Below are 115,343 nucleotides of genomic sequence, written 5' to 3' on the forward strand. Positions count from 1 at the left end.
GGACAGGTAGGTGAGTGCGGAGTATCCCGTGCCGAAATCGTCGAGCGCGACGCTGATGCCGTGGTCGAGCAGGCCCGTCAGCACCGTCCGGGTGTCTTCCATGTTGTCGACGAACAGGTCTTCGGCGATCTCGACCGCGAGCGCCGAGGGCGGCAAACCGCGGTCATCCAGCGCCTGGCACAGGTGGTCCGGCAGGTTCAAGTCGCTCAGTAGCGGCGCGAAAAGGTTAACGGCCACAGGCACTTCCGCCCCGGCGGCGTACCACCGCAGCGCATCGTCGAGCGCCATGTTGACGACCAGACCCGTCGCCTGTTCCATCAGGCCGTGCTCACGCACCAACGGCAGGAAATCGGCGGGCCGCAGTAGACCGCGGTCGAGATGGCGCCATCGCAACAACGCCTCCACCCCGACGACACCGGTCGTGTGCGCGTCGAATTTGGGCTGATAGACCAGGGATAGTTCGTCTCGGTCGATCGCCTGGCGAAGGTCCATGAGAAGTTCAGAGATGGCTTGCTCACCCCCGCCCCGCATCGAAGCACGCGACCGGCTCAGGACCGTCGCTTGAAACAATCCTGACCCAACGTCTCAAGATGGTCAATCACGACACTGGGCCGAGCGGTCTGCGACACCCGACCCCATCGGCGCTGACAAGTGCTTTGCTCCGGTTGATCGCAGCAAGTCCTGGATCATTCAGCCCGGCGGAGCAGCAGCGCGCGCTCGGCGTCATTGGTGCTGAGTTCGGCGGCGCGCGTGAACGCCGCCGACGCCTCGGCCGCCCGATCCAAACGCTCCAGCAGGTCGCCGCGCACCGCATGCGGCAGCGGCGACCGCGGCAGCGGATCCGGCCCGAGCGCGTCGAGCACCGCCAGTCCCGCTTCCGCCCCGTAGGCGCGGCCGTGCGCCACCGCGCGGTTCACCTCGATGACGGGTCCCGGCGCGGCGAGTGCCAGCACGTCGTACAGGTCCGCGATCCGCTGCCAATCGGTGTCTTCGGCCCGGATGGCGCGCGCATGACACGCCGCGATGGCGGCCTGCAAGAAGTAGGTGCCGACGGGCGCGCCCGCCTCCGCGAGCTTCTCGGCGCGGGTCAGCATCTGGAGCCCACGGCGGCGCAGCAGGTGGTCCCACCGGGCCCGGTCCTGATCATCGAGCAGTACCGGCGCGCCGTCACGGTCCACACGGGCGGGAATCCGCGACGCTTGGAGTTCGACAAGTGCTTGCAGCCCAAGCGAATCCGGGATGTCCGGCACCATCGCGGCCACCATGCGGGCCAGCCGGATCGCTTCGAAACAGAGGTCCGGGCGCGTCCAATCAGCGCCGGTGGTCGCCACATATCCCTCGTTGAAGGTGAGGTAGATGGCGGCCAGCACATCGTCGAGGCGTGCCACGCGCTCGGCCCCCACCGGCAGCTCCATGTCGGCGCCGACGAGGGTCTTCTTCGCCCGGCTGATCCGTTGTGCCATCGTCGATTCCGGCACCAGGAAGGCACGGGCGATCTCGGCGGTACTCAGCCCTGACACCAACCTCAGCGTCAACGCCGCCCGCGACGCCGGGGCCAGCTGCGGGTGGCACGTCAGGAACATCAGTCGGAGCACGTCGTCCTCGATGAAGTCGACCTGCCCGGCGAAATCGGGCATGTCGACCTCCTCCAGGCGGTGTCCGATCTCCTCGGTCTTGCGGCGCAGCGTCTCGGCGCGACGGATGTGGTCGATCGCGCGGCGCTTCGCCGCCGTCATCAGCCACGCGGCGGGATTGGCCGGAATTCCGCGCTCGGGCCACTCCTCCAGCGCCGCAACGAGCGCGTCCTGCGCGACGTCCTCCGCGAGTTCGATATCGCGGGTCATGCGGGCCAGCGCCGCCACGAGGCGCGCCGATTCGGCACGCCAGGCGGCGGTCACTGCCTCGGTTGTGGTTACCGGGGACAAGCACCCGGTTCCTGGTCGGGTGCGCCCTCGATCAGATGCATCTCGACCCGGCCTTCCCACTCGGGCCAGTGCTCCCGGTGCAGTTCGGTGAAGGACCGGGCACCCTCGACAGCCTCGGCGTGGTTGCGGTACTCGAGCATCGCGAACCCACCGATGATCTCCTTGCCCTCGGTGAAAGGCCCGTCGGTCGTGCTCATCTGGCCGGAGCGGACCTGGTAACCGATGCGGTTCTCACCGTGGCCCAGACCGCCGCCGTCGAGGTAGATGCCGTCCGCGGCGTTCTTGCCGACGTAGACCTCCATCGCGTCCATCAGTGCCTGCGGCGGCGGACCCTGGTCGGGATCCATGATGACCAAACCCATGTAGCGCATTGCCTGACCTTTCGTCGTTGTGCCAATCCTTCACACATACGTCGAACGGGTGGGGCGGATTTCGACATGGCTCGAGAAAAAGATCTCGGCGACGGGGCCTCGGTCAGGCCACGGGGACGACGGCCTGGCGCGCCGGCTCGCTGCGGTAGCGCGACGCCGGGCCGTCGATCCGGAAGATCCGCCACAACACCTTGGCAACGGGGTTCATCAGGCCGGTGTCCTCGGCGAGCATGCGCACATCACCGTAGAACTCGCGCAGCATCGTCCTGGATTCGGGCGCCCGCCAGAAGATCTCTTTCTTCACCGACTTGGGGATGTCGAACTGACGCCAGAAGACGCGCGGCGGCTTGGCGATGAGCGAGGCTGCCACACGGAAGCCCAGCGGGTAGAACAGCGACAGCACGAAGCGGTTGAACGGCCGCATCTCCGGGATGCGCCGGCGCAGGAACTCGTGGGCGAACGAGATGTGTCGCGCTTCCTCGGCGACATGGATCGCCATCACGCGCTCCATGATCGGATGGATCGAACTGCCTTCGCGCAGAATGGATTTCTGCATGTGGTCGATGGGCTCCTCGCCGCACAGCACCATCATGAAGAAGAATGCCGGCGTCGGGCTGGCGAACAGCGGGAAGGCCCAGTTGAGCCATTTGATCCAGCGCGGCAGACCCGGGACGTCCACACCGACGTGGTTCACCATCTCCTGGAACATCAGGGTGTGGTTGCCCTCTTCGATCGCCTCGTGCAGGCAATACCGGTACTCGGGGCTGCCGTTGGGCACCCAGAACGTGTAGCTGAGGAGCCCGCGGATCAGCATGCTCTCGAACTGCTGGCCGGCCTTGGCCACGTTCGCCTGGCGCCACATGCCGATCGCGATCTGCTTCTCCAGCGGCTGCGCCTGGTACCACGCACTCATACCGATCGGGTCACTCTTGGCCAGCACCCAGCGCGGGTCGTTCTCCGTCACCCGGAATTCGGGCGAATCCCACGAAACATCCAGGTAGGGGTTGAAGTTCCGGCGCACAGAGCCCGCCGAGAGCGTCTCCAGATTCGCGCAGTAGTCGACGTCGTCGCGTACGTCCATACCGGCGCGCCACCGGCGGATCGTCTTCGTAGCTGCCATGACATCAACCTCCCACGCGGGCACCGTTGCCCACCCAGTTATATGGGACCTCCGGTCCCACATGATTGTCAAGGGTCGAGGATGCCGAGATGCTGTCGGACCGTGCCGGTCTGGACGACGTGCCAGCCCAGGCGCGTCAAACCGACGTCGAAGCTGGAGTGGCTCGACGGGACCAGGACCCGCAGCAGCAGGCCCGAGCGTTCGAGCAACTGCATGGCCTCCGCGACGGCGCGCAGGTCGGGGTTCTGGAACACATCACCGCGGGTGGAGACGCCCGCGGAGAACATGCCACGGGGAGCGCGGGCGCCGGTCCGGAGCCATGACACGACGTCCGCCATCGCCGCCCGCTCGCTGTCGAACGACGACTGCCCGAACATCGGCAGTATCGCCGCGGCCAGGTCCGCAACGGGCGCGGCGATCCACCACGGCTGATCGCTGCTCGTCATGGCGGCAGTGAATCACGAATTGCGCTAGCCGACCGGCGAACGCCCTTTCGCGGCGCGTAGGGCCGCCGCCAGCAGGGCGTCCCGGAACTGCGGGTGCGCGATTGCCGCCAGCGCCTCACCGCGCTCGCGGACGGTCCTGCCCTCCAGTTCCGCGGCCCCGTATTCGGTGACGATGACGTCGACCTGCTGCCGCGGCGTGGTGATCACCGCGCCGGGCCCGAACCACGGCACGATCCGCGACCGCAACTCGCCGTCCTTGACGAAAGTCGACGGCAGACAGATGAGCGAACGGTCCGACAACTCCAGCCCGGCGCCGGCCACGAAGTCCTCGGCGCCGCCGATCCCGCTGAACTGTCCCCCGTCGATGGTGTCGGCGATGACCTGTCCTTGAATGTCCACTGCGAGTGCACCATTGATGGAGACCATGTCCGTGTTCGCGGCGATCACCTCCGGCGAGTTGACGATGTCGACGGGCAGGAACGCGACATCACGGTTGCCGTCGAGCCACGTATAGAGCTCCTGCGACCCGAACGCGAACGTCGTGACGCTGACGCCGTCGTACTGCCCCTTACCGGTGTTCGTGATCTTGCCCGCGCGATGCAGATGCATGCAGCCGTCGGTGAACATCTCGGTGTGCAGGCCGTACCCGCTGCCGTCGCCCTCGGCCAGCAAGGTGGCAATCTGGTTGGGAATTGCGCCGATTCCGGTCTGCAGCGTCGCGCCCGAACCGATGAAGCCGACGGCGTGCCGAGCGATCGACCGCTCGACCTCGGTCGGTGGCACGTCACCGCCGGGCAGGGCCAGCGGCGCATCGGTCGAGCGCACGAGGATGTCGATCTCGTCGACGTGCAGTGCGTGACGGCGCGAGCCGTATCCGAAAGTCCTTGGGTAGGAGTCGGATACCTCGACCATGAGGAGTCGCTGCGGGTCTGCCCCGGCCCGGCGCAATTCGGTGACCGTCCCGCCGGCATGCAGCGACAGCGAACACCACCCGTCGGCATCAGGCGGGGTGGCGACGGTCGTCATCACCCGCGGCGCCTGACGCTCCAACAGTGGCGCGAACCGGCGGAAGTCCGCGGCGGCGAACTCGATGTCGGCGCCCATGTCCCGCAACGCCCGTTCGACCGGCCCGAAGAAACCGGAGACGTAGTGCACGCCCGGGCGCGAAAACAGTTCGGTACCAACAGCCAACAGCGCCCCGAACACCCGCAGATTCGACCAGTCCTGGCGCGCGCCGAGCGCCCTCAGTATCGCCGGCGGCTGGCCGGGGCCGAGGGTGATGCCCAGCGTGTCGACAGCCCCCAACCGGGCAGCGGCCTGCTCGGCGCTGAGTTCGGTCGGCATCGCCGCCCTAGACGTCCATCTCGATCAGCACGCGGCGCAGCAGCTTGCCGGTGGTGTTGCGCGGCAGCTCTTCGATGAACACGACGTCGCGCGGCACCTTGTGCCGGGCCAGGTTGTTCTTGACGAACGCCCTGATCTCATCGGCATCCTGGGTCGCGCCCGGCTGCGAAACAATGAAGGCGCGCAGGCGCTTTCCCCATTCCACGTCATCGACGCCGACGACAGCCGCGTCATAGACGTCGTCCCGCTCGGCAAGCAGTTCTTCGATCTCCTGCGGGAACACGTTCTCGCCACCGGAGACGATCATGTCGTCGTCACGGCCGTCGACGAACAACAGTCCGTGATCGTCGAAATGCCCCATGTCGCCACTGGACATGTAGCCGTCGATGATCTGCTTGTTCCGGCCGTCGGTGTAGCCGCTGAACGGTGCGCCGTTGCGGACGAAGATGCGACCGCGCCGGTTCTTCCCGGTGATGCGCTGGTCGTTCTCGTCGTACAGCACCACCTCGCACGTCACCGGCGCCCGTCCGGCGGTGCCCGGGGCCAGTCGCAGTTCGGCCGGCGTGGCGACGCTGGCGATGGCGCATTCAGTTGAGCCGTAAAGGTTGTGGAGCACGTCGCCGAACGTGTCCTGGACCCGGTTGGACAGTTCCGGGCTCAACGCCGACCCGGCGATCAGGATGGTCTTCAGCGACGAGGTGTCGTACTTGCCGATGACCTCGGGCCCCAGTTCGACGATCCGGTGCAGCATCGTCGGCACCGCGACGAGCATGTCGGCCTTATGTTCGGCGATGAGCTGCAGGGTCCGCTCGGCGTTGAACCGCCGGGCGGTCACCACCTTGTTGCCCAACGCCGCGCCGACGGTGTAGGTGGCCCACCCGGTGCTGTGGAAGATCGGCGAGACGATGACCATTGTGCCCTTGCGCGGGAACGGGATTCGATCAATGATCTGCGCCGACGCCAACGGCGACACCGAGCTGCGCGGCGCGCCCTTCGGCAGCCCTGTCGTCCCGCTGGTGAGGATCACCGAGCCACCCGCCTTGCTCGGCGGGGGCAGCGGATCGGTGGAGTTGGCCGCGACGATCGCGTCGAGGGTTTGTGCCCCGGCGGGGATTTCGGTGCCCTCGTCCACCCACGTCAACACCCGCGGCATGTCCGCGGGCAGGGCGTCGAGCAGCCCGAGGAACTCGCTGTCGTGCAGCACCACCTTGACGCCTTCGCGCTCACACACCTGGGCGAACTGCGGCTTGGCGAACCCGGTGTTCATCAGCACCAGCCGGGCTCCGAGCTTGCCGCACGCCGCCATGGCCAGGATCAGTCCCCGATGGTCCCGGCACAGCAGCCCGACCACGGAGCCTTCTGTCACGCCCAGCCCCTGCAGGCCGCGGGCCAGCGCCCAGGACTGATCGTTCACCTGCCGGTACGTCAGCGTGCCGCGTTCATCCACCACTGCCGGCAGCCCCGCATACTTGCGTCCGCCCTGGATGGCCATGGTCGCCTGTGGGCCGAAGATCGGCGCATTCTTCGCGGTCTCGATCATGGCCCCGGGATTGGCGAGATCCAGGAATCCCGTCTCGAACAGTCTCCGTACCGCGGTCGCGGATTCCGCTATGCGGCCCAACTTCTGCTGCACTCCACCGACGACGTCCAACACCACATGCCTCCCGAGGTTTGAGGGGTGATCGGCCCCACACGCATGGCACGTTAGCCGGTTGCGCGCTCACGCGACATCACCTGCTTACGACTCCTGCCGGCCGCGCCGCCCGTAAATGCCCCGGCACCGCCCCATTGTGTTGTGCAAAACATCACATGACCAGGCGTTTGTCGCGCCGCGCGCACCCTGGGCCAGCCGCTCGGTGCGGAATTCCGTAAAGGAAGCCGGGCGGGCCGTAAAGAAGGCGTCAAGATCGCCGGATGTCGCCTCCCGCGGGCCGATGCTGACGAGGTCGCCGAGGGCCGGCGACCCGTTTACGTGTGGGAGAACCCATGTCTGTAGTGGTGTTCGTGGTGCTGACGGTGGCGATCTTCGCGCTGCTCGGCGTAATCCAGAAGGCGGTCGAGCGCCTGTGAACCTCGCCAATGCCGTCGGCCTGGTGCTGTGTCTGGTGATCGCGCTGTTCCTGGTCGCCGCACTGCTCTTCCCGGAGCGGTTCTAGTGAGCCCCACCGCCGCAGGAATAGCGTTCCTGCTCTCCCTCATCGTCGCGCTGGCCGCCGTGCACGTGCCCTTGGGCGACTACATGTTCCGCGTGTACACGTCCGAAAAGCACTCGCGCGCCGAACGTCTCATCTACAAGGCGATAGGCGCCGACCCAGAGGCCGAGCAGAACTGGGGCGCCTACGCCCGCAGTGCGCTCGCCTTCTCGGCCGTCTCCCTGCTGTTCCTCTTCTTCTTCCAGCTCATCCAGGGCATGCTGCCGCTGCACCTGAACAATCCGGCGACCCCGATGACGGCCGATCTGGCATGGAACACCGCCGTCAGCTTCGTCACCAACACCAACTGGCAGGCCTACTCCGGTGAGACGACGCAGGGCCACCTGGTGCAGATGGCCGGTCTGTCGGTGCAGAACTTCGTGTCGGCCGCCGTCGGCATGGCCGTTGCCGTCGCCCTGGTGCGCGGGTTCGCCCGCCGGCATGCCACCGAACTGGGCAACTTCTGGGTCGACCTGGTGCGCGGCACCGTCCGAATCCTGTTGCCGCTGGCCGTCATTGCCGCGCTGATCCTCATCGCCGGCGGCGCCATCCAGAACTTCCACCTGCACGACCAGATCGCCGACACCCTGGCCGGCGCGCAGCAGACCATCACGGGCGGTCCGGTGGCCAGCCAGGAAGTGATCAAGGAGCTGGGCACCAACGGTGGCGGTTTCTTCAACGCCAACTCGGCGCACCCGTTCGAGAACCCGACCGCCTGGACCAACTGGGTGGAAATCTTTCTCCTGCTGGTGATCTCGTTCTCCCTGCCGCGCACGTTCGGTCGCATGGTGGACAGCCGCAAGCAGGGTTACGCGATCGTCGCCGTGATGGCGGTACTGGCCGTCATCAGCTGCAGCCTCATGCTGGTGTTCCAGAACCAGCACCACGGCACCGTCCCCGCTGCCATCGGAGCGTCGATGGAAGGCGTGGAACAGCGCTTCGGCGTGGCCAATTCGGCAGTGTTCGCCACCGCCACCACCCTGACCTCCACCGGTGCGGTGAACTCGTTCCACGACTCGTACACGTCCCTCGGCGGCATGATGACGATGTTCAACATGCAGCTCGGCGAGGTCGCGCCCGGCGGTACCGGGTCGGGCCTGTACGGCATGCTGATCCTCGCGGTCATCACGGTGTTTGTCGCCGGACTGATGGTCGGACGCACCCCCGAATACCTGGGGAAGAAGATCACCCCGCGCGAGATCAAGCTGGCCGCAAGCTATTTCCTGGTCACGCCGTTGATCGTGTTGACCGGCACCGCTTTTGCCATGGCGCTACCCGGCGAGCGTGCGGCGATGCTGAACTCGGGCCCGCACGGATTGTCCGAAGTGCTGTACGCCTTCACCTCCGCGGCCAACAACAACGGCTCCGCGTTCGCGGGACTGTCGGTCAATACGGTCTGGTACAACACGGCTTTGGGCCTGGCGATGCTGCTCGGCCGCTTCCTGCCGATGATCCTCGTGCTCGCTCTCGCCGGCTCGCTGGCCAAGCAGGGCAGCACACCCCCGTCCATCGGCACGCTGCCGACGCACCGTCCGCAGTTCGTCGGCATGGTCGCCGGCGTGACGCTGATTCTCGTCGCCCTGACCTTCCTGCCGGCGCTGGCGCTCGGCCCCCTTGCTGAAGGAATTCACTGATGTCCGATACCGCTGTCAAGGGCGGCCTGCTCGACCCGAAGATGCTGTGGAAGTCCATGCCAGACGCGCTGCGCAAGCTGGACCCCCGCACCCTGTGGCGCAACCCGGTGATGTTCATCGTCGAGGTCGGCGCGGTCTGGTCCACGGTCCTGGCCGTCCTGAACTCCAGCTGGTTCGCCTGGCTGATCGTGTTCTGGCTGTGGCTGACAGTCGTTTTCGCCAACCTCGCCGAAGCGGTCGCCGAGGGACGTGGCAAGGCACAGGCGGCCAGCCTGCGAAAGACCAAGTCCGACACCATGGCCCGCAAGTTGGTCGGGTGGGCGCCGGGCAATGCCGGTACCGAAGAGGAGATCGCCGCGCCCCTGCTGCAGCAGGGCGACATCGTCGTCGTCGAGGCCGGGCAGGTCATCCCCGGTGACGGCGACGTCGTGGAAGGCATTGCCTCCGTCGATGAATCGGCGATCACCGGCGAATCGGCGCCCGTCATCCGGGAATCCGGCGGCGACCGGTCAGCTGTCACGGGCGGCACGACGGTGCTGTCCGACCGGATCGTCGTACAGATCACCCAGAAACCGGGCGAGAGCTTCGTCGACCGCATGATCGCGCTGGTCGAGGGTGCCAACCGGCAGAAGACCCCCAATGAGATCGCGCTCAACATCCTGCTGGCCGCGCTGACGATCATCTTCGTGTTCGCCGTCGCGACGCTGCAGCCGCTGGCCATCTACTCCAAGGCCAACAACCCGGGCGTGCCCGACACCGAGGCGCTCGACGGCTTCGGCGTCACCGGCATCGTGATGGTCTCGCTGCTGGTCTGCTTGATTCCCACCACGATCGGCGCACTGCTGTCGGCCATCGGCATCGCCGGCATGGACCGGCTGGTGCAGCGCAACGTGCTTGCCATGTCGGGTCGTGCCGTCGAAGCCGCCGGTGACGTCAACACGCTGCTGCTCGACAAGACCGGCACCATCACGCTCGGCAACCGGCAGGCCGCGGGTTTCCTCCCGGTGCCCGGCGTCACCGCCGAGCAACTGGCCGACGCGGCACAGCTGTCCAGCCTCGCCGACGAGACCCCTGAAGGCCGGTCGATCGTGGTGTACGCCAAGCAGGCTCACGGCCTGCGGGCCCGCACGCCCGGCGAACTGACCGACGCCACGTGGGTCGAGTTCACCGCGCTGACCCGCATGTCGGGTGTCGACCTGCACGACGGCCAGAAGCTGCGCAAGGGCGCGGCCAACTCCGTCGCGGAGTGGATTCGTGGTCAGGGCGGCACCGTGCCCATTGAATTGGGCGACATCGTCGACGGCATCTCCGCGGCGGGTGGTACCCCGCTGGTGGTGGGCCGGGTCGCCGGTGGGCAGGCTGAGGTGCTGGGCGTCATCCACCTCAAGGACGTCGTCAAGCAGGGCATGCGGGAGCGCTTCGACGAGATGCGCAAGATGGGCATCCGCACCGTCATGATCACCGGCGACAACCCGTTGACCGCCAAGGCGATTGCCGACGAGGCCGGCGTCGACGACTTCCTCGCCGAGGCGACGCCCGAGGACAAGCTGGCGCTGATCAAGAAGGAGCAGGCCGGCGGCAAGCTCGTCGCGATGACCGGTGACGGCACCAACGACGCCCCCGCGCTCGCGCAGGCCGACGTCGGCGTCGCGATGAACACCGGCACCTCGGCGGCCAAAGAGGCCGGCAACATGGTCGACCTCGACTCCGACCCGACCAAGCTCATCGAGATCGTCGAGATCGGCAAGCAGCTGCTGATCACCCGCGGCGCCCTGACCACGTTCTCCATCGCCAACGACATCGCGAAGTACTTCGCGATCATCCCGGCAATGTTCGTGGCGCTGTTCCCCGGCCTGGATCTGCTGAACATCATGCGGCTGCACAGCCCGCAGTCGGCGATCCTGTCGGCGGTGATCTTCAACGCCCTGGTCATCATCGCGCTGATCCCGCTGTCGCTGCGCGGTGTCCGGTACACCCCCAGCAGTGCGTCAAAGCTCTTGAGCCGCAACCTGTACGTCTATGGCCTGGGCGGCATCGTCGCCCCGTTCATCGGCATCAAACTCATCGACCTGCTCATCCAGTTCATCCCGGGGATGTCTTAATCATGAACATCGGCAACCTGATTCGCGTACACAGTGCCGCCCTGCGCGCACTGCTGGTCCTGACCGTCATCACCGGTCTGGCCTACCCGGTGCTGGTCTGGGCCATCGCCCAGCTGCCCGGGCTCAAGGACAAGGCCGACGGCTCGCTCGTCACGGCGGGCGGCAAGGTCGTCGGCAGCTCGCTGATCGGCCAGCTGTTCACCGATGCCAAAGGCAATGCGCTGCCGCAGTATTTCCAGAGCCGGCCGTCGGGCGCCGGCACCGGGTACGACCCGATGGCCAGCGGTGCGAGCAACCTCGGCCCCGAGAACATCGTCGACGCCGCCGGTAAGCCGAGCCTGCTGACCCAGGTGTGCACCCGCAGCTACGCCGTCGCCGAGGCCGAAGGTCTCGACCGCGCTGCCGGTGCCCGTCCGTTCTGCACCGCAGACGGCGTGGGTGCGGTGCTGTCGGTGATCGGCCCGCGGGACGCCACCGGCAACGTCAGCCACCCCACCAAGGTGGTCAGCGTCAATCAGCCGTGCGCCACCACCAAGGTGCCGTTCCTCGCGACGTACGAGGGTGTGCGCGTCGAATGCGCAACGGACGGCGCCGATTACACGGCCGGCCAGATCGTCGCGATCCGCGGCGCCGCGCCAGCCGACCCGCAGGTGCCGGCCGACGCCGTCACCGCCAGCGGCAGCGGCCTGGACCCCGACATCTCGACCGACTACGCAGACCTCCAGGTGGACCGGGTTGCGAAGGCGCGACACCTGTCCGCCGACCAGGTCCGGGCGCTGGTGCGCGACAACACCAGCGGCCGCGCCCTGGGCTTCATGGGTGAGTCGCGCGTCAACGTCCTGCAGCTGAATCTCGCGTTGGACCAGAAGTACCCAGCCCGTATTGGATGATGGGAGACATGGGAACGCCGGACAAGCGGGGCGAGCTACGCATCTACCTGGGTGCGGCCCCCGGCGTGGGCAAGACCTTCTCGATGCTCGGGGAGGCGCACCGCCGCCTCGAGCGCGGCACCGACGTCGTCGCCGCGGTGGTCGAGACGCACGGCCGCAAGAAGACGGCTCAGGCACTGGAAGGCATCGAACGGATCCCGCCGCGGTTCATCGACTACCGCGGCGGGACGTTCGCCGAACTGGATGTCCCCGCGGTGCTGGCCCGCCGCCCCGAGGTGGTGCTGGTCGACGAACTGGCGCACAGCAATACGCCCGGCAGCAAGAACGCCAAACGCTGGCAGGACGTCGAAGAACTGCTCGATGCCGGCATCACCGTCATCTCCACCGTCAACGTCCAGCATCTGGAGAGCCTCAACGACGTCGTCGCCCAGATCACGGGCATCGAGCAACAGGAGACGGTGCCGGACTCGGTGGTGCGCAGTGCCGCCCAGATCGAACTTGTCGACATCACGCCGGAAGCGTTGCGCCGCAGACTGTCCCACGGCAACGTGTACGCACCGGAACGCGTCGATGCAGCGCTGTCCAACTACTTCCGGCAGGGCAACCTCACCGCCCTGCGGGAACTGGCACTGCTGTGGCTGGCCGACCAGGTCGACGCGGCGCTCGCGAAATACCGCGCCGAGCACAATATTTCGGAGACCTGGGAAGCCCGCGAACGCGTTGTCGTGGCGGTCACCGGCGGCCCCGAATCGGAGACCCTGGTACGACGGGCGTCGCGCATCGCCTCCAAATCCAGCGCCGAACTGATGGTGGTACACGTCGTCCGCGGCGACGGCCTGACGGGCGTCTCCGCGCCGCAGATGGGCAAGGTGCGTGAGCTCACCGCCAGCCTCGGCGCCACGCTGCACACCGTCGTCGGCGGCAGCGACGGTGACGTGCCCAGTGCCCTATTGGATTTCGCACGCGAGATGAACGCCACCCAGCTGGTCCTGGGCACCTCGCGACGGTCACGGTGGGCCCGGCTCTTCGATGAGGGCATCGGCGCCAAGACCGTCCAGAACTCCGGCAAGATCGACGTGCACATGGTCACCCATGAGCAGTCCCAGCCCGGCTGGTCGTGGTCGACGGCAACCCGCGGGCAGCGCCACCTGACGTCGTGGCTGGCCGCCGTCGTCGTGCCCGCCATCATCACCGCCATCGCCTCGCTGCTGGACCCGTTCCTGCACGTCGGCGGCGAAAGCGCGGTGTTCTTCATTGGCGTGCTTGTCGTCGCGCTGCTCGGCGGTGTCGCCCCGGCCGCGTTGTCGGCGGTGCTGTCCGGGCTGCTGCTCAACTACTTCTTCGTCGCGCCGCGCTACAGCTTCACCATCGCCGACCCCGACAGCGCCCTGACCATCGTCGTGCTGCTGGCCGTCGCGGTCGCCGTCGCCGCGCTGGTCGACGGCGCCGCCAAACGGTCGAGGGAGGCCCGGCACGCCTCCCAGGAAGCCGAGCTGCTGGCCCTTTTCGCCGGCAGCGTGCTGCGCGGCGCCGACCTCACCACGCTGCTCGAACGCGTCCGCGAGACGTACGCGCAACGGGCCGTCAGCCTGCTGCACGAGGACGACGGGATCATCGCCTGCGTCGGCAAAGACCCCTGTGTGACAGTCGATTCCGCCGACACCGCCATCGAGGTCAGCGACGACGAATACTGGCTGCTGATGGCCGGCCGCAAGACCGAGGCCCGGGATCGCCGGGTGCTCGGCGCCGTCGCCCGGCAGGCGGCAGGGCTGGTGCGCCAGCGCGCCCTGGCCGAGGAAGCCGGCCGTGCCGAAGCCCTGGCGAAGGCCGACGAGCTACGCCGCTCCCTGCTGAGCGCCGTCAGCCACGACCTGCGCACCCCGCTGGCCGCGGCCAAGGCCGCGGTGTCGAGCCTGCGCAGCGAGGATGTCGGATTCTCGCCCGAGGACACCGCCGAACTGCTGGCCACCGTCGAGGAATCGGTGGATCAGCTGACCGCGCTGGTGGGCAACCTGCTCGACTCGTCGCGGCTGGCCGCCGGCGTGGTGAAGCCGGAACTGCGGCGGGTGTACATGGAAGAGGTCGTGCAGCGGGCGCTGCTCGGAATCAGCCGCGGCGCAACCGGTTACGCGAACCGTGGCCTCGACCGGGTCAAGGTCGAAGTGGGCGACGCCGTCGCGCTGGCCGATGCCGGCCTGCTGGAGCGGGTGCTGGTCAACCTCATCGACAACGCGCTGCGCTACTCCGCGGGCAGCGTGGTGCGGGTGAATGCGGGCCAGGTCGGCGAGCGGGTGCTGGTCACCATCGTCGACGAGGGGCCGGGCATCCCCCGCGGCGCCGAGGAACAACTGTTCGCGCCGTTCCAGCGCCTCGGCGACCACGACAACAGCACCGGTGTGGGACTTGGTCTTTCGGTGGCGCGCGGTTTTGTCGAAGCAATGGGTGGCACCATCTCAGCCACCGACACCCCCGGTGGCGGGCTGACCGTCGTGGTGGACCTGGCGGCCGCGGGAAAGGATCGGGTGTGACACGGGTTCTGGTCATCGACGACGAACCACAGATTCTGCGTGCCCTGCGCATCAACCTGTCGGTGCGCGGCTACGACGTCACCGTCGCCGCCACCGGCGCCGAAGCGCTGAAGGCGGCCGCCGAACACAAGCCCGACGTGGTGATCCTGGACCTCGGCCTGCCCGACATGTCCGGCATCGACGTGCTGGCCGGGCTGCGCGGCTGGCTCACGGCACCCGTCATCGTGCTCTCGGCACGCACCGATTCGATGGACAAGGTCGAGGCCCTCGACGCCGGCGCCGACGACTACGTCACCAAGCCGTTCGGCATGGACGAGTTCCTGGCCCGGCTCCGGGCGGCAGTGCGACGAGGCGCGGCCGCGTCCGAAACCGACGAACCCGTCGTCGAGACATCGTCGTTCACCGTCGATCTGGCGGCCAAACGCGTGACACGCAGCGGTGTCGAGGTGCATCTGACGCCCACCGAGTGGGGCATGTTGGAGATGCTGGTGCGCAACCGCGGGAAGCTGGTCGGCCGCGAGGAGTTGCTCAAGGAAGTGTGGGGCCCGGCCTACGCCAAGGAGACCCACTATCTGCGGGTGTACCTGGCGCAGCTGCGCCGCAAGCTCGAGGTCGACCCGTCACACCCCAAGCACCTGCTGACCGAGGCCGGGATGGGCTACCGCTTCCAGGAGTAGGGTCAGCGCTTCACCGCTTGCAGCGTATAGGTCATCGGCACCCGGTCACGCCCGCTGGCGAGGACGTACTCCTCCGCGAAATCGGGGCTGGGAATCATCGCTTCGCCCAACGGATTCCACGGCACCTCGCGATGTTCTTCCAACGCGGTGACCGTGAGTCCGGCCTCGGTGAGGGCGGTGAAGATCTCGCCGAGGCCGTGGTTGAAGTTGACCGACTCCGGCGCGGTGATGACACCCGAGCCCGCGTAGCTCTCGTGGTCGGTGAAAACCGTTCCGGCCGTTTCGAAATAGGGGTACTCCAGAACCAGCAGGCCGTCAGGCCTGGGGTCACACATGGCCCAGAGCACCGGGTGGCCTTCACGCATGAAGAGCCGGCCTCCCGGCCTCAGTAGCTCGGCGACGACGGCCGCCCACTGCCGAATGTCGGGCAACCAGCACAGGGCACCGACGCCGGTATAGACGACGTCGCAGCATGCCGCGCCCAGAGCCGCAACGGCACCATCGACGTCGGACTCGACGAAGCGCACGTCCGTGTTGGCCCGACGACTCAAGGCGCGGCCGGCGTCGAGTGCGGCCGGCGAGAAGTCCAGGCCGGTTACCGACCGGGCGCCGAGCCTGTCCAGCGATACCGTGTCGGTACCGATATGGCATTGCAGGTGCACCACGTCGCGACCGTCCAGCCGTCCGAGCCGCGGCAGGTCATAACGGACCACGGCCGAAAGATATTCAGGGTCGTCGAAAGCCGCCAGATCGTAGCCATCGGGCGCCGTGTGCAGCGGTACCCGCGCCTCCCAGTTCGCCAGGTTCATGCTGCGCCAGTCGTCGATCACGGCCTCATCCTCACAATTCGGCGCACACAGTTCGACTGATTTTTTTCCGTCCCCAGACCGACCAGACACGCTCCCCGTGACGCACACGCGACGCCCTGATTTGCGCGACCCGATGCCAACGCATCGGAGCCCGCAGTTCATCCCTCATGCTTAGTTACGCTACGTATGCGGTACGTCACACGATCACGTGGAATCGCAGCTCCCCTGTTCGGCTTATACCAGGCAACTGGAACTTCAAGGACGGGGAAAACAACATGAGCGCCATTCGTAACGCGGCCGGCAAGGTGGCATTGACCGCCGTGGCCGCCTTCACGATCATCACCGGCGCCATCGCCGGCCCGGTCGCCACCGCCAACGCCGCTGACGACTCCTGTGCGAACGTCGAGGTCGTCTTCGCCCGCGGCACCTTCGAAGCCCCCGGCGTCGGAGCCACCGGCCAGGCCTTCGTCGACGCACTGAACGCCCGGATGCCCGGCCGCAACATCGACGCCTACGGCGTGAACTACCCCGCCTCCCTGGACTTCGGTGCCGCCGCCGACGGCGTCGCCGACGCCACCAACCGCATCGAGTCCATCGCCGCCTCGTGCCCCGCCACCAAGATCGTCATCGGCGGCTACTCGCAGGGCGCGGCCGTCGCCGGCTACAGCACCATGAGCAGTGTGCCCGCCGGGTTCGTTCTGCCCGCCGGCATCAGCGGCCCGATGCCCGCGTCGGTCGCCTCGCACGTCGCCGCCGTCGTCCTGTTCGGCACCCCGAGCCCGTTCGTGCTGAGCGTCGCCGACCGCAGCGCGCCCGCCATCAACATCGGTGGCGCCTACGCCGGCAAGACCATCCAGCTGTGCGCCCCCGGCGACCCGATCTGCGGTGGCGGCATGGACCGCTCCGCGCACAGCGCCTACAAGTTCAACGGCATGGCCAACCAGGCCGCGGACTTCGTCGCCCGTCAGCTGGGTGCACCTGCCGCTCCGGTTGCCCCGATGATCCAGACGTCGGACGACACAGCCAACTGAATCACCCCCAGCCGACGGCCGGACGCCAGTCTCACGAGGACTGACTCCGGCCGTCGGTCTGTGCTGACGAGGTCCCGGCTCCTACGCCGAACGTGGCGCTTGCCGTTCAATTTTCCCGCGCGTCACCGCGCCGGCCGTCACATTCGCCGTAGCGCCGGTCTCTCCCGCGACCTTCACTCCGTCCCGCGATCGAACTATGGTGAAGTAGTCATATCTCGATAAGCCGAGACAACAGGGGTGATCAGTAATGAAGGTTTCCACCAAGAACGTGTCGACCTGTGGCTGTCAGTGCAACGCCTGCCGCGACGGACACCACTGCCACAACCGCCCTAACTGCAAGGTCTAGCCAGAAATCTCGACCGTCGACGCGACCAAGCTGCGTCGCGTCACCGCGGGTGTCATCAGGCCCTCCGCGCGTAGCAATGCGCGGAGGGCCTTTCTCTGCACACCAGGTGTCCTAAGTGTCAGTCGACAACCACTACCATCTTCCCGCCGGCCTCCCCTGCTTCCATGACTCGGTGTGCCTCCCGAATCTGGTCGAACGAAAAGACGTGTGACGGCGCGGCGTCGAGGCGACCGTCGCGTACCTTCGCGGCAATCTCCTGAAGCGGTACGTCCGACAATGGAAATCCCTCGGTACCGAACACGAAGCTGCCGAAGAAAGTCAGATTGACACCGCTGGACATCTGCAGCAGGGGGTTGAAGTCCGCGATCGGATCGAGTCCCCCAAGCCAGCCGGCCAAACACGCGGTGCCGCCGCGACGCAACATCGTCAACGAGTCCAAGATGGTGCTGTTTCCCACGAGGTCGAGTACAGCGTCAACGTGCTTGGCTTCGGCGATATGAGCAGCGAGGTCACGAACTTCCAGCTCGGCACGGTCGACACCGAGGCCCTCAAGCAAACCGAAACGTTCGCGATTGCGTGTGGTGGCGATGACTTGCGCGCCCGCGTCTACCGCCAACTTGACCGCCGCTTGACCGAATGATGAAGTCGCTCCGCGGATTACGAGTGTCTGGCCGGCGACAATGTTCAGATTGCGGAACAGGCAGGTCCACGCCGTGGCATAGGTTTCCGGCAGCGCCGCCAGTAGGTGCCAGGGCAGATCCGTTTCGATGAGGGCGACGTTCTCCGCACGAACGCGCGTGTACTCCGCGTAGCTACCGTTGATGGTTCGACCCAACCCGCCCATCAACGCCGCGACCTTCGCGCCCACCGGGAATTCCCCGCCCGGGCAGGCATCCACGATGCCGACACATTCGATTCCACTGACTTCGGCCGCCTCGGCCCATTCACCGCGACGCATGTGCATCTCGGCGTGGTTGATCCCGAATCCCTTGACCCTGATGACGACTTCACCAGGTTTTGGCAGAGGCTTGGGGATTTCTGTGTTGATCAGGACGTCCAAGCCACCGAACCGATCGAGCACAATCGCCCGCATGGTCGGCCCGCCCGCCGGTTCGCGTACCACAGCGGGCACGGTGGGAATGGCCGGTGAGGTTGTTGTGGTCTGCATTTCATCGTCTCCTCTGAATAGGCCAGGCAGTCGCTACTTTTCGAATGCGTCGGTCAGTTGCTGCGCCAGATCGATGAGGTCTCGCGCGACGAAGTCCGGTTGGTGAACACCCTCGGCACGCAGCGGCGCGTTGCCTGCACGGGCGACGAACGCGCCGCGAAACCCGCCGGCCTGCGCACCGATGGTGTCCCAGGCGTGCGCGGCGACCATCAGGCACGCGGCCGGCGGCACTACGAGCTCTTGTGCGGTGTGTTGGTAGAGCAGCGTGGCGGGCTTGAATGCCCGCAATGTATCGACGCTGAGCTGGCGCTCGAAATAGCCTGCCAGGCCGGCGTTTTCCAACGGGGTAGGGTGCCCCGGACGGGACGGGGAGTTCGTCAGAGCAACCAACCGATACCCGTCGTTCCGCAGTTGCGAAAGCCCTTGTGCGACATCAGGATGTGCGGGCATGGTCGCCATCCGGCCGCTCAGAGCCGCAACATCGTCAGCGCTCAACTGGACGCCGTGGATCTCGCCGAGCATCTGCAACGTGGCCTTTCCGAGGGAGAAGAAGTCGAGGTAACAGTCCGACATGGTCACAGTCATCGAGTACGTGACGAGCAGGCCGAACCACTCCCTGAGAACGTCGCGATCACCGAAGAACTCGGCGAAATAGGGCGCCAAGGCCTCGATGTCGATGAGCGTTTCGTTGACGTCGAAGACGAGCACCTCGGGTCGCTCCAGGACACGCGTGCCGCTCATTTCGCCGCGACCCGATGGAGGAAGTCCTTGACCAGACCGGCGACTTCGTCTGCCGCGGTTTCCAGCAGGAAATGACCACCGTCGAGCAGGTGGATTTCGGCGTCACGGGCATCTCGCCGAAAGGCCAGGGCACCCTCTGGCGCGAAGATCGGGTCATGCCGGCCCCACACGGCCAACACCGGGACGCCACTGGTGCGCAAGTACTCGTGCAAGCTGGGGTACATCGGCGGATTGGTGACGTAGTCGCGGAACAGGGTGAGCTGAATTTCGTCGTTGCCGGGCCGAGACAGCAGGGCGCTGTCCAGGGTCCAGGTATCGGGGCTCACCCGAGTTTCATCGGGGGCACCCGTGAGGTATTGCCATTTGACCGATTCGAGTTCCAGTGCGGTACGGATGGCCGCCTCCGTCTGCGGGGTCTGCTCGCGCTGGTAGTTCCAGACGGTCTCCCAGAAGCTTTCGATGAATCCTTCGTCGTAGCCGTTGCCGTTCTGGGTGACGATCGCGGTGATGGCGTCGGGACGACGCAACGCGAGCCGCCAGCCGATCGGTGCGCCATAGTCCTGGACGTAGATCGCGTAGCGGGCCAGACCGAGCCGATCCAACAGTCCTTGCGTGAGGTCGGCGAGGGCGTCGAAGGTGTACTCGAATTCTGACGCCGTTGGCATATCGGAGTATCCGAAGCCCAGATGATCAGGGGCGATGACGTGGAAGTCGTCGGCCAGGCGCCCGATGAGGTCGCGGAACATGTACGAGCTGGTGGGAAACCCGTGCAGTAGCACGATCGCGGGCGCATCGTGGCGCCCGGCCTCTCGGTAGAACAGTCGACGCCCTTCGACGACGGCGTGGAGGTGTCGTACCGGAACCGTCATGACCAACTCCTTGAGGTGAGGTGACTGGTTACAAGCTAAGCAGCAACAATCTAACCTGTCAATACGTATTAAACGGTTAGATTATTCTGATGACCTCTGGCCCCACGCCAAGTTTCTTTAACGAATCTTCAGGCGGCGCGGCCGATTCCGGCGATTTCCACAGCCATACTTGGTGGTGTCAGGCTGACGACTTACCCACGGTCGGCAGCGTGCCCAAGCCACAACCACACCGCCGGCACACCAATGCAATTGCCGCAGCCAGCCGCATCACAAATGCGAAACCCCACCAGGGGTCTCGATGCTGCCCAAATGTGCAGTGAACAACTCAGCTGGTGGGTCGACGGTTCGCGATCCCCGATCACATGAAAGGCACAATTCATGACTGCCAGCTCGCCGGCCCCACCTCGACTCGACCAGCACGCCCGGCGCGTCAAGCGGCTCGGTCACGTCGTCAGCCGTTATGGGCTGGTGCTCGTGCTCGCCTGGATCGGATTCGGCAAGTACGTCAAGATGGAATCCAGGGTGCTCATCGAACATAGCCCGCTCATAAGCTGGATTTACGACTACCTGAGTGCCACTGCAGTAGCGCGCAGCCTCGGAACATTGGAAATCATTGCCGCAGTACTGATCGCTGTTCGCCCATGGTGGCCCCGCGCGTCGGCAGCAGGCAGCGCACTCGCGGTAGTTCTGTTCGTCGGCACCATCAGTTTCCTGTTCACGACCCCGACTGTGGTGGCAACGCACGCTCTCGGATTGCCTGTCCTTTCGGGGATGCCGGGCCAGTTCTTGCTGAAGGACCTCGTCCTCATCGGTGTGTCGATCTGGACATTGGGCGATTCGCTCGGCGCACCGTCATTGTCAGCGGCCGACCGAAACGCCGGTTGATGACTTGAATCGATCGCCGATATTGCGTCTACAACCGCGGTCTCGGCGCGCAGAGGTCAGACCGACAGCGCGATGCCGTCCAGGATGTCGTGCTCGCTGACCACCAAGTCCGTGATGCCCGCCCGCTGACCGAATTCGCGGGCCAATTCCTCGACGACAATCGCGCCGCCGCCGATCACCGGCACCCGGCCCGGATGCATGGGGCCGAGTTCGGCGCGTTGCGCCCGCGGCATCGCGATCAGCTCATCGCACACCTTCACGACATCGGGAATTCCGATGCGGGACAAGTGAATCACCTGGGAGTCGTACTCCGGTAGCCCCAGTGCCAGCGCGGCCACCGTGGTGAAAGTGCCGGCCACGCCGACCCACGTCCGGGCACCTTCGATGGGCACGACAGCCAACGCCTCGGACAGTTTCTCGCGCACCACGGCACGCGCGGCCGCGACCTCGTCGGCGGTGGGTGGGTCGGTCTGCAGGCAGCGCTCCGTGAGACGCACGCAGCCGATGTTGGCCGAGAAACTGGCCACCACGTCCGCGACCTCCGCACCGGACCCGCCGAGCACCACCTCGGTCGAGCCACCACCCAGGTCGACGACCGCGAAAGGCCCTGTCGCCGGGTCCAATTCACCGACGGCACCACGGAACGACAACGCCGCTTCCTCGGTCCCGGTGATCACCTCGGCCACCGCCCCCGGCATCACGCGACCCAGCTGACGCGCGGTCATGGCGAAGAACTCGTCACGGTTGCCGGCGTCGCGAGCCGCGGAGGTCGCGACCATCCGTACCTTGGTCACGTCGTGCGCCAGCATCGTCTCGACGTAGTCGGTCAGTGCCGCTTCAGTTCGAGCAAGCGCGGCAGGCGCGAATTCGCCTGTGGCGTCGACACCTTCGCCGAGGGTGACGATCCGCATCTCGCGGTGCACGTCCTGCAACCGGCCGTCGACGACGTCCGCGATGAGCAGACGGATCGAATTCGTACCGCAATCGACCGCCGCAACGCGCGAACTCACACCCACACCTTCGGATCCAGAATCCCGGCCATCGCCGGTTCGACTGCCAACAATGCCAGTGCCTCATCACCAAAGGGGTTGAGACCCGGGCCTTTTGCCAACGAATGTGCCATCACCACGTGCAGGCACTTCACGCGGTCGGGCATACCGCCGCCGGAGAACGTCGTGCCCAGCGACTCGATGGCGTCGCGCTCGGCCAGGAACGACTCGTGCGCGCGCCGATACGCCGCCGCCAATTCTTCGGAAGCCTGCAGGCGTTCGGTCATGTCCTTCATCAGGCCCGAGGACTCCAGCCGGCTGGCCGCCGCGGTCAGCGCCGGGTGCGTCAGGTAATACAAAGTGGGAAAAGGGGTTCCGTCAGGCAGCCGCGGTGCGGTCTTGACCACACCGGGCTCGCCGTTGGGGCAGCGGTAGGCGATCTCCAGGACGCCACGCGGTTCCCGCCCTAGTTGGGCCGCAACGGCTTCGAGATCAGCAGCGTCAACCACCGGGCGGCGCCTGGGGTGCGGGCAGATCGGTCGGGGGCACGTCAGGATCCGGGGTGACGCCGTCCGGGCCGGGCGGGACGACGGCCGGAGCCGGCGTCAGTCCGTGCGGCTGATCGGCGATGGTGTGCCACAATGCGGTGTACCAGGGCTGGTTGCTCTTCGCGGTGGGCGACGGCGCGGGTGCGACGGGTGTCGTGACGGCGCCGGGAGGCAGCTGCACCTGATACGGGATATCCCCCGGCATCACGAAGCCCAACCGCTCACGGGCCTGCGCGGCGATGTACACCGGGTCGGCCAGCTTCACCTTCTGCTGCTCCAAATTGGCTATCTGCGAACGTAATTGGGACTCGGCGGTGGCCAACTGCTGCATCTCCGTGCGCTGCGCGAAGAAGGTGCGGACCGGCCCGGCGATGGTCAGGGTCAGCACGCACACCACGACGGCGAGGATCGCCGCGCGTCGCGCCGCCGACCCCAGCCGCTGCTCGGCATGGTGCTCGACCGACTCCGCATAGGCCTGCCGGATGGGCTCGGTGACCGGAACCGGCAGGTTGTCCGGGACGCGCCGCGGCTCGGCCTTGGGCCGGTTACCGGCCTTGGCCGCCGACGTGCCGGCCCCGGCACGCCCCCGCTTCGCCTCGCCGGGTTTGGCGGGGCGAGAGGCGGGGGAACGCCGTTTGGGATCGGCCATGTCGAAAGATCAGACCCGCGAAACTACTTGGCTTCCACCGCGAAACGCGGGAACGCCAGGTCGCCGGCGTACCGCGCGGCGTCACCGAGGGTCTCCTCGATGCGGAGCAGCTGGTTGTACTTGGCGACGCGCTCGCTGCGGGCCGGGGCGCCGGTCTTGATCTGGCCACAGCTGCACGCCACGGCCAGGTCGGCGATGGTGGTGTCCTCGGTCTCGCCACTGCGGTGGCTCATCATCGACTTGTAGCCCGCCGCGTGCGCGAGGGCGACGGCGTCCAACGTCTCGGTGAGCGTGCCGATCTGGTTGACCTTCACCAGCAGCGCGTTGGCGGCGCCCTTCTCGATGCCCTCTTCCAGGCGCTCCGGGTTGGTGACGAACAGGTCGTCGCCGACGAGCTGGACGCGGTCACCGATCGCGGTGGTCAGCGCGACCCAGCCGTCCCAGTCGTCCTCGGACAGCGGGTCCTCGATGGACACCAGCGGGAAGGAATCGAGCAGTGAGGCGTAGAACTCGGCCATCTGCTCGGCGGTGCGGGTCTGCTTCTCGAAGGCGTAACCCGTTCCGTCGGTGTAGAACTCGGTGGCCGCGACGTCCAGCGCCAGCGCCACGTCGCTGCCCAGCTTGAGGCCGGTGGCGTCGATGGCGGTGCTGATCAGTTCGAGCGCGGCGTGGGTGCCGGCGACGTCGGGAGCGAAGCCACCCTCGTCACCGAGGCCCGTCGCCAGGCCCTGCTTCTTGAGCACCGACTTGAGCGAGTGGTAGACCTCGGCGCCCCAGCGCAGCGATTCCTTGAAGGTCGGGGCGCCGATGGGGGCGACCATGAACTCCTGGACGTCGACGCCGGTATCGGCGTGCGCGCCACCGTTGAGGATGTTCATCATCGGCACCGGCAGGATGTGGGCGTTCGGGCCACCGATGTAGCGGAACAGCGGCAGGCCGGCGGAGTCGGCGGCGGCCTTGGCCACGGCCAGCGAGACGCCGAGGATGGCGTTGGCGCCCAGGCGCGACTTGTCCGGGGTGCCGTCCAGGTCCAGCAGCGCCTGGTCGATGATGCGCTGGTCGTCGGCGGCCTGGCCGATGACCGCGGGCGCGATCTCGTCGAGCACGGCCTCGACGGCCTTCTCGACACCCTTGCCGAGGTAACGGGCGCCGCCGTCGCGCAGCTCGACAGCCTCGTGCTCACCGGTCGACGCACCCGACGGCACCGCCGCGCGAGCGAAGGTTCCATCGGTCAGAGCGACCTCGACCTCGACCGTCGGATTACCCCGAGAGTCGAGAATCTCGCGGGCTCCGACCTGTTCGATGATTGGCACTTGGGTCTCCCTTTGGCGTCACGGACTCGTGCGAACGCCCATCAGCCTAAACGGTGCCAGGGTGTGAAGTGCGTCAGCTACCGGTAGCTATTCGCAGACCTATCTCTGATGCCCGTTCGCGTACGCCGTCGCCCAGTCCCGCACCGCGCGGGCGTAGTCGTCGGACAGGTTGTAGGCGTACAGCGCGTCCATCCAGCCGTGCGGGCTGGACAGATCCTTGCCGCGGTAGCAGAGATAACCCGCCGCCGACAGCGCGGCGTCGTCGATGTTGTCGGGGCTGGCGAACCCGGTGTTGTTGGCGTCGACGCCGTACAACCGCCAGGTGTCCGGGATGAACTGCATCGGCCCCATCGCGCGGTCGACGGCGTCGTCGCTGTCCATACCGCCGGAGTCGGTGTCCGGAATCCGCAGGTTGTTCATGGTGCCGTCGAGTGGCACGCCGCGAATCGGGGGCGTGACGTCACCGTTCGGGGCGATGGTCGCGCCACGGTAGGTGCCGTGGTGACTTTCGACCATGCCGATGCCGGCCAGGGTCGTCCACGCGATGTGGCACTTCGGGTTCTCGACCTCGGCCACGCGCGCGGCGTACCCGTAGGCCTCCAGGGCCATGACCGGAATGCCGAGAGGTGGGGCCAGATGCTCGGCCCAGTCATGCAGCTGGTCCGCGCCCCGCCCCTTCACGTGGGTGTTGATCGGGGGCACGGCGGGCCCGGGCGGCGGCGGTACTCCGCGCAGGTAACCGGGTTGAAATGAGCAGCTCGAGGCCATCAGGAGCGCCGTCGCGGCGACAACAGCGCTCGCCCGCAGCCATCGCGCTCGCAACACCGGTACTCCCCTATACCCAGAGATTTCGACGGATTCGTCGTCCCGTCATCGTCGCATGCCGGGCTGAGTGCGCCCCGAAGCGCAAGCTTTCCGGCACGGAGGTACGACGGTCGCTCATCCGCTGATAAGGTTGGCTTGCCTTCCTTTGGCAAGGCAAACCTGTGTTGCCGTTTAGTCTATCTAAGGATTGCGGATGACCACCACTTTCGCGGTCTCGACATCGCTGGTCGCCGCCGGCCCCGGCGTCTCCTCACAGCTATTTGGCAGCTTGCTGATCGGGCTTCGCGAAGGCCTGGAAACTGCGATCGTCGTCACCATCCTCATCGCCTTCCTCGTGAAGTCCGACCGCCGCGACGCCCTCAAATGGGTCTGGCTCGGCGTCGCCGCCGCCATCGCGATGACCATCGGCGTGTTCCTCTCCATCCAGCTCAGCGAGAACACCATCTCCGGCCTGGCGGCCGAGGCCATCGCCGGCGTCGCCTCCCTGGTGGCGGTGATCATCGTGACGACCATGGTGCTGTGGATGCGCAAAGCCGCCGCCACCATCTCCGGCGAGCTGCGCAGCGACATGGCGCGCGCCCTGGAGACCGGCGGCATGGCCGTTGCCACGCTCGCGTTCCTGGCCGTCGGCCGCGAGGGCGTCGAAACGGCCCTGTTCATGGTCGGCTACGCCAACGCGTCCACCGCATGGCCGCTGGCCGGACTCGTGATCGGCCTGCTCATCGCCGTCGTCGTCGCGTACGGCATGTACGCCGGCGCGGTACGGATCAACCTGGCCAAGTTCTTCAAATACACCGGCGCGTTCCTCGTCGTCGTCGCCGCGGGCATCCTGTCGTACGCCGTCCACGCGCTGCAGACCGTCGGCTGGCTGCCCGGCCTGGGCGCCAAGGCCTTCGACATGACGGGCGCCTTCAACTGGTCGTCGTGGTACGGCCAGGTGATCCAGGGCGTCTTCAACATCAGCCCCGCCCCCTCGATCCTGCAGTTCGTCTGCTGGCTGGCCTACCTTCTGGTCGTCCTGACGCTGTTCCTGCGACCTGTCGCAGCCAAACCCGCCCCTGCTGCCACCCTCGAAAGGTCCGCTAAGTGAAACTCGCTGCCCTCAACGTCAAGACCGGCGTGGCCGCCTCGGCGGCCCTGCTCGCCGGCCTGACCGCGGTCTCCGCGTGCACCTCCAAGTCGGACGAGAACAAGTCCGCCTCCGGCGAGATCACCGTGACCGCCTCCGACGACGCCTGCAAGCTGTCGGCGACGTCCGCCAAGACGGGCACCAGCACCTTCGTCGTCACCAACAACGGCACCAAGGTCACCGAGTTCTACGTGTACGGCCCCGGCGACAAGGTCATGGGTGAGATCGAGAACGTCTCTCCCGGCCTGCAGCGCAAGCTGATCGTGCAGCTGCCCGAAGCCGGCACCTACAAGACCGCGTGCAAGCCCGGCATGGTCGGCGACGGCATCCGCGGCGACTTCACCGTCACCGGCGACACCGTCAAGATCGACGACACCGGCAAGTTCAAGGACGCCGCGGACTTCTACAAGAAGTACGTCGTCGAGCAGACCACCGCCCTGGTGCCCGCCACCGAGGCGTTCGCCGCCGCCGTGAAGAAGGGTGACGTCGCCGGCGCCAAGGCGCAGTACCCGAAGGCGCGCACCTTCTACGAGCGCATCGAGCCCGTCGCCGAGTCGTTCCCGGACGATCTGGACCCCCGGATCGACCTGCGCGAAGCCGACGTCAAGCCGGGCGACAAGTGGACCGGCTTCCATGTCCTGGAGAAGCAGCTGTGGGTCACCGGGCTGCAGCCAGACGCGGGCGCCCTCGCCGACCAGCTGGTCGCCGACGTCAAGGAGCTCGAGGCCGGCGTCAAGGATCCGAAGTGGACCATCGACTCCACCAAGATCGCCGGTGGCGCGCAGGAACTGCTGGACGAGATCGCCAAGACCAAGATCACCGGCGAAGAAGACATCTTCAGCCACACCGACCTGTGGGACATCCAGGCCAACATCGAGGGCTCGCGCACCGCGGTCGGCTCGGTGGACCCCATCCTCGACGAGCGCAACCCGCAGCTGGGCAAGGACGTCGACGCGGCCTTCGAGAATGTCCAGAAGCTGCTGGACAAGTGGCGCCAGGGCGACGGCTTCATCTCGTACGACAAGGTGACCGAGCCTGAGCGGCAAGAACTTTCGCGCGCCGTCGACGCCTTGAGCAAGGAGGTCAGCGAGGTGCAGGGTGTCGTCGCCAAGCAGTGAGCCCCAGCCGGCGACCACTGAGCCGACCGTGACCGAGTCCGGTGGGCTCAGCCGGCGCAAGCTCTTCGGCGCGGCCGGGGTGACGGCCGCCGTCGTCGGCGCCGCCGCCACCGGCGCGCTGGCCGGCCGCTCCTCCGCGGCCGTCGTCGACAACAGCCTGCGCAACCCGGTGCCGTTCCGCGGCACCCACCAGGCGGGCATCGTCACCGCCGCGCAGGACCGGATGCATTTCGCCACCTTCGACGTCACGACGGACAAGAAGTCCGACGTCGTGGCGATGCTGAAGAAGTGGACGGAGATGGCCGAGCGCATGACGCTCGGCGAGGAGGCCGTCGCACACGGCGCCGTCGGGCTCAATCCGTACGCCCCGCCGGCCGATACCGGTGAGGCCCTTGGGCTTTCGCCTTCCGCGCTGACCCTGACCATCGGTTTCGGCCCGACGTTCTTCCGCAAGGACGGCAAGGACCGGTTCGGCATCGATGGGCAGCGGCCCGCGCACCTGGTCGACCTGCCCAAGTTCCGCAACGAGACGCTCGACCCCAAGCGCTGCGGCGGTGACATCGTCGTGCAGGCCTGCGCCAACGACCCACAGGTCGCGGTGCACGCCATCCGCAACCTGGCCCGCGTCGGGTTCGGCACCGTCGCCGTGCGGTACTCGCAACTCGGGTTCGGCCGCACGTCGTCGACCACCGTCACGCAGTCCACGCCACGAAACCTGTTCGGGTTCAAGGACGGAACGAACAACCTGAAGGCCGAGGACACCTCGGCCATCGACCAGCACGTCTGGGTCGGCGCCGGCGACGGACCGGCCTGGATGACCGGCGGCGCGTATCTGATCAGCCGCCGCATCCGGATGCTCATCGAATCGTGGGACCGCACCGTGCTCGCGGAGCAAGAGCGCGTGATCGGGCGACAGAAGGGCAACGGCGCACCCAACGGCTACACCGACGAGTTCACCCCGCTCGACTTCGAGAGCAAGGGCGCCGACGGCGCGCCGCTGATCGACGTCGACTCGCACGTGCGGTTGGCCTCACCCGAGGCCAACAAGGGAGCGAAGATTCTGCGCCGCGGGTACAACTTCACCGACGGCTCAGACGGTTTCGGCCATCTGGACGCGGGCCTGTTCTTCATCGCGTTCGTCCGCAACCCGGCCGAATCGTTCATCCCGATGCAGAAGTCGTTGTCCGACAACGATGCCCTCAACGAATACATCACGCACACCGGCAGCGGCATCTTTGCCTGCCCACCGGGTGTGCGTGACGGTTCGTCGGACTACTGGGGATCGACGCTGCTCGGCTGAGCATCGGGCTGCTCAGCGGTGCGGTAGCGGTTGTAGAACGCGAGCGACGCGACCGCTGCGGCGCCGCCGATGACACCCCACAGTGCGATCTGGAAGACCAGCGAGCCGAACAGGAAGTCGTAGGTCATGGTCAGGTACAGCGACCAGGCGACGCGGTAGCCCGACCAGAAGGCCAACAGGCCGGTGCTGATCGCGATGATCAGGCTCTGCTGACGGTCGAAGCGGTTGACGTGCTGTTCGATGGCGGCGGGGAGCTTCATGGTGATTCCTTCCTCAGGTTTCTCGGACGCTCGTCGGTCGGCGTCGTTGGAGCAATCACACCGGGGCCCGGCGGCTACCGATCCCAAGTTCTGGTTGGGGCGGTGGGCATCGCGAGGGTGCACACAGATCGCAGATCTGGCCAGATGCATGCTCTGGCTGCACATTCGCGGTAGCCCGTACACACTCGGTCGGCGTGTCGTCTCTCTTGAGCTGCCGTCCGCAGCGGCCGGCGACCTCACACCGGGTTCCGACAATTACCTCTTCTACCTCTTCGCGCCCGCAGGGCCGGCGAGCGGCTGAAGCGCACAGTCAATGTGGCCCGACGTTGAGTGTGCGCGGGAGCAGACAAAGTTCGAGTGGCGAGCAGCTGGGACGCACGATCAATTGCAACCCAGTATTGACTGTGCGTGGGCGCTCAGAAACTTCGAGTAGCGAGCTGCTGGAATGCACGGTCAACGGTTCGCTGGTGTGGTGCGGAACGTGAGCGACGCCAGCCACGCGTCGCTGGCTTCACAGGCGGTGGCGGTAGCCGACCTTATCGACGAGGCCGCGACTCAGTCAGCCTGAGCCGGCCAGTGCTCCCGCCACTCGTCCTCTGACACCGCACCCAGCGGCGCCGCATCCAATTCCACCGCCACTTCGTCGCCGCGGCGGGCGGCGACGATACGGCGCTCGGCCTCGCGGACCGTGTCGATGAATTCCAGAGCGACTGTACGCAAAGCGCTTTCGGCGTCGATGTCGGCCGACACCGTCACCGCAGTCAGCCCGGCCGGAAGCAGGTCGGCGGGCAGCCCGGCTGCGTTCGCCCGTTCAAGAAGCTTCTGCGCCAACGCCAGCGCCGGCAGCGCCGTCGGCACCTCGTCCATGCACGACGTCCGTGCCGCCTTCTCCAGCGCCTTGCGCTCTTCCCACTGGGCGATCTGGTCTTCCAGCGAAATCTCTTGTCCGGCAAGTACTGCCGGCACCCGGTTGCCCAGCTTACGAATCAGGGTGTCGGCGACGTCGTCGATGCCGAACGGGTGTAGCGGCGCGTCTTCGGCGATGCGGGCGTGAAACAGCACCTGCAGCAACACATCTCCGAGTTCCTCACGGACGTCGTCGGCGTTACCGCCGCGGACCGCGTCGAACAATTCGTAGGTCTCCTCCAACAGGTACCGGCGCAGCGAGTCGTGCGTCTGCTCGCTCTCCCACGGGCCGTTGGTGCGCAGCTTGTCCATCATCGTGACGGCGTCGATGAGCCGCTCGCCGGGCTGCGAACCATCTGCCGCGATCAGTTTCTCGCCGGCCGCGAGCCGGGCCCGCACCTGCGGATGCTCCGGGTCGGAGGACAGCAGCACCGGTGCCGGGTTGTCGGCGTCGCCGTACGCCGGCCGGCCGGCCGGCAACGACCACGGCACCTTGACCGGTAGTTCCTCGGTGTACTGCACGTCGCCGGTGAGCAGGACCAGAGCGTCGATCGGCATCAGCGAGGGGCGGCGCGGATCGACCAGGACGACCGTCACTTGGACTGCCCCGATTCTCCCACTGCGCTACCTCCCAGGTCAGTGATGTCGACTTCACCTGCCGCTTTCCCGTCGAGCACCAGCAGCAATCCGGCCACCGCGCGGGCCAGCTCCAGATCACGGATGCGGGGCGCGCCGACCCCGGCACCTGCCCGCGGAATGGGAATCTGGACCGTCGACGTGGTGGCCCGGTACGTCGCGCCGGGATACATCCGCTTGAGCCGCAGCTGCCCCGAGTCCAGGAGCGTCAGCGGCGTCAGACGGATGGTCGAGTCCGAGATCGCGGACACCTCGGTGACGCCGTACTCACGGCACAACAGCCGCAGGCGCGCCACCGCGACGAGGCGCTGCGCGGGTTCGGGGAGCGGTCCGTAGCGGTCCACCAACTCCTCGACGACAGCCGCCACGGCCGCGTGATCGGACGCCGCAGCCAGCCGGCGGTAGGCCTCGAGCCGCAGCCGGTCGCTGGCGATGTAGTCCGGCGGCAGGTGGGCGTCGATCGGCAGGTCGACCCGCACCTCCTTCGGTTCCTCCACGGCCGCAATGGTTTTCCCGTCAACCGCGGCCCGGTAGGCCTCGACGGCCTCACCGACGAGCCGGACGTACAGGTCGAAGCCGACGCCCGCGACATGCCCGGACTGCTCGACACCCAGCACATTGCCGGCGCCGCGGATCTCGAGGTCCTTCATCGCGACGGCCATACCGGCGCCCAGGTCGTTGTTCTGCGCGATGGTGGCCAGCCGGTCGTGCGCGGTCTCGGTGAGCGGAACCTCGGGCGGGTACAGGAAGTACGCGTAGCCACGTTCGCGGCTGCGGCCGACGCGGCCCCGCAGCTGGTGCAGCTGCGACAGGCCGAAGGTGTCGGCCCGCTCCACGATCAGCGTGTTGGCATTCGAAATGTCAAGGCCCGTCTCGACGATCGTAGTGCACACCAGGATGTCGTACTCGCGGTTCCAGAAGCCCTCGACGGTCTTCTCCAGCATTTCCTCGGGCATCTGCCCGTGCGCCACGACGACCCGCGCCTCGGGCACCATCTGACGCACCCGCGCGGCCGCGTTGTCGATCGACTTCACCCGGTTGTGGATGTAGAACGCCTGCCCGTCGCGCAGCAGTTCACGCCGCAGCGCCGCGGCGACCTGCTTGTCGTCGTGTGGCCCAACGTAAGTCAGCACCGGGAAGCGTTCCTCGGGCGGCGTCAGGATCGTCGACATCTCCCGGATACCCGCGAGGCTCATCTCCAGCGTGCGCGGGATCGGGGTGGCGCTCATGGTCAGCACGTCGACGTGGGTGCGCATCGACTTGATGTGCTCCTTGTGCTCGACACCGAAGCGCTGCTCCTCGTCGACGATCACCAGGCCGAGGTCTTTCCAGGTGACGCCGGTCGCCAGCAGTCGGTGCGTGCCGATCACCACGTCGACCGAGCCGTCCTTCAAACCCTCGACTACCAAACGGGATTCGGCGGGATCGGTGAACCGGGACAGGCCCTTGACCGTCACCGGGAACCCGGCCATGCGGGCGGTGAAGGTCTGCAGGTGCTGGTCGGCCAGCAGCGTCGTCGGCACCAGCACCGCGACCTGCTTGCCGTCCTGCACGGCCTTGAACGCCGCGCGGACCGCGATCTCGGTCTTGCCGTAGCCGACGTCACCGCAGATGACGCGGTCCATGGGGACCGGCTTCTCCATGTCGGACTTGACCTCGGTGATGGCGGTCAGCTGGTCCATGGTCTCGGTGAAGCCGAACGCGTCCTCCATCTCGGCCTGCCACGGGGTGTCCGGCGCGAACGCGTGCCCCGGGGCGGACTGCCGCTTGGCGTACAGCGACACCAGCTCGCCCGCGATCTCGCGAACGGCCTTGCGCGCCTTGGTCTTCGTGTTGGTCCAGTCGCTACCGCCGAGCCGGCTCAGCGTGGGCTCGGTGCCGCCGACATAGCGGGACAGCTGGTCCAGCGAGTCCATCGGCACGTACAGCCGGTCGGATCCACCGCCACGTTTGGCCGAGGCGTATTCGAGCACCAGGTACTCGCGCCGGGCGCCACCGACCACGCGCTCGGTCATCTCGACGAACTTGCCGATGCCGTGCTGGTCGTGCACCACCAGGTCACCGGCCGTCAAGGCGAGCGGGTCGACGACGTTACGCCGTTTGGCGGCAAGCCTTTTGCCCTCGGTAGCTCCGGCGCGGTTACCCGTCAGGTCGGTCTCGGTGATGATCACCAGGTTGACGCCGGGCAGCACCAGACCGTCGTGCAGCGGGCCCTTGAGCACGCCGACGACACCGGGCTTTGGCACCTCACCGGGCTCCAACATCGTTGCGGCGACGTCGGATTCGCCGAGCTGCTCGACAACGCGGTGCGCGGTACCGGTACCGGGGGTCACCACCGCGGCGAGCCCGCCGGTGGCGATGTGGGCCCGGAGCATCGCGAAAATCTCCTCGAGGCTCTGCTGGCTGCGGGCCGACGGCGCGGGCCGGATGTCGACCTCCGCGGCCGACTCATTGGCCAGCTGGCTCAGCGTCCACCACGGGTGGCCACCGGCGGCCGCGGCCTCACGGACCTCCACGAAGTCCCGGAAACCCGAACCACCAAGCTGCTCAACATCAATCGGCGCGTCGCCGCCCACGGCGGCCACCGACCACGAGGCCTCCAGGAACTCGCGGCCCGTCTTGATCAGATCGGCGGCGCGGGTGCGCACCTTCTCCGGGTCGCAGATCAGCAGCGGCGCACCGGCGGGCAGCCGGTCGGTGAGCAATGCCAGTTCGCCCGGGCGCAGCACCGGAAGCAGTGCCTCCATGCCGTCGACCGGGATGCCCTCGGCGAGCTTGGCCATCATGTCGGCGATGCTGCCGGTGACCTGGTTGTCGCTGCTGGGCAGGCCCGCCCCGATCTCGGCGGCGCGTTCGCGGACATCCGCGGTCAGCAGCAGTTCGCGGCAGGGCATCGCGATCACCGTGTCGACCGCGATCTCGGGGATGGACCGCTGGTCGGCCACCGAGAACATCCGCATCTCGGTGACCTCGTCGCCCCAGAACTCGACGCGCACCGGGTGCTCGGCGGTCGGCGTGAAGACGTCGAGAATGCCGCCGCGGACGGCGAATTCGCCGCGCTTGCCCACCATGTCGACGCGCGTGTAGGCCAGCTCGACCAGCCGCGCCACGGTGTCGTCGAAGTCGGCTTCACCGCCGATGGTCAACGTCACCGGCTCGGCGTCGGTGACCCCGCCGGCCAGCGGTTGCAACAGCGACCGGGCCGTGGTGACCACCACGCGCAGCGGCGGGCCGAGGCGGGCGTCGTCGGGCCGCGCCAGCCGGCGCAGCACCGTCAGCCGGGCACCCACGGTGTCCACGCCGGGCGAGAGCCGCTCGTGCGGCAGCGTCTCCCACGACGGGAACAGCGCCACGGCGTCGCCGTGGACGGCCCGCAGTTCGGCGGTGAGGTCGTCGGCCTCGCGACCGGTGGCCGTGACGACCAGCACCGGACCGGCGGCGGCCAGCGCGGCCGCGACCGGGAGCCGCGCGCTGACCGGGCCCACCAGAGCCTGCTCGGCGACACCCTCAGCGGCCTGCCGCGTCAGTTCCTGCAGGCCAGGATCGGTGAGTGCGAGTTGGACGAGCCCCGCCAACGGGGTTTGGATCGATTGCTGCCCCGGGGAGGTCATGATGACTCCGATTGTAGTTCGCAGGACTTCGTCAATATTGGGCACCGTCCCGTCAAGGGATCGTCAACGGGGCGCTCACCGGGCGATTCCGGGCGCAGGGTGGATCCATGACACTGCTCGACATCCTGCCGTCCCTGCGGGGCGCCATGCGTCCGCGCATCGACACCACCATCTGGCCGCTGACCACCCAGGTCGACGCCTTGGGACGACTCTGCGTCGGGTCGGTCGCGCTCACCGACGTGGCCGACGAGTTCGGCACGCCCGCATATGTTCTGGATGAGGCGGACTTCCGCAAGCGGGCCCAGCACTACCGCGCCACGCTGCGCGGCGTCGAGGTCGTCTACGCCGCCCAGTCCCTGCTGACCAGGACCGTTGCCGGCTGGGTGCACGAGGCCGGCCTCGGCATGGCGGTGTGTTCGACGGCCGAGCTGGCCACGGCCCTCGCCGGCGGCATGGACCCGGCGCGCATCGTCGTCCACGGCAGCGGCAAGTCGGTCGACGAGCTGGCGACCGCCGCGGGCGCCGGCGTCGGCCGCATCGTGCTGGACTGCCCCATCGAGATGGCCTACCTGGCGGGCGTCGCGCGCCGGCGGCAGGCCGTGCTGCTGCAGGTCCGGCCCGGTGTCGACGTGCTGCCGACCGTCCGCCGGGCGCTCGCCACCCCGCAACTGCCGCTGGCCGGCCTGTACTGCCACCTCGGCACGCAGATCGCCGAACCGGAGGTGTACGTCGAGGCCGTGCGCGGTCTCGTCGACACCATGACCGATGTGCGCGCCGCCCACGGCGTCGTGCTCACCGAACTGAACATCGGCGGCGGCCACGCCATCGCCTACCGGACCGGCGAACCCGAACTCGACGTGGCGGCCCTCGCCGATTTCCTGGAAGACGCCCTCGACGCCGCCTGCGCCGCCAACCGCTTCCCCCGGCCCCGGCTCGTCGTCGAACCCGGCCGCGCGATCAGCGGCCGGGCCGGCGTGACGCTGCACCGCGTGCAGTCGGTGTCGGCCCGCACCGACGGCCGCGCCGTCGTCACCGTCGACGGCAGCCACCCGCACTCGGCGCCGGTCGCGAATTACACTGTCACCCTTGCCAATCGGCACCCGCTCGGGCCCACGCGACCCGCCACCGTCCTCGGCCGCGACGGCACCGTCATCGCCGACGACCTCGACCTGCCCGACGACGTCCACCCCGGCGATCTGCTCGCCACCGCGTGCACCGGCGCCTACCACCACAGCACGGCGTCGAACTTCACCATGACGACCCGGCCACCGGTCATCGCCGTGTGCGACCGCCGGGTCCGGGCGCTGATCCGCCGGGAGACCACGGCGGACCTGCTGCTGCGCGACTGCGGCTAGGACCCCGTCAGCCGAACGTGAACTCAGTTCTCGTGCAGCTCGGGATCCGACTCGAGATGCGTCAGGCCGTTCCACATCAGATTGACCAGGTGCGCGGCGACCACTTCCTTCTTCGGTTCGCGGGTGTCCAGCCACCACTGCGCGGACATCGACACTGAGCCCACGAGCGCCTGCGCATAGAGCGGCGCCAGCTCCGGGTCGAGCCCGCGGCGGGAGAAGTCACCGGCCAGGATCGAGCTGACCTGGTTGACCGCGTCGTTGAGCAGCGTCGAGTAGGTGCCCGAGGTAATGGCCGCCGGCGAATCCCTGATCAGGATGCGGAAGCCGTCGGTGTGCTCCTCGACGTAGGTCAACAGCGCCAGCGCCACCCGCTCGACGCGCACCCGCGACCGGTTGTTGGTCAGTGACGACGTGATGCCGTCGAGCAGCGCGGACATCTCACGATCGACGACGACGGCGTAGAGGCCTTCCTTACCGCCGAAATGCTCATAGACGACGGGCTTGGAGACGTTGGCGCGCTGCGCGATCTCCTCGATGGACGTGCCGTCGTAGCCGCGCTCGGCGAAAAGCGACTTGGCGATCTCGATGAGCTGCTGACGGCGTTCACTGCCGGTCATGCGCGCACGAGGGCTGCGCGCCCCGTTCTCCGCCGCTGCCATGGTCGCCAGCCTATCCGCTTGCATTAGAGTCTCTGGCGAGTAATCCGTCGTGGTGTAATCGGCAGCACCTCTGATTTTGGTTCAGATAGTTCAGGTTCGAGTCCTGGCGACGGAGCGAGGCTTGCCGAGCGACTATCCGTGAAGCGCTAGCAAGCGCGACCATCGGCGTAGAAAGGGCCATGTGACGACTCGAGGCGAAGCCGCTGTCATCGTCCTGGCGGCCGGGTCGGGCACCCGGATGCGCTCCGACATCCCGAAGGTCCTGCATACGCTGGCCGGCCGCAGCATGCTGGCACACGCGCTGCATGCCGTCGCCAAGGTCAACCCCACGCACCTCGTCGTGGTGGTCGGCAAGGAACGCGAGCGCGTCACCGCACATGTGCACGAGATCGCGGACGGCATCGGGCGCAGCGTCACCGTCGCCATCCAGGACGAGCAGCTCGGTACCGGGCACGCCGTCAGCTGCGGCCTGTCCGCACTGCCCGGCGACTTCGCCGGCACCGTCGTCGTCACCGCGGGTGACGTGCCGCTGCTCGACGCCGACACCCTCGCCAATCTCGTCGATACCCACGCTGCCGCGACCGCGGCGGCCACCGTGCTGACCACGACCGTCACCAACCCGACGGGCTACGGCCGCATCCTGCGCACGCAGGACCACGAGGTGATCGGCATCGTCGAGCAGGCCGACGCCACCGAATCCCAGCGCGCCATCCGCGAGGTGAACTCCGGGGTGTACGCCTTCGACGCGGCCGCCCTGCGCTCGGCGCTGAGCCGGCTGCGCTCCGACAACGCGCAGCAGGAGCTCTACCTCACCGACGCCATCTCGATCGTGCGCGGCGATGGCCAGATCGTGCGGGCCCACCACGTCGACGACAGCGCGCAGGTCTCCGGCGTCAACGACCGTGTGCAGCTGTCCGAGGTGGCCGCCGAACTGAACCGCCGCATCATCGCGGGCCACCAGCGCGCGGGCGTCACGGTCATCGACCCGGGCACCACCTGGATCGACGTCGACGTGAGCATCGGCCGCGACACCGTCGTGAAGCCGTGTACCCAGCTGCTGGGCGCCACCGACGTCGGCGCCAACTGCGTCATCGGCCCCGACACCACGCTGACCGATATGGAGGTCGGCGACGGCGCCGAGGTGATCCGCACCCACGGGCAGCTCGCGGTCATCGGGGCGGGCGCCGCCGTCGGCCCCTTCACGTACCTGCGGCCCGGCACCGAGCTGGGCGCCGACGGCAAGCTGGGCGCGTTCGTCGAGGTGAAGAACTCGAAGATCGGCACCGGCACCAAGGTGCCGCACCTGACCTACGTCGGGGACGCCGACATCGGCGAGTACAGCAACATCGGCGCCTCAAGCGTCTTCGTCAACTACGACGGCGAGAACAAGAACCGCACCACCATCGGTTCGCACGTGCGCACCGGCTCGGACACGATGTTCGTCGCACCGGTGACCGTCGGCGACGGCGCCTACACCGGCGCCGGCACCGTGGTCCGCGAGGACGTCCCGCCCGGTGCGCTGGCCGTTTCGAAGGGCGAACAGCGCAATATCGAGGGCTGGGTCGAACGGAAGCGACCCGAGTCGAAGGCCGCCGAAGCCGCGAGGAAAGCACGCGGCGAGGCCTGATCCCGACATCTGATGTTGGTAATCCGGTAACCCGGCAACGGGACAGGGTTACCGGTAAGTACGATTACGACGTATCGAGCCCCCACCGCGAAAGCAGCACACAGTGGCCACGGACTGGACCGACAACCGCAAAAACCTGATGCTCTTCTCGGGGCGCGCGCACCCCGAACTGGCCGAACAGGTCGCCAAAGAGCTCGGCATCGAGGTCACCCCGCAGACTTCCCGCGACTTCGCGAACGGCGAGATCTTCGTCCGCTTCGACGAGTCGGTGCGTGGCTGCGACGCCTTCGTACTGCAGAGCCATCCCGCGCCGCTGAACCACTGGCTGATGGAACAGCTCATCATGATCGACGCGCTCAAGCGCGGGTCGGCCAAGCGGATCACCGCGATCCTGCCGTTCTACCCGTACGCGCGCCAGGACAAGAAGCACCGCGGCCGCGAGCCCATCTCGGCCCGCCTGGTCGCCGATCTGCTCAAGACCGCCGGTGCCGACCGCATCGTCTCGGTCGACCTGCACACCGACCAGATTCAGGGCTTCTTCGACGGCCCCGTCGACCACATGCGCGGCCAATCGCTGTTGTGCGGCTACATCGGTGACAAGTACGGCGACTCCGACCTCGTCGTCGTCTCCCCCGACTCCGGTCGCGTGCGCGTCGCCGAGAAGTGGGCCGACTCCCTGGGCGGCGTGCCGCTGGCCTTCATCCACAAGACCCGCGACCCGCTGGTCCCCAACCAGGTCAAGGCCAACCGCGTCGTCGGTGAGGTCAAGGGCAAGACCTGCATCCTGACCGACGACATGATCGACACCGGTGGCACCATCGCCGGCGCCGTCAAACTGCTGCGCGAAGACGGTGCCAAGGACGTCATCATCGCCGCCACCCACGGCGTGCTGTCCGACCCCGCGGCCCAGCGCCTCGCCGACTGCGGCGCCCGCGAGGTCATCGTCACCAACACGCTGCCCATCACGCCGGACAAGCAGTTCCCGGCACTGACCGTGCTGTCGATCGCGCCGCTGGTGGCCGCGACCATCCGCGCGGTGTTCGAAAACGGCTCGGTCACCGGCCTTTTCGACGGTTCTGCGTAATGTCGCGGATTTACCACAACCCGAAATGCTCGACCTCCCGCAAGACGCTGGATCTGCTGCGGGAGAACGGCATCGAACCCGAGGTCGTGCAGTACCTGAAGACGCCGCCGACCCGGGCCGAGCTCGCGGCGATGATCAAGGCCGCGGGTATCGACGTCCGGACCGCCGTGCGTAAGCGCGAAGCCCTCTACACCGAACTCAATCTGGCCGACGCCGCCGACGAGCAGCTGCTCGACGCCATGGCCGAACACCCGATCCTGATCGAGCGACCGTTCGTCGTCACCGACAAGGGCACCCGGCTGGCCCGCCCGATCGACGCGGTCCGCGAGATTCTGTGATCCCGCAGCGGGTCGTCGGTGCGTTGCTGTCCGTTGCGACCGCCCTGACCCTCGCCGCATGCGACGCGAAAACGCCTGACTACAAGTCGATCTGGTCGACGACGCCGACCACCAGCACGACGCCGGTGGACAAGGCCAGCCTGATCCCGTTCCCCGATTACCTGAACAAGCTCGGCGTGCAGAGCAAGCAGGTCGTCCCCGATCAGCTCACCGATCTCAAGGTGACACTGCCGCGGCCGCAGGGCTGGACGGGCTACAAGAACCTCAACTACTCGCCCGGCACCGTGACGATCGCCAAGAACGACACCTATCCCCTGGCGATGCTGATGGTGTTCCAGCTGTCCGGTGACTTCGACGTCAAGGACGCCCTCAAACACTCCGACGCCGACGCGCTGCTGTCCGAGAACTTCAAGAAGCTCTACAGCTCCGGCGAGGACTTCCAGGGCTACCCGTCGGCGATGATCGAGGGCAGCTACGACCTGCACAACCGCCGGATGCAGTCGTATAACCGCATCGTGATCGCGCAGCCGTCGCCGCCGCGACCGGGGATCCACTACCTGATCCAGCTGACCGTCACGACATACGCCGAACAGGCCAAGGAGCAGGCCGGCGACATCGAGGCGATCATCAAGGGCTTCTCCGTCGGACCCAAGTAGCGGCTCGGCACTAAGCTCGCCGTCATGAGCGAATGGACCGCCGCCGACCTTCCTTCTTTCGCCGGCCGCACCGTCATCGTCACCGGCGCCAACAGTGGCCTCGGCGAGATCACCGCCCGTGAACTGGCCCGCGTGGGCGCCAAGGTCATCCTCGCCTGCCGCAACACCGCCAAGGGTGACGCCGCGGCCGCAGGCATGACCGGCGACGTCGAGGTTCGGCCCCTGGATCTGCAGAGCCTGGCCTCGGTGCGGGAGTTCGCCGCCGGGGTCGACAAAGTCGACGTCCTGATCAACAACGCAGGCATCATGGCGGTGCCCTTCTCGGTGACCGAGGACGGCTTCGAGAGCCAGATCGGCACCAACCACCTGGGCCATTTCGCCCTGACCAATCTGCTGCTGCCCAAGATCACCGACCGCGTCGTCACGGTGTCGTCCGAGCTGCACCTGCTGGGCTACATCAGCCTCAAGGACCTGAACTGGAAGTCGCGGCCGTACTCGGCCTGGCTGGCGTACGGCCAGTCGAAGCTGGCGAACCTGCTGTTCACCAAGGACCTGCAGCGCCGGCTGTCGGTGGCCGGCTCGCCCGTGCGGGCGCTGACCGCGCACCCGGGCTACTCGGCCACCAACCTGCAGGGCCACACCGGCAACGAGCTCGGCGACAAGTTCTGGCTCGCCGCCAACAAGATCGCCACACCCGCCGCCTTCGGCGCCCGTCAGACGCTGTTCGCGGCGTCGCAGGACCTGCCGGGCAACACCTTCGTCGGCCCGAAATTCGGCTTCCGCGGGCCGACCGGGCCCACCCAGCTGATCAAGCCCGCCGCCCGCTCGGCGCGCACCGCAACCGCGCTGTGGGACCTGTCCGCCCAGCTCACCGCCACTGAATTTCCGCTGTAAGGGGCCAGTCCGCTACTCTTGCTGACGATCACGGCGAGGGTCGGCCCGATTTTCGGACCACCGTTATCGACGGGAATTCAGCACAGACGTGCTCAGCCCTGGCCGTGCCACCCAGTAGATACGGCATCAGGAGCGATTCACATGGCCAAGAACGCGGCCCCCACCTCGAACAATCTGACCGCTGCGGTCCGCACCCGGACCGGCAAGGGCGCCTCGCGTCTGGCCCGTCGCGAAGGCCGCGTGCCCGTCGTCCTGTACGGCCACGGCACCGACCCCCAGCACCTCGAGATCAACGCCCACGACTTCGCCGCCGTGCTGCGTAACTCGGGTACCAACGCGGTGCTGACCCTGGACATCGCCGGCAAGGAGCAGCTCGCGCTGACCAAGCAGGTCGTCGTTCACCCGATCAAGCGCAACATCGAGCACGCCGACCTGATCGTCGTGAAGCGTGGCGAGAAGGTCACCGTCGACGTGAACGTCATCGTCGAGGGCGACGCCGCCGCCGGCACCCTGGTCACCCAGGACGCCAACACCATCCAGATCGAGGCCGAGGCGCTGTCGATCCCCGAGTCGCTGACCGTTTCGGTCGAGGGCATCGAGGCCGGCACCCAGATCCTGGCCGGCCAGGTCGAGCTGCCCAAGGGCGTCACCCTGGTGACCGACGCCGAGACCCTCGTCATCAACGTCGTCGCCGCGCCGACCGCTGAGGACCTGGACGCCGAGGGCGCCGGCGAGGAAGAGGCCGCTTCGGGCGAAGAGGCCGCAGCCGAGGGCGAGGCGGCCGAAGAGGCCGCTGCCGAGTCGGAGTAGTCCGCTTTGGCCGAGCCACTGCTGGTGGTCGGCCTGGGCAATCCTGGGCCGCGCTACGAAACAACGCGGCACAACGTTGGATTTCTGGTTGCCGACATCCTGGCCGAGCGCATCGGCTCAGGATTCAAGGTGCACAAGAAGTCCGGAGCTGAGGTCACCACGGGCCGGCTGGGAGGCCGGTCCGTGGTGCTCGCCAAGCCGCGCACCTACATGAACGAATCCGGTAGGCACGTCGGGCCTTTGGCGAAGTTCTACTCGGTCGCACCGGCTGATGTCGTGGTGCTCCACGACGAGCTGGACATCGACTTCGGTCGTATCCGGCTCAAGTTCGGTGGCGGCGAAGGCGGCCACAATGGCCTGCGTTCGATCGCTTCTGCCTTGGGTACCAAGGACTTTCAGCGGGTCCGCATCGGCGTCGGCCGCCCGCCAGGACGGCAGGACCCAGCCGCGTTCGTGCTGGAGAATTTCAACTCGAAGGAACGGCCCGAGTTGGGCACCATCCTCGAACAAGCCGCCGACGCCACGGAGCTGCTGCTGCAGCACGGCGTCGAGGCGGCGCAGAACACCGTCCACGCCTGGTAGCCATTCTCGGCGTGAAGCCGCGAAAGCCCCCAAATTCCACCGAATTTGGGGGCTTTCGCGATTTTCGTGCGGAAGACTAACCGCAGATGTGTTGCCGGTCAACGGCATCGGTGTAGCAGTTACGCCGGCCCTGCGCGCCCACGCGCGAGCTCTGGGTGGTGTCCTGAGTACGGACGCCCGGGGTCGCCTTGATCGCCACGCTGCCGTTGGTCTCACAGGTGGAGGTCGCGCCGGAGTCCTGACAGGTCGGGCGGGCACCTGCAACGGGCGCCATGATGCCGCTGACCGAGGCCAGGCCCACCAGCAGAGCTGCCATCGTGCGCTTGCCTTGATGAGTCATGTCACCTTCTCATTTCCGGGGAAGGCCTGCTGTCTCTCAGCCCGCCTGCTGTCCCCGCATGTTAGTTCGACTATATGTTTCGGCCATGTGACCGTGCCATGAACTCATGGCAAACTCACATGTCCGCGAGCAGCCGAAATGCGATGACCTGGCGATCTCAGAAAAGCCGGTGAGCAACGTCACCGAACAGCCGAGGAACTTTCCCATGCAACGGAATTCGCGACAACCGCTGCGTGGGTGGCTCAGCTCACGGGCAGGACGAGGCCAGTGTGGGCGAGTCCACGGCAAGCGGGGTGTTGTTGGCCGCTGCCCGGTTGATCGCGTCGCGGCGGGCGTCCTCGAGTGTCGGCCCGGCGCCGCCGGCGACGACACCGCTCGTGGGGGCGTGCACGTTGACGATGCACAACCGGTCGTTGGTGACCTCATCGCTCGTGCACTGGTCGGCACCGGCCCGGTTGCAGGCCGCGATCACCGCCACCGAGGCCGCGTGCACGTCAGGACCGGTCGCGGTGAAGCCGACGATGCTGCCGCCCCGGACGCCGGAACCGACCGCGGCGGCAATGTTGTTCGGCTTCCCGAGCACGCCCGCTGAACCGTCAGCGCACGCCGGTACCGCAGCGATGGCGCTCGCGCCGAGCACCGCCGCCAGGGCAGCCACCACACGCCTCATGAATACGCCGGTTCCTCTCGTCCGTAATTGGCGAGATTACCCGGGGTTCACAGCTTTCGCTCAGCGAAGCAAGCAAGGCCACCCGCGTGAAAAACGTAAAAACCCCTGACTTCCAAGGAAGTCAAGGGTTTTCACATCTTCGCGGACCTAATGGGTGGTGATCGGCGAGCCTAGAACGGATAGTGATTCGTCGGGGAGACGCTGATCTCCGAGCCGCTGGTCGGTGAGCACTCCGTGCGCCTGGAACGATGGTCGATTTCTAGGGTTAGATCGTGCCCCGACCGGTTTGGTGAGGTCATCTATAGCGCTCATGGGATGTCGTGCCGCTCGAGCACTGATCCATTAGGTCGCCGCCGGTGTCCTTCGGCTCGAACGGTTTCATCCGCAGCGAGCTGAAGGAGGCGATGAGATGCTCTTCGTCGGAGACGACTGGGCAGAAGACCACCACGACCTGTACCTGATGAACGAGGCCGGTAAGAAGCTGGCGGCACAACGGTTTCCCGAAGGGCTAGCCGGTATGCGGCTGCTGCATGACTTGATCGCCACCCACGCTCAGGAGCCGGCTCAGGTGATCATCGGCATCGAGACCGACCGCGGTCTGTGGGTCGATGCGCTGACCGGCGCCGGCTATCAGGTGTATGCGGTCAATCCGTTGGCGGTGGCCCGCTACCGGGAGCGCCACGCGGTCTCAGGTGCCAAATCCGATGCAGCCGACGCCAAACTGTTGGCCGATCTGGTGCGTACAGATCGGCACAACCACCGACTGATTGCCGGTGACACTCCCGATGCCGAGGCGATCAAGGTGCTGGCACGGGCGCATCAGAATCTGATCTGGACCCGCAACCGGCACACCAACGCCCTGCGCTCGGCGCTACGGGAGTACTACCCCGCGGCGTTAGCGGCCTTCGCTGATCTTGCCGATCGCGACGCGCTAGCGCTCCTGGGACGCGCGGCCGATCCACGACAGGCGGCCAGCTTGAGCCTGGCGAAGATCCGGTCGGCACTCAAAGCGGCTGGCCGCCAACGCAATATCGACACCCGAGCAATCGAGATTCAAGCCGCGCTACGGTCTGAACAGCTCGCCGCACCCGCTGCGGTCACGGCTGCGTTTGCCGCGACCACGCGGGCCACAGTGGGCATCATTGTCGAACTGAACCGTCAGATCGACGACCTCGAAACAGAACTGACCGCGCATTTTGAGACGCACCCGGACGCCGACATCTACCGCTCCCTGCCAGGACTTGGTGTCATCCTCGGCGCCCGGGTGCTCGGTGAGTTCGGGGACGACCCGAACCGCTACACCACCGCCAAGTGTCGCAAAAACTACGCCGGAACCTCGCCATTGACCATCGCATCAGGCCGCAAACGCGCAGTCCTGGCCCGCCACATCCGCAACCGACGGCTCTATGACGCAGTCGACCAATGGGCCTTCTGCGCGCTGACCCGCAGTCCCGGCGCCCGACTGTTCTACGACCAACGCCGCGCAGCCGGTGACCTCCATCACCAAGCCCTACGCGCCCTGGGCAACCGGCTCGTCGGCATCCTGCACGGCTGTCTTAACCACCGCTCCCACTACGACGAACACAGAGCCTGGGCTCACCGCCAACCCGCCGCAGCTTGACAAGCTACGCACCTGGGATGTCTAACCGGTGACGAGTTCCACCGAGTTGGCGCGACGGAGCTTGCCGGACGGGGTCTTGGGGATGGTGCCGGGGCCCAGCACGACGACGTTGCGCGGCCGCACGTCGACCTCGGTCACGACCTCGTGCGCCACCTGGTGCTCGATCCGGCGCACTTCCACCGGGTCCTGCCAGGCGTTGGATTCGACTGCGACAGCGAACGTCTCGCGCGAATGACCGGCGTCGAGGCGCACCGCCACGGCGCAGCCCGGGCGCACGCCCTCGACACGGCCCGCGGCCCGCTCGATGTCGGTCGGGTAGATATTGCGGCCCGCCATGATGATGACGTCCTTCACGCGGCCACACACCACGACGTTCTGCTCCTCGGTGATGTACCCGAGGTCACCGGTGTCGTACCAACCGTTCTCGTCCTGCGTCGGCAGGAAGCCGGCCATGGTGATGTAGCCGGGGGTCACCGATTCGCCGCGCAGCTGGATGACGCCGACACCGCGCTCGGGCAGGACGTTGCCGTCCTCGTCGACGACGCGGGCCTCGAGGTCGCGCAGCAGCGGGCCCAGCGAGGCCAGGCGACGCGTGTTGCCCTTCGAGGCGGGCACGGCACGCCGCAGCGCGGCCAACAGATCGGCGTCGACCTCGTCGACGACCAGGCCGGCGTTGCACGGCGAGAACGACACGGCAAGGCAGGTCTCGGCCATACCGTAGGCGGGCAGGATGGCCGAGGCCTTCAGCCCGAACGGCTTACCGGCGTCGATCAGGTCTTCGACGTCCGCGGGGTCGACGGGCTCGGCGCCGGACAGCGCGAACCGCAGGGTGGAGAGGTCGTATTCGCCCGGCTTGGCCTGGCGGCGCAGCCGCTTGGCGAACAGCGCGTAGGCGAAGTTCGGGGCCGCCGTCATGGTGCCCTTGTACTTGTCGATGAGCTTGGCCCACAGCAGGGTGTCGCGCAGGAAGTCCATCGGCGTGACCTTGACCAGCTCGGCGCCGAAGTACATCGGGATGGTGAGGAAGCCGACCATGCCCATGTCGTGGAAGCACGGCAACCAACTGACCATGACGTCCTTGTCGACGTCGTACTCGGCGCCGATGAACATGGCCTCGGCGTTGGAGTAGATGTTGCGGTGCGTGATCTGCACGGCCTTGGGCGATCCGGTCGAACCCGAGGTCAGCTGCATCAACGCGAGGTCGTCCTCGCCGGTCTCGACGGGGTCGATGGGCTCGGCGGCGAGCAGGTCGCCGACCTTGAGGACCTGCAGGCCCTTCTCCTCCAGCACGGGGATGGCGACCAGGAACGGCTCGGAGACGACGACGGCCTTGGCCTCGATCATGCCGATGACGTTCATGGTGTCTTCGGCCCAGACGGCCAGGTCGGTACGGGGCGTCGGCTGGTGCAGCATGGTGAGGCTGCCGCCGCGCATCCAGATGCCCTGCACGGTCGGGGCGATCTCGACCGGGAAACCGGCCAGCACACCGATCTTGTCGCCGGGGCCGATGCCCGCGGCCGCCAAGCCGCCGGCGACGCGGCGCGCCCGCTCGTGGACCTCACCCCAGGTGTGGCGCACTGGCTCGTGCGGCTCACCGGTGACCATGCCCCGCTGCGATGTACGAGCGTTGTAGTACATCTTGTCGGTAAATCGGCTCACGACAACCTCCTGAGGTCAGGCGCCACTGCCCGTCGTTCCATAGTCCGTCCGGTGCCAGGCGCACATGTAGAGGCGCGCACGCACAATTCGGCCGCGGTTATATCTCGAATCGATGGCTGCACTGCCATGACTCCGGCGCTGCGCATCCGCTCACCGACACCGCCGGTGAGAGAAACCATTGCGTTCCACGCCTGGCCGCTGGCATACACCATCGATCATCTTAAGAGACTCTTAAGTAGCTAACAAACTGTTGGCCGAATTGAGTGCTGGGTCACACCCGGATCAGCCCTGCTTGCTGGGCGCCGGCACCACCCTGGCGCCGTGCACCGGGCCGCTGGCCACACGTACCGTCCGGCACACCCCGGCGCCGGAAAGCTGGGTACCGACCTCGACGGCGCCGTCGGCGGAAGCACACAGGAACGCGCACGTCGGCCCGGAACCGGACACTATGCCCGCCAGGGCGCCCGCCTCGACGCCCGCGCGCAACGTGCGCCGCAGTCCGGTGTCCAGGCTGACGGCCGCGGCCTGCAGATCGTTGCCCAGCAGCGGCGCCAGCTCACGCGGATCACCGGAGGCCAACGCGGTCAGCAACGGCTCGGGATCGTCCAGCGCCGGCGGGCCGCCCGCGCGGGCGTCTTCCCGCAGGTTGTCCAGCTCGGCAAAAACTTTCGGCGTGGACAGCCCGCCCTCGGCAAATGCCAGCACCCAGTGGAAGGTGCTCCGCGCCAACACCGTGGCCAGCTGCTCGCCGCGGCCGGTGCCCAGCGCGGTGCCGCCGTGCAGCGCGAACGGCACGTCGCTGCCGAGCCGCGCGGCCAGCGCATGCAGGTCCCGCCGCGGCACGCCCAGCTCCCAGAGATTGTTCATCGCGACCAGCACGGCGGCCGCGTCGGCACTACCGCCGGCCATGCCGCCGGCCACCGGAATGGACTTGTCGATCGAGATCGCGACGTCAGGCGCGCGGCCAACATGCTCGGCCATCAGTTCCGCGGCCCGCCAGGCGAGGTTGCGGTGGTCGGTCGGCAGGCCCTCGGCACCGGCGCCGAACATCTCCACCGACAGCAGGTCGGCGTTGCGGACGGTCACCTCGTCGAACAGCGAGACGGCGTGGAACACCGTGGTGAGCTCGTGATAGCCGTCATCGCGGCAGTCCCCGACACCGAGGTACAGATTCACCTTGCCCGGCACGCGGACGGTCACCGAGCCGGTGGGCACCCACTCAGAAGCAGTGTTTCCATCCGACGTAGACACGCCACGACAGTAACGCCCGCGGCGAAGGCCACAACACCAAGTGCTGAAAAGGCCCGCCCGCCAGCCCTAGTGGGTGGCGTCGACCTGCTGCTCAGGTTCCGGAGTGGCGGCGCGCTGCTCGCGATCCAGCTCACCCGAACGCTGCAGCAGTCGCACGAAGTCGGCGATCGCCAGGGTCTCGCCCCGACGTGCCGGATCGATGCTGGCGGCCAGCAGGCGCTCGGCCGAGGCATTGCCCGAGCCCGCCCACTCGGCGAACGCGTTGCGCGACGTCTTGCGCCGCTGCGCGAACGCGATGTCGATCAGGTCGAACACCTGAGTGCGGAAGCTGTCGTCGGTCGGCCACGGCGACGTCTCGTGCCGGTCGATCCGGACCAGGCCCGAGTAGACCCGCGGGATCGGCCAGAACACCGTCGGCGAGACCATGCCGTAGCGCCGCACGTTGCCGAAGAACCGCACCTTGGCACTGGGCACCCCGTAGTCCTTGGTGCCCGGGTCAGCGGCGAGCCGCTCGGCGACCTCGGCCTGGACCATCACCATGACGGTACGGATGGTCGGGAATTCCGAGAGCAGGTGCAGGATGGCCGGCACCGCGACGTTGTACGGCAGGTTGGCGACCAGCGCGGTCGGCTGCTCGTCCAGGTCGGACGGCATCAGGTCGAGCACGTCGCGGTTCAGCACGGTCAACCGGCCGATCTCGCTGTGGGAGTGCTCGGCGACCGTGGTCGGCAGCTGGCGGGCCAGCACGGGGTCGATCTCGACGGCCGTCACCTTCGCGCCGCGGTCCAACAGCGCCAGTGTCAGCGAGCCCAGACCCGGGCCGACCTCCAACACGTGGGACTGCCGGTTCACCCCGGAGGCCGACACGATGCGGCGCACCGTGTTGGCGTCATGCACGAAGTTCTGTCCGAATGCCTTACGCGGCCGGAAATCAAGCTCTTTTGCCAGATGCCGGATTTCGGTTCGACCGAGTAGCCGGATCGTCATCGTGCCCCAATTCTCCCGCTACACACTGGCCAGGCACCCCAACCTTGGCGGGCTCGCGTCACTTCAGCAATCGCGATCTGCTCTTCACGTGTCGCAAGATCAGCTCTCGCAGCATAACGCAGACCACCCTGCCGCTCCCAGGTGTTCTGATCAAATTGGACTCCGCCGTAAAAACCGTTGCCGGTATTGATGGCCCAGTTGCCGGTGGACTCGCAACGCGCCAGCGCATCCCAGGCGGCGCCTTGCGTCACCGGCGGCACCTCGGTGCCGGGCTTGGCGCCGATGCGCAGGACGCCGTCGCGCGCCGGGGTCAGCACCTGATTGGAGACCGGCAGGCGGCCGGTTTCGACACCGTTGACCGTGGCCACAGCGAACGTGACGTTCTGCGTGCCGGGCTGGCCCGGATCGTCGACCACCTTGCGGCTCATGTTCAGCGCCGGGTCAGGCACGGTGTTCATGGTCGGGGGCAGCGGCGATTCCGTGGTCACCTGCTGCAGCCGAATGCGGGTCACGTCGATCGTCATGCCCTCGGTCACCGGCGTGGCCGCCGCGGGGACGACGGTGTCGCGCTGCTCCAGTGGCACGCCTGCGGTGGCCAGCAGCCCGGCGACGTTCGCCGCGGCCAGGTGCACCTGACGCGGCACGCCGCCGTCGACGATGGTCACGTTGCGGGCGCTGACCACGGGCAACGACATGCCGGCCAGCGGCACGCGGGTGGCGCGGTCTGCCGCGACGGGCGCGGTGTCGGTCATGGAGAGCTGCTTGAGGGCGTCCTGCACGGTGGCCGCGGTGGTCCACACCTGACGCGTGCCCTGGCCGTCCAGCGAAATCTCGAGCGGGCGGCTGCGGCGCAGCACGATGTTCTCGGCGTCGTGTACGTCCTGGTCGGCCGCGGGGAACAGGTCGTCGCGCTCGCCGACCGAGAAGCCGTTCTCGGTCAGGACATCGCCGATGCGGGTCTTCATGGTCTGCACCGTCATGGGTGCGCCGTCGATGGTGAGGGTGACGGTCTTGTGGTTCGCGACGGCGAACCCTCCGGCGACGGTCAGCGTGGCGAGGAAGGCCCCGGTCACGCCACGCAGCATCGGCGAGCGCGCATCATGCAGTTTGTTCAGAACGTTCAAGGCGTCAATCCCGTGTCTTTCGGGCCCGAGGTGGCCCCGAGCAGCGGCCGCGGTGACCGCATAAAAGCCACCTCGACCGGGTTGATCACAGAACGGTAACGAACGTCCCCGGGAGGCGGCAACTTGGACTAATGATACAGTCCATAGCTTTTCGAAGCGTTTTCCGAGGTCACCGCGGCAATTTCGGCCGCTGAAGAATCTCGGATCTCGGCCAGCGCACGGACCGTGTACGGCAGGCAGTACGACTCGTTCGGCGCCCCGCGGAACGGGTGCGGCGTCAGGAACGGCGCATCGGTCTCGACGAGCAGCAGCTCCGCCGGGATGATCGCGGCCGCCTCCCGCAGCGCATGCGCGTTACGGAAGCTGACGGTGCCGGACAGGCTCATGAGCCAGCCGTGGTCGGCGCAGGTCCGCGCCATCGCGGCGTCCGACGAGAAGCAGTGGAAGATCACCGTCTCCGGAGCGCCCTCGGACCTGAGCATGTCGAGGACCTCGGCGTCGCCGTCCCGGTTGTGGATCATCAGCGGCTTGCCGACGCGTTTGGCCAGGTCGATGTGCCAGGCGAAGGCCTCGCGCTGCGTCGCTTCGTCGGCGCACCCGTCGAGCTTGCCGGGCCAGTACATGTCGATGCCGGTCTCCCCCACCGCGACCACGCGCGGGTCGGTCGCCAGCCTCTCCAGGGTGCGTTTGGCCTCGTCATCGAGGGCGTTGGCACGCGTGGGGTGCAGCGCGACGGCGGCGTAGACCCGCGGGTCGGCGTGCGCCGCGCCCACGGCCCACTCGGCGGCCTCGAGATCGTCGGCGATGGTCACGACCTTCTCGACGCCGACGGCTTCGGCCCGGTCCAGGATCACGCGGATGCTCTCGGCATCGGTCGCGCCACACGCATCCAGGTGGGTGTGGGCGTCGATCAGGCCGGGCAGTGGTTCCGGGGCGGGCGGCTTCTCTCGTTTGGCGCTCACAGCGACACCCTAAAGTGAGACCCAAATGAGTGAGCCTTTCTACATCACCACCGCCATCGCGTACCCGAACGGCGCACCGCACATCGGGCACGCCTACGAGTACATCGCCACCGACGCGATCGCCCGGTTCAAGCGGCTCGACGGCTACGACGTCCGCTACCTGACCGGCACCGACGTGCACGGCCAGAAGATGGCCGAGGCCGCGGCGACCGAGGGCATCACCGCGGCGGAGCTGGCCAAGCGCAACTCCGACGTGTTCCAGGCGCTGCAGGAGAAGCTCAACATCTCGTTCGACCGGTTCATCCGGACCTCCGACGCCGACCACTACGAGGCGTCCAAGGAAATCTGGCGGCGCATGAACGAGGCCGGGGACATCTACCTCGGCACGTACGCCGGCTGGTACTCGATCCGCGACGAGCGCTTCTTCGCCGAGGACGAGACCGAGGTGCGCGGCTCAGGCGATACGGCCGGCCGGTTCGCCATCGAGACGGGCACCCCCGTCACGTGGACCGAGGAGCAGACTTACTTCTTCAAGCTGTCGGCGTACACCGACCGGCTGCTGGCGCACTACGAAGCGCACCCCGAGTTCATCGGGCCGGACGTGCGGCGCAACGAGATCGTCAGCTTCGTCTCGGGCGGGCTGAAGGATCTGTCGATCTCGCGGACCACGTTCGACTGGGGCGTCCCGGTGCCCGATCACCCCGAGCACGTCATGTACGTGTGGGTGGACGCGTTGACCAATTACCTGACGGGCGTGGGTTTTCCGGACACCGCCGCCGAGGCGTTCGAGAAGTACTGGCCGGCGAACCTGCACATGATCGGCAAGGACATCATCCGGTTCCACAGCGTGTACTGGCCGGCGTTCCTGATGTCGGCCGGAATCGCCCTTCCGGAGCGAGTTTTCGCGCACGGCTTCATCAACGTCAAGGGCGAGAAGATGAGCAAGTCGGTGGGCAACGTGGTGGACCCCATCGCGCTGATCGATGCCTTCGGCCTGGATCAGGTGCGCTACTTCTTCCTGCGGGAGGTGTCCTTCGGCCAGGACGGCAGCTACAGCGAGGAAGCCATCATCGGCCGCATCAACGCCGACCTGGCCAACGAACTGGGCAACCTGGCGCAGCGCTCGCTGTCGATGGTGAACAAGAACCTCGGCGGAATCGTCCCGGAGCCAGGCGAATTCACCGCTGCCGACCTGGAGCTGCTGAAGCAGGCCGACGCGCTCCTCGAGCAGGTGCGGGCGCACTACGACGTGCCGGCCATGCATCTGGCACTGGAGGCGATCTGGCTGATGCTGGGTGCCGCCAACCGCTATTTCTCGGCCGAGGAACCGTGGGTGCTGCGCAAGTCTCCCGCTGAGTCGGACCAGACCCGCTTCGGCACGGTGCTGTACACGACGCTGGAGGCGGTCCGGATCGCCGCGCTGCTGGTGCAGCCGGTGATGCCGGAGTCCGGGGGGAAGCTGCTCGATCTGCTCGGGCAGGACGCCTCGGCACGGGATTTCCGTGCCCTGGGCACCAGGCTGGCACCGGGCACGGTGCTACCGACACCCGAAGGCGTATTTCCCCGCTATCAAGCGGAGACCAAGGAGTAGCGAAAAGATATGGCGCAGGACGGCTTACACGAGCGGCTGCACGACGTCTACGAGGAAGTCACCCGCCGCAACGCCGGCGAGATCGAATTCCACCAGGCCGTCTACGAGGTTCTGACGAGTCTGGGCCCGGTCGTCGACAAGCACCCGGAGTACTCCGACACCGCCATCATCCGACGGTTGTTCGAGCCGGAACGGCAGATCATCTTCCGGGTGCCGTGGATCGACGACGCGGGTGCCGAGCAGATCAACCGGGGCTTCCGCGTCGAGTTCAACTCCGCGCTGGGCCCGTTCAAGGGTGGCCTGCGGTTCCACCCGTCGGTGTACCTGGGCATCGTGAAATTCCTTGGCTTCGAACAGATCTTCAAGAACTCGCTGACCGGTCTGCCCATCGGCGGCGGCAAGGGCGGGTCGGACTTCGACCCCAAGGGCCGCTCCAAGAACGAGGTGATGCGGTTCTGCCAGTCGTTCATGACCGAGCTGTACCGGCACATCGGTGAGTACACCGACGTCCCCGCCGGCGACATCGGCGTCGGCGGCCGCGAGATCGGCTACCTGTTCGGCCAGTACAAGCGCATCACCAACCGCTACGAGTCCGGCGTCCTGACCGGCAAGGGCCTGACGTGGGGTGGCTCGCAGGTCCGCACCGAGGCCACGGGCTACGGCACGGTGTTCTTCGTCGACGAAATCCTGCGCAGCTCCGGGCAATCGTTCGACGGCAAGCAGGTGGTGGTGTCCGGATCCGGCAACGTCGCGATCTACGCCATCGAGAAGGTGCACGCGCTCGGTGGCACCGTCATCGGCTGTTCGGATTCCGGCGGGTACATCGTGGACGAGAAGGGCGTCGACCTCGAGCTGCTGAAGGAGCTCAAGGAAGTGCGCCGCGGCCGGATCTCCGAGTACGCCGACATGCGCGGCGGCGGAGCGCGATTCGTCGAGAACGACTCGATCTGGCAGTTGCCGTGCGACATCGCGCTGCCCTGCGCCACGCAGAACGAGCTGGACGGCGACGATGCGAAGGCGCTGATCGAGTCCGGCTGTCAGGTCGTCGCCGAGGGCGCCAACATGCCGTGCACGCCGGAGGCGGTGAAGCTGTTCGCCGACGCCAAGGTCGCGTTCGCGCCCGGCAAGGCAGCCAACGCCGGCGGCGTCGCCACCAGCGCGCTGGAGATGCAGCAGAACGCGTCGCGTGACTCGTGGACGTTCGAGGAGACCGAGCAGCGGCTGGCCGAGATCATGGGCCGCATCCACGACCGCTGCCTGAGTACCGCCGACGAGTACGGCCAGCCGGGCAACTACATGGCCGGCGCCAATATCGCCGGGTTCATCCGGGTCGCCGACGCGATGTCGGCCCTCGGAGTCGTCTGACGCTTTAATGTGAGCCGCGTCACACAGTGTCACGTTTTCGGCGCCGCCGGTGTCTTGAGGGCATAACCAACCCCGAAGGAGATGCAGTGATGACCGGAAACCAGAAGCCCAACCGCGTCGTCGTCATCGGTGGCGGATACGCCGGCGCGCTGGCGGCCAATCACGTCCTCATGCGCGACGACGTGGCCGTCACCCTGGTGAACCCGCGGCCCAAGTTCGTCGAGCGCATCCGTCTGCACCAGCACGCGGCCGGAAACTACAACGCCACCGTCGGCTACGACACGCTGCTCGCTGACGATGTGCGCCTGGTGGTCGACACCGCGACCCGCATCGACGCCGCCGCCCGCACCGTCGAGCTGGCGTCTGGCGACACGCTCAACTACGACTACCTGATCTACGCGGTCGGCAGCACCGGGACGGTACCGGCGTCAGTACCGGGCGCCGCCGAATTCGCCTATCCCCTGGCCGAATTCGAGCAGGCCGAGCGGCTGGCAGCGCGACTGCAGGACGTGCCGCTGTCCGCGCCGTTGGTGGTCATCGGCGCCGGCCTGACGGGCATCGAGGCGGCTTCCGAATTCGCCGAGGCCGGCCGCAACGTCGTATTGGTCGGCAATAAGCTAGCGCCGGCGATGAGCGCCCCGGCCCGCCGCTCGGTGGCCAAGGCCCTCACCAAGCTGGGCGTGACGGTGATCGAGGGCGACGTCAGCGACGTCAGCGCGCACCGGGTGACCCTCGCCGACGGGCGCTTCATCAGCAGCGCCGTGACGGTGTGGACCGCGGGCTTCGGCACCCCGGACCTTGCGGCCGCCAGCGGACTGCGCACCGACGAACTGGGCCGCCTGCTCACCGACGAAACCCTCACCAGCATCGACGATCCGCGCATCGTGGCCACCGGTGACGCCGCCGCGCCGTCGGGTCAGCCGCTGCGCATGAGCTGCCAGGCGTCGAGCCCCCTCACGGTGACGGCCGTGGGGACCGTGCTGAGCCGGATCGCCGGCACCGAGCCCGAGCCACTCGACCCGGTGTTCGCCGGATCGTGCGTCAGCCTCGGTCGGCACACAGCGACCATCCAGATCGCCCGGAAGGACGACTCCGCCACGAACTACTACATCGGTGGTCGGGTCGGCGCGAAGCTGAAGGAAGCCATCTGCAAGGGCACGCTGTGGGGCATCCGCCGGACCGCCCGCAAGCCCAGCGCGGTGTTCGTGATGAAGGGCGGCAAGCGCGCCGAACAGCTGGCGGAGACCGTCAGCGCATGACCGGCTCAGCCAGTGCCGCAGGGGGTGAACACGCCGAGCGGTTCACCCACCTGCGGCCCCTCCTCTTCACCATCGCCTACGAAATCCTGGGCTCGGCAACGGAATCCGACGACGTCCTGCAGGACAGCTACCTGCGGTGGGCCGAGGTCGACCTCGACACGGTGCGGGACACCAAGTCGTACCTGGCGCAGTTGGTCACCCGGCAGGCGCTGAACACCTTGCGGGCCGGCGCGCGGCGCCGCGAAGAGTACGTCGGCCCGTGGTTGCCCGAGCCGCTGCTGCTGGACGAGCGCGACGCCTCATCGGATGTGGTTCTCGCCGAATCGGTTTCGATGGCGATGCTCGTGGTTCTCGAAACGCTGACCCCCGACGAGCGGGCCGTGTTCGTCCTGCGTGAGGTCTTCGGCTTCGACTACGACGAAATCGCCGGCGCCGTCGGCAAATCCGCCGCCGCGGTCCGGCAGGTGGCGCACCGGGCGCGCGAACACGTGCAGGCCCGGCGCAAGCGGTTCACGCCCGACACCGCGAAGTCGGCGGAGGTGACAGCCCAGTTTCTGACGGCAGCGGCGACCGGTGACCTGGACGGCCTGATGACGCTCCTGGCTCCGAACGTCACGTGGACCGCGGACAGCGACGGCAAGGTCAGCGCCGCCCGCAGGCCGGTGTTCGGCCCGGACAAGGTCGCGCGACTGCTGCTGGGGCTCATGCGTGGTGTGTCGGAATTCCCCGAGGCGCGCGCCGACCTGGCGACGTACAACAACGCCCCGGCGCTGGTGCTGTACCTCGGCGAGAAGCTCGAGGGCGTCATCCTGATCGAGGTCGAGGACGGCAAGATCAGCCACTTCTACGCCATGCGCAACCCCGACAAGCTCGGTGGGGTGCTGGTCGAGCGGTCAATTCAGCGCTGAACCGAACCCGTGAACTGGGGGGCGCCTCCCCTCGCGAGCTGGGGGCACCTCCCGCTTGCGGGGGAACGCAAAACTGTCCATTCCCGCAGAGAGTCGACAGTTTTGCGTCTGCTCGCGGTCATAGGCGAAGCTGTGGGGCGTGCGAGTCGAGCGGTTGGCCGACCTGGGCGACGCCCCGGGGGTCTTGAAGGCTGTCGCCGACGCCGCCGCCCGCCGCGGCCTGCCACCACCGGCCGCGCTGCTCGGTGACTGGTTCGGCGCGACGGCCGTCATCGCACCGAGCGTCGCCATCGAACCGGTGCGTGCCACCGAAGTCTTCGACGCGCCAACAGGTTCCGGCGAAGCGATCGGCGGTGGCTGGTTCGGCTACCTGTCGTACCCGGACGGCGGTAACCGGATCCCGGCGGCCGCGGGCGGCTGGTCGGACTCGGTACTGCGGCGGGACGCCGCTGGGCACTGGTGGTACGAAAGCCTTTCCGGGGCAACGCTTCCCGACTGGCTGGCCGACCTGGAACCGGCGGCGCCCGCGCCGTACGCCATCGACTGGCGTGCGCCCGACCGCGCCAGCCACCGCGCCGGCGTGCTGTCCTGCCTGGATGCGATCGCCGCGGGCGAGGTCTATCAGGCCTGCGTCTGTACCCGCTTCACCGGGCGATTATCCGGTGCACCTATCGACTTCTTCGTCGACGCGGTGACGCGGACCGCGCCCGCCCGGGCCGCTTTCGTCGCAGGTACGTGGGGCGCCGTGGCGTCGCTGTCCCCAGAGCTCTTCCTGAGCCGCCGCGGCGGAGTCGTCACCTCCAGCCCCATCAAAGGCACTCTCCCCCTTGACCGTTCGCCGTCGGAGCTGGCGTCGTCGGTCAAGGACGTCGCCGAGAACATCATGATCGTCGACCTCGTCCGCAACGATCTGAGCCGCGTCGCGACGACCGGTTCGGTCCGGGTACCGCAACTGCTGACAGTCGAACCCGCACCGGGCGTCTGGCATCTCGTGTCGACCGTGGCCGCGCAGGTTCCGGTCGAGACCCCGATGGCCGCAGTGCTGGACGCCACCTTCCCGCCCGCCTCGGTGACCGGGACACCGAAGTGCCGCGCCCGCGAACTCCTCGCCGAGTGGGAGCCCTACGACCGCGGAATCTATTGCGGGACGGTCGGTTTGGCGTCGCCGCTGGCCGGCACCGAACTGAACGTCGCGATCCGGACTGTGGAATTCGACGCCGACGGCGCCGCGGTCCTGGGCGTGGGCGGCGGCATCACCGCAGACTCCGACCCGGACCGCGAATGGGAGGAGTGCCTCCACAAGGCCGCCGCCATAGTTCGCGAGCAGTCCCCCGCGAGAGCGGATCGCACCCCGCACGAAAACCCTATCTAGCTTGAATCAGGGCTCTCCTGATAGGCACTTCAGTCGGGTGCGTGTCGACGGTGCGTCCAGATCGCCGAATCCGCGGCGGAGACGCTCTGGCCGCACGTTCGAGTGCGTGCAGATGCTGGGCACTTGACAAGCAAATCCCTTGTGGGCGTTGACCGTACGCTCACGCAGGCGAAGTTCAAGTAGCGAGAAGCATGGGCGCACAATCAACCCGGCGCCAACATTGATTCCGCGGCTACGGCGCAAAAGACCGAGTGCGCGAGACCATGAGCGCAGGATCAAGAGGCAAGGCAGCCCGAGCTCCTGTCGATTCCCCCTACTCGCGGGACTTGAGGACGGCGTCGTACAGCTCGCGCCGGGACGGCGCGCCGGGGTTGTCGGCGATCACCTGGGCGCAGGCGTCTTTGACGCGGGCGCCGTCGTCGACCAGGTCCTGAACCAGCGCGACCAGCGCGTCGATGTCCGCCACCGGCGTCGCTCCCGCCAGCACCACGGTGATCTCGCCGAGTACGCCGTCGGCGGCCCACTCGGCCAATTCCGCGAGGGTGCCCCGCCGAATCTCCTCGTGTGTCTTGGTCAGCTCACGGCACACGACCGCGCGCCGGTCCGGCCCGAGCGCCGTCACTGCCTCGGCCAAGGTCTCGGCCAGCCGGCGCGGTGACTCGAAGAACACACACGTCCGCCGCTCGGTCGCGAACCCGGCCAGCCACGCCGCCCGGCCCTTGCGCGGCGCGAAGCCTTCGAAGCAGAACCGGTCCGACGCCAGCCCCGACACCGCCAGCGCCGTCGTCACCGCCGACGGGCCCGGCAGACACGACACCGGCAGCCCGGCCTCGGCGCAGGCGGCCACCAGTCGGTACCCGGGATCGCTGATCAGCGGCATGCCGGCGTCGCTGACCACCAGCACGGTCTCGCCCGCGGCGATCGATTCGACGAGCCCCGCGACCCGGGAGGCCTCGTTCTGGTCGAAGAAACTGACGACGCGCCCGACGGGACGGACATCCAGCGACGCAGCCAGCGCCCGCACCCGTCGGGTGTCCTCGGCGGCGATCACATCGGCGGTGCCGAGCGCCTCGATGAGGCGGGCCGAAGCGTCGCCGGGCTGGCCCAATGGAGTGGCCGCGAGCAGCAGTCGACCAGCGTCCGCGGGCGCACCAGATACTGATGTCACACGGGACAGCCTAAGCTCGCTGACGTGACCGCCCCCGCTCTCGACGCCTCCGACGCCGAGCGCGAGGTCCCCGTGATCAGTCCGGCGCCACTGACGCCTGCCGCCGATTTCGGCCCGACCGACCGGCTGCGCGGCTGGACCATGACCGCGGTGATCACCGCGCTGGCCGTCATCACCCGGTTCCTGAACCTGGGCTCCCCGACCGACGCCGGCACCCCGATCTTCGACGAGAAGCACTACGCGCCGCAGGCCTGGCAGGTGCTGCACAACAACGGCGTCGAGGACAACCCCGGCTACGGCTTGGTGGTACACCCGCCGGTCGCCAAACAGCTGATGGCCATCGGCGAATGGATCTTCGGCTACAACGGCGTCGGCTGGCGCTTCTCCGGCGCGGTGTGCGGCGTCATCCTGGTGCTGCTGGTGGCGCGGATCGCGCGGCGCATGACGCGCTCGACGCTGCTGGGCGGTATCGCCGGGCTGCTGATCATCGCCGACGGTGTCAGCTTCGTCTCCGCCCGCACCGCGCTGCTCGACGTCTACCAGGCCGTGTTCATCGTGGCGGCGTTCGGCGCGCTCATCGTGGACCGCGACCAGGTGCGCGCTCGGATGCACGTCGCGATGACCGAAGGCCGGATCAACGAGACGGTGTGGGGCCCCCGGCTCGGCGTCCGGTGGTGGCGGTTCGGTGCCGGCGTCCTGCTGGGGCTCGCGCTGGCGGTGAAGTGGTCGGGCCTCTATTACATGGTGTTCTTCGGCCTGCTGACCGTCGCGTTCGACGTCGCGGCCCGGCGCGCGTATCGCGTACAGCGGCCCTGGCTGGGCACACTGCGCCGCGATGTCGCCCCGGGGGTGTGGGCGCTGACGTTGATCCCGGTAGGGGTGTACCTGGCGTCGTACGCGCCGTGGTTCGCGTCGGAGACCGCGATCGACCGGCACATGGAGGGCCGGAACATCGGCGACGGGCCGTTCGCGACGCTGCGCTCGCTCTGGTACTACACGCACGACGTCTACCGCTTCCACTCCGGGCTGACCAACGCCGCGGGCAATCACCACCCCTGGGAATCCAAGCCGTGGACGTGGCCGATGTCGCTGCGTCCGGTGCTGTACGCCATCGACAACAACAATGTGCCGGGCTGCGGCGCACAGTCGTGCGTCAAGGCCGTCATGCTGGCCGGCACGCCGGCCATGTGGTTCATCGCGGTGCCGGTGCTGGCCTGGGCGGTGTGGCGGACGTTCGTCAAACGCGACTGGCGGTACGCCGCCGCGCTGACCGGCTACGCCGCGGGATACCTGCCGTGGTTCGCCGACATCGACCGGCAGATGTACTTCTTCTACGCGACGCCCATGGCGCCGTTCCTGATCATCCTGATCACGCTGATCCTCGGCGACATCCTGTATCCGAGATCGACGGAACCGGAACGACGAACACTAGGGCTGCTGGTCGTGTGCTTCTACGTGGCGCTGGTGATCACGAACTTCGCGTGGATGTACCCGATCCTGACCGGACTGCCGATCTCGCCGGCCACCTGGAACCTGGAGATCGTGCTCCCGTCCTGGCGTTGACCCTGCGTCCAGGGCGCAAGAGTGCGAGTGGCGAACGCCGCCACCGCGGAGTCAACGGAAGGCTTCCGACACATCGAACGCCTGTGCGATAAGATCGCGGGGTGTCCTTGGCGGTTCAGGGTTCGCTGTTCGACCATGCCGAACGGCGCTGGCTCGGTGACGGCGCCTGGGTCGACGTCCGCGCCGGCTGGCTGACGGGCGCCGACACGCTTTTCGACGAGCTGCTGACCGCCATTCCCTGGCGTGCCGAGCAGCGCCAGATGTACGACAAGGTGCTCGATGTGCCGCGTCTCGTCAGCTTCCACGACCTCGCGCAGGACCGGGCGCCGCATCCCGGGCTGGCGCGGCTGCGGGTCCGGCTCAACGACGCCTACGCCCACGAGCTCGGCGAGCCGTTCACCACCGTCGGCCTGTGCCTGTACCGGGACGGCAACGACAGCGTCGCCTGGCACGGCGACACCATCGGGCGCAGCAGCACCGAGGACACCATGGTCGCGGTGCTGAGCCTCGGAGCGACAAGGGTTTTCGCGCTGCGTCCCCGCACCACGGGCGCCGACGGCAGGCGCACCAGCGTCCGGCTGCCGCAGGGCCACGGCGACCTGCTCGTCATGGGCGGCTCCTGCCAGCGCACCTGGGAGCATGCGGTGCCCAAGACCGCCCGCCCCACAGGGCCGCGGATCAGTATCCAGTTCCGGCCGCGCAACGTGCGCTGACTACTGGCCCCGCACCGCGGTGACCGACTTGGTCAGCAGCTCCGTCGCCTTCTGCGTGTTCACCGGCACGACTGGCTTGTCCGGCACGACGAGCGAGTTGGCCGTCACGATCACCAGGAATCTGCCGAAACCGCCGACGTAGTTGTACAGCTGACCGGCAGCCGGCTTGCCCGCCGCCACCGTCTCGAGAATGCGGTGGGTGCCCAGCGTCTTCACCCCATCGATGGGCGGGGCGGGCACCTCTTCGACCAGGCCCCGCACCCCGGCGCCGGAGAAGGCGACCTTCTTGCAGCCGTCGCCCGGATCAGCAGGCGCGATCGGCTCGGACGTCTCCACCGCCAGGATGACGAACCGGTTGCCCTGCCCTTCCGCGGTGACGGCGGTCATGTTGCCCTTGGCACCTGGGGAGACGGCCATGCCGGACGCGAACTTCGCGCAGTCCGGCGGCTCGAATTTCAGGCCCGGCGGCAGTGTCTGCGGGGCGAACGCGCGCGGGTCGATGCCCGTCGGCGCGACGGTCTTGACCTGGTAATCCGGCCCGAAAGTGCCCTTCAGATCAAGGATTTTGGTGATGTCGGGGTCGGCGATCACCACCTGGGAGTGGGACGTGCATGCCGCCACCAGACCGGCGGAGACCACCGCGAGCACCGTTCTGCGCATTGTGGCGAATCTACCGGGCCAACCCGTCGGCGGCCGGGATGCCCCGCACCGACCGCACCGCCGCGTCCAACAATGTCGCCGGGAGTTCGGCGGGCAGCGGCGGCGCGACGGCACCCGGGTCGGTCACCATGGTCACCGAAACCGCCAGGGTTTCGACGTACGCGATCAGAGTCGTTGCCTGCGAATGGGTTTGCGCGCCGTTCTCGACGCTCGTGGTGATGTGCGCCGTCAGGCGCAGCGTGCGGGCGTCCGCGACCTGGGGCGCATCGGTGAGGTCGACGGCCGCGCGCGCCCGGTCTGTGCTCAACGTCCAGCTGTGGCAGTCGCCGACGAGCTCGGGCGCCGGGGCGACGGCCGGCGCCGCGGTCGCGTACACGATGCCACCGGGTCCCGATGCCGACCAGCCGCGAACGCCGTCAGCCGGTGCGGCCACCAGCGCTGCGCAGTCCGGCGGGTCGGCGGCCGAGCCTGCGGACATGCCCCAGAACGTCGTCGGGGCGGCGGGCGCGGGCAACGCCCCGAACTCGTAGCCCCGCAGATCTTTGGGGAGGTGTTGGCGCATCCGGCCGATCGCGGCAGGATCGGCGGGTTTCGCGGCCAACGGGGTGGTGGGCCGCGTGGGCGGGGTCGTCGATCCGCACGCGGCGCACAGCAGAACCGCTGCCGACCACGCGAGTGCGCGCATTTGCTGTTGATAGCACGGCGAACGCGCCGACCCCGGCCGATGCCCGGCGCCACGCCGATACGACTTTTGCGGACACGGCGTTGCACCGGAAGCTGACCCAAGCGGCTTCGTCGGCCCCGTAGTCTGCAACCGACGACAGGAGACGGAAATGTTGCCGATGAGGGTTGCCGGCGTTGCGCTGGCCGTGACTGTGACTGCGCTGGGCGCGAGTGCCTGCAACTCGGATTCGAAGCCGGCGCCGTCGTCGACGTCGAGCAGCGCCGCGAGCAGCAGCGCCGCGGCGGCACCCACCTCCGCGGCCCCGAGCGCGCCGGCGGTTCCGAAGAAGACGATCCGGGACTACCTGCACGAGAAGAACATCACCGAGCAGCAGCTGCACCCCGGCGATCCCGGGGCCCCGACGCTGACCATGCCGCTCCCCCAGGGCTGGGTGGACGCCGGTCCGCTGACGCCGAAATGGGCCTGGAGCGCAAGCAAATTCGACGACCCGGCCATGAAGGCCGACCCGCCGACCATCATCGTGCTGATTTCGAAGTTGCCCGGCGCCAATGCCGACGAGGTGTTGCAGTACGCGCCCGGCGAGCTGCAGAACCTGCACAACTGGCAGGACGCCGGCACCAATTGCGAGGCCATGCTCGCCGGGTTCAAGGCGTGTCAGGTCGGCGGCATGTACAACCAGGACGGCAAGGACCGGTTGATGGCCCAGAAGACGGCGGCCATCCCGACCAAGGACGGCGTGATCGTGCTGCAGATCAACGCCAGCGGCACCAAGGAGACCATCGCGCCGCTGATGGATGCGACGTCGTCGATCGACAAGTCGCTCAAGATCACCGTGCCCTGACGGGCCCGAAGTCAGGCGCGCGAGAAGGCCGATGCCGCGGCCACCTGCTCGGCGGTCGGCCGCACCCCGGTGTACCGTTCGAACTGTTCGGCGGCCTGCAGGGCGATGACCTCGGCGCCCGTGATCACCGGCACCCCCGCCGCGCGCGCCGCGCGGACCAGCGGGGTTTCCGACGGCAGTGCGACCACGTCGAACACGGTGCGCGCCTTGGCAATAACGTCCGGATCGAAGGACAGGTCGTCGGCTTCGGCGCCACCGGCCATCCCGATCGGGGTGACGTTGACGACGATGTCCGCTCCGCCTGAGGCGTCGGCCGCGTAGCGGTACCCGAGCCGGTCGGCCAGCCGCCCGCCGGTGTCCGGGTTGCGGGCCACGATGGTGCCCGCCTCGAATCCCTTGTCCCGGAACGCCGCCGCCACCGCGCTGGCCATGCCGCCGCTACCGCGGATGAGCAGCGACGCGGCCGGATCCAGGCGGTACTCGTCGATGAGCCGGGCGATGGCCAGGTAGTCGGTGTTGCAGGCCGTCAGCCGGCCCGCGTCGTTGACAATCGTGTTAACCGAATTGATCACGCGCGCCGACTCTTCCAGCTCGTCGACGAGCGCGATGACGTCCTCCTTGAACGGCATGGACACCGAGCAGCCGCGGATGCCCAGGGCCCGGACCCCGCCGATCGCCGCGGCGATGTCGGTCGTGGTGAAGGCCTTGTAGACGAAGTCGAGGCCCAGCTCGTCGTAGAGGTAGTTGTGGAAGCGCGTACCGATGTTGCTGGGCCGGGCCGCCAGCGAGATGCACACCGCGGTGTCCTTGTTCAGCAGCGGGCGCCGCGAGTACAGCGATTCCGTCATCAGCCGACCGCCTTGATCACTTGCTGCGCCAACAGGTGGATTTCGCGATACTGCTTGTGCGACAACGACAATTGGTCCGGTTTCGGGACGTCGAATTCGGTGACGATCATGTTGCGGTCGTCGCGCTCCCAGGTGGCGCCGTAATGCTCGAGGATCTTGCGCATCGGGAAGTTGTCGGACAGCACGCGCGCGGCGAACCGCTCGATGCCCGAGCCGCGGGCCGCGGGTACCAGAGCGTCCATCAGAAAGGTGCCGATGCCCCGGCCCTGATAGTCGTCACCGACCATGAAGGCCACCTCGGCGACCGTCGGATTCTCGTGCAGCCGAACGAATCTCGCGTCGGCAACCATTGGCCCGTCCGGCCCGTCGATGCCGTCGGTCAGCACCCAGACGAAGTGGTCGACGTAGTCGACCTCGAAAAGGTAGGCCATCAGCGCCGGACTGGGCTGGTAGGCCGTCTGGAACCGGCGGTAGATGGTCTCGGTCGAAAAATGGACGGGCCCCTGGCGCACCCGCGGGTTGTCGCCCGGCAGCACGGGCCGCAGGTACATCTGGCTGCCGTCGCTCAGCTTCACCGCAAGCGGCGTGATGAACTCCGCGAGCCGCTGCCGCGCCGTGCGCACCAGCCGCTCGGCCATACAGGGCACGTCGAGCATGGCAGTCAGCGCGTCATGTCCGCCGATCCACCCGGCCAGTGGCTCGGTGACCAGCACCGTGGCGTTGCGCGTGCCGCCGCGCAACAGGGCGATCTCACCGACGATCAGGCCCGGGCCGATGCTGTGGACGACGAGTTCGCCGTCGGGAGCGGTGTGCGTCACGCGGACGCTGCCGGCGCTGATCAGGATGAACGACGACGCGACTTCGCCCTGCGTCATCAGCACCTTGCCCGGTTCGGCCGTCAGCGGACGCAGCAGGGGCGCCAGCCGGTCGAGGTCCTCCCGACGGCAGCTCGCGAAGAACCCCAACGAAGCCAGTTCATCCGTCGTCGCTTCCGGCACGCAGGAAACGTTACCGGCGGACGGCATGCCATGTGGGGCCGTTGAGACCCAGCACTATTGAAAACTGTTTTCGACAAGCCTCCGAGTGTCGGGTATTGTCGGCCACGTATTAATGAAAACGATTTTCACTTGGTTGACGGAGGTTCCCATGAAGGCCGGCATTCACCCCGACTACCACCACGTCGTCTTCCAGGACGCCACCACCGGGCGCACGTTCCTGACCCGATCCACCGCCACGAGCTCGCGAACCATCGAATGGCAGACCGCCGACGGCGTCCGCACCTACCCGCTGATCGTGGTCGACGTCACCTCGGACTCACACCCGGTGTGGACCGGCAAGCGGCAGATCCTGGACACCGCGGGCCGCGTCGAGAAGTTCAACCGCAAGTACGGACGCTGACCTTGGCGCGGGTATCCCCTTGCCGCGGCGACACATTCACTTCCCCCTCGAGCCTGTCCCGCACCACCCGGCACCGGCCGCGCCCCGGGTCCCACACCCGGGGTGCGGCCACCACCGCAGCCTGGGACTGGCAGTTGCATGCCCGTTGCCGTGGGCTGCCGGCGGAGGTGTTCTACACCGGTGACGACGATCGTGGCGCCCGGCGGGTCGCCCACGAAGAGCGCGCCAAACAAATCTGTCAGCACTGTCCGGTACTGCGCGCCTGCCTCGGCCACGCCCTGGAAGCCGATGAGCCCTACGGCATCTGGGGTGCGACGACACCGAAGGAGCGCGCCGCGATACGAAGTTCACAGGCTTTTATTAGCTGATCTATCAAAACTCTCGGTACCTTGGTGTCAACATCACGACACCGACGGGAGCACCGATGGGATTCGGACCGCCACAAGGCCGGCCGACCGTCACCGACGACGAGATCACTGCGATCATGGAACCGCCGCAACGCGTCCGAACCCTGCGAAATGTGTTGGACGCCACCGGCGATGCCCTCGAACCGTTGATCGATCTGTATCGACCGTACGTCACCGGCCTCGACCGGCTGCCGCGCGACGGCCGTTTCCTGTTGGTCGGCAACCACACCGCGTTCGGCTTCGCCGAGATCCTGCTGATGCCGTATTACACCCGCCGCGAGCTCGGAGTGCAGGTGCGCCCGCTCGCCGAGCGCGCCCTGGCACAGGCCAAGGGCTTCGGTGGCGACCTGGTCGCGGCGTACGGCGGCGTGGTCGGCCATCCCGACACCGCGCGAGAACTGATGCGGCACAACGAGACCGTGCTGGTCTTCCCCGGCGGCGGACGTGAGATGCCCAAGTTCAAAGGTGAGGAATACCAGCTGAAATGGGACGGGCGAAGCGGTTTCGCCCGGATCGCCATCGAGAACGGCTACCCGATAGTGCCGGTCGGACTGGTCGGCAGCGACGACGTCTACGCGCCCCTTTTCGAGCGCGACAGCACGCTCGGCCGGCTGAGCCAGTCCATCGGCGAGCGGTTGGGCGGACGGTCCGACATGGCGATGCCGCTGGTGCGCGGCATCGGCCCGACGCTGATCCCCCGTCCGCAGCGCATGTACCTGGAGTTCGGCGAGCCGATCAGCACCACGGCGCCGGCCGGTACGACCGATCACGCTCGGTGGGTCGAGACGGTCAAGTCCACGACTCAGCAAGCGCTGGAACAGATCTTGGCAGGCCTCCAGGAAGTCCGGGCCAGCGATCGGTACCGCGGCCTGAATCCCCTGGCCTGGTCCCGGGCCGCTCAGCCACCCGAAGCCGCCATCCGCGTGGGCTGACCACGACTGCGGTCGGGAGACCGTAACGTGGGTTGCCGTCGGGCGCAGCGCTTCATGCACCCGCATGCGGCAGAAAGGCTTCGCGAGATGGCATTCACCGACTACCAGCAGCTGTCCCTGACGCGCCGCGACAACGGCGTCCTGCTGATCACCCTCGACCGGCCGGAGAAGTACAACGCCGCCGACGAGGGCATGCATGCCGAGCTGGCCAACATCTGGAAGGACGTCGCGGCCGATCCGGAAACCCGGGTGGCCGTGATCACCGGCGCGGGAAAGGCATTCAGCGCCGGCGGGGATCTGGCCATGGTCGAACGCATGGCGGGTGACTACGACCGCGTCTCGCACATGCTCGGCGAGATGAGCGACCTGGTCTACAACATGATCAACTGCGACAAACCGATCGTGTCGGCCATCAACGGCGTCGCGGTCGGCGCGGGCGCCGTCGCCGCGCTGCTGGCCGATGTGGCGATCATCGCCGAGGACGCCAGGATCGGCGACGGCCACGTCAAACTCGGTGTGGCCGCGGGCGATCACGCCGCGATCATCTGGCCGTTGCTGGCCGGGACCGCGAAGGCCAAGTACTACCTGATGACGGGTGAGATGATCGACGGCGTCGAGGCTGAGCGCATCGGCATGGTCGCCAAAGCCCTTCCCCGCGAAGAGGTTCTGGACGAAGCGCTGCGGGTGGCCGGCGTGCTGGCCACCGGCGCCCAGCAGGCGATCCGGCTCACCAAGCGCGCACTCAACAACTGGCTGCGCCACGCCGGCCCGATATTCGACCAGTCCGCGGCCTATGAGATGTTGACGTTCCTCGGGCCGGACGTGGTCGAGGGGTATACGGCGTTGCGGGAGAAGCGCGCACCCCAGTTCCCGTCGGCGCAGTAGGCGGGGAACCGAAATGACCTGGCAGCAGACCGAGCCCTTCCTCGTGGCACTGGCCATCGGGCTCCTGATCGGACTGGAGCGCGAACGCAGTCACGCCCGCTCACTCCCCGCCGGATCGCGCTCGTTTGCGCTGCTGTCGCTGGCCGGCGCCGTCGCCGCAAGTTTCGGCCAATGGGCCGTCGCCGCGGTTTTCGTCGGCGTCGGCGCACTCATCGCACTTGCTTACTTCCGCACCAGCCAGGACGACCCCGGCACCACCACAGAGGCGGCTGCGCTCGTCGCGTATCTACTTGGCGCGCTGGCCTATTCCCGTCCAGCGCTCGCGGTGGCCCTCGCCGTCATCGTCGCGGCTCTGCTCGTCTCGAAAACCCGAATCCACCGCTTCGCCCGCGACATCATCACCGAGGTCGAACTGGAAGACGCGATCAAATTTCTCGTCGTCGCATTCGTGATCCTGCCGCTACTACCGGATCGCGGGCTCGGGCCGTACGGCATTCTGAATCCGGAGAAGGTCTGGCTCCTCGTCGTGTTGCTCACCGGCATCGGATGGGTGGGCTATATCGGCGTTCGAGCACTCGGCCCGGAACGTGGCTTGCTGATCACCGGTATCGCCGGCGGGTTCGTCTCGGCGACCGCGACGACGGCGTCCATGGCCCGTCTCAGCCGCACGACACCGAGCGTGCGCGCGCCGCTGGCCAGCGCTCTGCTGGCCAGCCTGGCCACCTTCGTCCAGCTGCTCGTCGTGATCGGAGTGGTCGACGCCCACGTCCTCCAGCGCCTGTGGCCACCAGTGGCCGCCGGCGCCCTCGTGCTGGTCGCGATCGCCGCCGTCGTCTACCGCGGGGCCGCGCGGCGCACCGCGGACACCGAGCCCCCGGAACACGAGGCCGGAGCGACACCCACAAGCCGTCCCTTCGCGCTGCGGCCGGCGCTGATCCTGGCCGCGGTGCTCACGCTCGCCCTGCTGGTCGGGCGATGGGGCGCCGACGTCCTCGGTGCCGGCGGCACCGTGCTCGCCGCGTTCGCCGCCGGTCTGGCCGATGCGCACGCCGGCGCGGTTGCCGCCGCCAGCCTGGCCGCCAAGGGCGATGTCACCGTCGACACCGCGCTGCTCGCGATAGCGGCCGCACTGGGCTCCAACCTGATCGTGAAGACCGTGCTTGCGTTCACCGCCGGCGGTCGTCGGTTCGGGCTCCGGTTTCTCGCCGGAATGACGCCGCCCGCCGTGGTTTTCGGCATCGTCCTGGCCCTGACGATGTCCTGACCGACGGCAGACCGGCCGGCAACCGCCACCGCTACGCCGACACCGCCTCTACCAACGCGTCCGCGGCGAGCAGACCAAGGTTGTTGGACGCCAGTGGGCTGTCACCGGTGAGCAGCCTTCGGTCCTGATGGACCTGGCCGGTCATCTGGTCGTTCACGACCTTGACCCCCTGGTTCTCCAATGCCTCCGCGATGAACAGTCGCAGCCCGCCGGGCAGGTAGCCGATGTCCTTGTTGGGACCCTTGTCCAGTGCGTCCGGGAAGATGCAGATGCTGTAACCCTTGAACGGCGACTCCGCCTTGCCGATCGCGGCGGCGAGCAGGCTGGCGGGCCCGTGACAGAGCGTGATGATGAACTTGTCGTTCTCCAATGCCCAGTCGAGTACCTGCCCCACCTCGGGACTGAACGGGATACCTACCTCGACGCCGTGGCCACCCGGGATGAACACCGCGAGGTAGTCGGAATCGGGCCCCAGCTTGTCGGCGATCACCTCACGCAGATTCAGCGGCTCCTTGAGCTTGGGCTTGAGGTCGGCATACGTCTGCTGCACGGCTTCGTCCTTGCCCGGCATCGCCCACAACTCCAGCTTGACCGGGTTTCCGGTGATGGTGGCGACGTCGACGTCGAAGCCCGCGGCCATCAGGTGGTGCAGCGGCAGCAGCATTTCCACGGGGTGATTCCCGGTGGAGAACATGGTGCCGTTGTCCATCAGCAGATAGCGCTCGTCGGTGGCGATCATCAGAATCTTCCACCGGCCGCGGGTATACGCGCCCTCATGTTTGACGCCGCCGAAATCCGTTCTGTCCGAGGTGTATTGGCTCAACGAGTACGCCGAGGGAAAGAAGGCGTTGTCCTCGGCCGGATCGGGTGTCGGGGACTTGCTCAATTGGTCGTGATCGGTTGCCACAGCACTTCACCTCAATCTTTGTCAGCTTGCTCGCAGTCGGGGGTGACCGTCCGGAATCGCTACGGTCCGCGACGTTCTTCCCGCTTTCCATCTTGAGACGCCGGGACCTGGAAGTCGATGGCGGCGGTAACCAGACGGGCGGTGCGAATTTGTCCGCAGGAACAAACGACCCCGGCAGTTCCCCTACCCTGAACGAGTGTCCGCCAATCCGACCGACCCAGGGCGCATGATCGCGGCACGTCTGTTGCCCCGGGTCTCGGAGCTGGCACACGTCCTGGTCGACCGCATTCAGCAGAACATCGAGGTATATCGCAGCGGGGGCCTGGTTCCCGAGGACGATCTGTACGAATCCTGCCGGGCCAACCTGGAGTTCATGTTTCGCCACCTGGCGCATGAGCCGATGCTCGACCTCGAAGCACCACGGCGCACCGGTCGACGACGCGCCGACCAGCGCGTTCCACTTGCCCTGGTGCAGAACGCATTCCGGAATTCGTTCGAGTGCATGTGGCAGATGATCGTGACCGCGGCGGCCGAGACCGAATCAGTTACCGATGCCGACCTGGTCGGCATCGCAGGCGAGGTCTGGTCGTTCCACGACACCTTCACCGGCGCAATGATGAACGCTTTCAACGAGACCGTCGCGCAGTTGATGCTGCGCCACGATCAGGAACGCTCGGCACTTGTCGAGGCGGTGTTGCAAGGCGGGATGGGCGATGCAAAAACTGTCCACGACGCCGCCGACCTGTTGGCACTTCCGTATCAGGGGACCTTCGCGGTAGTGGCGGCCGACGCTCCGGGGCTGGCTCGCCATGCCCTGCCGAACGTCGAACCCGTGCTGCGGGCCCGCGATATCGGCTCGGCGTGGCGCCTGACGCCCGACCTGCATCTCGGAATCGTTTCCCTGCGGAACGCCGCTGGAATGACCGAGCTTGTCGACACACTGCGGTCTCTCGCCACCAGCCGGGTCGGCGTCAGCCCAGCGTTCAGCCGGCTCGACCAGACTCCGCAGGCGCTGCATCTGGCCCGGAATGCGCTCGGCGCCGGACGAATCGGCGTCGCCGCGGTGACGGTTTTCGATGACAGCCCTGTGCCGATGCTGGTGGTCAGCGCGCCGACGACGGCCGCCGCGATCAGCAAGCAGATCCTCGGACCCATTCTTGAGCTGAGCGACAGCGACCGCGAGTTGCTCATCACGACCATGGCCGTCTACTTCGAGGTCGACGGATCGGCGAGCCAGGCAGCCGAGCGGCTCCACTGCCACCCGAACACCGTCCGCTACCGGTTGCGGCGAATCGAGAAGCTGGCCGGCCGCTCCTTCGAGCGGAAGCTGGATTCGGCCGAGCTGTACATCGCGCTGAACGCACTGAAGCAGCTGCCGACGATGCAGGCGGCTTCCGAAGAACAGATCTAGGTCGCCGATCCGCGATGGAGGACGAGCGGCAGACGCGTCGGTCCGCGCAGCGAACTGTTGGTCGACCACGTCGTCGGCCCGGCCGTCGAGATTCGCGAGACTCGAGTGACGAGCTCGCGGAGAACCGCGTGTGCCTCCATCCGCGCCAACGGCGCGCCCAGGCAGAGATGGGCGCCGAAGCCGAATCCGACATGGGTCCGCGGGTTGCGGTCCGTGCGGAAGACATCGGGGTCGTCGAATGCGAGTGGATCGCGGTTCGCGGCGCCGAAGGACAGTAGGACGCGAGAACCCGTCGGAATGGTGACCTCACCGACCCGGTAGGGCGCGCGGGTGTAGCGGTAGAGGTTCTGAATGGGACTGGTGTACCGGATGTGTTCCTCGACGGCCTGCGGGATCAGGTCCGGATTCTCCCGGATCATGTCGTATTGATCCGGGTTCAGCGCGTAGGTGTGCAGCATCCCGCCGAGCAGATTGGTGGTCGTCTCGTTGCCGGCAATCAGCAGCAGGATCGCGATCTGGAACAGCGCCTCGTCCGACAAGGCACCATCGGAGCTGTGGGCGAGCAGCCGTCCGAGCACCGTGTCCGAGCCCTTCAGTTCTCCCGCCGCCAGATGTCGTAAGAAGTAGCGGCGCAACGCCATTGCGGCGCCCATTGATTTCACGGCGTCGATGAGGCCGGGGACGGTCGGGGCGAAGTTGATCAGCCGCGTGCTCTCGTCCGACCATCGGCGAAACTCGGCGATGTCACGCTCGGGGACGCCGAGTAGTGCGGCGATGACCCGCAGCGGCAGCGGGACCGTCAGTCGCTGAACGGCGTCTGATCCCGGCGCGGCGATGAGATCGCCGACGAGCTCCGCGGCGAGCCCATCGATGGTGCTGCGCCAACTGTCCAGGGCGCCTTTGGTGAAGGCCGGCTGCACCTGCTTGCGCAGCCGACTGTGCTGCGGGCCGTCGGTCACGACGACGAGGTCGGCGACCATCCGAATCCGGGTCACCCCTTGGCTGCTGGTGACCTGGTCGGTGTCACGCAGCGCCGCACGAACGTCGTCGAGCCGGTGCAGAATCCACGTCGCCCGCTGTGGGCTGTAGTGCACCCGCCCACCCCGATGCAGGGCCGCGTACGCCTCGTGCGGATGGGCGGCCGTCTTCGGGTCCAGTGGGTCATAGTCGGTGTTGACGGCGCCGGTCCAGCTTCGGTAGCCGCGGCGGCGGGCGCGCACCGCCGCCGCGACGTTCAGCTGGCCGGCCGCCAGCAGCGGCGAAAGCACCGCGGTGGTGCCACGTACCGCCTGTGCGACTGTCATGTCAGCGGACCTTCCTGGTTGCCACATGATCAGCGTCCGTGCCGGCCACCGAGGTGGTCAATGCGTCTCGTCGAAGTTGCAAGGCCCACCAGCAGCTCGTCGTCGGTTGTCGGACTCGGGCCAATTCCCGACCAGCCCGTACCCGTGAGATGAAAACCACAGAACGTCTCAAGGTGATAGAACGGATTTTGCTTCGATCGCGAGGAGGCCCCACCGCATGCCGCAACATGACTGGGTGCTCGGCGCCGACCGCAACGCCGAAGCCCTCGCCCGCATTCTCTCGGCATCCTCGGACCTGGTGTCCCGCAGAGGGTTCGAAGCGTTCACGGTCGAAGCGGTGGCCGCCGAACTGCACTGTTCCCCGCCACTGTCTACCGCCGCGCAGGTGGCAAGGCCGCCATCCTCGAGCGACTCGTATCGCTCTTCGCCGCACGAATCGTCGGCTCCATCCGCGAGGCCATCGCCGACCTGGAGGGTACTGAGCGCGTTGTGGCCGCCATCGTCGTCGCTCTGGACTGCATGCGGGCCGAACCGCTGGGAAAGGTCATCATGGGAGACATCCGGCCCGATCGCGACAGCGGGGCCGTGACCGCGTCACCTCTGGTTGCCAAGTTCGCCGACGAGATGATCGGGCGCCACGATCCGCTGGCGGCGCAATGGCTGATCCGTGTGACATTCGCGCTGTGGTACTGGCCGCTCAAGGACAAGCAGTCCGAATACGAACTGGTGAAGCGCTTCGCCGGCCCGTCGGTGACCCTGGGCCTGGGTGAGTGAACTCCCGCCAGGTCCGGAAACAGAAATGGGGCCGGTGGACACCGACCCCATTTGAATCTCTGTGGAGCTAAGGGGAATCGAACCCCTGACCTTCTCGATGCGAACGAGACGCGCTACCAACTGCGCTATAGCCCCTTGTACCGGAAGCAAAGGCTACCAGTACCGGTCCGCCACATGAAAACCGGTTACTGCCCGGCCGCCCGCGGCAGGTCGTAGTCCCTGGCCATCCGGGTGTATTCCAGGTGTTCGAAGATCGGATCCTCGTCATCGATGTCCAGCACTACGGCGCCCGGACGCCGCAAGCGAGAGGGGACGACGTCGAACTCCTCGTCCTGCGTGTTCTCCACGCCGTGTCGGGACCGCATCATCCGCTGGGCCCGACGGCGCCGCAGCTGCTCTTCGATGCGCGTCTGGCGGCGGAGGTAGGCCAGGTACAGCACAGCAGTCGCGCTGACCAGGCCGCAGAACCACCACCACATGCTGGATGCCAGTGTGAAGGCCACCACGCCGGTGACCAGGATGGCCACCGCCATGCCCGAGAGCATGCGGCTGCGGAACCGGTATTTGCGCTCGGCGGCGGCGACGGCGGCTTTCGACTCGTAGCGGCTGCGCCGCGCCGTCGACATCGACTCGGCCAACTTCGGCTCGGCCTCCGATGCCGCCTCGACACCCGAGGTGTCGTCGACGTACTCGTAGTCGTGCTCGGTGCCGTCCTCGACTTCGGCCTCGGCTTCGGGCGCTTCCTCGGCAGGTTCCTCGTCAGCCGCAACGGCCTCGTGCACGTCGGTGGTCGGCTCAGGCTCTGTCTCGGTCTCCACGTCGGGCTCGGCCGCCACCATCTCGTCCGTGAGCGCCTCCTCCGGGTCGAAGTCGGCCTCAGAGATGGTCCGGATCGCCATGGTCGGCGTCGCGATCTCATCGAAAAGTGTTGGCTGTTCGGCCGTTTCGGGCTCCGGAACGGCTTTCATGCGCCCAGAGGCGCCGATCGGCAACGCACCGGAGTCCATCTCGACGACCTCGACGTCGAGGTACTCCGATTCCTCGACGACGACGTGCTCGACGACCACCATCGAATGCGTCTTATCCGCTTCGGGGTCGGCGACCGGGATCGAGTCGGTGGTCGCATCGCTGCGCGCGAAGTCTTCTTCGAACGCGCTGAGATCGTCGTGCTTCCAATGCGGGTCGCTGTGGTGCCCTGCGGCGGGCCCACTGCGGCGTCGCAGCCGGCTGTTGCCGTTCGTGTTGAGCACGCGGGTCGCCAATGCGACATCGCTCGTCCGGCGGACGTTCTCGCGCTTGCTGATCAACATCGGCACCAACACGAACAACCACAACACGACGAGGGATATCCACAGTAGGGATTGGGGGATGCTTGGCATGTCGCCGGCTCCTTTCCCCATCAGATTAGGTCCGTGACCAGCGCATCCGAAGCCGACGCGCCAAGGTCAATTACACACCTGTAATTCGCTACTTACAAGCACATCAGTCACAGATGTCACATCTGCAACACAGTCCTATTTGCGATTTGTGCACGATTTGCCGCGCCCACCGCGGACTATCGTGCACAAATCCCTCAGACCCAGGTGGCTCGGCCCTCCCTGACCAGCGCCGATGATGCCGACTGCGCCATCTCTTCGACGGTCATGGCGACCAGCAGGTGGTCCCGCCAGGCGCCGTCGACTTCGAGGTACCGCTGCAGCAGCCCCTCCTCGCGGAACCCCACCCGCGCCAGGACCGACCGACTCGGACCGTTTTCCGGGCGGACGGTCGCCTCGATCCGGTGCAGTCCGACCGGCCCGAAGGCATGGTCGACGCCGAGCGCCAGCGCGGCCGTCGCGATCCCGCCGCCGGTGAACTGACGCGCCACCCAGTAGCCGATCCACGCCGACCGCAGCGCCCCGTGGGTCACGTTGCCGATGGTCAACTGCCCGCAGAACTCACCGTCCAACTCGATGACGTACGGCAGCATGCGGCCGCGCCGGGCTTCCGACCGCAACCCCGAACACAGCGCCGGCCAAGACGAAACAGCGTGGCGCGCAGTCCAATCCACCTCACCGACCGGCTCCCAGGGCTCCAGGTGGGCGCGGTCCGTCAGCCGCATCCGGCTCCACACCGCACCGTCGCGCAACCGCACCGGCCGCAATCGCACCACTCCGGCGCGCACGCGGATCGGGCCGACCGACAGCGGCCAGCCCGGATGCATCGCACTCGAACGCAACAGGTTCACGAATCAGCCGCGCTGCGCAAGAAAGGCCACATCGACCGATTCGCCCGTGCGAATCTGCTCGGCCTCGGTGGGCACGATCACCAGGCAGTTCGCCTCGGCGAGGGTGGCCAGCAGGTGCGACGCCCCCGGCGCCCCGCCCAGCGCCTGCACCAGATATTCGCCGGTGTCCTGATCACGCATGAGCTGCCCGCGCAGAAATCCCTTGCGCCCCACCACCGATGAGATGGGCGACAACGTCCGGGCCGGCACCACGCGCCGCATCGGCTGCCGCTTGCCCAGCGACATCCGGATCAACGGACGGACCATCACCTCGAAGACCACGAGCGCGCTCACCGGGTTCGCGGGCAGCAGGAAGACCGGGACGCCGTCACGCCCGAGCGTGCCGAAACCCTGCACCGATCCGGGGTGCATCGCGATCCGGGCGACCTCCATCTCCCCCAGCTCGGCGAGCACCGCGCGCACACCCTCGGCCGCCGCACCGCCGACAGCGCCCGCGATCACCACGACTTCCGACCGGCTCAGTTGGCCCTCGATCACATCGCGCAGGGTCTTGGGGTCGGCGTCGACGATGCCGACGCGGTTCACCTCGGCGCCGGCGTCGCGACCGGCGGCGGCCAACGCATAGGAGTTGACGTCATAGACCTGGCCGTTGCCGGGCGTGCGGGAGATGTCGACCAGCTCGCCGCCGACGGAGATGACCGTCAGCCGCGGCCGCGGGTGGACCAGCACGCGTTCGCGGCCCACGGCCGCCAGGAGCCCGACCTGGGCCGGCCCGATGATGGTGCCGGCACGCACCGCGACGTCGCCGGGCTGCACGTCGTCCCCGGTACGACGGACATAGGCGCCGGACCGCACCCCGCGCAGGACCCGCACGCGCGATTCGCCGCCATCCGTCCAGCGCAGCGGCAGCACCGCGTCGGCGAGCGTGGGCATCGGCGCACCGGTCTGCACCCGCGCGGCCTGACGCGGCTGCAGGCGGGTGGGAGTGCGTTCGCCGGCGGCGATGGTCGAGACCACGGGCAGCGTGACGTCGGCGTCGCCGCCGGAATCCGCGCCCATCACGTCGACGCTGCGCACGGCATAGCCGTCGATGGCGGCTTGATCGAATCCGGGCAGCGGGCGTTCGGTGACCACCTCTTCGGCGCACATCAGGCCCTGCGCTTCGGCTATCGCCACCCGCACCGGCCGCGGTGCCACCGCCGCAGCCGCAACCCGGGCCTGCTGGTCCTCAACCGAACGCACAGCTCGCCTTTCCGCATACCTCGCACACCGTGGCTGACCACATGCTCGCGCACGTGCGGGCCAACCGTACCGCCGGTGTCAGGCGCTCAGCGCTCGGCAAGACCCAATCGCTCGACCAACCAACGCCGCAATTCCGGGCCGTAGTCGTCGCGTTCCAACGCAAAGTCAACCGCAGCTTTAAGGTAGCCGCCGGGATTTCCCAGGTCGTGTCGGGACCCGCGGTGCACCACCACATGTACGGGGTGGCCGTCCTCGATGAGGAGCGCGATGGCATCCGTCAACTGGATCTCGCCGCCGACACCCTTCTGCACGCGCCGCAACGCGTCGAAGATCGCGCGGTCCAGGATGTACCGGCCGGCCGCGGCGAACGGCGACGGAGCGTCCTCGACCTTCGGCTTCTCCACCATGCCCTTGACGCGCAGCACATTCGGGTTGGCCGCGTCCGGCACGGTCTCGACGTCGAACACGCCGTAGGCGCTGATCTCGTCCTCGGGCACCTCGATGGCGCACAACACCGAGCCGCCGCGCTTGGCGCGTACCTTCGCCATGGTCTCCAGCACGCCGGTCGGCAGCACCAGATCGTCGGGCAGCAGGACCGCGATGGCGTCCTCGTCGGGCAGCAGCACCGGCTCGACGCAGCTGACGGCGTGGCCCAGGCCCAGCGGCTCGGCCTGCACGACCGACTCCACCTTGATCAATGCGGGTGCACGCCGCACCTTCTCGAGCATCACGTGCTTGCCGCGCGCCTCGAGCGTTCCTTCGAGGATGAGGTCCTCGACGAAATGCGCAACGACGCCGTCCTTGCCCTCCGAGGTCACGATGACCAGTCGCTCGCCGCCGGCGTCGGCAGCTTCCGCAGCAACCAGCTCGATGCCGGGGGTGTCGACGACCGGCAGCAACTCCTTGGGCACGGTCTTGGTGGCAGGCAGAAAACGCGTGCCCAGACCAGCCGCCGGGACCACCGCGGTACGCGGCATCGGCACTGAAGTCTGTGTCGTCATTGTTCACACGATAACGGCAATGCCTCGATCTGCCCTACCAAGGTGCACCTTCGAGGGGTCAGCGGCAACGCCGAAGTAGCCATTACCTGGACAGGTGTACAACACCGGGCGAGCAAATATGACACGGTGGTAACCGTGACCCCTGAGGGAAAGCGTGAGCTGCGCAGCGCCATCCTGAGTCGACGGCGCGCCCTGACTCCGGAGGAGAGGCGCGCGGACGCCGAAGCGCTGGCACGACATGCACCCGGATTGGTGGGGCCCGGGGTCGTGGTGTGCGCGTACGTCCCGATCGGCACCGAACCGGGTTCTCCGGCGATGCTGGACGCCCTGATCGACGCCGGTGCCCGGGTGTTGTTGCCGGTGACGCACCCCGACGCCCCGCTGAGCTGGGGCTGGTATCGCTCCGGGCATCTCACCAAGGCGTCGTTCGGCCTGCTCGAACCGGCGATGCCGCATCTGCCGCCCGATGCGATCCGGCAGGCCGGTGTGGTGCTGGTCCCTGCGCTCGGCGTCGACCGTACGGGCGTGCGCCTCGGCCGCGGCGCCGGCTTCTACGACCGGTCGCTGTCGCTGGCCGCGCCGGACGCGCTGCTCGTGGCGGTCGTGTACGACGACGATCTGCTGCCGGCGCTACCCGCCGAACCGCACGACATCGCGATGACGCACGCCCTGACCCCGCGGACGGGCCTCGTCACGCTGGGAGTTTGAACCTGCGGAAGACAATCAGTCCTTGCCGCAGGTACATCCCGATCCGCAGTTGCAGTTTTCGCAGGTGCAGTCCGGGTTGTCACAGCTGCCCTTGGTCATGATGCGAGTCATGCGCACAATGCTATGTGTCGCGCCGCCATCCCGGACGTGATTGCCCCCGCCACCAGGCCACCCGGCCTGTCGGCCGGGGAATGCCCGGCACCGAATAGCTGTTTTGGCACTTAAGCCGGTAGAGTGCTAACAAGTTTGACGACCTCGGAGGTTTACGTGCCGACCTATTCCTACGCGTGTACCGAGTGCGACAACCGGTTCGACGCGGTGCAGGCATTCAGCGATGACGCGCTGACCGAATGCCCGAAGTGCCACGGCCGGCTGCGCAAGCTGTTCGGTTCCGTCGGCGTGGTCTTCAAGGGCAGCGGCTTCTACCGCACCGACAACCGCGATTCGAAGAGCTCCAGCACCGCAGCCGCTCCCGCAAAGAGCGAGTCGAGCTCCAGCTCGTCGGACTCGTCTTCGTCGTCCTCGTCGAGCAGCAGCACGAAGTCGGCCGCACCGGCCGCCGCCGCGTCCAACTGAGTTATCCACAGGCCGGAAGCCTTCCGGCCTGTGTTTCCCGCACAGAATCCCTACCGTTACTGCATGGGGGATTCACTCGACGCGCCGTTGCTCGGCCGACTGACACAGAAGCTGCGGCCCGATTGGGCCAGGACCACCGCCGCGCGCCGCGTCGCCGCGGGAATGCTGGTGGTCCTCGCGGCCGTCATCGAATTTCGCCCCGACCCTGAGGACGGACAGGTCGCCGTCGTCGTCGCCAAGCACGACCTGTCCCCCGGCTCGGCCTTGACGGCCGACGACGTCGTCGTCGAATCCCGTTCCGCGCCAGGCATTCCCGACGGCGCACTGCGCGAATCCAGCGCCGTCGTGGGCTCGACGCTGGCCGCCCCAGCGCGACGCGGCGAGGTCATCACCGACGTGCGGATACTCGGTTCCCGGCTCACCGTCGCCGCCGCCGGGCCCGACGCGCGCATGGTGCCACTGCATCTGGCGGACGCCGCGCTCCCGGACCTGCTGCGCGCAGGCGACGTGGTCGACGTCCTGGCCGGACCGGAGAACGCCGGCACGACAGCCGATCAATCGCCGGCCGAGGTGATCGCCACCGCCGCGCGGGTGGTGCTGGTGTCCGAACGGCGCAAGTCACCGACGAGCGCCGACGAACGCGTCGTACTCGTCGCCCTGCCGCGGCACAGCGCCAACGCCGTCGCCGGCGCGGCTCTGCACCGGACCATCACCGTCACGCTGCACTGACCGGAGAATTTTCCCGCCGGCCGATTTCGATTTCGTCACCGGATCGCATCTGTTGCGATCGTGAGGCCGCCGCCTACTGCGCGACGCCCACGTCGGTCTTACCGTTCGTGGGTACAGGATGTATCACAGGGAGGCCAGTCATGTTCAAGGGCTTCAAGGCGTTTCTCATGCAAGGGAACATCGTCGACCTGGCGGTCGCGGTGGTCATCGGCGCCGCGTTCACCACGCTGGTGAAGTCGTTCACCGACCAGGTGATCCAGCCGCTGATCTCCAGCATCGGCGCCGGCGGCGACCACTCGTACGGTGTGCTGCGCATCCATCTGCTCGGCGACAACTACATGGACCTGAACGCCGTCCTGAGCGCGACCATCAACTTCGTCCTGGTCGCGGCCGTCATCTACTTCGTGATCGTGCTGCCGTACAGCCGGTTCCGCACCGTCACAGAAGAAGCAGTCAAGAAGGAAGTCGAACTGCTGACCGAGATCCGCGATCTGCTCACCACAAACAAGGACACCGGCAACAACCCGTAGTTCGACGTCGGCACCCCGGCCGGTGGCCGGGGACTTCGCCGTAGGCCGGCGCGAACCGGTCGGGTCTAGTTCATGTTCCAGGGTTCGCCGTACGTGGTCACCGAATCGCCGGTCTCGGAGACCAACCGTGCGAAGGGCCGGAGCATGACGCCGCCGGCCGCACCGGTCACGGTCCCGTGGGCATTCGAGACGGCGACCGAACCCGCGGGGCCCGATACGTTCACCGAAAACGTCGCGACTTCCTGGATACCCGGGCCGTTGCCCAGGTCCGCCGAGATCGACACACCCGGGAACAGGTTCGGCGTGATGATGCCGCCAAAGCCCTGACCGGTGAACGTCGCCGGAGTCACGTTGTCCAGCAGGATATTCGGCGTCTGGTAGCTGAAATTGATGCCGACACCCAGTGACCACGGGAAGCCGATCTGATAACCCAGCTCCAGCGCCCCGGCGAACTCGTCGCACCCGGCGCCATTGCAGTTGTACTTGGCCCGGCCCGAATGGAACCACTCACGGGTCAGCCGGTTGCGGTCAAGCGGGAACACGCCGTTGAGGAACGTGTCGCATTGCTGCACCGTCAGCGTCCGATCCTGGCCGTCGACCAGACTCAGCTCATTGTCCACACCGGCCTGCGACGTACCCGTTGCCAGGAACAACGACGCGACCACCACCAGCACTGCCACCAACACACGACCGAACGCCGTCATTTTCCCCACTCCCGGGCCTACTTTTCACTGTCAATGCCCGGCAAAACGACGGGGCGGCGTCGACGGACCTTTCGGTCTGTCAACGCCGCCCCAAAGTACGTCGTTGGCGCTCAGCAGACGAGCTGTGCGCTCCTACTCATACCCTTTTCAGGCCTAGTTCATATTCCAGGGTTCGCCGTAGGTGGTCACCGAGTCACCGGTCTTGGCGATCAGGCGAGCGAAGGGACGCAACAGCACGCCACCGGCCGCGCCGGTCACCGTGCCATGCGCGTTCGAGACCGCGACCGAGCCCGCCGGGCCCGACACGTCCACCGAGAACGTCGCAACTTCCTGGATACCGGGGCCGTTGCCCAGGTCAGCGGAGATCGAGACACCCGGGAACAGGTTCGGCGTGATGATGCCGCCATTGCCCTGATAACCAAGCGGACCCCACGCCGAGGGGAACGGGTTCACATCGTCGAGCAGGATGTTCGGGGTCGTGTAGCTGAAGTTGATACCCACACCCAGCGACCACGGGAAACCGATCTGGTAACCCAGCTCCAACGTGCCCGCGAACTCATCGCAGCCCTTGCCGGCGCAGTTGTACTTCGCCCGGCCCGAGTGGAACCACTCACGCGTCAACCGGTTGCGGTCCAACGGAAAAACACCATTGAGGAACGTGTCCCACTGCTGCACCGTCAACGTCCGATCCTGACCGTCGACCAGGCTCAGCTCATTGTCCAGACCCGCATGGGACGTACCTGCCCCCAGAAACAGCGACGACAGCGCCGCTACCAGTGCTACCAGCACTCGACTGAATGCCTTCATGGTCCCCCCACTCTCTGGGTTTGATCTTCCATATGAAGTTCCGCGCAGACGACGGGCGGCGTCGACGAAACCAGATGAACTGGTCTGTCGACGCCGCCCCGAATGCGTCGTCGGCGCCTAGCATACGGCCTAGGCGTGATCGGCTCTCACCTAGTTCATGTTCCAGGGTTCTCCGTAGGTGGTGACGCTATCACCGGTCTTGGCGATCAGGCGGGCGAATGGACGCAGAAGCACACCACCAGCCGCACCAGTCACAGTGCCGTGCGCGTTGGACACCGCGACGCCACCGGCCGGACCGGACACGTCCACCGAGAACGTCGCGACTTCCTGAATACCCGGGCCGTTGCCCAGGTCAGCGGAGATCGAGACACCCGGGAACAGGTTCGGCGTGATGATGCCGCCATTGCCAAAACTCCCCATTGGGATGAGGAACGGGTTCACATCGTCGAGCAGGATGTTCGGCGTCGTGTAGCTGAAGTTGATACCCACACCCAGCGACCAGGGGAAACCGATCTGGTAACCCAGCTCCAACGTGCCCGCGAACTCATCGCAGCCCTTGCCGGCGCAGTTGTACTTGGCCCGGCCCGAATGGAACCACTCGCGCGTCAGCCGGTTGCGGTCCAACGGGAACACACCGTTGAGGAACGTGTCCCACTGCTGCACCGTCAGCGTCCGATCCTGGCCGTCGACCAGACTCAGCTCATTATCGAGACCCGCATGGGACGTACCCGCTCCGAAAAACAGCGACGAGGTCGCCGCAACCGCCGCCACCAGCACCCGGCTGAATGCCTTCATATTCTCCCTAGCTCAGTAGGCGGTGCCAGCAAGCTGACCGCGCGACCGTTGCAAGAACTCCATTTACGCCCTCAGGCGAACTTCAAATGTCGCTCTTACCTTTTGCTCATCGTTGACACGAGGAAGATATCGGCGTACGTACCTTCCGGCAATGCGAACGGCATAAAGACCGCGCATATATTCCCGATCCGGAAAAATTTGCTGGGAACTACCTGCGCACCGGCGTCGACCCCGAGGGCCGGTCGGGCCGAAACAAGACGGAAACATGCGCTCAACGAGGCCGCTGACCGGCGCAATCAGGAGTTAACCTCATTCGCGACCACGCGTTGTGAGAACAGCGTGCTCAGCGATGGTGCGGCGGAACGTTTTCCCGTAGCCAGCGATCCCGGTCACCCTCCCCGACCGGGGAGGGTTCGTTACATTCGTCCCGGGTAACGTCCGGCAAAACGTCGCCGAACACCTTGTTAACTAGGTCGCGAGAGGGCTGTGTATCGCTCATCACAGCCCCCGGCGAGTGTGATCAAGCTCACACCTTTGCCAAATTGAAGGGTCCGGGTGAGACGAACTCATGACCACTCCGTTCGACCTACGAGCCCCAGCGGAGCTCAGCTATCAGATGTCGAGGCTCGACAGCTGAGCGATGATGTACGCCGCCAACGGCCCCAGCGTCGCCATGCCGTCGCGCACCGACGCACGTGAGCCGGCGATGTTGACCACCAGCGTGCTTCCCGAGACTCCGGCCAGGCCACGCGAGAGCCCAGCGTCCGAAATACCTGCGGCGAGACCCGACGAACGCAGCGCCTCGGCGATACCGAGCAATTCGCGATCGAGCATGGTGCGGGTGGCTTCCGGCGTGACATCACGCGGGCTGACGCCGGTGCCACCGACGGAGATGACCAGGTCGACGCCGCCGATCACGGCGGTGTTCAGGGCGTTGCGAATCTCGATCTCATCGGCCGGGACCACGACGACGCCGTCGACGAGGAAGCCGGCCTCACCGAGCAGTTCGGTGACCAACGGGCCGCTGTGATCCTCTTCGCCGTGCGCGGTCCGGTCGTCCACGACCACGACGAGCGCGCGCCCGGCCAATTCCCCTGCCTGTTCCATGCCTGTCACCGTATATCCCGCCTCTGACATCGAACTCGGCCCTGCACTCATCACTGTTGCGCCTTTCCCAGGGTCACCTGAACGGTCTGCGGTTTGCCCGCGGTGTCGAGGTAGGTCAGCGTGACCTTGTCGCCGGGAGCCTTCGAGCGCACGGCGGCCACCAGCGCGTCGGCGCTGCTGATCACCCGGTCGTCCACCTTGGTCACCACCACACCACTCGGCAGACCGGCCGACTGGGCCGCCCCACCGTTGGTGACGTCGACGATCTTGGCCCCGTCGATGGCCTTGTCATTACCCACCTGCACGCCGAGCGACGCATGGCTGGCGATGCCGTTCTTGATCAGCTCGTCGGCGATGCGCTTGGCCTGGTCCACCGGAATGGCGAAGCCCAGGCCGATCGAACCGCTCTGCGACTGGCCGGAATCCCCGCCGAGCGTCGCGATCGCCGAGTTGATGCCGACCAGTTCGCCGCTCATGTTGACGAGCGCACCACCGGAGTTGCCGGGGTTGATCGCGGCGTCGGTCTGGATGGCGTCCAGCACGGTGTTCTGGTTCTTGGCGTCGCCGCCCGCTGCGACGGGGCGATTCAGCGAGCTGATGATGCCCTCTGTCACCGTGCCCTGCAGACCCAGCGGCGAACCGACGGCCACCACCTGCTGGCCCACCACCAGGTTGGACGACGATCCCAGCGCGATGGGCGTCAGGCCAGAGACGCCCTTGGCCCGCACGACTGCGATGTCACTGCTCGGATCCGTCCCGACGATCTGGAACGTCGCGGTGCTACCGGTGTTGAACGTGACCTTGGTCTGCACCGGCGGAGCCCCGGGCGGCGGGGCGTCTTTGGCACCGGCCACCACGTGGTTGTTGGTGAGGATGAGCCCGTCGGCGGACAGGATGATGCCCGAGCCCTCCTCGGAGGCCCGGCCCATGTCGGTCTCGAGTTTCACGACACTGGGCACCACCTTGGCGGCGACCTGCTCCACCGAACCGATCGGCGCGTTTCCGGCGTGCTGTCCGCGCGCCGAACCGCCCAACGAGGTCGAGCTGCTCGAGTAGTCGGGCTGCGCCAGCATCACGATGCCGCCGCCGATACCCGCGGACACCAGTGCCACCGCCGCCATACCGGCGATCAGAGGCCCTGTGCGGGAACGGTTTTGCGGCCGGGGCGCGATCGAAGGCCGGCCGTTCGGCGACCCGTTGCGGTAGGGGTCGTACGGCTGCGTGCCGTACTGGCCCGTCGAGTACTGGCCGGTGGTGTACGAACCGGTCTGGTGCTGCCCCGTCTGGTACTGACCGGTCGAGTAGCTGCCCGTGGGGTACTGCCCGGTGTTCTGTTGCTGGCCGGCGTAGCGCCAGTCGTACGACGACCCCTGCTGCGGCGACGCGCCGTAGCCAGGTGCGGACTGATAGGAATCAGGACGCCGACCGGACTCGGGCTGCTGCGAGTACCTCGGGTGATTCGTCATTACTGGTCGACACTCTTCCTGTATTTCCGCTTTCGTTGCCGGGACAACGAACGACATGACCCGACGGTGCCCTTTCGGGCTGAGAATCCACTGAGACACCACAGGCCGCACCCTAGACTTCCTCCCCCGTCCGGGCAGGTTCATTTTCCGTGGTCACGCCCGTTACGTCCAGCCCAGAGGGCCGGTGTGTTGCGGTCACGCCGGAGGGCCGTCCCGGCAACACGAGATGGATCGACGTGCCCGGCGGCGACCCGCCCGGCACGGTGTCCTCGATCCGCAGTGCGCCACCATGTTTGAGCACAACCTGCTTGACGATGGCCAGCCCGAGACCGGAACCGGGCATCGCCCGTGCCGTCGTCGACCGGTAGAAGCGCTCGAACACCAGCGCCCGCTCCTGCGGCGGGATACCCGGCCCCCAGTCGGACACCACCAGCTCGGCGTGCGTCGGATTGATGCGCCCGAGCCGGACCACCACCACCGAGCCGGCCGGACTCCACTTGGCGGCGTTGTCGAGCAGGTTCAGCACCGCCCGGGACAACCCGGCCCCGTCGCCGTACACCTGCCAGCCGGCGATGTCGACGTCGAACTCAATGTCATTGCGGCGGCGGCGAACTCGTTCCAGACTGCGCTCGACGACCTCGGCCATCTCGACGGGCTCGTGGACCGTCACCGCGGCATCGTCGCGGGTCAGGTCGACCAGGTCGCCGACGAGGGTGGACAGCTCCTCGATCTGGGCGATGACGTCGGACTGCAGACCCGCCATCTCCTCCTCGGGGAACGGCGGCGCACCGGGTGCCATGGCCGCCATCAGCAGTTCGACATTGGTCCGCAGTGACGTCAGCGGTGTGCGCAACTCATGCCCGGCATCCGACACCAACCGGGCCTGCCGGTCTCTCGACTCGGCGAGCGCCCGCAACATCATGTTGAAAGCCTCTGTCAGCCTGGCCAATTCGTCATTGCCGTACACCGGGATGGGGCGCAGATCGTCGGTGCGGGCCACGCGTTCGGTGGCCTCGGTCAACCGGGCCACGGGTCTCAGCCCGGTCCGCGCGACCGTGCCACCGGCGATCGCGGCGACGGCCATGCCGATTCCACCCACGATGAGCAAAATGGTGCCCAGCCGTTTGAGCACCTGGCTGGTGGGCCAGAGATTCTTCGAGATCAGCAGCGAGTTACCCGACTGCAGATGCACCGCCAGCACGCGCTGATAGTTGGTGGTACGCAACGACATCAGCAGCTTGCCGGCGATGACGTCCTTCTCCGGCGTCCCGAGCGGCAGCGTCTGCCCCTGCTGATTCGCGGTGTAGATCGACTGGCCCGGGATGACGTACATCGCGTTGACGTCCGAGTAGGCGGTGCCCTCGATGGCCTTGCCGGGGTCGACGGCCAGCGAACCGCTCTCGATGAGCAGTTGCGCGCGGCTGTGCAACTGGTTGTCGATGTCGCCGTACAGCGCCTTGGACACCACCACGTACACCGCGACCGACATGAGGACGACGACCATCGCCACCATCGACATCGCGAGCAGCATGACGCGCCATTTCAGCGACACCGAGCTGGCGTCGTGTTGCACCGTGCCGTCCGGCGTCGTCGCCGGCATCTGCGGCACTTCCCGCATCTTCCGATCCACGGTTGCGCGAAGCTTGTCGAGCATCAGGGCGGCGTCTCACGCAGCACGTAACCCACGCCGCGCACGGTATGGATCAGGCGTGGTTCTCCCTCGGCCTCGGTCTTGCGGCGCAGGTACCCGACGTAGACCTCGAGGGCATTGCCCGACGTCGGAAAATCGAAGCCCCACACCTCTTCGAGGATCCGGCTGCGGCTGAGTACCCGGCGCGGGTTGTGGATGAGCATCTCGAGCAGCGAGAACTCGGTGCGGGTCAGGCTGATCGAACGGGACCCCCGGGTGACCTCGCGGGTCACCGGATCGAGGCTGAGGTCGGAAAACGTCAACGCCGCCGACTCGGCGCCGTCGGCGGGGCCGGTACGGCGGAGCAGGGCCCGCATCCGGGCCAGGAGCTCCTCGAGCGCGAAAGGCTTCGGCAGGTAATCGTCGGCACCGGCGTCGAGGCCGGCCACCCGCTCATCGATCGAGTCACGGGCGGTCAGCATCAGCACCGGAAGGTCGTCACCGCTGCTGCGCAGCTGACGGCAGACACCGCGCCCATCCAGCCGGGGCATCATGTCGTCGAGCACGACAGCGTCGGGCCGGTCGCTGGAGATGCGCTCCAGCGCCTCGACACCGTCTTGAGCCAGTTCGACCGAGTACCCGTTGAAAGTCAGTGACCGACGCAGTGATTCGCGTACAGCGCGGTCATCGTCGACTACAAGGATTCGCACAGGCACAGTCTCACCCCACCATCTGAGAGCGGACTGAGAAGACGCGCCACGCGGGCGCGAGAAAAACCGTCAGTCGGTTCAGGCGCGGCGGTCGAGGTCGATCAGACCCAGACGCGCGGCCTTGAGCAGGCGACGCGGCACCTTGTGTGCCTGACCTGCGACGTTCACGTTGACCAGGCCAGTGGCCTCGGCCTTCCACTGCGCGCGACGGCTACGGGTGTTCGAGCGCGACATCCTGCGCTTGGGCACAGCCATGATGTGCACCTCTCTGACTAAACGGAATTGCTTGCGGTCGGCCGCGTCGCGAACAAATAGGGCCTGGGGGCGCTCTATTGCTTCTCGCGTGCGCAGCGATTGCACCTCAGGATAGCCGTCGACCTGCGTAGGCTCCAAAACGTCGCCCCAACCGGGCAACACGCAACCCCCAGCCCCCTTGACTCGGTACCGCTAGTACCGACTAACCTCCCTACCGGTTGGTTGAACGACGGGAGTGTGTGTGACATCACCAGCAGTCCGGATCGGTAACTGCTCAGGGTTCTATGGCGACCGGCTGGCGGCGATGCACGAGATGCTCGCCGGGGGTGAGCTGGACTACCTGACCGGCGACTACCTCGCCGAGCTGACCATGCTGATCCTCGCGCGGGACCGGGCCAAGAACCCCGACCTCGGGTACGCCAAGACCTTCCTGCGCCAACTGGAGCAGTCCCTCGGCCTCGCCCTGGACAAGGGCGTGAAGATCGTGGCCAACGCCGGCGGCCTCAATCCGGCGGGCCTGGCAGCAGCGGTACGCGCCCTGGCCGACAAGCTCGGGCTGTCGGTCAACGTGGCACACGTCGAGGGCGACGATCTCGTGGCGCGCGCTGACGAGCTCGGCTTCGGCACCCCGCTGTCGGCCAACGCCTACCTCGGCGCCTGGGGCATCGTGGACTGCCTGAAGTCCGGCGCCGACGTCGTCGTCACCGGCCGGGTCACCGACGCCTCGGTGATCGTCGGACCGGCCGCCGCCCACTTCGGCTGGGCCCGAACCGACTACGACGCACTCGCCGGTGCCATCGCCGCCGGCCACGTCATCGAATGCGGCACGCAGGCCACCGGTGGCAACTTCAGCTTCTTCACCGAGATTCCCGACCTCATCCGCCCCGGTTTCCCGCTGGCGGAGATCTCCGCCGACGGGTCGTCGGTGATCACCAAGCACCCCGGCACCGGCGGACGCGTCAGCGTCGACACCGTCACCGCGCAGCTGCTGTATGAGATCACCGGCGCGCGTTACGCCAACCCCGACGCGACCCTGCGGGTCGACTCGCTGGAGCTGACGTCCGACGGCGCGGACCGGGTCCGCATCTCCGGCGTCCGCGGCGAGGCGCCGCCGCCCACGTTGAAGGTGTCCCTCAACAGCATCGGCGGCTTCCGCAATGCGGCGTCGTTCATCCTCACCGGCCTCGACATCGAGGCGAAGGCCGATCTGCTGCAGCGCCAGCTGGAGGCCGGCATCACGCAGCGCCCGGCCGAGTTGCAGTGGACGCTGGCGCGGACCGATCATCCCGACGCCGACACCGAGGAGCGCGCCAGCGCGCTGCTGCACTGCGTGGTGCGCGACCCCGATCCGGCCAAGGTCGGCCGCCAATTCTCCGCAGCGGCAGTCGAACTCGCGCTGGCCAGCTACCCGGGCTTCACCACCACCGCGCCCCCGGGCGACGGCCAGGTGTACGGCCTGTTCAAGCCCGGCTACGTCGACGCGGCCCTGGTGCCGCACGTGGCGGTACTGGCCGATGGCACCCGCACCGACATCGCGCCGTCCGCCGAGACGGTGGCGCTGGGACCGGTCGACGATCCGGCGCTGCCGGAACCCCTGCCCGCCGGGCCGGTCCGTCGCGCACCGCTGGGCACCATCGCCGGGGCCCGCAGCGGCGACAAGGGCGGCTCTGCCAATGTCGGGGTCTGGGTCCGCACGGACGACCAATGGCGTTGGGTGGCAAACGCATTGACGGTCGAGAAGCTGCGCGAGCTCCTGCCCGAGGCAGCCGAGCTGCCCGTGACCCGGCACCTGCTGCCCAACCTGCGCGCCATCAACTTCGTCATCGAGGGCATCCTCGGCGAAGGCGTCGCGTACCAGGCCCGATTCGATCCCCAGGCCAAGGGCCTCGGGGAATGGCTACGAACCCGTCATCTCGACATCCCGGAGGAACTGTTTTCGTGAGCATCTGGACCACGCCCGAACGTGACGCACTGCGAAAGACCGTGCGCGCGTTCGCCGAACGCGAGATCCTCCCCCACGTCGACGAATGGGAGCGCAGCGGCGAGCTGCCCCGTTCGCTGCACGAGGCAGCCGGTGCCGCCGGACTGTTGGGCGCCCAGGCGCCCGAGTCCGTTGGCGGCGGGGGCGGCGACGGCGCCGACGCCGTGATCGTCTGCGAGGAGCTGCATTACGCCGGCGTGCCCGGCGGCGTCTTCGCGTCGCTGTTCACCTGCGGCATCTCCACGCCGCACATGATCGCCTCCGGCGACCAGCGACTGATCGACACCTACGTGCGACCGACGTTGCAGGGCAAGATGATCGGCTCCCTGGCCATCACCGAACCCGGCGGCGGCTCGGACGTCGGGCACCTGACCACCCGCGCCGACCGCGACGGTGACGACTTCATCATCAACGGCGCCAAGACCTACATCACCTCGGGTGTGCGTGCCGACTATGTGGTGACAGCGGTGCGCACCGGAGGCCCTGGCGCAGCGGGTGTTTCGCTGATCGTGGTGGACAAGGACACGCCGGGCTTCACCGTCAGCCGCAAGCTGGAGAAGATGGGCTGGCGCTCGTCGGACACCGCCGAGCTGTCCTACGTCGACGTCCGTGTCCCGGCCGCCAACCTGGTCGGGCCCGAGAACTCCGGCTTCCTACAGATCGCCGGCGCCTTCGTCTCCGAGCGGGTCGGCCTTGCCGCGCAGGCGTATGCGAGCGCGCAGCGCTGCCTGGACCTGACCGTGCAGTGGTGCCGGGACCGGGAGACGTTCGGCCGGCCGCTCATCACGCGGCAGTCGGTGCAGAACACCCTCGCCGAGATGGCGCGGCGCATCGACGTCGCCCGGGTGTACACGCATCACCTGGTCGAGCGGGAGCTCGCCGGTGAGACGAACCTGATCGCCGAGGTCTGTTTCGCGAAGAACACGGCCGTCGAGGCCGGTGAGTGGGTGGCCAATGCGGGCGTCCAGTTGTTCGGCGGCATGGGCTACATGGCCGAGTCGGAAATCGAACGGCAGTACCGCGACATGCGCATCATCGGCATCGGCGGCGGCACCACCGAGATTCTCACCTCGCTGGCTGCCAAGACGTTGGGATTCCAGTCATGACCGCCCTCAAATCTCGGCTCGACACCGCGGCGGCGGGCTACACCGAAGCAGCCGCGGCGATGACGGCCAAGCTCACCGAGCTGGATGCCGAACACGCCAAGGCGCTGGCCGGAGGCGGCGCGAAATACGTTGACCGCCACCATGCCCGCGGCAAGCTGACCGCGCGCGAGCGCATCGAGCAGCTCGTGGATCCGGACTCGCCGTTCCTGGAGCTCAGTCCGCTGGCTGCGTGGGGCAGCGACTTCGTCGTCGGTGCCAGCCTCGTCACCGGTATCGGTGTCGTCGAGGGCGTCGAGTGCCTGATCGTTGCCAACGATCCGACCGTCAAGGGCGGCACGAGCAATCCGTGGACGCTCAAGAAGATCCTGCGCGCCAACCAGATTGCCCGCGAGAACCGGCTGCCGGTGATCTCGATGGTCGAGTCGGGCGGCGCGGATCTGCCCACGCAGAAGGAAATCTTCATTCCCGGCGGCGCGATGTTCCGCGACCTCACCCGGCTGTCGGCGGAGGGCATCCCGACCATCGCGTTGGTGTTCGGCAACTCGACCGCCGGCGGCGCCTACATCCCCGGCATGTCCGACCACGTGGTGATGATCAAGGAACGCTCCAAGGTGTTCCTGGCCGGCCCGCCGCTGGTCAAGATGGCCACCGGCGAGGAATCCGACGACGAATCCCTCGGTGGCGCCGAAATGCACTCCCGCACCTCGGGTCTCGGCGACTACTTCGCGCAGGACGAGCTCGACGCCATCCGCATCGGCCGGCGCATCGTGGCCCGGCTGAACTGGCGCAAGCAGGGCCCGACGCCGGCGCCGGTGGTGCCGCCGCTGTATCCCGAAGACGAACTGCTGGGCATCGTCGGCGCCGATCTGCGCATCCCGTTCGATCCGCGCGACGTCATCGCCCGCATCGTCGACGGCTCGGACTTCGACGAGTTCAAGCCGCTGTACGGCTCGTCGCTGGTGACCGGCTGGGCCAACCTGTGGGGCTACCCGGTCGGCATCCTGGCCAACGCGCGCGGCGTGTTGTTCAGCGAGGAATCACAGAAGGCGACCCAGTTCATCCAGCTGGCCAACCGGTCCGACACGCCATTGCTGTTCCTGCACAACACGACCGGCTACATGGTCGGCAAGGCGTACGAGGAAGGCGGGATGATCAAGCACGGCTCGATGATGATCAACGCCGTCTCCAATTCGAAGGTGCCACACATCTCGCTGCTCATCGGCGCCTCCTACGGCGCCGGCCACTACGGCATGTGCGGCCGGGCCTACGACCCACGGTTCCTGTTCGCCTGGCCCAGCGCGAAATCCGCGGTGATGGGCGGCGCGCAGCTGGCCGGCGTGCTTTCCATCGTCAGCCGCGCGGCCACCGAAGCCCGCGGCGGCCAGGTCGACGAAGCCGCCGACGCGGCACTGCGTGCCGCCGTCGAAGCGCAGATCGACGCCGAGTCGCTGCCGGCGTTCCTGTCCGGACGGCTCTACGACGACGGCATAATCGACCCCCGCGACACCCGCACCGTGCTGGGAATGTGCTTGTCCGCCATTGCCAATGCGCCGATCGAGGGGACGTCGAACTTCGGCGTCTTCCGGATGTGAGTAGCTCCATGATCACAAAAGTCCTTGTCGCCAACCGCGGCGAAATCGCCCGCCGGGTGTTCGCCACCTGCCGCCGGCTCGGCATCGGCACCGTCGCGGTGTACACCGACCCCGACGCCGCCGCCCCGCACGTCGCCGAGGCCGACGACCGGGTGCGGCTCGAGGGTCGCACCGGTTATCTCGACGCCACCCAGCTGATCGCCGCGGCCAAGGCGTCCGGCGCCGACGCCATTCACCCCGGCTACGGATTCCTCTCGGAGAACCCGGATTTCGCGGCGGCGGTGCAGGACGCCGGGCTGACGTGGATCGGCCCGCCGGTGGCCGCCGTGCAGGCCATGGGCTCCAAGATCGAGGCCAAGAAGCTGATGTCGGCGGCCGGCGTTCCGGTGCTGACCGAGCTGGACCCCGACACCGTCACCGCAGACCAACTGCCGGTACTGATCAAGGCGTCCGCCGGCGGCGGTGGTCGCGGCATGCGGGTGGTGCGCGAATTGTCCGCGCTACCGGCCGAAGTCGCGGCGGCGCAGCGCGAGGCCCAGTCCGCGTTCGGTGATCCGACGGTGTTCTGCGAGCGCTATCTCGCCAGCGGTCACCACATCGAGGTCCAGGTGATGGCCGATGCGCACGGCACGGTGTGGGCCGTCGGCGAACGCGAATGTTCCATCCAGCGCCGCCACCAGAAGGTCATCGAGGAAGCGCCGTCCCCGCTCGTGGAGCGGACGCCGGGCATGCGCGCCAAGCTGTTCGAGGCGGCCCGGCTGGCGGCCACCGCGATCGGGTACACCGGCGCCGGCACCGTCGAGTTCATGTCCGACGGAGGTGGCGACTTCTTCTTCCTGGAGATGAACACCCGCCTGCAGGTCGAGCACCCGGTCACCGAGGAGACCACCGGACTGGACCTTGTCGAACTGCAATTGGATGTGGCCGACAGCGGTGTGCTCGCGCCGGAACCGCCCGCGACGTACGGACATTCGATCGAGGCCCGGCTCTACGCCGAGGACCCGGCCAAGGACTGGCAGCCGCAGGCCGGGACGGTGCACCGATTCGACGTACCGGGTGTCCGGACCGAATTCAGCCTTCTGGGTCGCGCCGGAACGCGCGTCGACTCCGGCATCGTCGACGGCTCGGTGGTGTCGGTGTTCTACGACCCGATGCTGGCCAAGGTCATCTCGTTCGGACCGACACGCGACCGCGCCGCGGCGATCCTCGCCGATGCGCTGTCCCGCGCACGCATCCACGGCCTGCGCACCAACCGCGACCTGTTGGTGAACGTGTTGCGGCACCCCGCGTTCCGGGCCGGTGACACCGACACCGCGTTCTTCGACACGCACGGTCTGGCCGACCTGGCGGCACCGGCGGACACCGACGTCACGCTGTCCGCCGTCGCAGCGGCGCTGGCCGACGCCGCGCACAACCGCGCCACAGCAACGGTTTTCGCCGCCGCACCGAGTGGTTGGCGGAACCTCGCGTCGGGCTACCAGAGCCGTACGTACAGTGACGCGGCCGGCGCCGAACACCAGGTGCGGTACCGATACGCGCGCGCCGGCGTCGAGCTGCCCGACCGCGACGACGTCACCGTCGTGACCGCCGATCCCACTCGAGTGGTGTTGTCGGTCAACGGAGTTGAACGTTCGTTCGACGTCGCCCGATACGGTGCCGACGTTTTCGTCGACTCCCCCGCCGGTGCCGTCCACCTCGTGGCCCAGCCGCGATTCCCGGACCCGGACGCGGCGGTCGCGCAGGGCTCGCTGCTGGCGCCGATGCCCGGACTCGTGGTCCGGGTCGGTGCGGCCATCGGTGACTCGGTCACCGCCGGCCAGCCCCTGATCTGGCTGGAAGCCATGAAGATGGAACACACCATCGCCGCACCGGATTCCGGTGTGCTCACCGAACTCAACGTGCAACCCGGCCAACAGGTCGATGTCGGCGCTGTGCTGGCCCGGGTCGAAACCCCAGAAGGAGAATGACCATGTCTTTCATCGAATCCGACGAGCGCAAGGCGCTCCGCGAGGCCGTCGTCGCGATGGCCTCGAAGTTCGGCCAGGACTACTTCCTGGAGAAGGCCCGCGCCGGCCAGCACACCGACGAATTGTGGGCCGAGGCAGGCAAGCACGGCTTCCTGGGCGTCAACATGCCCGAGGAGTATGGCGGTGGCGGTGCCGGCATGTACGAGCTGAGCCTGGTCATGGAAGAGATGGCCGCCAACGGCTGTCCGCTGCTGATGATGGTGGTCTCGTCGGCCATCAACGGCACCATCATCTCCAAGTACGGCACCGAAGATCAGAAGAAGCGCTGGGTGCCGGGTCTCGCGGACGGCTCGCTCACCATGGCCTTCGCGATCACCGAACCCGACGCCGGCTCCAACAGCCACCGCATCACCACGACGGCGCGCCGCGACGGCGGCGACTGGATCCTGTCCGGCCAGAAGGTCTTCATCTCGGGCATCGACCAGGCCGACGCCGTGCTGGTCGTCGGGCGCACCGAGGACCACAAGACCGGCAACCTCAAGCCGGCACTGTTCGTGGTCCCAACCGATGCACCGGGCCTGAGCTGGACCAAGATCGAGATGGAGATCATCAGCCCCGAGAGCCAGTTCCAGGTGTTCCTGGACGAGGTGCGGCTGCCCGCCGACGCGCTCGTCGGCTCCGAGGACGCCGCGATCGCGCAGCTGTTCGCGGGCCTGAACCCGGAGCGGATCATCGGTGCGGCCATGGCCGTCGGCACCGGTCGACTCGCGATCCGCACCGCGACCGAGTACGTCAAGACCCGTCAGGTCTGGAAGGTGCCGATCGGTTCGCACCAGGGCATCTCGCACCCGCTGGCTCAGATCCACATCGAGCTCGAGCTGGCCAAGCTGATGATGCAGAACGCCGCCACGCTGTACGACGCTGGTGACGACTTCGGTGCCGCCGAAGCCGCCAACATGGCCAAGTACGCCGCAGGCGAGGCCTCGGTCCGCGCGGTCGACCAGGCCGTGCAGTCGCTCGGCGGCAACGGCCTGACGAAGGAGTACGGCATCGCCGCCGCGGTCACGGCGTCGCGACTGGCGCGCATCGCTCCGGTCAGCCGTGAGATGGTGCTTAACTTCGTGGCGCAGACCTCGCTGGGTCTGCCGCGCTCGTACTGACAGGAAAGTCTCATGACCGCACTGGTCCACTACTCCGTCGAAAACGGTGTCGCCCGGCTGACGCTGGACTCACCGCACAACCGCAATGCGATGTCGACCGCGCTGGTGGACCAGTTGCGGCAGGGCCTCACCGATGCTGCGGACGATCCGGGCGTGCGGGTCGTGGTGCTCGGCCACACCGGCGGCACGTTCTGCGCCGGGGCCGATCTGAGTGAAGCCGCGGGGCGCGACCCCGGCGACCTGGCCACCGCACGTGCGCTGGAGGCGGCCGGGCTGCTGCGGTCGATTCTGGAGCTACCCGTTCCCGTGATCGCCGCGATCGATGGTCACGTCCGCGCCGGCGGCATGGGGTTGATCGGTGCCTGCGACCTCGTGGTCGCGGGTACCGCCAGCACTTTCGCCCTCACCGAGGCCAGGATCGGCGTGGCGCCCTCGATCATCTCGCTGACACTGCTGCCGAAGATGACGGCCCGCGCGGCCGGTCGCTACTTCGTGACAGGCGAGAAGTTCGGCGCCGAGGAAGCCGAGCGCATCGGCCTGGTGACCGTCGCAACCGACGACGTGCCGGCGACCGTGGCGAAGCTGACAGACGAGATCACCAAGGGTTCACCGCAGGGTCTGGCCGCATCCAAGGCACTGACCACGGCGTCGATCCTGGCCGATTTCGACCGCGACGCCGAGAAGCTGGCCAAGCAGTCGGCGCAGCTGTTCGTCTCCGACGAGGCCCGGGAAGGCATGATGGCCTTCCTCCAGAAGCGGCAGCCGAACTGGAATAAGTGATCCATATCCCGTAACGGATGGGACATCGATGCGGCCACAGTTTGCCTCAAGAGCCTTGCAAGTCGCTGTGATCGTCGTAGGCTCGAGTTGATGAGCACCCCAGGTTCGCGCGCACAGATGCGCGCCGCCGATACCGACCGGATCCAGGTCGCTCACCTCCTCAGCGATGCGGCCGCGCAGGGCCGGCTGCCGATGTCCGAGTACGAAGACCGGCTGAACCGCGCTTATTCCGCGCAGACGTACGCCGAACTGTCGAAGCTGAGCGCCGACCTGCCGTACATCACCACCGCGCCGTGGGAAACGGGCGGCGAATGCCATCCCGCGCCCTCGACGCTGCTGCTGGCGATCATGAGCGGATTCGAGCGCCGGGGCCGCTGGAACGTGCCGCAGCGGCTGACGTCGTTCTCACTCTTCGGTGGCGGTGTCATCGATCTGCGCTACGCCGATTTCACCTCACCGGACGTCGAGATCCACTCCTACTCGATCTTCGGCGGGCAGACCATCCTGCTGCCGCCCGAGGTCAACGTCGACGTGCACGGCGTCGGTGTCATGGGCGCTTTCGACCACCTCGGTCAGCAGGGCACCCCCGGCGCCCCGCGCGTCACCATCCGCGGCTTCTCGCTGTGGGGCCGCGTCGGCATCAAGTCCAAGAAGCGCAAGCCCCCGCCCGCTGACTGACCCCTTTCCCGCGAGCTAGCCCCTTTTCCCGCGAGCTAGTCCCCTTCCGGCGAGCGGCCGTGTTTGTACCGCGACACGCCGCGTGTCGCGTGCACTTTCAGGCCGCTCGCGGTCGACGAGCGTCCGCATCCTGCACAGGTTCGAGTGCGGGTCAGCGCCGACGACGCCGCGAGCGCAGGTAGTCACCGACCACCGCGGCACCCAGCCCGTCGAGCTCGGGCACCACGACGCGGCCTTCGACGCGCCGGGCCACCTGGTCGATGAACCGCGCCAGGCCGGGATCGCTGCCCAACCGGAAGATCGTGATCTGCGCGCCCAGCCGGGCCACCTCGTCGAAGCTGCGCACCGTGAAGGCGATGGTGCGCGGGTGCGGCGGGTAGTCGAAGAACGTCTCGGTCCCGTTGCGGTATTGCTCGAGATGGGCCGTCGGCTCACCGTCGGTGACGACGAGGACCACTGGCTGCGCGTTGGGATGACGCCGCAGGTGCCGGCCGGCGAGCAACAGCGCGTGGTGCAGGTTGGTGCCCTGCTCGTACACGCCTTCCAGGCCGGTGAGCTCGGCCGCCGAGACCGTGCGGGCATGCCGGCCAAAAGCGATGATCTGCAACGCATCTGACCGGAACCTGGTACTCACCAGGTGATTGAGCGCCAGCGCGGTGCGCTTCATCGGCAGCCACCGGTTCTCCATGACCATCGAGAACGAGGTGTCCACCAACAGCGCGACCACGGCCTGGGTGCGGGTCTCGGTTTCCGAGATCTCGACGTCGTCGACGGTGATCCGCAGCGGCCCGTCGTCGCGGGTACCCGCCTGCCGCAGTACCGCGTTGGTCAAGGTACGGGTGACGTTCCAGGGCTCGGTGTCGCCGAACTGCCACGGCCGGGTGGCGCCGGTCAGTTCGCCGGCGGCACCGGCGCGACGGGTGTCCCGCTCGCCATGGCGCCCGGAAAGCTGTTGTGCCACATCGCGGAGCGCCGCCTGTCCCAGCTGGCGCATGGCCTTCGGCGACAACCGCCACTGTCCGTCGGAACCGCGGTCCAGGAAGCCCTGGTTCATCAGGGTGCGTTCCAGTTCCGCCAGGGCACGAGCGTCGACGGCGGCCTCGTCGCCCAGTTGCCGGGCCAGCATGTCCAGATCGACGTCGTCCATCTGGGCACCGGCGTAGCTCTGCGAGAGCTGTTCCGCCAGTTGTTCCAACTCCGCGATGTCTTCCATCGCCTGCGCGGCCTCGCCCATCCCGAGCGGGTTGTTTCCGGTGAAACTCCGCTCGCCGGTCCAGTCCTCCCCCGGGCGGGCGGCCTGCAGGTTGGCATCGAGCCGATCGAGCGCGTTCATCAACGACGGCGATCCGAATGCCTGCTGCGCCAACGCATCCAGCTCGGCGCGTTGATCGGGCGACAGGCTGTTGCGGAACCGCTGCGCGGCGGCGGCACGCTTGGCCAGGGAGTCCAGCAGCTCGTCGACGTTCTGGGGGTTCTCCGGGAAGAACTGGCCGTGCTTGGCCATGAAATCCTGGAAATCCTGTTGGGTGTCTTCGCCGTTGGCGTGCTTCTCCAGCAGGTTGTTCAGGTCGTCGAGCATGTCGTTGACGGCCTGACGATCCTCATCGGTGGCGTTCTGCAGCGCGTCCTTCATGCCGGCGAATCGCTGGTCCAGCATCTCCCGGCCCAGCAGATCCTTGATCTGCTCGTACTTCTGCCGGGCTTCCGCTGAGCGCCAGTCGTATTCGGAGAGCTCCTGCACGGCCTTGGCCGGTGACGGTGACAGCGACTCCAGCTGCAGCTCACCGAACCGCGCGTCATCGTCGAGCGCGCGGGCCAGTTCCTTGCGCTCGGCGAGCACGGCCTCGTCGAGCAGCTTCTTGATCTCCTGCAGGGTGCCGTCAAGGTTGTTGCGCGACAGCAACTCCCGACGGCGCCGGTTGGCCTCGGCGGCCAGCCGGTCGGCGCCGCGCATGTTCTGGGTACCCCGGCGCAGCAGCTCGGACAGCGCGCGCCGGGGCGACGCGCCCTCCATGACGTCCTGCCCGATCTGCTCCAGCGCCTCCCGCAGGTCGACGGGAGGCGCCAGCGGGTCGGGCCCGCCGGTGTAGCGCGAATACCGCGAGAGGTGGTTAGCCATATACCGTTTCGCCGTCGTCGGAGGTCTTGTCGATGCGCTTGGCCAGATACAGCGCTTCCAGTGCCAGCTCGACGGCCGCCGCCCGCTCGCCGTCGGACTGCGCGCCCAACCGGTCGGCGATCGCGTCGATCACCGGCAGATCCGGCAGTGCGGCCAGCACGTCCTTGGCCGACACCCGCTCGCCCGTCGTGACCGGTGAATCTCCTTCCACCGCAACGACCAGGGAACCGACGTCGATGCCGCCGAGCAGCCGTTGCGCGGTGTCCGCGGTGGCCCGCCGCAGCAGGTGCTCCAGGACGGCCTGCTCGCGGCCTTCCTCACCCGACTCGAATTCCAGCTTGCCGCGCAGCACACCGATGATGGTCTGCAGGTCGACCACGCGAGCGACCGGATCCTGTTCACCCAGAATCGCGGAGCGGTGCTGGGCCGCGGCGCCGACGGTTTCGGCCGCGGCGATCGCGAAACGGGCCGAGACGCCGGAGCGCTGATCGATCGACTGCGATTCACGCAGGTACCGGGCGAAACGGGCCAGGATCTGCAGCAGGTACTCCGGGACCTCGGCGGCCAGGTGCGCTTCCTGCTTGATGACGCCGACCTCCGCATCGAGCTCCAGCGGGTAGTGGGTGCGGATCTCGGCGCCGAAGCGGTCCTTCAGCGGCGTGATGATGCGGCCGCGGTTGGTGTAGTCCTCGGGGTTGGCGCTGGCCACCACGAGCACGTCCAGCGGCAGGCGCAGGGTGTAGCCACGCACCTGGATGTCGCGCTCCTCCATCACGTTGAGCATGGCGACCTGGATGCGCTCGGCGAGGTCGGGCAGCTCGTTGATCGCGACGATGCCGCGATGCGCCCGCGGGATGAGGCCGTAGGCGATGGTCTCCGGGTCACCCAGGCTGCGTCCCTCGGCCACCTTGATGGGGTCGATGTCGCCGACGAGGTCGGCGACGCTGGTGTCGGGCGTCGCCAGCTTCTCGAAGTAACGCTCGCTGCGGTGTTGCCAGGTGATCGGCAGGTCGTCGCCGGAGTCCGCGGCCCGGCGGATCGACTCGGGCGTGATCGGCGAGTAGGGGTGCTCGCCCAGCTCCGAGCCCGCGATGACGGGCGTCCACTCGTCCAGCAGACCGACCAGGCCGCGCAGCAGGCGGGTCTTGCCCTGGCCGCGTTCGCCGAGCAGCACGATGTCGTGCCCGGCGATCAGCGCGCGCTCCAGCTGCGGCAGGACGGTGTCCTCGAAGCCGAAGATGCCGGGCCAGACGTCGTCGCCGTCAGCCAGTGCTGCCAGCAGGTTCTCGCGGATCTCGGTCTTGATGCCCCGCTCGCGGTGGCCCGAGGCCTTGAGTTCGCCGACGGTCCTGGGCAGGTCGGCCGGAAGGTCGTTAGGTGATGTCACGACCTCCACGCTACGACGGTGCACGGTGAGCGGCAGCCCCTTGGGCTCCGGAGCTTTACCCAGTACCCTCGGTATCGTGAACTCGCTCGACTGGACTCACCGCCCCACCGACCTCGAGTTCGGCCCCGCCGCGTGGCAGAGCCGACTGCTCGGCGGTTTGACCGCGGTGTTCGTCCGACCGGTAATTGCCCTGCTCACGCTCATCGGCATGGTGGTCAACCGGTTCCATCCGGAACTGGTGCAGCGGGGCCGCTACGACATCATCGACGGGCCGTTCCGCGCGTTTCGCGCGCTGCCCGGCACCACGGTGACACCGATCAGGCTGGACGACTGCGACGCCGAATGGATCGTCGCGCCGCGCGCACAGGGTTCCGATCGCGTGATCATCTACTTCCACGGTTCGGCGCTGATCACCCTCGGGCTGAACTCACACCGGCGCTGGGCGAGCAAGCTGTCGGCAGCGACCGGCGCCCGGGTCCTGAACGTCGGCTACCGACTGGCACCGCAGGCCCTGATCGAGGACGCCATCGCCGACGGCGTGTGCGCCTACCGCATGGTGCTCGCCGCCGGCGTCGACGCGGAGAAGATCGTGTTCGCGGGCGACTCCGCCGGCGGCCTGATCGCGACCGGCACCGCGCTCGCGGTGCGTGACGCCGGCCTGCAGGTGCCCGCCGGCCAGATTCTGCTGTCACCGCTGACGTCGTCCGACATGAACCTGAAGTACAACGCGATGCTCGAACACCGCGACGTGCTGTTCCCGTTCATGGCGGTGAAGTACCTCTACGACGTCTTCGCGACCAAGAACGGCACCCACCCGGTACCGGAGATGCCCACCGAGGCCGACCTGCACGGCCTGGGACCGACGCTCCTGCAGGTCGGCAACAACGAGATGCTGCGCAACGATTCGTTCGCGCTCGCCGACGCCCTGCGCGAAGCAGGTGTCCCGGCCTGGGTTCAGGTGTGGGACGGGGCGATGCACATGTTCCAGCTGAGCTTCGACGTCAACCCCGACGCCCGCAAGGCCGTCGCCGAGATCGTGGACTTCTTCGAATACGCCACCACTGCGCAGCCCGGCGAGGTCGCCTCCTAACCGGTGGTCGGCCATTCTGCACGCAGGAAAGTGAGCAGCCTGCGCGCGGCGGGAGTGCCTGCGGTCGGCGCCCACGCCAGCGCGATGTGGCGCTGATAGCTGTTGGGCGACAACGGGATTTCGCGGACCTTACGTGAGGTGTGCTCGTCGTGCGGTAGCAACGCGATACCCATGCCACGGCCGACCAACTCGCGGATGGTCGAGAACTCCGTGATCTCGACGGGTACGTGTGGCACGAATCCCGAATCACGGCACCAGCTTTCAGTTGCCTGACGCAAGTGATAGCTGGCCGGGTTGGCGATGAACGTCTCGTCTCGCAGTTCGTCCAAGCGGAGACGACGACGGGCAACGAGCGGATGGGCCGCCGGTAACACGGCCCGGATCGGTTGTCCACCGATCACCACATGCTCGACACCGTCCGGCGGCGGGATCACCACCGCGACGTCAAGCGCCCCGGATTTCAGGTCCGCGGCGAGTTCACTGCCGTGCGCCTGTTTCATCTGGAGCCGGATTCCCGGTGCGCGCCGGTGGAATTCGGTGACCAGATTCGGCACCACGCCGGCCCCCATCGTCAGAGGGAAGCCGAACCGGACGGTGCCGTGCTCGGGGTCGGCTTCCCCGGCGATGGTCTCGACCGTCGCCTCGAGTTGATGCAACGGGCGCCGCACCTGCTCGGCCAGCTGCACTGCCACCGGCGTCAGGCGCACCGTCCGCCCCTCCTGGGTGAGCAGCCGGACGCCGAGTGTCTTCTCCAACGCGTGGATGCGCCGACTCATCGACGACTGGGGAATCCCCAGGCTGTCCGCGGCACGGGTCATGTGCCCGCCCTGCGAGTCCAGCTCTTCGAGCGCTCGGAGCTGCGGCGCCAGCAGGCTCATCCATTGATCCATATTCGGATGGTAATCGCCAGAACATTCATTGGACGGATCGAATCGGTGCGAGTGATGCTGGAGTCAACGAGACAAGGAGCAACCATGATCACCGTTGAACCCGAAGTCGCCGACGTCGTCCTCATCGGTGGCGGCATCATGTCCGCCACCCTCGGCGCCATGCTGAGCACGTTGGAGCCACAGTGGCGCATCGTGTTGGTGGAGCGGGCATCCGACATCGCCACGGAGAGCAGCGGGCCGTGGAACAACGCCGGCACCGGCCACTCCGGCTATTGCGAGCTCAACTACATGCCAGACCCCGAAGACGGTTCAGCACCGGCCGAAATCGCCGCACAATTCCAGGTGTCCCGCCGCTGGTGGGCATATCTGGTCGAGCAGGGCCTGCTGGACCCGGCGACATTCGTCCACGGCACGCCGCACATGGACGTGGTGTTCGGCGACCACGACGTGGCCTACCTACGACGACGCTTCGAAACCCTCAGCGCCGATCCGCTTTTCGCCGATCTCGAGTTCAGCGACGATCCCGCCAAAGTCGCCGCATGGGCACCGCTGGTGATGGCCGGCCGGGATCCGGCGCAACCGATTGCGGCCACCCGGCATCCCGGCGGTACCGACGTCGATTTCGGGGCGCTCACCCGCGGACTGACCCGCATCATCACCTCGAACGGCGGCGAGGTACGGCTCGGGCATGACGTGCGCCGTTTGCACCAAGACCCGGACGGCACCTGGCTGGTCGGTGGCCGGCGATCGGAGTCGCACAACAGGTTTCACCTCAGAGCACGGCATGTCTTCGTCGGAGCCGGCGGCTTCGCCCTGCGACTGCTGCAGCGCGCGCACATTCCCGAAGTCCGGGGCTACGGTGTCCTGCCGGTCGGTGCCGCGTTTCTGCGGTGCGCGCGACCCGACGTCGTCGCACAGCACGATGCCAAGGTGTACGGCCAGGCCGCGATAGGCGCCCCGCCGATGTCGGTGCCGCACTTGGACAAACGCGTTGTCGACGGCGAGGGCTATCTGATGTTCGGTCCTTATGCGACGTTCAGCACCAAGCTTCTCAAGGGCGGCAGGCTCACCGACTTCTTCACCACGCTGCGGTCGCACAACCTGCATGTGCTGGCCGCCGCGGCCGCGCAGAGTCTGCCGCTGGTGCGCTACCTGATCGGCGAGTTGCTCACGCCGTTCAGCGGCAAGATCGAACAGCTGCAACGGTTTTACCCGGATGCCGATCCCCGTGACTGGGAGCTGGTGCCGGCGGGACAGCGGGCGCAATTGGTCACCCCGGACGCCGACCACATCGGCGCGTTGCGGTCGGGGACCGAGCTGGTCGCATCGGCCGACGGCACCATCGCAGGGCTGCTCGGCGCGTCGCCGGGCGCCTCGACCGCCGTGCCGATCATGCTCGAGCTCCTGCAACGGTGTTTCCCCGAGCGCTGGGCCACGTCCTGGCACGAGCGCATGGACGACGCCCTGGCCGCCCGCGACACCTCCGCACTGCTGAGCCTCTGAAGACCGACGGCCAGGTCTGCACGGATCATGTCCGCGCAGACCTGGCTATTCAGCCGGCAAGACCTAGTGGGCGAAGTGTCGCGCCCCGGTCAGGTACAGCGTGATGCCCGCGGCAGCGGCAGCCGCGGTCACTTCGTCGTCACGGACCGAACCACCCGGGTGCACAATGGCTTTCACACCGGCGTTGGTCAGGGTCTCCAGACCGTCGGGGAACGGGAAGAAGGCATCGGAGGCAGCCACGGCGCCGCGAACCCGGTCACCGCCCCGCTCCACCGCGAGCCGCGCCGCGTCGACGCGGTTCACCTGGCCCATGCCGACACCGACGGTGGCGCCGTTGGCGGCGACCACGATGGCGTTCGACTTCACCGCGCGGCAGGCGCGCCACGCGAACACCAAGTCGGCCAACGTCTCCGGGTCGGCCGGGCTGCCGGTCGCCAGTGTCCAGTTGGCCGGGTCGTCCCCCGCGGCGTCGAGCGCGTCACGCTGCTGCACCAGCAGACCACCGCTGACCTGACGGAACTCGGTGCCGCCGGGCTGCGGCTCCGAGGCCACGAGAATGCGAATGTTCTTCTTACGGCTGAGGATTTCGACGGCGCCCGGTTCAACGGCAGGGGCGACGATCACCTCGGTGAAAATGTCCGCGACGGTCTCCGCCATCTCCTCGGTGACGGCCGTGTTGGCCGCGATGACGCCACCGAACGCGCTCAGCGGATCGCACTCGTGCGCCTTGCGGTGCGCGTCGGCAACCGAGATCGACGACACCGCGATGCCACACGGGTTGGCGTGCTTGATGATCGCCACGCAGATGTCCTCGTGGTCGAACGCCGCCCGCCACGCCGCGTCGGCGTCGGTGAAGTTGTTGTAGGACATCTCTTTTCCGTGCAGCTGCTCGGCCTGAGCAAGCCCCGGCCAGCCGGCGTCGTCGCTGTAGAGCGCGGCCTTCTGGTGCGGGTTCTCGCCGTAGCGCAGCACATCACTGCGACGCCAGGTCGAACCCAGCCAGGCCGGCATGCCGGCGGCCGATGCCTCGTCGTCGCCGGGCACCAGCACGGAGCCCATCCAGGATGCGACGGCCACGTCGTACTCGGCGGTGTGCCGGAATGCCAACGACGCCAACTTCTTCCGCTCGTCGAGCGTGAAGCCACCCTCCCGGACGGCCGCCAGCACGCCGTCGTACCCCAGCGGGTCCACGACGACGGCGACGCTCGGGTGGTTCTTCGCCGCGGCGCGGACCATCGACGGGCCGCCGATGTCGATCTGCTCGACGCACTCGTCCTCCGACGCGCCCGACGCCACGGTCTGCGTGAACGGGTACAGGTTCACCACGACGAGTTCGAATGCCTCGACACCGAGCTCATCGAGCGCGGCGAGGTGCTCGGCCTTGCGGGTGTCGGCCAGCAGACCGGCGTGCACGCGCGGGTGCAGCGTCTTGACCCGGCCGTCCAGCACCTCCGGGAAACCGGTGACCTCTTCGACCGGAGTCACGGGAATTCCTTCGGCAGCAATGGTTTTCGCTGTCGAGCCGGTCGACACCAGCGTCACGCCGGCCTCGTGCAGCCCGCGGGCCAGCTCAGCCAGGCCGGTCTTGTCGTACACGCTGATCAGCGCGCGCCGAATCGGTCGTCGCGTCATCCTATTGCTCCTCACCTTCGCGGCACCCGATGGCCGCCGTTCGCCCACTCCACGTCACACCGCGGAGGGCCACCGCGGCGATCACATCTACCAGCAGTCGTCGTTCGACGACCTTGATCCGCTCATGCAGCGACCATTCGTCGTCGCCTTCGAGCACCGCCACCGGTTCCTGCGCCAGGATCGGCCCGGTATCGGTACCGGCATCCACCAGGTGCACCGTGCTGCCGGTGACCCGCACCCCGTATGCGAGGGCTTCGGACACCGCGTGTGCTCCCGGAAACGACGGCAGCAGCGCCGGGTGGGTGTTCAGTACCCGTCCCTGAAAACGCCCGAGAAACGTGGGGCCGAGGATCTTCATGAACCCCGCCGACACCACCAGATCCGGCTCGTGGGCTGCGACGGCTTCGGTCAGTGCGACGTCCCAGGCGGCCCGGTCGGCATGGTCGCGCAACTGGGTCGTGAAGGTCGCCGCGCCGGCTGCCGCGCCGACCTCCAGCGCCCGGCATTCGCGATCCGTACCAACTGCCACTACCCGGGCCGGGTACTCGCCGACCGCTGCGGCCAGCACCGATTCCAACAGCGAGCCGGTCCCGGACGCCAGGACGACGAGCCGCGCCGGCGCAGTCGGGGGCACGTGAACCGGTTGCTGCACGGGAGCAGCCTAGTGGCCGTCGTCGTCGACGACGAAATGCGCCTCAGGGTCCTCGTCAGGGTCGAAGGCGACGTGCTCGCCGATGCGATCGGTGGTGCCGGACTGATAGGCCTCCGCCGGCGCCGGGGTCATGTCAGGTTCCGGACGCGCCGGTCGGCGCGGTGCGGCGGGTTTGACCGCCGGCTCCGGCTCGGGTTCGGGCTCCGGTTCGGTGGCCTGCTCGAACGCCGGGCCGCCGGCGAAATGCGAGTCGTCGTCCCCGTCGTCCGCGGCAGCCGACACGTCACCGATCAGCTTCTCCGTCACGGGTTCGTCATCGTCGACGAACTCTGCCGGTTCATCTTCAGCCGGTTCCTCGTCCACGGGCGCTGCCGGCGCGACGGGTGCGGGCCGGGCCGGGCGGCGGGTCAGGCCGCCGGCCATGGCCACCGTGAGACCGCCGATCGAGACGAACCAAAGGAAAACCGCAGGCCCGAACGTCGTCTGATCGACCCCGAGCTCACCGAAGTTACCCAGGCGACCGCTGCCGGCGATCGCGAGCAAGACCATCATCACGGCAGCCAGTAGCGATGCGACCGCCAACTTGGCGAAGGCGATCGGCCACGGCGCCGGGCGGCGGGAGCACTGCTGCCCCACCGCCACCGCCGAGGCCGCCGCGATGATCAGTAGTGCCACCCAGACCGGACCCAATGGAGGTGACGGCACCGCGGCCAGCACCGGCACGGCGGGTACGTCGCCGCCGAGCACGGTGAAGGAACTGAACGTCGCCAACCCCACGTGCACACTCGAACCGACAGCCACGGCGGCAGACCCGACCATGACGTTCGGGATGTACAACGCGGACAGCACGGTGAGGCTGAGCTGGCCGAACACCGAATCGGTGATGCCGAACAGGTCGTGCATCGTCGACCAGTGCACGACCATCGAGGCGACCGCGACCAATCCCGACAGCCCGAGCAACGCCAACACACCGGCGATCGCCCCGCGCAACGCCTCCGGCAGCCAGTACGGCAGGTGCGCGTCGGTCAGCAGTCGTCCCTGCAGGCGCGAGCCGACACCGATGGCCGCACCGACCGCATGCACCGCCAGGACGCAGCCGAACGCCTGGAGGGCACTCGGGGTCTGCAGCTCGGTGAGCACCGACGACGCATCGTGGATCACCGCGATCGAGATCGCCGCGATCAGCAACGGGCCACCGAGTGCCGAGGCGACGACCCAGCGGACCACGAACCAGGACGCGCCCGGCCGCGTCGCCGCCGCTGTGGTGCGTGCCGTGCCCCAGACCATCGCCAGCAGCGGGGCCAGGGGCATCACGCCGAGTTCGGCACCGCCGATCGACACCGGCACGCCGTGGACGCCCAGCCACATGCTGGCCATCGCGCCGAACGCACCGGTCAGATCGCTGTTGGCGATGACCAGCTGGATCAGCACCAGCGCGGCGATGATCGCCAGGGCGATGCCCGACGGGCCGAAAGCAACCCGAAGCAGGTCACGCGCCTGGCGCGTACCGACTGGTCGGTTATCCACTAGCTGGGTCACTCCTCGCGAGGTCGTCACCCGCCTGCCGCGAGTGCCCTAGCGATTATGACGAAGCCGCGCCCGATTACTGCGGAGCCGGGGGTTGCTGGAAGGTCGTCGTCGGCTCGGAGCTCGACCCTGTCGTGCCCGGGGTCGTGCCGTACGACGACGATCCGGCGCCAGACTCCGAGGTCGAAGGCGTCTGGCCGGCCGACTGCTGCGGGGCCGACGACTGGCCGGCCGACTGCTGCGGCTGGCCGAACGCCGGGAATCCGGTCGGCGGGGTCGGCGGGCCCGAGTCGGCGCCGTGCTGCGACGCGCTCTGCGCACCGGTGTAGCCGCCGATGGGACCGTTCTGGGACTGCGGCTGGTAGCCGCCCTGCTGGCCGTAGTGCTGACCGGTCTGCTGGCCGTACTGCTGCTGCGGCTGCTGGCCGTAGTACTGAGCCTGCGGGTTGTAGCCCTGCGCCGGTCCGCCGTAGTTGTACGGATCGGGCTGGGGACGCGGCGCCGGCGGCTGGATGACACCGGCGTCCAGCAGCAGCGCCGCGACGGCACTACCGGCCTGCAGCACCGACAGCGCCAGCACGACGTAGAGGCCCCACTCGACCTCGATGCCCTTGGGCGCCTGCACGATCTCGTTGATCACCAGCAGCAGGGCCAGCACCGCGAGGATGGCGACCCACGACTTGAAGCTCTTCTGCTTGGGCAGCAGGCTGACGCCCGCAAGCAGCGCGGCCAGCACGGCGACGACGATCGGCGCCTGGGTCAGGATGCTGCCGGTGCCTGCATCCAGGCCTCCCGCGCCCAACTGGGGCGCGAAGTTGAAGCCGAAGATGAGCAGGCCGAGCGCCGCGACCGCGGTGGTCAGGTACTCAGGCAGTTTGCTCGGGCCGGCCGGCGCAGCGGGCGCAGCCGGGATCTGCTCGGGCAGACGGTTGAACTGCTGGGTCGGCCCGCCGTACTGGTTGCTGTACTGGCTGGGCTGCTGGGCGGGCGGGTAGCCGGAGTTACCGGGCTGGTACGTCATGACCTCTCCTGTACTGGTCGACTCGACCAACCACGCTAGCGCACTTCATTGCGGGTGCCCTGCATCAGTTCGGCCCACAGAGCAGCGTCCTGACCGGCCGCGACGGCCCCGAGCAAACTTGCCCACCCGTCACGCCGGGACGCGGATCGGCCCCTCTGCGGCGTCCTGTTCCGCCTCCTCGATTTCCCGCACCAACGGCAGCACCTTGGCGCCGAAGTACTCGATTTCCTCCTGGAAATGCAGGAAGCCGCCGAGGATCAGATCGACACCGCGTTTGCGGTAGGCAGCAATCCGCTCCGCGATCTGTTCCGGAGTTCCGATCAACTTGGTACGAAAACCGTCGTTGTACTGCACGAGGTCATCGAAGCTCGAATCCGCCCACATGCCCTTCTTGTCGCCGGTGGAGTTGCCGGCTTGCTGCACGGCCTGACGGAACCCTTCGACGGCCGGTCGGTTCGCCTTCGCGACGATCTCGCGGAGGACTTCTTTCGCCTCTTTCTCCGTATCGCGCGCGATGATGAAGCCATTGAGGCCGAAGCGGACTTCCCGGGCAACCTGACGCGCGTGGTCGCGGACGTCGACGACTTGCTCGGTCACACCGTCGAAGTCCTTGCCGTTGGAGAAGTACCAGTCGGCGTAATAGCCGCCGTTGCGACGCGCCGCGCTCGAGTTGCCGCCCTGGAACAGTTCGGGGTTGGGGCGCTCGGCGGTGTTGAGCGGCTTGGGCTTCAGCGTGAAGTCATGGATGCGGTAGAAGTCGCCGCGGAAGTCGACGTCGTCCTCGGTCCAGATCTTGCGCAACACCTGGAGGAACTCGGCGCTGCGGCGGTAGCGCTCGTCGTGCTCCAGCCAGGGCTCCCCCAGGTGCGTGAATTCGTCCTTGAACCAACCGGATACGACGTTGACGGCGAAGCGGCCATTGGAGAGGTGGTCGGCCGTGGCCCCCAGTTTGGCCAGCACGGCCGGCTGCCAGAGGCCGGGGTGAACGGCCGCAATGACTTTCAAGCGTTCGGTTGCCAGCAGCAGCGCGAGGCTGAAACTCGTTGACTCGTGCTGGTATTCGGCGCCGTAGCTGGCCTCGTACCGGACCTGACTGAGGGCGTACTCGAAGCCGTTGTTCTCCGCGGTCTGCGCGAGCTTCTTGTTGTATTCGTAGTTCCAGTCGGTGCGCTGTTCGATGTCGCTGGTCACCAGGCCGCCGCTGACGTTGGGCACCCAGTAGGCGAACTTGACGTGGTCGGCGATGCGTTCGGTCGTCATGGGCCCATGTGAACAAGCGAGGCGCCCCATCGTCGTGGGTAACGTTCGCGATGAAGTTATCTCCAGTTTGGTTCACGGGCGTCTCACGGCTCAGCTTAGCGGCATAATGCCAGGTAATCCGGCTTGTTCAGGTTTCTCGCCACCCCCTCTTGCGCCCCGATACTGAAACACGTTCTAATCACGGTATGGACTACGGGCTCGTACTTTTCACCAGCGACCGCGGCATCAAGCCCGCCGCTGCCGCCAAACTGGCCGACGACCACGGCTTCACCACCTTCTACGTGCCCGAACACACGCACATTCCGATCAAGCGCCAGGCCGCACACCCCACCACCGGTGACGAGACGCTGCCCGACGACCGCTACATGCGGACGCTGGATCCGTGGGTGGCGCTCGGCTCCGCCGCATCGGTCACGTCGCGCGTGCGGCTGTCGACCGCGGTGGCGCTGCCTGTCGAGCATGACCCGATCACCCTCGCGAAATCCATCGCGACGCTGGATCATCTGTCCGGCGGCCGGGTGTCGGTCGGCGTCGGATTCGGTTGGAACACAGACGAACTGCAGGACCACAACGTCCCGCCGGCCCGGCGGCGCACCATGCTGCGCGAGTACCTGGAGGCGATGCGCGCGCTGTGGACGCAGGAAGAAGCCGAGTACGACGGCGAATTCGTGAAGTTCGGTCCGTCGTGGGCCTGGCCGAAGCCGGTGCAGTCGCACGTGCCGATCCTCGTCGGCGCCGCCGGCACCGAGAAGAACTTCAAGTGGATCGCCAAGTCGGCCGACGGCTGGATCACCACGCCGCGCGACTTCGACATCGACGAACCGGTCAAGCTGCTGCAGGACACCTGGGCCGCCGCCGGGCGCTCGGGTGCGCCGACCATCGTCGCGCTGGACTTCAAGCCGGACGCCGACAAGTTGGCGCACTGGAAGAAGCTCGGTGTGACCGAGGTGCTGTTCGGCCTGCCTGACAGCGACGACGCCACCGTGTCGGCGTATGTCGAGAAGCTCGCCAAGAAGCTGAGCGACTTCGGGATCTGAGGATCTGTCGGCGCTTTGGCGTCGGCAGGTCCTCATCACACTCGATCTGCGGCGGCCAAGATTCCTTGACCGCCGCAGTTTTGTGCCAGATTTTCTGTCAGGGGGCGAGGGGCCGCCGCCATAGACTGACGGTCATGGGGTGGCTGTTTGACGGGTGGGGCCGTTGTCGATCCTGAAGATCCGCGGCACCAATCCGCTTACAGTCGTCGACGGCGGCCGTGACTTGCAGCGCAAGGCGCAAGACCTCGACGAGTTGATCGGTAAGCAGGTGCATGCCGTCCAGGAACTCGAGCAGGACTGGAAAGGCAAGGCGGCCAACGCCGCCCGCGGGCAGGCCTACCGAAATATCGAACACCAGCACCGCTTTCACGAGATCATCGATGCGATGGCGAATGCCATGATCGCCGGCGGCCAAACGCTGGCCACATTGCGCGACGCCCTGCTCAACTGGGTCAGCACGGTGTCCCAGATGTTCAACGTCGCCGACGACGGTGTCGTCACCACCCGTCCGCCACGGACCGGTGGGGCCTGGGACAACATCGCGGCCACCTTCACCAAATGCACCCATAACATGATCAAGGCGTTCATGGACCAAGATCAGAACCTGGCCAACAGCCTCAAAACCATTGCGGGCGGCAACACTCCGGGCAACAACCCGAAACCAGTCCCGGGCTTTACCCCTGGCATCGACCCAGACGGTTTCAACAACGGTCAGATCGGGTTCGAGCAGACGATGGCCGGCTTCGGTGACCCGGCAACCGGTGCAGGCGGAGTGGGTGTACCCAATACGAATACGGACCTTTCAATCATGGGTATGACACCCGAAGGTCGTCTGTTCACCATCCAAGGCGATACCGGAAAGGGAATGAATCAAGACACCAAATCCGGTGGTCCAGGAACTCGTCCCACACGAGAGGAAGGCGGCGGCGGGAACAACAACATCATCTTCTGGAAGATGGACGACCATGGAAAATGGGTCGTGGACGAAGTGGTAAATGACCCGTTCAAACCGCTGAAGAGATCTGATGGCAGTGACGTCGACATCTCAACGATCCCGACGTCCACGTTCAACGCCAACGGCAAGATGTACGCCTCCGTTATGAATGTCAACCACTGGAACGGCGCCCCGGAAACGCGACCACGGGGCGAGAGTGGCTGGGTGACAAGAAGTTCCGAGCTGTGGGTGTCGGGCGACGGCGGGAAAACATGGGAGAAGACAGGTGCCGAATGGGCCAATGACAACCTGAACAACCCGTTTCAAGTACAGAGCTTTGCTCCGTCTCAAGACGGGAAGTATGTCTACATGTATGGCACGCAGGACGGCCGAACCAATGACGGGCTGCATGCGGCTCGCGTCCTTGCTGGGTCCGTCGGCAACCCAAATGAGTACGAGTATTGGAACGGAACTTCGTTCAGCCCGCCTGGGCTTGATCCGAATGCAAGTCCTCCCCTGATCAAAACTCCGCCGGGGATCAGCGGCATCGGAGAGCCAAGCGTCCACTTCTACGAAAACAAAGTCCTTCTCACCTTCAACGATGAATCCGGCGGTATATATACCAGCTCGTCGTCAGCAGCTGACGGAAGCACCGGCTGGACACCGACTACAAAGGTCGTCGATCAAGACGGAGCCTACGGTGCATTCCAATCGCCATTCTCAGGCGGCGACTCTATCGATTCAACTCTGTCGCTATGGAATCGATATGGAACGGCGCTCTATCAGATCGAGAATTCTGACACCAAGAATCTGGGAGCGTACTGATATGTGGTCATTTCGGGATCTCACTGCATTGCCAGTCGCAACTCTTCCGCTCTTGGCTCGTTCCTCGCAAATTGGCACACGCCCACAAACTGACGCGCGTTTGGGAAAGGCCTCATCGTGAAGACGTTGCGATGTATCACAGTACTCCAACTCCTAATCGCGACAACAACTCTTATTGCGATGAGCGCTTGCGCTCCCGCCGGATCTGGTCAGCCGACGAGCACCACCTCGACCACAACGTCACCTCCTACAGTGGCCGGTTTTCCAGACCTGTCCAATTTCGTCGAGGCCGACCAGAACACGTACTTCGGCAGCGGACAACGCTATGCAGGGATTGCTTTTCGGACGCCGGGTGGAATGACCTGCTCCTCAAACGACTACCCCGAGCGAAAATTTGCACGGATCGCCTGCTGGGGCCCTCTGCCCGGCAAGCCCGGCCAATGGGAGCTAGTCGCCGAGCAGCGCAACGCCGCCACGATCAAGGACATCACCGCGCGGGCCCCGGTTGGAACATCCGAAACTGGGACATCTGAGCCAACAACAGTTCTCCTACCCACTCGTCACATTGTCAAGCGCACCGAGGATGACCTCGTTTGCGGCGTCATCGACAACGGAACGCCAGCATGTCGAATCGGTGATCACGGATTCGCTCTCGCAACCGATCAACCCCTGCTGTTCTGACGTGCCGAGATCAGGCCAGCACGGCTCGATTGCCCACATCGGTTGAGGCGACGACGATGTTCGCACCCAGCGGCTCACCGTCGCACAGCAGCGCCATCAACTCGGCATCGGTCGTGGTGGCCAAGAACCGGCTGCCATCGGCATCCAGGCGGCCGATGATGATGCCGGTGTTCGGAGTCCAGTCGTAGCGAACCGTGTAGGTCTCGATGGTCGCAGGGCCGTTCGCATGTTCAACCACCGCAACGGTGGGCCACGACGCGACCTCCGCACACAGTTCGGCACTGTTATCGGCGACCCAATCGGCGGGTTCGGTCGAGTAGATACCGACCGAGAACTTGCTGGCTATGCCGCCGTTCGCGCCCACCAATGCGAATTCGCCTGGGGCTTCCCGCATTCGGGTGACCGCTTCAGCGATGCCATGCAGCGAGTAGTTGTTCCCTGGGCCGCCGAAGTACGGCAGGCCGCCGGTCAGCGTCAGGCCCCGCGCGTCGTCGACGGCCAGGTCGATACCGTCACAGATGTTGAACACCGGGAACGGGAAGCAGCTGTACAGGTCGAATGCCGAGACATCGTCGATCCCAATTCCGGCCACCCGCAACGCTTCCTGCACAGCCAGCACCGAGGCCGGGCTGGCACCGACATCGGGACGGCCGAGGAGCTTCTGCTCCTTCATGTCCGCATGCCCACGCAGGTAGACCCACTTGGATTCCGGCGCGCCAAGTTTGCGTGCCGACTCCACCGACATGAGCACGGCGGCCGCTCCCATGTTCACCTGGTCACGAGCCACCATGAGCCGCGGGTAGGGGTCACAGATCATCCGGTTCTTGTCGGTAACAGTCACCAACTCGTCGACGGTACGTTCCACCGGCGCCGACGAATAAGGGTTCTTGGCAGCGACTTTCGACATCGGGGCGAACAGCTCCCCCATCGCCTGCCGGTAGTCCTGAACAGAAAGCCCGAGGCGCGCACGACGGGCGTTCTCCAGCAGGCCGTACTGCACCGGCGCACCGATCAGGCCGTGCCGAATGGTGTACTCGTCGAAGATGCCGTCGTATCCGTAGCCACGGTCTTCGAGCTGGCCGTCGATGGCCTCCGAGTGATCAGGCTGGTCATCGCGGCCCTTGAAGTACCGGATGCTGGAGGTGTTTTCCGACCCCATGATCAGCACCGCGTTGGCACGGCCGGCCACGATCTCACCGGCGAACTCGGTGATCAGGTGCTGGGGGCTCTGCCCGCCGATGACTTCCAGAACGACACGGGCCGGGTCTGCACCGATGCGCTGCGCCACGGAGCGCGGGTAGTTGTTCGACTTGCCGAGCGGTGCCGGCACGTGGCCGGAGATCTCGAACTGCCGGGTGCCCGCGACGGTGTCAATCGCCGCGGCAACTGCCGTGACGTCGGCTCCGGTGTCCTGCAGCGCCGCCTGCGCGGCGGCCGCCGCGAGATCCACTGAGGACATCCCGCGGTAATCGGGGTCTTCAAGGCGTTCGGTGAACTGACCGACACCCACGATCACCGGCGTACGCGGATCGACACCCATTACAAACCTCCAGCCAACTGTTAATTCGATAGGCTAACCGATTGGGATGTCTACGCAACGTTGCGGGTAGCTGCACATTCGCGTTGGGAGGTAACCACGGGGCGAAGTACGGTCGAGTGATGGCAGTCGCGACGTCGCATGTAGACGGCGTTGAGCCGTGACTACCCATACGAGCGCGGCCCCACGACTCAACGTTCGTTGTCGACTGGCAGTCAGCCTTCTTGTCTCGTTCACCGGCGGCTGCCATATGTCGTCGCC

The 115,343-nt window shown here is 67.3% G+C and carries 107 protein-coding genes, 2 tRNA genes and 2 pseudogenes (2 of these 111 only partly in view); 55 read left to right on the forward strand and 56 right to left on the reverse strand.

From position 1 onward, the window contains the following. From G6N46_RS13465 to G6N46_RS13495, 7 genes are all read right to left on the reverse strand, one after another. Positions 1-492, reverse strand: the 5' portion of a protein-coding gene (locus G6N46_RS13465; RefSeq protein WP_163692754.1) for an EAL domain-containing protein. 270 nt of this gene lie to the left of the window's left edge; the window shows 492 of its 762 coding nt (coding positions 1-492); the start codon lies at positions 490-492; its stop codon lies beyond the left edge, outside the window. A 194-nt stretch (positions 493-686) separates the two neighbouring features. Then, complete coding sequence (locus G6N46_RS13470; RefSeq protein WP_138248108.1) at positions 687-1,898, reverse strand: RNA polymerase sigma factor; 1,212 nt, start codon at positions 1,896-1,898, stop codon at positions 687-689. Between the two features lie 14 nt (positions 1,899-1,912). Then, entirely contained in the window at positions 1,913-2,296 is a 384-nt protein-coding gene (locus G6N46_RS13475) for a YciI family protein (protein WP_138248107.1), read from the reverse strand. A gap of 103 nt (positions 2,297-2,399) precedes the next feature. Next, positions 2,400-3,416, reverse strand: a complete 1,017-nt coding sequence (locus G6N46_RS13480) for an AurF N-oxygenase family protein (RefSeq protein WP_138248106.1) — start codon at positions 3,414-3,416, stop codon at positions 2,400-2,402. Between the two features lie 68 nt (positions 3,417-3,484). Further along, positions 3,485-3,862: a hypothetical protein gene (locus G6N46_RS13485; RefSeq protein WP_138248105.1), complete on the reverse strand. Its 378-nt coding sequence runs from the start codon at positions 3,860-3,862 to the stop codon at positions 3,485-3,487. A 24-nt stretch (positions 3,863-3,886) separates the two neighbouring features. Further along, on the reverse strand, positions 3,887-5,206 hold the full coding sequence (locus tag G6N46_RS13490) for an acetyl-CoA hydrolase/transferase family protein (protein WP_138248104.1): 1,320 nt from the start codon (positions 5,204-5,206) through the stop codon (positions 3,887-3,889). A 7-nt stretch (positions 5,207-5,213) separates the two neighbouring features. Next, positions 5,214-6,860, reverse strand: coding sequence for an acyl-CoA synthetase (locus G6N46_RS13495; protein ID WP_138248103.1), 1,647 nt, complete (start codon positions 6,858-6,860; stop codon positions 5,214-5,216). A gap of 320 nt (positions 6,861-7,180) precedes the next feature. Between G6N46_RS13495 and G6N46_RS13500 the strand changes: the two genes are divergently transcribed. From G6N46_RS13500 to G6N46_RS13530, 7 genes are read left to right on the forward strand one after another with little or no spacing between them, the layout of a single operon-like run. Beyond that, positions 7,181-7,276, forward strand: a complete 96-nt coding sequence (locus G6N46_RS13500) for a potassium-transporting ATPase (RefSeq protein ID WP_220098076.1) — start codon at positions 7,181-7,183, stop codon at positions 7,274-7,276. Then, positions 7,273-7,362, forward strand: coding sequence for a potassium-transporting ATPase subunit F (locus tag G6N46_RS13505; protein WP_138248102.1), 90 nt, complete (start codon positions 7,273-7,275; stop codon positions 7,360-7,362). The genes G6N46_RS13500 and G6N46_RS13505 overlap by 4 nt, the downstream gene beginning before the upstream one ends. Further along, positions 7,362-9,032 (forward strand): potassium-transporting ATPase subunit KdpA, encoded by a 1,671-nt coding sequence (kdpA, locus tag G6N46_RS13510; protein WP_138248101.1) that lies wholly within the window; start codon positions 7,362-7,364, stop codon positions 9,030-9,032. Before G6N46_RS13505 ends, kdpA begins: the two co-directional genes overlap by 1 nt. Further along, positions 9,032-11,134: a potassium-transporting ATPase subunit KdpB gene (kdpB, locus tag G6N46_RS13515; RefSeq protein WP_138248100.1), complete on the forward strand. Its 2,103-nt coding sequence runs from the start codon at positions 9,032-9,034 to the stop codon at positions 11,132-11,134. Before kdpA ends, kdpB begins: the two co-directional genes overlap by 1 nt. 2 nt (positions 11,135-11,136) lie before the next feature. Further along, positions 11,137-12,024, forward strand: coding sequence for a potassium-transporting ATPase subunit C (locus G6N46_RS13520; protein WP_138248099.1), 888 nt, complete (start codon positions 11,137-11,139; stop codon positions 12,022-12,024). Further along, the gene (locus G6N46_RS13525; RefSeq protein WP_234880549.1) at positions 12,024-14,552 is read left to right on the forward strand and encodes a DUF4118 domain-containing protein; all 2,529 of its coding nucleotides are present in this window, start codon (positions 12,024-12,026) and stop codon (positions 14,550-14,552) included. The genes G6N46_RS13520 and G6N46_RS13525 overlap by 1 nt, the downstream gene beginning before the upstream one ends. Beyond that, positions 14,549-15,229 (forward strand): response regulator, encoded by a 681-nt coding sequence (locus G6N46_RS13530; RefSeq protein WP_138248097.1) that lies wholly within the window; start codon positions 14,549-14,551, stop codon positions 15,227-15,229. The genes G6N46_RS13525 and G6N46_RS13530 overlap by 4 nt, the downstream gene beginning before the upstream one ends. A gap of 2 nt (positions 15,230-15,231) precedes the next feature. Here G6N46_RS13530 and G6N46_RS13535 read toward each other — a convergent pair whose 3' ends face one another. After that, positions 15,232-16,059, reverse strand: coding sequence for a class I SAM-dependent methyltransferase (locus tag G6N46_RS13535; protein ID WP_138248096.1), 828 nt, complete (start codon positions 16,057-16,059; stop codon positions 15,232-15,234). Positions 16,060-16,313: 254 nt separating this feature from the next. On the opposite strand from G6N46_RS13535, the gene G6N46_RS13540 reads away from it, so the two are divergent. After that, on the forward strand, positions 16,314-17,069 hold the full coding sequence (locus G6N46_RS13540) for a cutinase family protein (RefSeq protein ID WP_138248095.1): 756 nt from the start codon (positions 16,314-16,316) through the stop codon (positions 17,067-17,069). Positions 17,070-17,533: 464 nt separating this feature from the next. On the opposite strand, the gene G6N46_RS13545 is transcribed toward G6N46_RS13540, so the two are convergent. Genes G6N46_RS13545 through G6N46_RS13555 form a run of 3 tightly spaced genes read right to left on the reverse strand, consistent with a single transcriptional unit; the run spans position 17,534 to position 20,193 of the window. After that, positions 17,534-18,583 carry a zinc-binding alcohol dehydrogenase family protein gene (locus tag G6N46_RS13545; protein ID WP_138248094.1) on the reverse strand — a complete coding sequence of 350 codons (1,050 nt, stop codon included), beginning with the start codon at positions 18,581-18,583 and terminating at the stop codon, positions 17,534-17,536. 33 nt (positions 18,584-18,616) lie between these two features. Further along, positions 18,617-19,306 (reverse strand): haloacid dehalogenase type II, encoded by a 690-nt coding sequence (locus G6N46_RS13550; RefSeq protein ID WP_174814133.1) that lies wholly within the window; start codon positions 19,304-19,306, stop codon positions 18,617-18,619. A gap of 14 nt (positions 19,307-19,320) precedes the next feature. Beyond that, positions 19,321-20,193, reverse strand: a complete 873-nt coding sequence (locus G6N46_RS13555) for an alpha/beta fold hydrolase (protein ID WP_138248092.1) — start codon at positions 20,191-20,193, stop codon at positions 19,321-19,323. A gap of 378 nt (positions 20,194-20,571) precedes the next feature. On the opposite strand from G6N46_RS13555, the gene G6N46_RS13560 reads away from it, so the two are divergent. Further along, complete coding sequence (locus tag G6N46_RS13560; RefSeq protein WP_138248091.1) at positions 20,572-21,078, forward strand: DUF417 family protein; 507 nt, start codon at positions 20,572-20,574, stop codon at positions 21,076-21,078. A 56-nt stretch (positions 21,079-21,134) separates the two neighbouring features. Here the strand turns inward: G6N46_RS13560 and G6N46_RS13565 are convergent, their stop codons facing one another. From G6N46_RS13565 to G6N46_RS13585, 5 genes are all read right to left on the reverse strand, one after another. Continuing rightward, a complete protein-coding gene (locus G6N46_RS13565) occupies positions 21,135-22,094 on the reverse strand; it encodes a Ppx/GppA phosphatase family protein (RefSeq protein ID WP_138248090.1) in 960 nt (319 codons plus the stop codon). Then, a complete protein-coding gene (locus G6N46_RS13570; RefSeq protein ID WP_138248089.1) occupies positions 22,085-22,576 on the reverse strand; it encodes a DUF501 domain-containing protein in 492 nt (163 codons plus the stop codon). Before G6N46_RS13570 ends, G6N46_RS13565 begins: the two co-directional genes overlap by 10 nt. Next, positions 22,569-23,264, reverse strand: coding sequence for an FtsB family cell division protein (locus tag G6N46_RS13575; protein WP_135355189.1), 696 nt, complete (start codon positions 23,262-23,264; stop codon positions 22,569-22,571). Before G6N46_RS13575 ends, G6N46_RS13570 begins: the two co-directional genes overlap by 8 nt. Positions 23,265-23,287: 23 nt before the next feature. After that, the gene (eno, locus tag G6N46_RS13580; RefSeq protein ID WP_138248088.1) at positions 23,288-24,577 is read right to left on the reverse strand and encodes a phosphopyruvate hydratase; all 1,290 of its coding nucleotides are present in this window, start codon (positions 24,575-24,577) and stop codon (positions 23,288-23,290) included. A 99-nt stretch (positions 24,578-24,676) separates the two neighbouring features. After that, positions 24,677-25,402, reverse strand: a complete 726-nt coding sequence (locus G6N46_RS13585; RefSeq protein ID WP_138248087.1) for a lytic transglycosylase domain-containing protein — start codon at positions 25,400-25,402, stop codon at positions 24,677-24,679. 193 nt (positions 25,403-25,595) lie between these two features. Between G6N46_RS13585 and efeU the strand changes: the two genes are divergently transcribed. The 3 genes from efeU to efeB are packed head-to-tail and all read left to right on the forward strand — an operon-like array spanning position 25,596 to position 28,949. Beyond that, positions 25,596-26,492 (forward strand): iron uptake transporter permease EfeU, encoded by an 897-nt coding sequence (gene efeU / locus G6N46_RS13590; protein ID WP_138248086.1) that lies wholly within the window; start codon positions 25,596-25,598, stop codon positions 26,490-26,492. Next, entirely contained in the window at positions 26,489-27,649 is a 1,161-nt protein-coding gene (gene efeO, locus G6N46_RS13595; RefSeq protein WP_138248085.1) for an iron uptake system protein EfeO, read from the forward strand. Before efeU ends, efeO begins: the two co-directional genes overlap by 4 nt. 28 nt (positions 27,650-27,677) lie before the next feature. Continuing rightward, positions 27,678-28,949, forward strand: a complete 1,272-nt coding sequence (efeB, locus tag G6N46_RS13600; RefSeq protein ID WP_163692756.1) for an iron uptake transporter deferrochelatase/peroxidase subunit — start codon at positions 27,678-27,680, stop codon at positions 28,947-28,949. Here efeB and G6N46_RS13605 read toward each other — a convergent pair. After that, positions 28,922-29,209: a hypothetical protein gene (locus G6N46_RS13605; RefSeq protein WP_138248083.1), complete on the reverse strand. Its 288-nt coding sequence runs from the start codon at positions 29,207-29,209 to the stop codon at positions 28,922-28,924. The two genes, efeB and G6N46_RS13605, sit on opposite strands and share 28 nt — an antisense overlap. Before the next feature lie 487 nt (positions 29,210-29,696). On the opposite strand from G6N46_RS13605, the pseudogene G6N46_RS29070 reads away from it, so the two are divergent. After that, a pseudogene (locus tag G6N46_RS29070) lies at positions 29,697-29,777 on the forward strand (alpha/beta hydrolase); the annotation flags it as partial. Here G6N46_RS29070 and G6N46_RS13610 read toward each other — a convergent pair. After that, positions 29,765-30,712, reverse strand: a complete 948-nt coding sequence (locus G6N46_RS13610) for a nucleoside triphosphate pyrophosphohydrolase (RefSeq protein ID WP_138248082.1) — start codon at positions 30,710-30,712, stop codon at positions 29,765-29,767. The pseudogene G6N46_RS29070 and the gene G6N46_RS13610 overlap by 13 nt on opposite strands. Beyond that, a complete protein-coding gene (gene mfd / locus G6N46_RS13615) occupies positions 30,709-34,362 on the reverse strand; it encodes a transcription-repair coupling factor (protein WP_061010667.1) in 3,654 nt (1,217 codons plus the stop codon). The genes G6N46_RS13610 and mfd overlap by 4 nt, the downstream gene beginning before the upstream one ends. Positions 34,363-34,469: 107 nt before the next feature. On the opposite strand from mfd, the gene G6N46_RS13620 reads away from it, so the two are divergent. Beyond that, positions 34,470-35,717 carry a diaminopimelate decarboxylase family protein gene (locus G6N46_RS13620; protein ID WP_060999250.1) on the forward strand — a complete coding sequence of 416 codons (1,248 nt, stop codon included), beginning with the start codon at positions 34,470-34,472 and terminating at the stop codon, positions 35,715-35,717. A 23-nt stretch (positions 35,718-35,740) separates the two neighbouring features. On the opposite strand, the gene G6N46_RS13625 is transcribed toward G6N46_RS13620, so the two are convergent. After that, a complete protein-coding gene (locus tag G6N46_RS13625; protein ID WP_020099104.1) occupies positions 35,741-36,334 on the reverse strand; it encodes a TetR/AcrR family transcriptional regulator in 594 nt (197 codons plus the stop codon). Between the two features lie 85 nt (positions 36,335-36,419). Here G6N46_RS13625 and G6N46_RS13630 point away from each other — a divergent pair. The 8 genes from G6N46_RS13630 (at position 36,420) to pth (ending at position 42,367) form a co-directional block, all read left to right on the forward strand. Beyond that, a tRNA-Gln gene (locus G6N46_RS13630) sits at positions 36,420-36,491 on the forward strand. A 66-nt stretch (positions 36,492-36,557) separates the two neighbouring features. Continuing rightward, the gene (gene glmU, locus G6N46_RS13635) at positions 36,558-38,003 is read left to right on the forward strand and encodes a bifunctional UDP-N-acetylglucosamine diphosphorylase/glucosamine-1-phosphate N-acetyltransferase GlmU (protein ID WP_133427952.1); all 1,446 of its coding nucleotides are present in this window, start codon (positions 36,558-36,560) and stop codon (positions 38,001-38,003) included. Between the two features lie 103 nt (positions 38,004-38,106). Beyond that, the gene (locus G6N46_RS13640; RefSeq protein WP_060999253.1) at positions 38,107-39,087 is read left to right on the forward strand and encodes a ribose-phosphate diphosphokinase; all 981 of its coding nucleotides are present in this window, start codon (positions 38,107-38,109) and stop codon (positions 39,085-39,087) included. Then, positions 39,087-39,425 (forward strand): arsenate reductase (glutaredoxin), encoded by a 339-nt coding sequence (gene arsC / locus G6N46_RS13645; RefSeq protein ID WP_138248081.1) that lies wholly within the window; start codon positions 39,087-39,089, stop codon positions 39,423-39,425. Before G6N46_RS13640 ends, arsC begins: the two co-directional genes overlap by 1 nt. Continuing rightward, positions 39,422-40,081 carry an LpqN/LpqT family lipoprotein gene (locus G6N46_RS13650; protein WP_138248080.1) on the forward strand — a complete coding sequence of 220 codons (660 nt, stop codon included), beginning with the start codon at positions 39,422-39,424 and terminating at the stop codon, positions 40,079-40,081. Before arsC ends, G6N46_RS13650 begins: the two co-directional genes overlap by 4 nt. Before the next feature lie 24 nt (positions 40,082-40,105). Further along, on the forward strand, positions 40,106-40,975 hold the full coding sequence (locus tag G6N46_RS13655) for an oxidoreductase (RefSeq protein WP_138248079.1): 870 nt from the start codon (positions 40,106-40,108) through the stop codon (positions 40,973-40,975). Between the two features lie 141 nt (positions 40,976-41,116). After that, a complete protein-coding gene (locus tag G6N46_RS13660; RefSeq protein WP_138248078.1) occupies positions 41,117-41,785 on the forward strand; it encodes a 50S ribosomal protein L25/general stress protein Ctc in 669 nt (222 codons plus the stop codon). Between the two features lie 6 nt (positions 41,786-41,791). Next, entirely contained in the window at positions 41,792-42,367 is a 576-nt protein-coding gene (gene pth, locus G6N46_RS13665; protein WP_061010663.1) for an aminoacyl-tRNA hydrolase, read from the forward strand. A gap of 76 nt (positions 42,368-42,443) precedes the next feature. Here the strand turns inward: pth and G6N46_RS13670 are convergent, their stop codons facing one another. After that, positions 42,444-42,707, reverse strand: coding sequence for a hypothetical protein (locus G6N46_RS13670; RefSeq protein ID WP_138248077.1), 264 nt, complete (start codon positions 42,705-42,707; stop codon positions 42,444-42,446). 247 nt (positions 42,708-42,954) lie between these two features. Further along, the gene (locus G6N46_RS13675; protein WP_234880545.1) at positions 42,955-43,377 is read right to left on the reverse strand and encodes a hypothetical protein; all 423 of its coding nucleotides are present in this window, start codon (positions 43,375-43,377) and stop codon (positions 42,955-42,957) included. A gap of 409 nt (positions 43,378-43,786) precedes the next feature. On the opposite strand from G6N46_RS13675, the gene G6N46_RS13680 reads away from it, so the two are divergent. Then, positions 43,787-44,998, forward strand: a complete 1,212-nt coding sequence (locus tag G6N46_RS13680; protein ID WP_138248076.1) for an IS110 family RNA-guided transposase — start codon at positions 43,787-43,789, stop codon at positions 44,996-44,998. Positions 44,999-45,019: 21 nt separating this feature from the next. On the opposite strand, the gene G6N46_RS13685 is transcribed toward G6N46_RS13680, so the two are convergent. From G6N46_RS13685 to G6N46_RS13705, 5 genes are all read right to left on the reverse strand, one after another. Continuing rightward, positions 45,020-46,657, reverse strand: a complete 1,638-nt coding sequence (locus G6N46_RS13685; protein ID WP_060999263.1) for a fatty acyl-AMP ligase — start codon at positions 46,655-46,657, stop codon at positions 45,020-45,022. 282 nt (positions 46,658-46,939) lie between these two features. After that, positions 46,940-47,908: a 4-(cytidine 5'-diphospho)-2-C-methyl-D-erythritol kinase gene (locus tag G6N46_RS13690; RefSeq protein ID WP_060999265.1), complete on the reverse strand. Its 969-nt coding sequence runs from the start codon at positions 47,906-47,908 to the stop codon at positions 46,940-46,942. 66 nt (positions 47,909-47,974) lie between these two features. Continuing rightward, complete coding sequence (gene rsmA / locus G6N46_RS13695; RefSeq protein WP_060999267.1) at positions 47,975-48,895, reverse strand: 16S rRNA (adenine(1518)-N(6)/adenine(1519)-N(6))-dimethyltransferase RsmA; 921 nt, start codon at positions 48,893-48,895, stop codon at positions 47,975-47,977. Further along, positions 48,892-50,019 carry a resuscitation-promoting factor gene (locus G6N46_RS13700; RefSeq protein ID WP_060999293.1) on the reverse strand — a complete coding sequence of 376 codons (1,128 nt, stop codon included), beginning with the start codon at positions 50,017-50,019 and terminating at the stop codon, positions 48,892-48,894. The genes rsmA and G6N46_RS13700 overlap by 4 nt, the downstream gene beginning before the upstream one ends. Before the next feature lie 128 nt (positions 50,020-50,147). Continuing rightward, positions 50,148-50,981, reverse strand: coding sequence for a TatD family hydrolase (locus G6N46_RS13705; RefSeq protein WP_060999270.1), 834 nt, complete (start codon positions 50,979-50,981; stop codon positions 50,148-50,150). 25 nt (positions 50,982-51,006) lie between these two features. On the opposite strand from G6N46_RS13705, the gene metG reads away from it, so the two are divergent. The 5 genes from metG to G6N46_RS13730 all read left to right on the forward strand — a co-directional run bounded on the left by metG (position 51,007) and on the right by G6N46_RS13730 (position 57,476). Further along, complete coding sequence (gene metG / locus G6N46_RS13710) at positions 51,007-52,572, forward strand: methionine--tRNA ligase (RefSeq protein ID WP_061010660.1); 1,566 nt, start codon at positions 51,007-51,009, stop codon at positions 52,570-52,572. Positions 52,573-52,581: 9 nt separating this feature from the next. After that, the gene (gene gdhA / locus G6N46_RS13715; RefSeq protein WP_060999274.1) at positions 52,582-53,937 is read left to right on the forward strand and encodes an NADP-specific glutamate dehydrogenase; all 1,356 of its coding nucleotides are present in this window, start codon (positions 52,582-52,584) and stop codon (positions 53,935-53,937) included. An 89-nt stretch (positions 53,938-54,026) separates the two neighbouring features. Then, entirely contained in the window at positions 54,027-55,196 is a 1,170-nt protein-coding gene (locus tag G6N46_RS13720) for an NAD(P)/FAD-dependent oxidoreductase (RefSeq protein ID WP_138248075.1), read from the forward strand. Continuing rightward, positions 55,193-56,104, forward strand: a complete 912-nt coding sequence (locus tag G6N46_RS13725; RefSeq protein WP_064859496.1) for an RNA polymerase sigma-70 factor — start codon at positions 55,193-55,195, stop codon at positions 56,102-56,104. Before G6N46_RS13720 ends, G6N46_RS13725 begins: the two co-directional genes overlap by 4 nt. Positions 56,105-56,243: 139 nt before the next feature. Continuing rightward, a complete protein-coding gene (locus tag G6N46_RS13730; RefSeq protein WP_064859497.1) occupies positions 56,244-57,476 on the forward strand; it encodes an aminodeoxychorismate synthase component I in 1,233 nt (410 codons plus the stop codon). Positions 57,477-57,789: 313 nt separating this feature from the next. Here the strand turns inward: G6N46_RS13730 and rsmI are convergent, their stop codons facing one another. Continuing rightward, complete coding sequence (rsmI, locus tag G6N46_RS13735) at positions 57,790-58,644, reverse strand: 16S rRNA (cytidine(1402)-2'-O)-methyltransferase (protein WP_138248074.1); 855 nt, start codon at positions 58,642-58,644, stop codon at positions 57,790-57,792. A 24-nt stretch (positions 58,645-58,668) separates the two neighbouring features. Here rsmI and G6N46_RS13740 point away from each other — a divergent pair, with 24 nt between their 5' ends. Next, entirely contained in the window at positions 58,669-60,207 is a 1,539-nt protein-coding gene (locus G6N46_RS13740; protein WP_133427940.1) for a dolichyl-phosphate-mannose--protein mannosyltransferase, read from the forward strand. Between the two features lie 101 nt (positions 60,208-60,308). Next, a complete protein-coding gene (locus G6N46_RS13745; RefSeq protein ID WP_060999285.1) occupies positions 60,309-60,920 on the forward strand; it encodes an alpha-ketoglutarate-dependent dioxygenase AlkB family protein in 612 nt (203 codons plus the stop codon). On the opposite strand, the gene G6N46_RS13750 is transcribed toward G6N46_RS13745, so the two are convergent. Both G6N46_RS13750 and G6N46_RS13755 read right to left on the reverse strand, forming a co-directional pair. Next, complete coding sequence (locus tag G6N46_RS13750; protein WP_138248073.1) at positions 60,921-61,580, reverse strand: DUF5642 family protein; 660 nt, start codon at positions 61,578-61,580, stop codon at positions 60,921-60,923. 10 nt (positions 61,581-61,590) lie between these two features. Further along, entirely contained in the window at positions 61,591-62,265 is a 675-nt protein-coding gene (locus G6N46_RS13755; RefSeq protein WP_138248072.1) for a DUF5642 family protein, read from the reverse strand. Between the two features lie 148 nt (positions 62,266-62,413). On the opposite strand from G6N46_RS13755, the gene G6N46_RS13760 reads away from it, so the two are divergent. Next, a complete protein-coding gene (locus G6N46_RS13760; RefSeq protein WP_064859501.1) occupies positions 62,414-63,106 on the forward strand; it encodes an LpqN/LpqT family lipoprotein in 693 nt (230 codons plus the stop codon). Between the two features lie 11 nt (positions 63,107-63,117). Here the strand turns inward: G6N46_RS13760 and G6N46_RS13765 are convergent, their stop codons facing one another. Then, entirely contained in the window at positions 63,118-63,954 is an 837-nt protein-coding gene (locus G6N46_RS13765; protein ID WP_138248071.1) for a shikimate 5-dehydrogenase, read from the reverse strand. Then, a complete protein-coding gene (locus G6N46_RS13770; protein WP_138248070.1) occupies positions 63,954-64,979 on the reverse strand; it encodes an acetyltransferase Pat in 1,026 nt (341 codons plus the stop codon). The genes G6N46_RS13765 and G6N46_RS13770 overlap by 1 nt, the downstream gene beginning before the upstream one ends. 121 nt (positions 64,980-65,100) lie before the next feature. On the opposite strand from G6N46_RS13770, the gene G6N46_RS13775 reads away from it, so the two are divergent. From G6N46_RS13775 to G6N46_RS13795, 5 genes are all read left to right on the forward strand, one after another. Then, positions 65,101-65,352: a type B 50S ribosomal protein L31 gene (locus G6N46_RS13775; RefSeq protein WP_061007399.1), complete on the forward strand. Its 252-nt coding sequence runs from the start codon at positions 65,101-65,103 to the stop codon at positions 65,350-65,352. Next, a complete protein-coding gene (locus G6N46_RS28920; protein WP_234880542.1) occupies positions 65,280-65,720 on the forward strand; it encodes a WhiB family transcriptional regulator in 441 nt (146 codons plus the stop codon). The genes G6N46_RS13775 and G6N46_RS28920 overlap by 73 nt, the downstream gene beginning before the upstream one ends. Before the next feature lie 56 nt (positions 65,721-65,776). Continuing rightward, complete coding sequence (locus tag G6N46_RS13785) at positions 65,777-66,691, forward strand: lysophospholipid acyltransferase family protein (protein WP_138248069.1); 915 nt, start codon at positions 65,777-65,779, stop codon at positions 66,689-66,691. 87 nt (positions 66,692-66,778) lie between these two features. After that, on the forward strand, positions 66,779-67,576 hold the full coding sequence (locus G6N46_RS13790) for an enoyl-CoA hydratase/isomerase family protein (RefSeq protein ID WP_138248068.1): 798 nt from the start codon (positions 66,779-66,781) through the stop codon (positions 67,574-67,576). Positions 67,577-67,589: 13 nt separating this feature from the next. Beyond that, complete coding sequence (locus tag G6N46_RS13795; RefSeq protein WP_138248067.1) at positions 67,590-68,840, forward strand: MgtC/SapB family protein; 1,251 nt, start codon at positions 67,590-67,592, stop codon at positions 68,838-68,840. Between the two features lie 31 nt (positions 68,841-68,871). Here G6N46_RS13795 and hchA read toward each other — a convergent pair whose 3' ends face one another. After that, entirely contained in the window at positions 68,872-69,747 is an 876-nt protein-coding gene (gene hchA, locus G6N46_RS13800; protein WP_138248066.1) for a glyoxalase III HchA, read from the reverse strand. Positions 69,748-69,943: 196 nt separating this feature from the next. Between hchA and G6N46_RS13805 the strand changes: the two genes are divergently transcribed. Further along, complete coding sequence (locus G6N46_RS13805) at positions 69,944-71,158, forward strand: PucR family transcriptional regulator (protein WP_138248065.1); 1,215 nt, start codon at positions 69,944-69,946, stop codon at positions 71,156-71,158. Here G6N46_RS13805 and G6N46_RS13810 read toward each other — a convergent pair. Beyond that, a complete protein-coding gene (locus tag G6N46_RS13810; protein WP_138248064.1) occupies positions 71,155-72,462 on the reverse strand; it encodes a cytochrome P450 in 1,308 nt (435 codons plus the stop codon). The genes G6N46_RS13805 and G6N46_RS13810 overlap by 4 nt on opposite strands. Before the next feature lie 217 nt (positions 72,463-72,679). Between G6N46_RS13810 and G6N46_RS13815 the strand changes: the two are divergent. Next, a pseudogene (locus tag G6N46_RS13815) lies at positions 72,680-73,236 on the forward strand (TetR/AcrR family transcriptional regulator). 62 nt (positions 73,237-73,298) lie between these two features. Here G6N46_RS13815 and G6N46_RS13820 read toward each other — a convergent pair. From G6N46_RS13820 to G6N46_RS13840, 5 genes are all read right to left on the reverse strand, one after another. After that, a tRNA-Ala gene (locus tag G6N46_RS13820) sits at positions 73,299-73,371 on the reverse strand. Between the two features lie 50 nt (positions 73,372-73,421). Then, on the reverse strand, positions 73,422-74,615 hold the full coding sequence (gene sepX, locus G6N46_RS13825) for a divisome protein SepX/GlpR (RefSeq protein WP_138248062.1): 1,194 nt from the start codon (positions 74,613-74,615) through the stop codon (positions 73,422-73,424). A 194-nt stretch (positions 74,616-74,809) separates the two neighbouring features. Then, positions 74,810-75,463 (reverse strand): GNAT family N-acetyltransferase, encoded by a 654-nt coding sequence (locus tag G6N46_RS13830; protein WP_138248061.1) that lies wholly within the window; start codon positions 75,461-75,463, stop codon positions 74,810-74,812. A gap of 3 nt (positions 75,464-75,466) precedes the next feature. Further along, entirely contained in the window at positions 75,467-76,705 is a 1,239-nt protein-coding gene (gene glp / locus G6N46_RS13835) for a molybdotransferase-like divisome protein Glp (RefSeq protein ID WP_138248060.1), read from the reverse strand. Positions 76,706-76,791: 86 nt separating this feature from the next. Further along, positions 76,792-77,706 (reverse strand): UTP--glucose-1-phosphate uridylyltransferase, encoded by a 915-nt coding sequence (locus G6N46_RS13840; RefSeq protein ID WP_163692758.1) that lies wholly within the window; start codon positions 77,704-77,706, stop codon positions 76,792-76,794. A 135-nt stretch (positions 77,707-77,841) separates the two neighbouring features. On the opposite strand from G6N46_RS13840, the gene G6N46_RS13845 reads away from it, so the two are divergent. From G6N46_RS13845 to mscL, 4 genes are all read left to right on the forward strand, one after another. Then, positions 77,842-78,414, forward strand: a complete 573-nt coding sequence (locus tag G6N46_RS13845) for a 5-formyltetrahydrofolate cyclo-ligase (protein ID WP_138248059.1) — start codon at positions 77,842-77,844, stop codon at positions 78,412-78,414. Between the two features lie 267 nt (positions 78,415-78,681). Beyond that, the gene (locus G6N46_RS13850; RefSeq protein WP_138248058.1) at positions 78,682-78,990 is read left to right on the forward strand and encodes an FmdB family zinc ribbon protein; all 309 of its coding nucleotides are present in this window, start codon (positions 78,682-78,684) and stop codon (positions 78,988-78,990) included. A gap of 63 nt (positions 78,991-79,053) precedes the next feature. Next, a complete protein-coding gene (locus tag G6N46_RS13855; protein ID WP_138248057.1) occupies positions 79,054-79,719 on the forward strand; it encodes an SAF domain-containing protein in 666 nt (221 codons plus the stop codon). 140 nt (positions 79,720-79,859) lie between these two features. Next, positions 79,860-80,249: a large-conductance mechanosensitive channel protein MscL gene (gene mscL / locus G6N46_RS13860; protein ID WP_138248056.1), complete on the forward strand. Its 390-nt coding sequence runs from the start codon at positions 79,860-79,862 to the stop codon at positions 80,247-80,249. A 65-nt stretch (positions 80,250-80,314) separates the two neighbouring features. Here the strand turns inward: mscL and G6N46_RS13865 are convergent, their stop codons facing one another. The 8 genes from G6N46_RS13865 to rpmF form a co-directional block, all read right to left on the reverse strand. Beyond that, positions 80,315-80,953 carry a porin MspA gene (locus G6N46_RS13865; protein ID WP_138248055.1) on the reverse strand — a complete coding sequence of 213 codons (639 nt, stop codon included), beginning with the start codon at positions 80,951-80,953 and terminating at the stop codon, positions 80,315-80,317. 153 nt (positions 80,954-81,106) lie between these two features. Then, the gene (locus G6N46_RS13870; RefSeq protein ID WP_138248054.1) at positions 81,107-81,760 is read right to left on the reverse strand and encodes a porin MspA; all 654 of its coding nucleotides are present in this window, start codon (positions 81,758-81,760) and stop codon (positions 81,107-81,109) included. A 150-nt stretch (positions 81,761-81,910) separates the two neighbouring features. Further along, positions 81,911-82,555: a porin MspA gene (locus G6N46_RS13875; protein ID WP_138248053.1), complete on the reverse strand. Its 645-nt coding sequence runs from the start codon at positions 82,553-82,555 to the stop codon at positions 81,911-81,913. 612 nt (positions 82,556-83,167) lie between these two features. Further along, positions 83,168-83,692, reverse strand: coding sequence for a MogA/MoaB family molybdenum cofactor biosynthesis protein (locus G6N46_RS13880; protein ID WP_133763292.1), 525 nt, complete (start codon positions 83,690-83,692; stop codon positions 83,168-83,170). Between the two features lie 20 nt (positions 83,693-83,712). Further along, on the reverse strand, positions 83,713-85,128 hold the full coding sequence (locus G6N46_RS13885; protein ID WP_138248052.1) for a S1C family serine protease: 1,416 nt from the start codon (positions 85,126-85,128) through the stop codon (positions 83,713-83,715). Positions 85,129-85,240: 112 nt separating this feature from the next. Beyond that, positions 85,241-86,728: a HAMP domain-containing sensor histidine kinase gene (locus tag G6N46_RS13890; protein ID WP_138248120.1), complete on the reverse strand. Its 1,488-nt coding sequence runs from the start codon at positions 86,726-86,728 to the stop codon at positions 85,241-85,243. A 53-nt stretch (positions 86,729-86,781) separates the two neighbouring features. After that, entirely contained in the window at positions 86,782-87,468 is a 687-nt protein-coding gene (locus tag G6N46_RS13895) for a response regulator transcription factor (RefSeq protein ID WP_020099048.1), read from the reverse strand. A 78-nt stretch (positions 87,469-87,546) separates the two neighbouring features. Next, on the reverse strand, positions 87,547-87,723 hold the full coding sequence (gene rpmF, locus G6N46_RS13900) for a 50S ribosomal protein L32 (protein ID WP_061005745.1): 177 nt from the start codon (positions 87,721-87,723) through the stop codon (positions 87,547-87,549). Between the two features lie 241 nt (positions 87,724-87,964). On the opposite strand from rpmF, the gene G6N46_RS13905 reads away from it, so the two are divergent. From G6N46_RS13905 to G6N46_RS13935, 7 genes are all read left to right on the forward strand, one after another. Beyond that, positions 87,965-89,665, forward strand: coding sequence for an acyclic terpene utilization AtuA family protein (locus tag G6N46_RS13905; protein WP_407665104.1), 1,701 nt, complete (start codon positions 87,965-87,967; stop codon positions 89,663-89,665). Continuing rightward, on the forward strand, positions 89,662-90,810 hold the full coding sequence (locus tag G6N46_RS13910) for an acyl-CoA dehydrogenase family protein (protein ID WP_061005709.1): 1,149 nt from the start codon (positions 89,662-89,664) through the stop codon (positions 90,808-90,810). Before G6N46_RS13905 ends, G6N46_RS13910 begins: the two co-directional genes overlap by 4 nt. Further along, a complete protein-coding gene (locus G6N46_RS13915; protein WP_061005711.1) occupies positions 90,807-92,402 on the forward strand; it encodes an acyl-CoA carboxylase subunit beta in 1,596 nt (531 codons plus the stop codon). Before G6N46_RS13910 ends, G6N46_RS13915 begins: the two co-directional genes overlap by 4 nt. Before the next feature lie 8 nt (positions 92,403-92,410). Further along, a complete protein-coding gene (locus tag G6N46_RS13920) occupies positions 92,411-94,369 on the forward strand; it encodes an ATP-binding protein (protein ID WP_138248050.1) in 1,959 nt (652 codons plus the stop codon). 2 nt (positions 94,370-94,371) lie between these two features. Continuing rightward, complete coding sequence (locus tag G6N46_RS13925) at positions 94,372-95,529, forward strand: acyl-CoA dehydrogenase family protein (RefSeq protein ID WP_138248049.1); 1,158 nt, start codon at positions 94,372-94,374, stop codon at positions 95,527-95,529. Between the two features lie 12 nt (positions 95,530-95,541). Further along, positions 95,542-96,309: an enoyl-CoA hydratase family protein gene (locus G6N46_RS13930; protein ID WP_061005715.1), complete on the forward strand. Its 768-nt coding sequence runs from the start codon at positions 95,542-95,544 to the stop codon at positions 96,307-96,309. A 90-nt stretch (positions 96,310-96,399) separates the two neighbouring features. After that, positions 96,400-96,987: a DUF1707 SHOCT-like domain-containing protein gene (locus G6N46_RS13935; RefSeq protein WP_061005718.1), complete on the forward strand. Its 588-nt coding sequence runs from the start codon at positions 96,400-96,402 to the stop codon at positions 96,985-96,987. 151 nt (positions 96,988-97,138) lie between these two features. Here G6N46_RS13935 and G6N46_RS13940 read toward each other — a convergent pair whose 3' ends face one another. Together G6N46_RS13940 and G6N46_RS13945 are read right to left on the reverse strand one after the other, a co-directional pair. Then, complete coding sequence (locus tag G6N46_RS13940; RefSeq protein WP_138248048.1) at positions 97,139-99,106, reverse strand: vWA domain-containing protein; 1,968 nt, start codon at positions 99,104-99,106, stop codon at positions 97,139-97,141. Continuing rightward, positions 99,099-100,493, reverse strand: coding sequence for a sigma 54-interacting transcriptional regulator (locus G6N46_RS13945; protein WP_061005748.1), 1,395 nt, complete (start codon positions 100,491-100,493; stop codon positions 99,099-99,101). Before G6N46_RS13945 ends, G6N46_RS13940 begins: the two co-directional genes overlap by 8 nt. A gap of 76 nt (positions 100,494-100,569) precedes the next feature. On the opposite strand from G6N46_RS13945, the gene G6N46_RS13950 reads away from it, so the two are divergent. Then, positions 100,570-101,583: an alpha/beta hydrolase gene (locus tag G6N46_RS13950; protein ID WP_138248047.1), complete on the forward strand. Its 1,014-nt coding sequence runs from the start codon at positions 100,570-100,572 to the stop codon at positions 101,581-101,583. On the opposite strand, the gene G6N46_RS13955 is transcribed toward G6N46_RS13950, so the two are convergent. Then, positions 101,580-102,473, reverse strand: coding sequence for a LysR family transcriptional regulator (locus G6N46_RS13955; RefSeq protein ID WP_138248046.1), 894 nt, complete (start codon positions 102,471-102,473; stop codon positions 101,580-101,582). The genes G6N46_RS13950 and G6N46_RS13955 overlap by 4 nt on opposite strands. Positions 102,474-102,557: 84 nt before the next feature. On the opposite strand from G6N46_RS13955, the gene mqo reads away from it, so the two are divergent. Continuing rightward, a complete protein-coding gene (gene mqo / locus G6N46_RS13960; RefSeq protein ID WP_138248045.1) occupies positions 102,558-103,976 on the forward strand; it encodes a malate dehydrogenase (quinone) in 1,419 nt (472 codons plus the stop codon). 63 nt (positions 103,977-104,039) lie between these two features. On the opposite strand, the gene purH is transcribed toward mqo, so the two are convergent. From purH to sfnG, 5 genes are all read right to left on the reverse strand, one after another. Then, on the reverse strand, positions 104,040-105,608 hold the full coding sequence (gene purH / locus G6N46_RS13965) for a bifunctional phosphoribosylaminoimidazolecarboxamide formyltransferase/IMP cyclohydrolase (protein WP_138248044.1): 1,569 nt from the start codon (positions 105,606-105,608) through the stop codon (positions 104,040-104,042). Between the two features lies 1 nt (position 105,609). Continuing rightward, positions 105,610-106,260, reverse strand: a complete 651-nt coding sequence (purN, locus tag G6N46_RS13970; RefSeq protein ID WP_138248043.1) for a phosphoribosylglycinamide formyltransferase — start codon at positions 106,258-106,260, stop codon at positions 105,610-105,612. A gap of 9 nt (positions 106,261-106,269) precedes the next feature. Next, the gene (locus tag G6N46_RS13975) at positions 106,270-107,787 is read right to left on the reverse strand and encodes a cell division protein PerM (RefSeq protein WP_138248042.1); all 1,518 of its coding nucleotides are present in this window, start codon (positions 107,785-107,787) and stop codon (positions 106,270-106,272) included. A gap of 76 nt (positions 107,788-107,863) precedes the next feature. After that, complete coding sequence (locus G6N46_RS13980) at positions 107,864-108,808, reverse strand: DUF5336 domain-containing protein (RefSeq protein WP_163692760.1); 945 nt, start codon at positions 108,806-108,808, stop codon at positions 107,864-107,866. Between the two features lie 129 nt (positions 108,809-108,937). Then, positions 108,938-110,068, reverse strand: coding sequence for a dimethylsulfone monooxygenase SfnG (gene sfnG, locus G6N46_RS13985; RefSeq protein ID WP_138248041.1), 1,131 nt, complete (start codon positions 110,066-110,068; stop codon positions 108,938-108,940). A gap of 185 nt (positions 110,069-110,253) precedes the next feature. Here sfnG and G6N46_RS13990 point away from each other — a divergent pair, with 185 nt between their 5' ends. The 3 genes from G6N46_RS13990 (at position 110,254) to G6N46_RS14000 (ending at position 113,545) form a co-directional block, all read left to right on the forward strand. Beyond that, complete coding sequence (locus G6N46_RS13990; protein WP_073694326.1) at positions 110,254-111,105, forward strand: LLM class F420-dependent oxidoreductase; 852 nt, start codon at positions 110,254-110,256, stop codon at positions 111,103-111,105. Between the two features lie 163 nt (positions 111,106-111,268). Continuing rightward, on the forward strand, positions 111,269-112,864 hold the full coding sequence (locus tag G6N46_RS13995; protein ID WP_138248040.1) for a DUF4185 domain-containing protein: 1,596 nt from the start codon (positions 111,269-111,271) through the stop codon (positions 112,862-112,864). A 252-nt stretch (positions 112,865-113,116) separates the two neighbouring features. Further along, positions 113,117-113,545, forward strand: coding sequence for a hypothetical protein (locus tag G6N46_RS14000; RefSeq protein WP_138248039.1), 429 nt, complete (start codon positions 113,117-113,119; stop codon positions 113,543-113,545). A gap of 10 nt (positions 113,546-113,555) precedes the next feature. Here the strand turns inward: G6N46_RS14000 and G6N46_RS14005 are convergent, their stop codons facing one another. Continuing rightward, complete coding sequence (locus G6N46_RS14005) at positions 113,556-115,085, reverse strand: acetyl-CoA acetyltransferase (protein WP_138248038.1); 1,530 nt, start codon at positions 115,083-115,085, stop codon at positions 113,556-113,558. A 157-nt stretch (positions 115,086-115,242) separates the two neighbouring features. Between G6N46_RS14005 and G6N46_RS14010 the strand changes: the two genes are divergently transcribed. Then, positions 115,243-115,343, forward strand: the beginning of a protein-coding gene (locus G6N46_RS14010) for a hypothetical protein (RefSeq protein WP_138248037.1). The gene runs 490 nt beyond the window's last position; only the first 101 of its 591 coding nucleotides appear in the window; its start codon is at positions 115,243-115,245; its stop codon lies beyond the right edge, outside the window.

It is taken from the genome of Mycolicibacterium phocaicum (genome assembly GCF_010731115.1).
Lineage (GTDB): Bacteria > Actinomycetota > Actinomycetes > Mycobacteriales > Mycobacteriaceae > Mycobacterium > Mycobacterium phocaicum.

Bases quoted from the DNA above. Each gene is read 5' to 3' on its own strand.
- kdpB (WP_138248100.1), top strand. From the start codon at position 9,032: ATGTCCGATACCGCTGTCAAGGGCGGCCTGCTCGACCCGAAGATGCTG.
- G6N46_RS13930 (WP_061005715.1), top strand. From the start codon at position 95,542: ATGACCGCACTGGTCCACTACTCCGTCGAAAACGGTGTCGCCCGGCTG.
- efeU (WP_138248086.1), top strand. From the start codon at position 25,596: ATGACCACCACTTTCGCGGTCTCGACATCGCTGGTCGCCGCCGGCCCC.
- purH (WP_138248044.1), bottom strand. From the start codon at position 105,608: ATGACGCGACGACCGATTCGGCGCGCGCTGATCAGCGTGTACGACAAG.
- G6N46_RS13725 (WP_064859496.1), top strand. From the start codon at position 55,193: ATGACCGGCTCAGCCAGTGCCGCAGGGGGTGAACACGCCGAGCGGTTC.
- G6N46_RS13940 (WP_138248048.1), bottom strand. From the start codon at position 99,106: ATGGCTAACCACCTCTCGCGGTATTCGCGCTACACCGGCGGGCCCGAC.
- G6N46_RS13545 (WP_138248094.1), bottom strand. From the start codon at position 18,583: ATGCAGACCACAACAACCTCACCGGCCATTCCCACCGTGCCCGCTGTG.
- mfd (WP_061010667.1), bottom strand. From the start codon at position 34,362: ATGACCTCCCCGGGGCAGCAATCGATCCAAACCCCGTTGGCGGGGCTC.
- G6N46_RS13840 (WP_163692758.1), bottom strand. From the start codon at position 77,706: ATGACGACACAGACTTCAGTGCCGATGCCGCGTACCGCGGTGGTCCCG.
- G6N46_RS13490 (WP_138248104.1), bottom strand. From the start codon at position 5,206: ATGCCGACCGAACTCAGCGCCGAGCAGGCCGCTGCCCGGTTGGGGGCT.
- G6N46_RS13785 (WP_138248069.1), top strand. From the start codon at position 65,777: ATGGGATTCGGACCGCCACAAGGCCGGCCGACCGTCACCGACGACGAG.
- G6N46_RS13890 (WP_138248120.1), bottom strand. From the start codon at position 86,728: ATGCCGGCGACGACGCCGGACGGCACGGTGCAACACGACGCCAGCTCG.
- G6N46_RS13525 (WP_234880549.1), top strand. From the start codon at position 12,024: ATGGGAGACATGGGAACGCCGGACAAGCGGGGCGAGCTACGCATCTAC.
- arsC (WP_138248081.1), top strand. From the start codon at position 39,087: ATGTCGCGGATTTACCACAACCCGAAATGCTCGACCTCCCGCAAGACG.
- G6N46_RS13605 (WP_138248083.1), bottom strand. From the start codon at position 29,209: ATGAAGCTCCCCGCCGCCATCGAACAGCACGTCAACCGCTTCGACCGT.
- G6N46_RS13765 (WP_138248071.1), bottom strand. From the start codon at position 63,954: ATGACGGAATCGCTGTACTCGCGGCGCCCGCTGCTGAACAAGGACACC.
- G6N46_RS13675 (WP_234880545.1), bottom strand. From the start codon at position 43,377: ATGAGGCGTGTGGTGGCTGCCCTGGCGGCGGTGCTCGGCGCGAGCGCC.
- G6N46_RS13485 (WP_138248105.1), bottom strand. From the start codon at position 3,862: ATGACGAGCAGCGATCAGCCGTGGTGGATCGCCGCGCCCGTTGCGGAC.
- G6N46_RS13880 (WP_133763292.1), bottom strand. From the start codon at position 83,692: ATGTCAGAGGCGGGATATACGGTGACAGGCATGGAACAGGCAGGGGAA.
- G6N46_RS13770 (WP_138248070.1), bottom strand. From the start codon at position 64,979: ATGCCGTCCGCCGGTAACGTTTCCTGCGTGCCGGAAGCGACGACGGAT.
- sfnG (WP_138248041.1), bottom strand. From the start codon at position 110,068: ATGACGACCGAACGCATCGCCGACCACGTCAAGTTCGCCTACTGGGTG.
- G6N46_RS13670 (WP_138248077.1), bottom strand. From the start codon at position 42,707: ATGACTCATCAAGGCAAGCGCACGATGGCAGCTCTGCTGGTGGGCCTG.
- G6N46_RS13915 (WP_061005711.1), top strand. From the start codon at position 90,807: ATGACCGCCCTCAAATCTCGGCTCGACACCGCGGCGGCGGGCTACACC.
- G6N46_RS13660 (WP_138248078.1), top strand. From the start codon at position 41,117: ATGGCCAAGAACGCGGCCCCCACCTCGAACAATCTGACCGCTGCGGTC.
- G6N46_RS13865 (WP_138248055.1), bottom strand. From the start codon at position 80,953: ATGACGGCGTTCGGTCGTGTGTTGGTGGCAGTGCTGGTGGTGGTCGCG.
- G6N46_RS13925 (WP_138248049.1), top strand. From the start codon at position 94,372: ATGTCTTTCATCGAATCCGACGAGCGCAAGGCGCTCCGCGAGGCCGTC.
- G6N46_RS13760 (WP_064859501.1), top strand. From the start codon at position 62,414: ATGTTGCCGATGAGGGTTGCCGGCGTTGCGCTGGCCGTGACTGTGACT.
- G6N46_RS13775 (WP_061007399.1), top strand. From the start codon at position 65,101: ATGAAGGCCGGCATTCACCCCGACTACCACCACGTCGTCTTCCAGGAC.
- G6N46_RS13750 (WP_138248073.1), bottom strand. From the start codon at position 61,580: ATGCGCAGAACGGTGCTCGCGGTGGTCTCCGCCGGTCTGGTGGCGGCA.
- G6N46_RS13480 (WP_138248106.1), bottom strand. From the start codon at position 3,416: ATGGCAGCTACGAAGACGATCCGCCGGTGGCGCGCCGGTATGGACGTA.
- mscL (WP_138248056.1), top strand. From the start codon at position 79,860: ATGTTCAAGGGCTTCAAGGCGTTTCTCATGCAAGGGAACATCGTCGAC.
- G6N46_RS13790 (WP_138248068.1), top strand. From the start codon at position 66,779: ATGGCATTCACCGACTACCAGCAGCTGTCCCTGACGCGCCGCGACAAC.
- mqo (WP_138248045.1), top strand. From the start codon at position 102,558: ATGATCACCGTTGAACCCGAAGTCGCCGACGTCGTCCTCATCGGTGGC.
- G6N46_RS13990 (WP_073694326.1), top strand. From the start codon at position 110,254: ATGGACTACGGGCTCGTACTTTTCACCAGCGACCGCGGCATCAAGCCC.
- G6N46_RS13885 (WP_138248052.1), bottom strand. From the start codon at position 85,128: ATGACGAATCACCCGAGGTACTCGCAGCAGCCCGAGTCCGGTCGGCGT.
- G6N46_RS13980 (WP_163692760.1), bottom strand. From the start codon at position 108,808: ATGACGTACCAGCCCGGTAACTCCGGCTACCCGCCCGCCCAGCAGCCC.
- G6N46_RS13620 (WP_060999250.1), top strand. From the start codon at position 34,470: ATGACACTGCTCGACATCCTGCCGTCCCTGCGGGGCGCCATGCGTCCG.
- G6N46_RS13955 (WP_138248046.1), bottom strand. From the start codon at position 102,473: ATGGATCAATGGATGAGCCTGCTGGCGCCGCAGCTCCGAGCGCTCGAA.
- G6N46_RS13720 (WP_138248075.1), top strand. From the start codon at position 54,027: ATGACCGGAAACCAGAAGCCCAACCGCGTCGTCGTCATCGGTGGCGGA.
- G6N46_RS13555 (WP_138248092.1), bottom strand. From the start codon at position 20,193: ATGACGGTTCCGGTACGACACCTCCACGCCGTCGTCGAAGGGCGTCGA.
- G6N46_RS13795 (WP_138248067.1), top strand. From the start codon at position 67,590: ATGACCTGGCAGCAGACCGAGCCCTTCCTCGTGGCACTGGCCATCGGG.
- G6N46_RS13870 (WP_138248054.1), bottom strand. From the start codon at position 81,760: ATGAAGGCATTCAGTCGAGTGCTGGTAGCACTGGTAGCGGCGCTGTCG.
- G6N46_RS13475 (WP_138248107.1), bottom strand. From the start codon at position 2,296: ATGCGCTACATGGGTTTGGTCATCATGGATCCCGACCAGGGTCCGCCG.
- rsmA (WP_060999267.1), bottom strand. From the start codon at position 48,895: ATGACGATCCGGCTACTCGGTCGAACCGAAATCCGGCATCTGGCAAAA.
- sepX (WP_138248062.1), bottom strand. From the start codon at position 74,615: ATGCCAAGCATCCCCCAATCCCTACTGTGGATATCCCTCGTCGTGTTG.
- G6N46_RS13755 (WP_138248072.1), bottom strand. From the start codon at position 62,265: ATGCGCGCACTCGCGTGGTCGGCAGCGGTTCTGCTGTGCGCCGCGTGC.
- G6N46_RS13810 (WP_138248064.1), bottom strand. From the start codon at position 72,462: ATGACAGTCGCACAGGCGGTACGTGGCACCACCGCGGTGCTTTCGCCG.
- rpmF (WP_061005745.1), bottom strand. From the start codon at position 87,723: ATGGCTGTGCCCAAGCGCAGGATGTCGCGCTCGAACACCCGTAGCCGT.
- G6N46_RS13560 (WP_138248091.1), top strand. From the start codon at position 20,572: ATGACTGCCAGCTCGCCGGCCCCACCTCGACTCGACCAGCACGCCCGG.
- G6N46_RS14005 (WP_138248038.1), bottom strand. From the start codon at position 115,085: ATGGGTGTCGATCCGCGTACGCCGGTGATCGTGGGTGTCGGTCAGTTC.
- metG (WP_061010660.1), top strand. From the start codon at position 51,007: ATGAGTGAGCCTTTCTACATCACCACCGCCATCGCGTACCCGAACGGC.
- G6N46_RS13520 (WP_138248099.1), top strand. From the start codon at position 11,137: ATGAACATCGGCAACCTGATTCGCGTACACAGTGCCGCCCTGCGCGCA.
- G6N46_RS13655 (WP_138248079.1), top strand. From the start codon at position 40,106: ATGAGCGAATGGACCGCCGCCGACCTTCCTTCTTTCGCCGGCCGCACC.
- gdhA (WP_060999274.1), top strand. From the start codon at position 52,582: ATGGCGCAGGACGGCTTACACGAGCGGCTGCACGACGTCTACGAGGAA.
- G6N46_RS13625 (WP_020099104.1), bottom strand. From the start codon at position 36,334: ATGACCGGCAGTGAACGCCGTCAGCAGCTCATCGAGATCGCCAAGTCG.
- G6N46_RS13935 (WP_061005718.1), top strand. From the start codon at position 96,400: ATGAGCACCCCAGGTTCGCGCGCACAGATGCGCGCCGCCGATACCGAC.
- G6N46_RS13540 (WP_138248095.1), top strand. From the start codon at position 16,314: ATGAGCGCCATTCGTAACGCGGCCGGCAAGGTGGCATTGACCGCCGTG.
- G6N46_RS13575 (WP_135355189.1), bottom strand. From the start codon at position 23,264: ATGGCCGATCCCAAACGGCGTTCCCCCGCCTCTCGCCCCGCCAAACCC.
- G6N46_RS13680 (WP_138248076.1), top strand. From the start codon at position 43,787: ATGCTCTTCGTCGGAGACGACTGGGCAGAAGACCACCACGACCTGTAC.
- G6N46_RS13855 (WP_138248057.1), top strand. From the start codon at position 79,054: ATGGGGGATTCACTCGACGCGCCGTTGCTCGGCCGACTGACACAGAAG.
- G6N46_RS13920 (WP_138248050.1), top strand. From the start codon at position 92,411: ATGATCACAAAAGTCCTTGTCGCCAACCGCGGCGAAATCGCCCGCCGG.
- G6N46_RS13875 (WP_138248053.1), bottom strand. From the start codon at position 82,555: ATGAAGGCATTCAGCCGGGTGCTGGTGGCGGCGGTTGCGGCGACCTCG.